The sequence below is a fragment of the Parvimonas sp. oral taxon 393 str. F0440 genome (assembly GCA_000223315.2).
GTDB lineage: Bacteria > Bacillota > Clostridia > Tissierellales > Peptoniphilaceae > Parvimonas.
In genome coordinates this window covers 1-115,343 of record AFUS01000003.1, presented here as the reverse complement: position 1 = coordinate 115,343, position 115,343 = coordinate 1, and the positions used below count along the sequence as shown (strand labels likewise).

96 protein-coding genes, 1 tRNA gene, 3 rRNA genes, 7 pseudogenes and 1 riboswitch (1 of these 108 running past the window's edge) are annotated in these 115,343 nt (G+C 29.8%); of the genes and pseudogenes, 84 read left to right on the top strand and 23 right to left on the bottom strand.

Annotated features, from left to right (window positions below; all coding sequences use genetic code 11):
- The 3 genes and pseudogenes from HMPREF9127_RS00715 to HMPREF9127_RS00705 form a co-directional block, all read left to right on the top strand.
- On the top strand, positions 1 to 610 hold the 3' portion of the coding sequence (locus tag HMPREF9127_RS00715; protein WP_009447588.1) for a C40 family peptidase. 671 nt of this gene lie to the left of the window's left edge; only the last 610 of its 1,281 coding nucleotides appear in the window; its start codon lies beyond the left edge, outside the window; its stop codon occupies positions 608 to 610.
- Between the two features lie 506 nt (positions 611 to 1,116).
- Positions 1,117 to 3,642 (top strand): annotated as a pseudogene (locus HMPREF9127_RS00710) (VaFE repeat-containing surface-anchored protein); the annotation flags it as partial.
- 17 nt (positions 3,643 to 3,659) lie between these two features.
- Entirely contained in the window at positions 3,660 to 7,040 is a 3,381-nt protein-coding gene (locus tag HMPREF9127_RS00705; protein ID WP_482197904.1) for a VaFE repeat-containing surface-anchored protein, read from the top strand.
- A gap of 864 nt (positions 7,041 to 7,904) precedes the next feature.
- Here the strand turns inward: HMPREF9127_RS00705 and rsmG are convergent.
- The 4 genes and pseudogenes from rsmG to HMPREF9127_RS00680 form a co-directional block, all read right to left on the bottom strand.
- Positions 7,905 to 8,618, bottom strand: a complete 714-nt coding sequence (gene rsmG / locus HMPREF9127_RS00700; RefSeq protein ID WP_009447678.1) for a 16S rRNA (guanine(527)-N(7))-methyltransferase RsmG — start codon at positions 8,616 to 8,618, stop codon at positions 7,905 to 7,907.
- A pseudogene (gene mnmG, locus HMPREF9127_RS00695) lies at positions 8,611 to 10,496 on the bottom strand (tRNA uridine-5-carboxymethylaminomethyl(34) synthesis enzyme MnmG). The gene rsmG and the pseudogene mnmG overlap by 8 nt, the downstream one beginning before the upstream one ends.
- Before the next feature lie 726 nt (positions 10,497 to 11,222).
- Positions 11,223 to 11,489, bottom strand: coding sequence for an RNA polymerase sigma factor (locus tag HMPREF9127_RS00685; protein WP_009447590.1), 267 nt, complete (start codon positions 11,487 to 11,489; stop codon positions 11,223 to 11,225).
- A 52-nt stretch (positions 11,490 to 11,541) separates the two neighbouring features.
- Positions 11,542 to 11,775, bottom strand: coding sequence for a sigma factor (locus tag HMPREF9127_RS00680; RefSeq protein ID WP_009447673.1), 234 nt, complete (start codon positions 11,773 to 11,775; stop codon positions 11,542 to 11,544).
- Positions 11,776 to 11,998: 223 nt separating this feature from the next.
- Here HMPREF9127_RS00680 and rpiB point away from each other — a divergent pair, with 223 nt between their 5' ends.
- The 4 genes from rpiB to HMPREF9127_RS00660 all read left to right on the top strand — a co-directional run bounded on the left by rpiB (position 11,999) and on the right by HMPREF9127_RS00660 (position 16,180).
- Positions 11,999 to 12,430, top strand: coding sequence for a ribose 5-phosphate isomerase B (gene rpiB / locus HMPREF9127_RS00675; RefSeq protein ID WP_009447620.1), 432 nt, complete (start codon positions 11,999 to 12,001; stop codon positions 12,428 to 12,430).
- Positions 12,431 to 12,438: 8 nt separating this feature from the next.
- On the top strand, positions 12,439 to 13,398 hold the full coding sequence (locus tag HMPREF9127_RS00670; RefSeq protein WP_009447627.1) for an NAD(P)H-dependent glycerol-3-phosphate dehydrogenase: 960 nt from the start codon (positions 12,439 to 12,441) through the stop codon (positions 13,396 to 13,398).
- A gap of 9 nt (positions 13,399 to 13,407) precedes the next feature.
- Complete coding sequence (locus HMPREF9127_RS00665; RefSeq protein ID WP_255261652.1) at positions 13,408 to 13,833, top strand: hypothetical protein; 426 nt, start codon at positions 13,408 to 13,410, stop codon at positions 13,831 to 13,833.
- Between the two features lie 220 nt (positions 13,834 to 14,053).
- The gene (locus HMPREF9127_RS00660; protein ID WP_009447656.1) at positions 14,054 to 16,180 is read left to right on the top strand and encodes a serum opacification factor; all 2,127 of its coding nucleotides are present in this window, start codon (positions 14,054 to 14,056) and stop codon (positions 16,178 to 16,180) included.
- A gap of 544 nt (positions 16,181 to 16,724) precedes the next feature.
- On the opposite strand, the gene HMPREF9127_RS00655 is transcribed toward HMPREF9127_RS00660, so the two are convergent.
- The 5 genes from HMPREF9127_RS00655 to HMPREF9127_RS08585 all read right to left on the bottom strand — a co-directional run bounded on the left by HMPREF9127_RS00655 (position 16,725) and on the right by HMPREF9127_RS08585 (position 20,960).
- Positions 16,725 to 17,522, bottom strand: coding sequence for a P-loop NTPase fold protein (locus HMPREF9127_RS00655; protein WP_039849339.1), 798 nt, complete (start codon positions 17,520 to 17,522; stop codon positions 16,725 to 16,727).
- Positions 17,461 to 17,988, bottom strand: a complete 528-nt coding sequence (locus HMPREF9127_RS00650) for a P-loop NTPase fold protein (protein WP_255261657.1) — start codon at positions 17,986 to 17,988, stop codon at positions 17,461 to 17,463. The genes HMPREF9127_RS00655 and HMPREF9127_RS00650 overlap by 62 nt, the downstream gene beginning before the upstream one ends.
- A gap of 820 nt (positions 17,989 to 18,808) precedes the next feature.
- On the bottom strand, positions 18,809 to 19,969 hold the full coding sequence (locus HMPREF9127_RS00640) for a CD0519/CD1768 family membrane protein (protein WP_039849338.1): 1,161 nt from the start codon (positions 19,967 to 19,969) through the stop codon (positions 18,809 to 18,811).
- Positions 19,970 to 20,277: 308 nt separating this feature from the next.
- The gene (locus tag HMPREF9127_RS08590) at positions 20,278 to 20,667 is read right to left on the bottom strand and encodes a hypothetical protein (protein ID WP_482197901.1); all 390 of its coding nucleotides are present in this window, start codon (positions 20,665 to 20,667) and stop codon (positions 20,278 to 20,280) included.
- A 41-nt stretch (positions 20,668 to 20,708) separates the two neighbouring features.
- Positions 20,709 to 20,960, bottom strand: a complete 252-nt coding sequence (locus tag HMPREF9127_RS08585) for a hypothetical protein (RefSeq protein WP_255261650.1) — start codon at positions 20,958 to 20,960, stop codon at positions 20,709 to 20,711.
- 155 nt (positions 20,961 to 21,115) lie between these two features.
- Here HMPREF9127_RS08585 and HMPREF9127_RS00625 point away from each other — a divergent pair, with 155 nt between their 5' ends.
- The 10 genes from HMPREF9127_RS00625 to HMPREF9127_RS00585 all read left to right on the top strand — a co-directional run bounded on the left by HMPREF9127_RS00625 (position 21,116) and on the right by HMPREF9127_RS00585 (position 30,898).
- Positions 21,116 to 21,301: a hypothetical protein gene (locus tag HMPREF9127_RS00625; RefSeq protein WP_009447691.1), complete on the top strand. Its 186-nt coding sequence runs from the start codon at positions 21,116 to 21,118 to the stop codon at positions 21,299 to 21,301.
- 10 nt (positions 21,302 to 21,311) lie between these two features.
- Positions 21,312 to 21,527: a hypothetical protein gene (locus tag HMPREF9127_RS00620; RefSeq protein WP_009447605.1), complete on the top strand. Its 216-nt coding sequence runs from the start codon at positions 21,312 to 21,314 to the stop codon at positions 21,525 to 21,527.
- A 47-nt stretch (positions 21,528 to 21,574) separates the two neighbouring features.
- Complete coding sequence (locus tag HMPREF9127_RS07630) at positions 21,575 to 21,718, top strand: YvrJ family protein (RefSeq protein ID WP_009447643.1); 144 nt, start codon at positions 21,575 to 21,577, stop codon at positions 21,716 to 21,718.
- Between the two features lie 8 nt (positions 21,719 to 21,726).
- Positions 21,727 to 22,515 (top strand): peptidoglycan amidohydrolase family protein, encoded by a 789-nt coding sequence (locus tag HMPREF9127_RS00615; protein WP_009447580.1) that lies wholly within the window; start codon positions 21,727 to 21,729, stop codon positions 22,513 to 22,515.
- Positions 22,516 to 23,425: 910 nt separating this feature from the next.
- Positions 23,426 to 24,967, top strand: coding sequence for a C69 family dipeptidase (locus tag HMPREF9127_RS00610; RefSeq protein WP_009447644.1), 1,542 nt, complete (start codon positions 23,426 to 23,428; stop codon positions 24,965 to 24,967).
- A gap of 143 nt (positions 24,968 to 25,110) precedes the next feature.
- Entirely contained in the window at positions 25,111 to 26,658 is a 1,548-nt protein-coding gene (locus tag HMPREF9127_RS00605) for an ABC-F family ATP-binding cassette domain-containing protein (protein WP_009447683.1), read from the top strand.
- Positions 26,659 to 26,890: 232 nt separating this feature from the next.
- A complete protein-coding gene (locus HMPREF9127_RS00600) occupies positions 26,891 to 27,619 on the top strand; it encodes a hypothetical protein (protein ID WP_009447662.1) in 729 nt (242 codons plus the stop codon).
- Entirely contained in the window at positions 27,613 to 28,200 is a 588-nt protein-coding gene (locus HMPREF9127_RS00595) for a hypothetical protein (RefSeq protein ID WP_009447675.1), read from the top strand. The genes HMPREF9127_RS00600 and HMPREF9127_RS00595 overlap by 7 nt, the downstream gene beginning before the upstream one ends.
- 59 nt (positions 28,201 to 28,259) lie before the next feature.
- On the top strand, positions 28,260 to 29,549 hold the full coding sequence (locus HMPREF9127_RS00590) for a leucine-rich repeat domain-containing protein (RefSeq protein ID WP_009447672.1): 1,290 nt from the start codon (positions 28,260 to 28,262) through the stop codon (positions 29,547 to 29,549).
- A gap of 191 nt (positions 29,550 to 29,740) precedes the next feature.
- A complete protein-coding gene (locus HMPREF9127_RS00585; protein ID WP_009447657.1) occupies positions 29,741 to 30,898 on the top strand; it encodes an SHIRT domain-containing protein in 1,158 nt (385 codons plus the stop codon).
- Between the two features lie 71 nt (positions 30,899 to 30,969).
- Here HMPREF9127_RS00585 and HMPREF9127_RS00580 read toward each other — a convergent pair whose 3' ends face one another.
- The gene (locus HMPREF9127_RS00580; RefSeq protein WP_009447571.1) at positions 30,970 to 31,467 is read right to left on the bottom strand and encodes an energy-coupled thiamine transporter ThiT; all 498 of its coding nucleotides are present in this window, start codon (positions 31,465 to 31,467) and stop codon (positions 30,970 to 30,972) included.
- Positions 31,468 to 31,484: 17 nt separating this feature from the next.
- Positions 31,485 to 31,616: a hypothetical protein gene (locus HMPREF9127_RS08580; RefSeq protein ID WP_009447635.1), complete on the bottom strand. Its 132-nt coding sequence runs from the start codon at positions 31,614 to 31,616 to the stop codon at positions 31,485 to 31,487.
- Positions 31,617 to 31,654: 38 nt separating this feature from the next.
- A riboswitch (TPP riboswitch) is annotated at positions 31,655 to 31,743 on the bottom strand.
- A gap of 125 nt (positions 31,744 to 31,868) precedes the next feature.
- Here HMPREF9127_RS08580 and HMPREF9127_RS00575 point away from each other — a divergent pair.
- The 6 genes from HMPREF9127_RS00575 (at position 31,869) to HMPREF9127_RS00550 (ending at position 38,441) form a co-directional block, all read left to right on the top strand.
- Positions 31,869 to 32,612 carry a glycerophosphodiester phosphodiesterase gene (locus tag HMPREF9127_RS00575; protein WP_009447587.1) on the top strand — a complete coding sequence of 248 codons (744 nt, stop codon included), beginning with the start codon at positions 31,869 to 31,871 and terminating at the stop codon, positions 32,610 to 32,612.
- A gap of 211 nt (positions 32,613 to 32,823) precedes the next feature.
- The gene (rplM, locus tag HMPREF9127_RS00570; RefSeq protein WP_009447639.1) at positions 32,824 to 33,258 is read left to right on the top strand and encodes a 50S ribosomal protein L13; all 435 of its coding nucleotides are present in this window, start codon (positions 32,824 to 32,826) and stop codon (positions 33,256 to 33,258) included.
- Positions 33,259 to 33,281: 23 nt separating this feature from the next.
- Positions 33,282 to 33,671, top strand: a complete 390-nt coding sequence (gene rpsI / locus HMPREF9127_RS00565; protein WP_009447569.1) for a 30S ribosomal protein S9 — start codon at positions 33,282 to 33,284, stop codon at positions 33,669 to 33,671.
- 759 nt (positions 33,672 to 34,430) lie between these two features.
- A complete protein-coding gene (gene fumC / locus HMPREF9127_RS00560) occupies positions 34,431 to 35,795 on the top strand; it encodes a class II fumarate hydratase (protein WP_009447610.1) in 1,365 nt (454 codons plus the stop codon).
- Positions 35,796 to 35,828: 33 nt separating this feature from the next.
- The gene (locus HMPREF9127_RS00555) at positions 35,829 to 37,241 is read left to right on the top strand and encodes an aspartate ammonia-lyase (protein WP_009447669.1); all 1,413 of its coding nucleotides are present in this window, start codon (positions 35,829 to 35,831) and stop codon (positions 37,239 to 37,241) included.
- Between the two features lie 663 nt (positions 37,242 to 37,904).
- Positions 37,905 to 38,441, top strand: coding sequence for an isoprenylcysteine carboxyl methyltransferase family protein (locus HMPREF9127_RS00550; protein ID WP_009447666.1), 537 nt, complete (start codon positions 37,905 to 37,907; stop codon positions 38,439 to 38,441).
- Positions 38,442 to 38,816: 375 nt separating this feature from the next.
- On the opposite strand, the gene HMPREF9127_RS00545 is transcribed toward HMPREF9127_RS00550, so the two are convergent.
- The 3 genes from HMPREF9127_RS00545 to HMPREF9127_RS00535 all read right to left on the bottom strand — a co-directional run bounded on the left by HMPREF9127_RS00545 (position 38,817) and on the right by HMPREF9127_RS00535 (position 42,366).
- On the bottom strand, positions 38,817 to 40,082 hold the full coding sequence (locus HMPREF9127_RS00545; RefSeq protein WP_009447650.1) for a hypothetical protein: 1,266 nt from the start codon (positions 40,080 to 40,082) through the stop codon (positions 38,817 to 38,819).
- A gap of 173 nt (positions 40,083 to 40,255) precedes the next feature.
- Positions 40,256 to 41,839 carry a M3 family oligoendopeptidase gene (locus HMPREF9127_RS00540; RefSeq protein ID WP_009447582.1) on the bottom strand — a complete coding sequence of 528 codons (1,584 nt, stop codon included), beginning with the start codon at positions 41,837 to 41,839 and terminating at the stop codon, positions 40,256 to 40,258.
- Between the two features lie 170 nt (positions 41,840 to 42,009).
- Positions 42,010 to 42,366 (bottom strand): Spx/MgsR family RNA polymerase-binding regulatory protein, encoded by a 357-nt coding sequence (locus HMPREF9127_RS00535; RefSeq protein WP_009447638.1) that lies wholly within the window; start codon positions 42,364 to 42,366, stop codon positions 42,010 to 42,012.
- Between the two features lie 503 nt (positions 42,367 to 42,869).
- Here HMPREF9127_RS00535 and HMPREF9127_RS00530 point away from each other — a divergent pair.
- From HMPREF9127_RS00530 to rrf, 13 genes are all read left to right on the top strand, one after another.
- Positions 42,870 to 43,196, top strand: a complete 327-nt coding sequence (locus HMPREF9127_RS00530) for a PadR family transcriptional regulator (RefSeq protein WP_009447608.1) — start codon at positions 42,870 to 42,872, stop codon at positions 43,194 to 43,196.
- Positions 43,186 to 44,166, top strand: coding sequence for an HAAS signaling domain-containing protein (locus tag HMPREF9127_RS00525; protein WP_009447611.1), 981 nt, complete (start codon positions 43,186 to 43,188; stop codon positions 44,164 to 44,166). Before HMPREF9127_RS00530 ends, HMPREF9127_RS00525 begins: the two co-directional genes overlap by 11 nt.
- Before the next feature lies 1 nt (position 44,167).
- Complete coding sequence (locus HMPREF9127_RS00520) at positions 44,168 to 45,229, top strand: hypothetical protein (protein WP_009447674.1); 1,062 nt, start codon at positions 44,168 to 44,170, stop codon at positions 45,227 to 45,229.
- Between the two features lie 569 nt (positions 45,230 to 45,798).
- Positions 45,799 to 47,568 carry an oligopeptide ABC transporter substrate-binding protein gene (locus HMPREF9127_RS00515; protein WP_009447649.1) on the top strand — a complete coding sequence of 590 codons (1,770 nt, stop codon included), beginning with the start codon at positions 45,799 to 45,801 and terminating at the stop codon, positions 47,566 to 47,568.
- Between the two features lie 503 nt (positions 47,569 to 48,071).
- Positions 48,072 to 49,871: an oligopeptide ABC transporter substrate-binding protein gene (locus tag HMPREF9127_RS00510; RefSeq protein ID WP_009447668.1), complete on the top strand. Its 1,800-nt coding sequence runs from the start codon at positions 48,072 to 48,074 to the stop codon at positions 49,869 to 49,871.
- A gap of 1,045 nt (positions 49,872 to 50,916) precedes the next feature.
- Entirely contained in the window at positions 50,917 to 51,501 is a 585-nt protein-coding gene (locus HMPREF9127_RS00505) for a 5'-methylthioadenosine/adenosylhomocysteine nucleosidase (RefSeq protein ID WP_083814259.1), read from the top strand.
- A gap of 1 nt (position 51,502) precedes the next feature.
- A complete protein-coding gene (locus HMPREF9127_RS00500; RefSeq protein ID WP_009447591.1) occupies positions 51,503 to 52,354 on the top strand; it encodes an ATP-binding cassette domain-containing protein in 852 nt (283 codons plus the stop codon).
- A gap of 1 nt (position 52,355) precedes the next feature.
- On the top strand, positions 52,356 to 53,015 hold the full coding sequence (locus tag HMPREF9127_RS00495; protein WP_009447602.1) for a hypothetical protein: 660 nt from the start codon (positions 52,356 to 52,358) through the stop codon (positions 53,013 to 53,015).
- A gap of 8 nt (positions 53,016 to 53,023) precedes the next feature.
- On the top strand, positions 53,024 to 54,526 hold the full coding sequence (glpK, locus tag HMPREF9127_RS00490) for a glycerol kinase GlpK (protein ID WP_009447647.1): 1,503 nt from the start codon (positions 53,024 to 53,026) through the stop codon (positions 54,524 to 54,526).
- A 362-nt stretch (positions 54,527 to 54,888) separates the two neighbouring features.
- Positions 54,889 to 56,414 (top strand): 16S ribosomal RNA (locus tag HMPREF9127_RS00485).
- 186 nt (positions 56,415 to 56,600) lie between these two features.
- Positions 56,601 to 56,676: transfer RNA gene (locus tag HMPREF9127_RS00480), tRNA-Ala, on the top strand.
- A 33-nt stretch (positions 56,677 to 56,709) separates the two neighbouring features.
- Positions 56,710 to 59,608, top strand: a 23S ribosomal RNA gene (locus HMPREF9127_RS00475).
- A 245-nt stretch (positions 59,609 to 59,853) separates the two neighbouring features.
- A 5S ribosomal RNA gene (gene rrf / locus HMPREF9127_RS00470) occupies positions 59,854 to 59,969 on the top strand.
- Together the 16S, 23S and 5S rRNA genes with 1 tRNA gene alongside form the textbook arrangement of a ribosomal RNA operon.
- Positions 59,970 to 60,398: 429 nt before the next feature.
- Here the strand turns inward: rrf and HMPREF9127_RS08305 are convergent.
- From HMPREF9127_RS08305 to HMPREF9127_RS00455, 3 genes are all read right to left on the bottom strand, one after another.
- Positions 60,399 to 60,695, bottom strand: a complete 297-nt coding sequence (locus HMPREF9127_RS08305; protein ID WP_255261649.1) for a hypothetical protein — start codon at positions 60,693 to 60,695, stop codon at positions 60,399 to 60,401.
- A gap of 251 nt (positions 60,696 to 60,946) precedes the next feature.
- Positions 60,947 to 61,444, bottom strand: a complete 498-nt coding sequence (locus HMPREF9127_RS07625; protein WP_255260986.1) for an MFS transporter — start codon at positions 61,442 to 61,444, stop codon at positions 60,947 to 60,949.
- A 142-nt stretch (positions 61,445 to 61,586) separates the two neighbouring features.
- A complete protein-coding gene (locus HMPREF9127_RS00455; RefSeq protein WP_009447667.1) occupies positions 61,587 to 62,132 on the bottom strand; it encodes an SPASM domain-containing protein in 546 nt (181 codons plus the stop codon).
- A gap of 264 nt (positions 62,133 to 62,396) precedes the next feature.
- Between HMPREF9127_RS00455 and HMPREF9127_RS00450 the strand changes: the two genes are divergently transcribed.
- Positions 62,397 to 62,768, top strand: coding sequence for a hypothetical protein (locus tag HMPREF9127_RS00450; protein WP_009447690.1), 372 nt, complete (start codon positions 62,397 to 62,399; stop codon positions 62,766 to 62,768).
- A gap of 61 nt (positions 62,769 to 62,829) precedes the next feature.
- Positions 62,830 to 63,657, top strand: coding sequence for a GNAT family N-acetyltransferase (locus HMPREF9127_RS00445; RefSeq protein WP_009447600.1), 828 nt, complete (start codon positions 62,830 to 62,832; stop codon positions 63,655 to 63,657).
- 58 nt (positions 63,658 to 63,715) lie between these two features.
- Here HMPREF9127_RS00445 and pcp read toward each other — a convergent pair whose 3' ends face one another.
- The 3 genes from pcp to HMPREF9127_RS00430 are packed head-to-tail and all read right to left on the bottom strand — an operon-like array spanning position 63,716 to position 66,040.
- Entirely contained in the window at positions 63,716 to 64,357 is a 642-nt protein-coding gene (gene pcp / locus HMPREF9127_RS00440) for a pyroglutamyl-peptidase I (RefSeq protein ID WP_009447689.1), read from the bottom strand.
- 11 nt (positions 64,358 to 64,368) lie between these two features.
- The gene (locus tag HMPREF9127_RS00435; RefSeq protein ID WP_009447583.1) at positions 64,369 to 65,370 is read right to left on the bottom strand and encodes a DUF979 domain-containing protein; all 1,002 of its coding nucleotides are present in this window, start codon (positions 65,368 to 65,370) and stop codon (positions 64,369 to 64,371) included.
- Positions 65,351 to 66,040, bottom strand: coding sequence for a DUF969 domain-containing protein (locus HMPREF9127_RS00430; RefSeq protein WP_009447684.1), 690 nt, complete (start codon positions 66,038 to 66,040; stop codon positions 65,351 to 65,353). Before HMPREF9127_RS00430 ends, HMPREF9127_RS00435 begins: the two co-directional genes overlap by 20 nt.
- A 650-nt stretch (positions 66,041 to 66,690) precedes the next feature.
- On the opposite strand from HMPREF9127_RS00430, the pseudogene HMPREF9127_RS00425 reads away from it, so the two are divergent.
- The 39 genes and pseudogenes from HMPREF9127_RS00425 (at position 66,691) to HMPREF9127_RS00240 (ending at position 104,162) form a co-directional block, all read left to right on the top strand.
- Positions 66,691 to 67,832 (top strand): annotated as a pseudogene (locus HMPREF9127_RS00425) (aminotransferase class V-fold PLP-dependent enzyme).
- Positions 67,833 to 67,836: 4 nt separating this feature from the next.
- The gene (gene yedE, locus HMPREF9127_RS00420) at positions 67,837 to 68,946 is read left to right on the top strand and encodes a YedE family putative selenium transporter (RefSeq protein WP_009447692.1); all 1,110 of its coding nucleotides are present in this window, start codon (positions 67,837 to 67,839) and stop codon (positions 68,944 to 68,946) included.
- Positions 68,947 to 68,956: 10 nt separating this feature from the next.
- Complete coding sequence (locus HMPREF9127_RS00415; protein WP_004831973.1) at positions 68,957 to 69,163, top strand: sulfurtransferase TusA family protein; 207 nt, start codon at positions 68,957 to 68,959, stop codon at positions 69,161 to 69,163.
- Positions 69,163 to 69,387 (top strand): putative Se/S carrier protein, encoded by a 225-nt coding sequence (locus HMPREF9127_RS00410; RefSeq protein ID WP_039849334.1) that lies wholly within the window; start codon positions 69,163 to 69,165, stop codon positions 69,385 to 69,387. The genes HMPREF9127_RS00415 and HMPREF9127_RS00410 overlap by 1 nt, the downstream gene beginning before the upstream one ends.
- Positions 69,388 to 69,587: 200 nt before the next feature.
- Positions 69,588 to 71,966: pseudogene (locus tag HMPREF9127_RS09690) on the top strand (hypothetical protein).
- Positions 71,967 to 72,314: 348 nt separating this feature from the next.
- Entirely contained in the window at positions 72,315 to 73,103 is a 789-nt protein-coding gene (locus tag HMPREF9127_RS00395; protein ID WP_009447633.1) for an MBL fold metallo-hydrolase, read from the top strand.
- Between the two features lies 1 nt (position 73,104).
- Complete coding sequence (gene rlmH / locus HMPREF9127_RS00390; protein ID WP_009447581.1) at positions 73,105 to 73,587, top strand: 23S rRNA (pseudouridine(1915)-N(3))-methyltransferase RlmH; 483 nt, start codon at positions 73,105 to 73,107, stop codon at positions 73,585 to 73,587.
- 7 nt (positions 73,588 to 73,594) lie between these two features.
- Positions 73,595 to 74,512 carry a tRNA 2-thiocytidine biosynthesis TtcA family protein gene (locus tag HMPREF9127_RS00385; protein ID WP_004831958.1) on the top strand — a complete coding sequence of 306 codons (918 nt, stop codon included), beginning with the start codon at positions 73,595 to 73,597 and terminating at the stop codon, positions 74,510 to 74,512.
- Between the two features lie 126 nt (positions 74,513 to 74,638).
- A pseudogene (locus tag HMPREF9127_RS00380) lies at positions 74,639 to 75,249 on the top strand (class I SAM-dependent methyltransferase).
- Between the two features lie 827 nt (positions 75,250 to 76,076).
- Complete coding sequence (locus tag HMPREF9127_RS00375) at positions 76,077 to 76,388, top strand: PadR family transcriptional regulator (protein ID WP_004831954.1); 312 nt, start codon at positions 76,077 to 76,079, stop codon at positions 76,386 to 76,388.
- A complete protein-coding gene (locus HMPREF9127_RS00370; protein ID WP_009447642.1) occupies positions 76,381 to 77,643 on the top strand; it encodes a DUF4097 family beta strand repeat-containing protein in 1,263 nt (420 codons plus the stop codon). The genes HMPREF9127_RS00375 and HMPREF9127_RS00370 overlap by 8 nt, the downstream gene beginning before the upstream one ends.
- Before the next feature lie 78 nt (positions 77,644 to 77,721).
- Positions 77,722 to 79,095 carry an aminopeptidase gene (locus HMPREF9127_RS00365; protein ID WP_009447613.1) on the top strand — a complete coding sequence of 458 codons (1,374 nt, stop codon included), beginning with the start codon at positions 77,722 to 77,724 and terminating at the stop codon, positions 79,093 to 79,095.
- A gap of 424 nt (positions 79,096 to 79,519) precedes the next feature.
- Positions 79,520 to 81,766, top strand: a complete 2,247-nt coding sequence (gene pflB, locus HMPREF9127_RS00360) for a formate C-acetyltransferase (protein WP_009447685.1) — start codon at positions 79,520 to 79,522, stop codon at positions 81,764 to 81,766.
- 73 nt (positions 81,767 to 81,839) lie between these two features.
- Positions 81,840 to 82,568 (top strand): pyruvate formate-lyase-activating protein, encoded by a 729-nt coding sequence (gene pflA / locus HMPREF9127_RS00355; RefSeq protein WP_009447618.1) that lies wholly within the window; start codon positions 81,840 to 81,842, stop codon positions 82,566 to 82,568.
- A gap of 185 nt (positions 82,569 to 82,753) precedes the next feature.
- On the top strand, positions 82,754 to 84,223 hold the full coding sequence (gene cpsA / locus HMPREF9127_RS00350; protein WP_009447680.1) for an LCP family glycopolymer transferase CpsA: 1,470 nt from the start codon (positions 82,754 to 82,756) through the stop codon (positions 84,221 to 84,223).
- A 16-nt stretch (positions 84,224 to 84,239) separates the two neighbouring features.
- On the top strand, positions 84,240 to 84,947 hold the full coding sequence (locus tag HMPREF9127_RS00345) for a YveK family protein (RefSeq protein WP_009447594.1): 708 nt from the start codon (positions 84,240 to 84,242) through the stop codon (positions 84,945 to 84,947).
- Positions 84,934 to 85,521 (top strand): CpsD/CapB family tyrosine-protein kinase, encoded by a 588-nt coding sequence (locus HMPREF9127_RS00340; protein WP_009447655.1) that lies wholly within the window; start codon positions 84,934 to 84,936, stop codon positions 85,519 to 85,521. Before HMPREF9127_RS00345 ends, HMPREF9127_RS00340 begins: the two co-directional genes overlap by 14 nt.
- A 104-nt stretch (positions 85,522 to 85,625) precedes the next feature.
- Positions 85,626 to 86,645 carry a dTDP-glucose 4,6-dehydratase gene (rfbB, locus tag HMPREF9127_RS00335; protein ID WP_009447645.1) on the top strand — a complete coding sequence of 340 codons (1,020 nt, stop codon included), beginning with the start codon at positions 85,626 to 85,628 and terminating at the stop codon, positions 86,643 to 86,645.
- Positions 86,645 to 87,238: a dTDP-4-dehydrorhamnose 3,5-epimerase gene (gene rfbC, locus HMPREF9127_RS00330; RefSeq protein ID WP_009447609.1), complete on the top strand. Its 594-nt coding sequence runs from the start codon at positions 86,645 to 86,647 to the stop codon at positions 87,236 to 87,238. Before rfbB ends, rfbC begins: the two co-directional genes overlap by 1 nt.
- Before the next feature lie 37 nt (positions 87,239 to 87,275).
- On the top strand, positions 87,276 to 88,382 hold the full coding sequence (locus HMPREF9127_RS00325) for a DegT/DnrJ/EryC1/StrS family aminotransferase (RefSeq protein ID WP_009447641.1): 1,107 nt from the start codon (positions 87,276 to 87,278) through the stop codon (positions 88,380 to 88,382).
- Positions 88,375 to 89,523, top strand: coding sequence for an acyltransferase family protein (locus HMPREF9127_RS00320; protein WP_009447564.1), 1,149 nt, complete (start codon positions 88,375 to 88,377; stop codon positions 89,521 to 89,523). The genes HMPREF9127_RS00325 and HMPREF9127_RS00320 overlap by 8 nt, the downstream gene beginning before the upstream one ends.
- A 22-nt stretch (positions 89,524 to 89,545) precedes the next feature.
- Positions 89,546 to 90,742, top strand: a complete 1,197-nt coding sequence (locus HMPREF9127_RS00315) for an ATP-grasp domain-containing protein (protein ID WP_009447640.1) — start codon at positions 89,546 to 89,548, stop codon at positions 90,740 to 90,742.
- A gap of 39 nt (positions 90,743 to 90,781) precedes the next feature.
- Positions 90,782 to 91,594, top strand: a complete 813-nt coding sequence (locus HMPREF9127_RS00310) for a sugar transferase (RefSeq protein WP_009447563.1) — start codon at positions 90,782 to 90,784, stop codon at positions 91,592 to 91,594.
- Positions 91,595 to 91,607: 13 nt separating this feature from the next.
- Entirely contained in the window at positions 91,608 to 92,465 is an 858-nt protein-coding gene (locus tag HMPREF9127_RS00305; RefSeq protein ID WP_009447596.1) for an ATP-grasp domain-containing protein, read from the top strand.
- A gap of 50 nt (positions 92,466 to 92,515) precedes the next feature.
- Positions 92,516 to 92,911, top strand: coding sequence for a hypothetical protein (locus HMPREF9127_RS00300; protein WP_009447595.1), 396 nt, complete (start codon positions 92,516 to 92,518; stop codon positions 92,909 to 92,911).
- Positions 92,904 to 94,048, top strand: a pseudogene (locus tag HMPREF9127_RS09685) (tyramine oxidase subunit B). The gene HMPREF9127_RS00300 and the pseudogene HMPREF9127_RS09685 overlap by 8 nt, the downstream one beginning before the upstream one ends.
- A 23-nt stretch (positions 94,049 to 94,071) precedes the next feature.
- Positions 94,072 to 95,253, top strand: a complete 1,182-nt coding sequence (locus HMPREF9127_RS00290; RefSeq protein WP_009447599.1) for a sugar-transfer associated ATP-grasp domain-containing protein — start codon at positions 94,072 to 94,074, stop codon at positions 95,251 to 95,253.
- A 163-nt stretch (positions 95,254 to 95,416) separates the two neighbouring features.
- A complete protein-coding gene (locus HMPREF9127_RS00285; RefSeq protein ID WP_141557486.1) occupies positions 95,417 to 95,821 on the top strand; it encodes a hypothetical protein in 405 nt (134 codons plus the stop codon).
- 214 nt (positions 95,822 to 96,035) lie between these two features.
- Entirely contained in the window at positions 96,036 to 96,314 is a 279-nt protein-coding gene (locus HMPREF9127_RS00280; protein ID WP_039849333.1) for an O-antigen ligase family protein, read from the top strand.
- A gap of 234 nt (positions 96,315 to 96,548) precedes the next feature.
- Positions 96,549 to 97,970 carry a lipopolysaccharide biosynthesis protein gene (locus HMPREF9127_RS00270; RefSeq protein WP_009447612.1) on the top strand — a complete coding sequence of 474 codons (1,422 nt, stop codon included), beginning with the start codon at positions 96,549 to 96,551 and terminating at the stop codon, positions 97,968 to 97,970.
- Positions 97,971 to 97,989: 19 nt separating this feature from the next.
- Positions 97,990 to 98,166 carry a hypothetical protein gene (locus tag HMPREF9127_RS08145; RefSeq protein ID WP_176604720.1) on the top strand — a complete coding sequence of 59 codons (177 nt, stop codon included), beginning with the start codon at positions 97,990 to 97,992 and terminating at the stop codon, positions 98,164 to 98,166.
- A gap of 128 nt (positions 98,167 to 98,294) precedes the next feature.
- Positions 98,295 to 98,957, top strand: coding sequence for a hypothetical protein (locus HMPREF9127_RS00265; RefSeq protein WP_141557485.1), 663 nt, complete (start codon positions 98,295 to 98,297; stop codon positions 98,955 to 98,957).
- Positions 98,958 to 98,998: 41 nt separating this feature from the next.
- Positions 98,999 to 99,868, top strand: coding sequence for a glucose-1-phosphate thymidylyltransferase RfbA (gene rfbA / locus HMPREF9127_RS00260; RefSeq protein ID WP_009447671.1), 870 nt, complete (start codon positions 98,999 to 99,001; stop codon positions 99,866 to 99,868).
- A 190-nt stretch (positions 99,869 to 100,058) separates the two neighbouring features.
- Positions 100,059 to 100,739: a response regulator transcription factor gene (locus HMPREF9127_RS00255; RefSeq protein ID WP_009447592.1), complete on the top strand. Its 681-nt coding sequence runs from the start codon at positions 100,059 to 100,061 to the stop codon at positions 100,737 to 100,739.
- Positions 100,729 to 101,097, top strand: a complete 369-nt coding sequence (locus HMPREF9127_RS00250) for a hypothetical protein (RefSeq protein WP_009447676.1) — start codon at positions 100,729 to 100,731, stop codon at positions 101,095 to 101,097. The genes HMPREF9127_RS00255 and HMPREF9127_RS00250 overlap by 11 nt, the downstream gene beginning before the upstream one ends.
- 13 nt (positions 101,098 to 101,110) lie before the next feature.
- The gene (locus tag HMPREF9127_RS07400) at positions 101,111 to 101,524 is read left to right on the top strand and encodes a histidine kinase dimerization/phospho-acceptor domain-containing protein (RefSeq protein ID WP_009447601.1); all 414 of its coding nucleotides are present in this window, start codon (positions 101,111 to 101,113) and stop codon (positions 101,522 to 101,524) included.
- A 38-nt stretch (positions 101,525 to 101,562) separates the two neighbouring features.
- Positions 101,563 to 101,940: an ATP-binding protein gene (locus HMPREF9127_RS07395; protein ID WP_009447681.1), complete on the top strand. Its 378-nt coding sequence runs from the start codon at positions 101,563 to 101,565 to the stop codon at positions 101,938 to 101,940.
- A gap of 837 nt (positions 101,941 to 102,777) precedes the next feature.
- The gene (locus tag HMPREF9127_RS08560) at positions 102,778 to 103,044 is read left to right on the top strand and encodes a hypothetical protein (RefSeq protein ID WP_255261648.1); all 267 of its coding nucleotides are present in this window, start codon (positions 102,778 to 102,780) and stop codon (positions 103,042 to 103,044) included.
- A complete protein-coding gene (locus HMPREF9127_RS00240; RefSeq protein WP_482197899.1) occupies positions 103,020 to 104,162 on the top strand; it encodes a carbohydrate-binding domain-containing protein in 1,143 nt (380 codons plus the stop codon). Before HMPREF9127_RS08560 ends, HMPREF9127_RS00240 begins: the two co-directional genes overlap by 25 nt.
- Positions 104,163 to 104,275: 113 nt before the next feature.
- On the opposite strand, the gene HMPREF9127_RS00235 is transcribed toward HMPREF9127_RS00240, so the two are convergent.
- The 3 genes from HMPREF9127_RS00235 to HMPREF9127_RS08285 form a co-directional block, all read right to left on the bottom strand.
- Positions 104,276 to 104,680 (bottom strand): GNAT family N-acetyltransferase, encoded by a 405-nt coding sequence (locus HMPREF9127_RS00235; protein WP_009447679.1) that lies wholly within the window; start codon positions 104,678 to 104,680, stop codon positions 104,276 to 104,278.
- A gap of 127 nt (positions 104,681 to 104,807) precedes the next feature.
- The gene (locus tag HMPREF9127_RS08290) at positions 104,808 to 105,335 is read right to left on the bottom strand and encodes an aminotransferase-like domain-containing protein (RefSeq protein ID WP_218015485.1); all 528 of its coding nucleotides are present in this window, start codon (positions 105,333 to 105,335) and stop codon (positions 104,808 to 104,810) included.
- Positions 105,336 to 105,361: 26 nt separating this feature from the next.
- Positions 105,362 to 106,009, bottom strand: a complete 648-nt coding sequence (locus HMPREF9127_RS08285; protein ID WP_255261647.1) for an aminotransferase-like domain-containing protein — start codon at positions 106,007 to 106,009, stop codon at positions 105,362 to 105,364.
- 95 nt (positions 106,010 to 106,104) lie between these two features.
- On the opposite strand from HMPREF9127_RS08285, the gene HMPREF9127_RS00225 reads away from it, so the two are divergent.
- The 7 genes and pseudogenes from HMPREF9127_RS00225 to HMPREF9127_RS09680 form a co-directional block, all read left to right on the top strand.
- Positions 106,105 to 106,656 carry an ECF transporter S component gene (locus tag HMPREF9127_RS00225; protein ID WP_009447577.1) on the top strand — a complete coding sequence of 184 codons (552 nt, stop codon included), beginning with the start codon at positions 106,105 to 106,107 and terminating at the stop codon, positions 106,654 to 106,656.
- Positions 106,657 to 107,232, top strand: a complete 576-nt coding sequence (locus HMPREF9127_RS00220; RefSeq protein WP_009447615.1) for a bifunctional hydroxymethylpyrimidine kinase/phosphomethylpyrimidine kinase — start codon at positions 106,657 to 106,659, stop codon at positions 107,230 to 107,232.
- 1,895 nt (positions 107,233 to 109,127) lie between these two features.
- Positions 109,128 to 109,421, top strand: a complete 294-nt coding sequence (locus HMPREF9127_RS00215; RefSeq protein ID WP_009447562.1) for a hypothetical protein — start codon at positions 109,128 to 109,130, stop codon at positions 109,419 to 109,421.
- A 12-nt stretch (positions 109,422 to 109,433) separates the two neighbouring features.
- Positions 109,434 to 109,739 (top strand): annotated as a pseudogene (locus HMPREF9127_RS00210) (thioredoxin domain-containing protein); the annotation flags it as partial.
- Positions 109,729 to 110,421 (top strand): cytochrome c biogenesis CcdA family protein, encoded by a 693-nt coding sequence (locus HMPREF9127_RS00205; protein ID WP_009447696.1) that lies wholly within the window; start codon positions 109,729 to 109,731, stop codon positions 110,419 to 110,421. The pseudogene HMPREF9127_RS00210 and the gene HMPREF9127_RS00205, both read left to right, overlap by 11 nt.
- A 251-nt stretch (positions 110,422 to 110,672) precedes the next feature.
- Entirely contained in the window at positions 110,673 to 114,944 is a 4,272-nt protein-coding gene (locus HMPREF9127_RS08140; protein WP_009447686.1) for a Cna B-type domain-containing protein, read from the top strand.
- The coding region (locus HMPREF9127_RS09680) for a Cna B-type domain-containing protein (protein WP_141557493.1) at positions 114,940 to 115,343 on the top strand (404 nt) is incomplete at its 3' end. The genes HMPREF9127_RS08140 and HMPREF9127_RS09680, both read left to right, overlap by 5 nt.

The following is a 115,343-nucleotide window of genomic DNA, read 5'->3' as shown; positions in this document are numbered from 1 at the left end:
TGCTACTTCATCTAAACTTGGGATTTTATCAAAAGGTGAAAAAGTAAGCGGAATAGATAGAGGAGAATGGGTAGAATTTGAATTCAACGGAAAGACTGCTTATGTTATAAAATCATATCTTTCTGAAACAAAACCTGTAGTTGAACAACCTAAGAAAGAAGAAAAATCTAAGAAGAAAAACAACTCAGAATCAAAACCTAAAGCTCCTGCTAAAAATGAAAGCGAAACTTACAATGCAGATATAGATACTGTTGTAGATTTAGCATTAGCACAAGTTGGTAAACCATATATTTGGGGAACTTCTAATCCAAATATCGGATTTGACTGTTCCGGTTTAGTATATTATGTATATAAACAAGTTGGAATCAACTTAAGCAGAACATCATATACTCAAATTAATCATGGTACAAGAGTTTCAGCATCAGAATTAAGAAAAGGTGATTTAGTATTCTTTAACAATGGTGGTGGAAGAATTAGTCACGTTGGTATTTACATTGGAAACAATAAATTTGTTCACGCTTCAAGTCCGGGAACAGGTGTTATTGTAAGTAAACTTTTCGGAAGTTACTTTGGAAATACTTTTGTTGGAGCAACAAGACTTATAAAATAATTTCTATGAATTAAGAATTAAAGACGGTTATAAACCGTCTTTTTTTGTTTTTCAAGTTATTTCTGTATGTTTTTTATCATAATCAAAAATGTTTTACTTTTTTATGGTATAAGACATTGTTTCTTGTGTTTTTTATTTAAGTTGTAGACTTTTATTAATAAATTTGTTATAATTATGAGTAATAATGCTCAGATGCTTTTATGGAAAAATACCATTGCATACAGGAAAAATTAATAACGATATTAAAAAATACTTATAACTTTTTTCTTAGAAAAGCTATACTTACTTTCTAAATGGAAAACTATAATAACTTAACAATACAATCTTAATACATGTTTTTTGACATATATACATATAGTTTTATATGTGTATATGTTTTAAAATATAATAAAAATCAAATTATTTTTTAAGTATTCGATAGTTTGGTTTGATTAGTTTTAATTAAAAAAAGGAGGAAATATGAAACAAAGATCTAAAAGTTTTTTAGTATTTTTTTGATTTTATCAATGGTATTACAAACAATTGGAGCATCTTTTGTTCATGCAAATGGTGAAGTTAAACCAAATGTTACAGTTACACGCTTTAATATTTATAAACATAAGCATAAAGAAGGGGATCCCCCACTTACTAAACTGTATTCAACTGATCAGTTTGATTTAGAGCTTGATTGGGATGCTTCAAGTTATGGCAATACTATTAAAGAAAAAGATTATTTTGAAGTACAATTACCAACAGAAATGCAATTTCCATTATCCGGTTCAGCTACACAGTTTGACTTAGTAAATACTGACGGAACTGTTGTAGCCAAAGGAAAAATCAATGCAGTTAATGGCGGTGGAGGAAAAATTGTTGTAACCTTTACTAAATCAGTAGAAAATTTGTATAATGTTAAAGGTACAATGAAATTAGAGGCTTCATTTGTCAGGAGTAAAATAAAAATTGATTCTGATAATACTTTTACAATTTCTGTAAATGGAAAGCCTATTACTCATACAATCCATGTAGACAAACCAGGCTCAGTAGAAGGTGAAGACTTAGCTAAATATGCATATGACCCTGATAATGCTGAACAAAGAGTTCAATGGGTTGTTAGAATCAATTTATCTAAAAATCTTAATTTACAACATAGTATTGTATCAGATGAACTTTCTCCGGCTGGGGCAAAGTATCTGGATGGAACAATAATACTTAAAGAAGTGGAATTTGATAATACCGGAAAGGTAACGAAAGTCATTAAGGAATATTCTCAAGCTGAACTTAATTCAATGATTAAGTTTAATGGGGATAAGTCATCCTTTACACTAAATATAGGAAGTCCGGGAAAAAAGAGTTTTCAATTACGTTATCAAACCACTTATCCAGATGATAAAATTGTCAATAAGGTCATTTTGAAAGGTGATGGAGTTAATAAAGTATATAATGGTGGATTTAATTCAGCCAGTTCTTCAGGAACCGGTGAAGGAAATAAGGGGAAAGTTAAGATTGTAAAAGTGGATGCAATTGACCCTAATATTAAACTTCCTAAAGCAAAATTTGAAATTAGAGTTAAAGGTACAAATGACTTAATTGAAACAATGGTTACAGGAAGTAATGGTGAAGCTATTTCTAAAAAAACATTAGATCCCACTAAGAAATATGTATTAAAAGAAGTAAGTACACCACCGGGATATGAAGTTGAATCAACAAGTGAAAATTTGGAATTCACACCTGATTTAAATAAGTTAACAGAAGTAAAAGTTAAGAATAAACGTGTTTTAACTAATGTTTCCGGAGAAAAGACTTGGGTTAATGATGAAGGTCATAATGTTCGTCCAGCACAAATTACAGTTCAATTACTTGCCGACGGAAAGGAACTAGCAGGAAAAACTCAAGTTGTAACACCTGATAACAATGGTCACTGGAAATATGAATTTAAGAATTTACCTAAATACAGAACAGATAAACATGATGAACAAGGAAAGAATATTCCTATAGTTTATACTGTAAAAGAAGTACAAGTCCCTGAAGGTTATACTTCAGAAGTAACAGGCATGAATATAAAGAATACTTACAAGCCTAAGGAATTTACTTTTAAATTTAGCAAAACTGATGTTGCCGGGTCAGAATTAGCCGGAGCTACAATTAAATTAAGTTCAGATGACGGCAGACCATTAATCAATAATAATGGAACAAAAGTATCATCTGTTGAATGGGTATCAGATGGTACTTCTAAAGAATTTAAGCTTGCACCGGGAAATTATACTTTTGAGGAAAAAGCAGCACCGGAAGGATTTACTTTAGCTACAACAATTAAGTTTACATTAAAGGATGATGGAACTGTAACGGGAACTACTGTAAAAGTAGATGGATCTACAACTATTATAGCAATGGTAGACGATTACAAATATCATGATGTTAAAGTAAGCAAGGTTGATTTAGGCGGAACAGAATTAGCCGGAGCAAAAATTACTGTAAAATCAGCTGACGGTTCAGACTTAATCAGCAATAATGGTACAAGAGTTAATTCAGTTACTTGGGTATCAACTAATACTCCTAAGGAATTAAAATTAAGAGCAGGTAAATATATATTCCATGAAGAATCAGCACCTGAAGGATATTTAAAAGTAACAGATATTGAATTTGAAGTTGATAAAGACGGAAAAGTAAAAGTAACAAAAGTAGCTCAAGATGACAAAGTTGAAGTTGATGGCGGAAAGATTACAATTACAGACCGTAAAGGAATTTCAATCAAGACAGAAGCTAAAGTTAATGGACAAAAAGAAGCAAAAGCTAAAAATCAATTAACTTTAACTGATAAAGTAAGCTATAAGAATTTAATAGTTGGAAAACTTATACAGTTAGGTTAGTATGGATGGATAAGGAAACTAAACAACCATTCTTAGCTGAAGGAAATCCTATTAAAGCTGAAACTACATTCGTTGCTGATAAAGCGGATGGTGAAGTAGAGTTAAATGTAACTGTAGATTCAGATTATTTCACTAAAGAAACTAAATTAGTAGCATTTGAAAAAATGTTTGAAAATAACGTACAAGTAGCTGCTCATGAGGACATTAATGATGAAGCTCAAACTGTTGTAATTAAAGAAAACTTTAATCCTGTAAAAGTTAGTAAGGTTGATTTAGGGGGAACAGAATTACCTGGAGCAAAGATTACAGTTAAGTCAGCAGACGGAACTAATTTAATCAAAGATAATGATACAAAGGTTAATACAATTACTTGGGTATCAACTAATACTCCTAAGGAGTTAAATCTATTACCTGGAAAATATGTATTCCACGAAGAATCAGCACCTGAAGGATATTTAACAGTAACAGATATTGAGTTTGAAGTTGATAATGACGGAAAAGTAACAGTAACAAAAGTAGCTGAAGATGATATAGTTAAAGCTGAAGGCGGAAAAATTACAATTACAGACCGTAAAAAACCTACTGTAGAAACAGAAGCAAAGGTTAATGATAAAAAAGAAGATGCACCAACTGATAAAGTTGTTCTAACAGATGTTGTTAAGTACAAGAATTTAATTGTTGGAAAGAAATATACAGCTAAGTTGGTATGGATGGATAAAGCAACAGGAGAACCATTCAAAGTTAATGGAAACCCTGTTACAGCAGAAAAAGAATTCGTAGCTAACGAAGCAGATGGTCAAGTTGAATTGAGTGTAACTTTAGATGCTAAAGATTTTAAAGAAGATACAACATTAGTAGCTTTTGAAGAAGTTTATAAAGGCGATAAATTAGTTGCAACTCACAAAGATCTTGAAGACGAAGGCCAAACTGTAAAAGTGAAACAACCAAAACCGGACTTAAAGACAGAAGCTAAAGTTAATGGAGAAAAAGAAGTAAAAGCTAAAGATGAATTAACTTTAACAGATAAAGTAAGCTATAAGAATTTGGTAATTGGAAAAGAATATACAGTTAAACTTGTTTGGATGGATAAAGCAACAGGACAACCATTCCTAGTTGAAGGAAATCAGCTTACAGCTGAAAAGACATTCGTTGCTGATAAAGCGGATGGTGAAGTTGAATTAACTGTAAAAGTAGATTCAAAACACTTCACAAAAGATACAACATTAGTAGCTTTTGAAGAAATGTTCCACAATGGCGTAAAAGTAGGAGCTCATGAAGATATTAATGATGAAGCTCAATCTGTTTTAATCAAAGAAAACTTCAATCCTGTAAAAGTTAGCAAGGTTGATTTAGGCGGAACAGAATTACCTGGAGCAAAGATTACAGTTAAATCAGCAGATGGAACTGATTTAATCTTAGATAATAGAACAAAGGTTAATACAATTACTTGGGTATCAGCAGAAACTGAAAAAGAATTGAACTTATTACCTGGAAAATATATATTCCACGAAGAATCAGCACCTGAAGGATATTTAACAGTAACAGATATTGAATTTGAAGTTGATAAAGACGGAAATGTAACTGTAACAAAAGTAGCTGAAGATGATATAGTAAAAGCTAATGGTGGAAAAATTACAATTACAGACCGTAAAAAACCTACTGTAGAAACAGAAGCAAAGGTTAATGGAGAAAAAGAAGATGCACCAACTGATAAAGTTGTTTTAACAGATGTTGTTAAGTATAAGAATTTAATCGTTGGAAAGACATATACAGCTAAGTTGGTATGGATGGATAAGGCAACAGGACAACCATTCCTAGTTGACGGAAATCCTGTTACAGCTGAAAAAGAATTTGTAGCTGAACAAGAAAATGGCGAAGTTGAATTAAGTGTAACTGTGGATGCTAAACATTTTGAAAAAGATACAACATTAGTAGCTTTTGAAGAAGTTTATAAAGACAACAAATTAGTTGCAGCTCATAAAGACCTTAAAGATGAAGACCAAACTGTAAAGGTAAAACAACCTGAACCTGAATTAAAAACAGAAGCTAAAGTTAATGGAGAAAAAGAAGTAAAAGCTAAAGATCAATTAACTTTGACTGACACTGTTAAGTATAAGAAATTAGTAATAGGAAAGACTTATACAGCTAAATTAGTATGGATGGATAAGGAAACAGGAAATCCATTCTTAGTTGACGGGAATCCTGTTACAGCTGAAAAAGAATTTGTAGCTGAAAGTAGTGAAGGAGAAATTACATTAAGTACAACTGTAGATTCAAAACACTTCAATAAGGATACAAAATTGGTAGCATTCGAAAAATTGTTTGAAAATAATAAAGAAGTTGCTGCCCATGAAGACATCAATGATGAAGATCAATCTGTTGTAATCAAAGAAAACTTCAATCCTGTTAAAGTAAGCAAGGTTGATTTAGGTGGAACAGAATTACCTGGAGCAAAGATTACAGTTAAGTCAGCAGACGGAACTAATTTAATCAAAGATAATGATACAAAGGTTAATACAATTACTTGGGTATCAGCAGAAACTGAAAAAGAATTGAACTTATTACCTGGAAAATATATATTCCACGAAGAATCAGCACCTGAAGGATATTTAACAGTAACAGATATTGAATTTGAAGTTGATAAAGATGGAAATGTAACAGTAACAAAAGTAGCTGAAGACGATATAGTTAAAGCTGAAGGTGGAAAGATTACAATTACAGACCGTAAAATACCAAAAGTTACTACAGAAGCAAAAGTAAATGATAAAAAAGAAGATGCACCAACTGACAAAGTTGTTTTAACAGACGTTGTTAAATATAGCAATTTAATAGTTGGAAAGACTTATACAGCTAAGTTGGTATGGATGGATAAGGCAACAGGACAACCATTCCTAGTTGATGGAAAACCTGTTACAGCTGAAAAAACATTTGTAGCTGAACAAGAAAATGGTGAAGTTGAATTAAGTGTAACTGTGGATGCTAAACATTTTGAAAAAGATACAACATTAGTAGCTTTTGAAGAAGTTTATAAAGATAATGTATTAGTTGCAGCACACAAGGACATTAATGATGAAGACCAAACTGTAAAAGTAAGACAACCTGAACCTAAATTAAGAACTGAAGCAAAAGTTAATGGTAAGAAAGAAGCTGCTCTTGAAAAAACATTGACACTAACAGATTATGTTTATTATACTAATTTAGTTATAGGAAAAGAATATACAGTTAAACTTGTTTGGATGGATAAGGCAACAGGAAAAGAAATCTTGGTAGATGGAAAACCATTAACTGTAGAAAAAACTTTTGTTGCTGAAAAGAGCGATGGTAAAATTGAGTTAAGTACAGTTGTTGAAGCTAAATATTTGAAACAAGGTAAACTTGTAGCTTTTGAAACAATGTATGAAAAAGGTAAAGAAATAGCTTCTCATAGAGATATTAATGATGCAGATCAAACAATCTTGTTGAAGAAACCTATATTACCTAAGACAAATGTAAGCTCAAACTTAGCTTTATATGCAAATATGTTAATAGGATCAGGAGCATTAGTTGCTTTAATAGATTCTAAACGTAGAAAAAGATCAAAATAATCGAAAGATTAAACAATAAAAAATGAGGGTCAATAATGACCTTCATTTTTTGTATTTAAACAGAAATAACTAACGTCATAGTGCTTTGCAGATATACCCCAATACGTAATCTCGAGCGTAGTCAATCTAGCCCTAACTTTTTTTACTTGTAAACAAGCAAAGTTAGGACTAGATTCACTATATTTCACTTTGCTTCACTCCGGTCGAAATGACGTATAAGGAAAGACCTTTGTTTAGTGGCTAGGCATTAGTAGTAAAAAACTTCAAAATATCTTTATAAATATGGTAGAAAAATAAAAATCTACATCATAGGATTTTAAAATTATATAAAAAATAAAATAACTCACATTATGGAACTTTGTAAAGAGAAGCTCCCAACACGTCATCTCGACCGAAGTGTAACGGAGCGGAGATATCTCACACTATTATTTGCTTGCAAATAATAGTAAGTCCTACAAAGGACTTAAAAAATAAAAATGTTAACTATAATTACTATGTAAATTTTCTAGAGTTTCATTTAGTATGAAAATTTCATATTGATGTATCTACGATACATTTACTTTTGCTAAAGCAAAAGTATGAGATTTTCGCAGTCGATTGTACTCAAATCAAAGATTTGAACAATCTTTGCGTCAGACCTACTATTGATTGTTTACAAGTAAACAAAGTTAGGGCTAGATTCGTTTCGCTTACGCTACAGTCGAAATGACGTATAAGGGAATATACTTTGTCCAATAGCTAGACGTTAACAGGAAATAAACTTTATATATTATTAAAAAGTATATAAAAAGTATATAAAAAGTAAATTGTTTCACTTCGTAGTAAACACAAAAAAAGAAGGTATTTCAACCTTCTTTTACTCTTTTATAACGGTTTTTTCTTTATTTGTCCCATATTTCTAGGAAAATTATCCGGTGTTTTTCCTATCTTTTTAATAATCAAAATATTTCTTTCTGAAATCTCTCCGTTTTGCTCGATTTTAAAATTCAATACATTCTCCAATTTGCAGTTTAATTTTTTAAATGCATTTTTTGAAATTTCAACTTCTTCAAGATATGAAGGTCCTTTCATTGCGAGAAATAGACCATTTACTTTTAAAAATGGAATTGTAAATTCCAAAAGTAAAGATAGGGAAGCGACTGCTCTTGAACTCACTATATCAAAACTTTCTCTAAAGCCCTCTTTTCTTCCGACTTCTTCAGCACGCCCGTGAATTGCTTTTATGTTTTTTAAATTCAAATCTTCGATTACGATATTTAAGAACTTAATCCTTTTATTTAAGCTATCCAACATTGTTACTTTTAAATTTTCATTATATAGTTTAAGTGGAATTGCAGGGAAACCTGCACCTGTTCCCACATCTAAAATACTTTTATCATCATCAAAAAGTCCTGTTTTTGTAAGTAATAGACAATCTAAAAAATGTTTTGTATTCATAGCTTCTTCATCTGTAATAGCTGTTAAATTAATTTTTTTATTCCATTCGAGAATTAATTTTCTGTAAATTTCAAATTTTTCTAAAGCTATATTACTTAAAATAATATTTTCTTTTTGAGTTAAACTTTTTAAATTATCCATTTTTTCTCCTTTGAGTTTCAAGATGAATAAGCAAAACATTTATATCTGCAGGGCTTACTCCTGAAATTCTACTCGCTTGTCCTACTGTTTCAGGTCTAAATTTTGCAAGTTTTTGAACTGCTTCAATTCTAAGACCTGATAGGGAATTATAGTCAATATTTTCAAGTTTTTTATTTTCAAGTTTTTTAAATGCCTCTATTTGTTGGCTTTGTTTTTCGATATAACCCTCATATTTAATCATAGTTTGAACTTGCATTTTTATTTCTCTATCCAAAGGTTCACGAGTTGTATCTAAATCCTTAATTATCTCATAGTCTAATTCAGGTCTTTTTATTAAATCATAAAGGCTTACTGCAGTTTTAAGTTTCATACTTCCCAAATCTTCTAAAGCCTTATTTGTATTTTCCTTTGGAGTTAATATAGAAGATTTTAGTCTATTTATTTCATTTTCAATTAAAGTCTTTTTGTTTAGGCATTTTTCGTAACGTTCTTTAGTTGCCAAACCTATATTATAGCTCATTTCCGTAAGTCTTAAATCTGCATTATCTTGTCTTAAAGAAAGTCTGTATTCAGTTCTTGAAGTCATCATTCTATAAGGCTCGTCAGTTCCTTTTGTAATTAAATCGTCAATTAAAACTCCTATATAGGCATCACTTCTGGTAAGAACAAAAGGCTCTTTTCCTAAAATATTCATTGCTGAATTTATCCCTGCGATAATACCTTGACTTGCAGCTTCTTCATAACCGGAGCTTCCGTTAATTTGACCGGCAAAGAACAGATTTTTAATATCCTTATGCTCTAAAGTAGCCCTTAAAATAGTCGGATCAATACAATCATATTCAATTCCATAAGCAGGACGCATTATCTTAACATTTTCAAGTCCCAAAATGCTTTTATACATTTGTTTTTGAACGTCAAGGGGAAGTGTACTGCTTACACCTTGCACATACATTTCCAAAGTATCTAAACCTTCAGGTTCAATAAAAACTTGATGTTCATCTTTTTCGTTAAAACGTACTATTTTATCCTCAATCGATGGGCAATATCTAGGTCCTACACCATTTACAATTCCCGCATACATCGGACTTCTATGAAGATTATCTTGAATGATTTTTTTAGTTTCTAAAGTTGTATAAGTTAAGTAACAATCTTCTTTATGGTTTCCAATATCTTTTCCCTCATTCATAAAGGAAAATGGAATTATATTGTCATCTCCCTTTTGAATATCCATTTTTGAATAGTCAATAGAATCTCTATGAACTCTTGCAGGAGTTCCGGTTTTAAAACGTCTAAGCGGAATACCTAAATTTTTTAAACTATCACTTAATAAAGTGGAGCATTTCCAGTTATTAGGACCACTTTCATAACAATTTTCTCCAATTAAAATCATAGATTTAAGATAAGTTCCCGTACAGATGATAACTGCCTTTGCAGGAAAGATTTCATTTGAAGTTGTTAAAACTCCTGTTATTTCATTGTTTTCAGTTAGAATTTCCTTAACTTCTGCTTGAATTAAATCTATATTTTTTCTTTTTCCAAAACTTTTTTCATTTCAGTATGGTACATCTTTTTATCTGCTTGAACACGTAAACTGTGAACTGCAGGACCCTTTGAAGTATTTAACATTCTGGATTGAATAAAAGTTTTATCTATATTTATCGCCATTTCTCCGCCTAGAGCGTCTATTTCACGAACCAAATGGCCTTTTCCTGTTCCACCTATATTTGGATTGCAGGGCATATCGGCAACTGAATCCATGCTTATTGTAAGAATTGCTGTCTTAAGTCCAAGTCTAGCGCTTGCAAGACCTGCTTCACAACCGGCGTGACCTGCACCGATTACAACAACATCATATTTTTCATCTATAAAATTTGTCATTTTTTCTCCTTATAAAAATCTACATAAATATACATATTATATTTTACCACAAAATTGTAAAAATTTCATAAAAATATACAAAAAAAGAACTCAAAGAGTCCTTTTTTTGTATATTGGGAAATAGGGAGGAGAATAAATATAAAGGATATAAGGTAAAATATTTCACGTCAAATTACTTTGCATAGAAAACATACTTTACACGTCATCTCGACTGTAACGAAGCGAAGCTGAGTGCAATGGAGAGATCTCATTAAGCTATATGCTCTTGATTGAAATTTTTATAGTTGATGTGTCTTAGATACATAATATTTTTAGATTTCTTTAAGAAATACTATTGCTTGTAAACAAGCAATAGTTGAGATCTTTCGACTACACTACGTTTCGCTCAAGATGACGTGTTGAGGACATTTCTTTGTTGGGGTTTTATGACGTGAAACATTTTGTTTTTATACAAAATATTTAAATATTTTGTAAATTTTATTTACTATTAACGTTAAGCTATAAAACGAAGTATTCTCCTTACACGTCATCTCGACCGAAACGGAACGTAGTGAAGTGTAACGAATCTAGCCCTAACTTTGTTTGTTTACTCTAAACAAACAAAAGTAGGTCTGACGGGGTAATTGTATCGTTAGATACAATTGCTCTGGAGATCTCCTAAAGCTCCCTTACAATGAGATTTCTGTATTTGATGTATCTACGATACATCCCATTGGTAGCAAAATACTACAACTCCTTTAAGTCTATCTCATTTTTAATAAACTTCGTTTTAAGTTTTTTCTTTGCTATTTTGTAATACTCCTTAACTGTGTCTTCCTTTATTTTCATTTTCTCAGCAATTTCTTTATTTTTTAAATTTTCATAAAATTTGAATTCTATAACCTCTCTTTGCTTTTGGGGGAGAGTGGACACAATTTCTCTTATCTTTTTATTCAATTCACTTGTTTCAATCTCTTTTTGTGTATCTGCATTTTCATCAACAATAAGCTCCAAAACTTCAATTGTTTCATCATCTTTTGTCTGATATATTTTTGTAAATGTCTTTTCAGTTTCTTTTTTCTTTTAAAAAATTTTTGCATATAAAAAATTTTAATTGATATTTTAAATAACATTCAAGTGAAACTTTTCCACCGCCTTTATAGCTTTCCAAAAGCTCCAAAATTTTTACAACTCCGTCTTGATATGCATCTTCATAGCTTATGTAATTGGCAAAATACTTTTTTATACTCGCTTTTATCAAAGGGCTAAAATCTTCTATAATCTTCTCTTTATCGTACATTTTTCCTCCTGATATGACTAGATATGACGGTATTTTCAGTTGTTGGGTTAAGTTTACTAATTCTTGATATAATTATACTACTTTTTTAACTTCAAGTCAATTATAAAGTTACTAAAATTAGAATTATATTCAAAAGGTATCTTAATAAGTTACTCAAAAACTTGACTATAATTCATAAATATATTATTATTAGTTATATTAAATATCATATAAGGAGAGTTTTATGAAGATAATAATAGGTAATGATCACTCAGCAGTTGAGATGAAAAACGAACTTGTAAAATTTTTAGAAGAATTGGGACATGAAGTTATAAATGTAGGAACAGATGAAACTAAAAGCGTGGATTATCCGCTTTTTGGAAAAGCTGTTTGTAAAAAAGTTTTAGAAAATGAAAATTCTTTAGGAATTGCAATTTGTGGAACAGGCATCGGAATTTCAATAGCTTGTAATAAGGTTAAAGGAATTCGTGCAGGTCTTTGTAGTGAAAGTTTTTCAGCTAGAATGACTAGAAAACATAATAATGCAAATGTTCTTTGCTTGGGTGCGAGAGTTACCGGAATTGAACTTGCAAAAGATATTGTAAAAACTTTTATTGAAGAGGACTTTGAAGGCGGTCGTCATCAAAAGAGAATTGATATGTTGGAAGAAAATTAGGAGATTTTATGAAAATTGCTGTTATAGGTTGTGGAAGATGGGGAAGTTTCATAGCTTGGTATTTAGATAAAATAGGAAATGAAGTTACTCTATACGGAAGAGAAACTTCTGAAAAGATGAAAAACTTTTTAGAGAATAGGAAAAATAATTTTCTTGAATTACAAAAGTCCATTACTTTGACAACTGATATAAATGATGTTTTTAATAAAGATTTAATCATTATTTCAGTTGGAACACAGGGCTTAAGGGATTTGTTAAATAAAAATAAAGCTAATTTTAAAGAGAAAAATATTCCTATTATCCTTTGTATGAAAGGAATTGAAATAAAGACAGGTTTTACACCTACAAAAATTGTAAAGGATATTCTAGGAGAAAATTATTCTTGTGGTGCTTGGATTGGACCCGGACATGTTCAGGACTTTACAAATGGAATTCCGAATTGTATGGTAATTGACTCAGATGATAGGGAATTGGTTAAGAAATTAGTTGACGCTTTTTCAAGCAATTTAATCAGATTTTACTATGGAACAAATCTTTTGGGAAATGAAATCGGAGCTGCTTCAAAAAATGTTATAGGTATTGCTGCAGGAATGCTTGACGGAATGAATTTAAGCTCATTAAAGGGAGCTTTGATGTCAAGAGGAACGAGAGAAATTGCAAGGCTTATAGAAAAAATGGGGGGAGATAAAAGCTGTGCATACGGACTTTGTCATCTTGGAGACTATGAAGCTACTGTTTTTTCCGAATTTAGTAATAATAGAAAATTTGGCGAAAAATTTGTAAAGGGCGAGAGTTTTGAAAAACTTGCAGAGGGATATTTCACAACAAAGGCATTAATGGATTTATCCGAAATATACGATGTTGAATTGCCTATAACAAATGCAGTTTATGAAATAATATATAATAAGAAGAATCCGAAAGAAATTTTGGATAATCTTTTTAAAAGAAGTATAAAAATGGAATTTTAAGGAGAATTTATGTTACCGTTGATATTAATTCCTTTGCTTTTGTGTGTCTTTAATATTTATAGAAGATTAACATGTTTCATAAAAGTAAAGTTTACAAAATATACATTCATATCTCTTGTATTCGCACTAGCTCTTTTACTATTTGCAGGATATAGATTGAAAAATGACTTAGTTGGATATCTAATAGCATTATCCTGGTGGCTTGCATTTTTTACAAGTATGATGAGTGCAGGGATAAGTGAAAGAGGAATTATTCACCCTTGGCAATTAGTTGCAAAGCTATACAGATGGGATAGAATAAGAAGTTTTTCAATTGAAAACAAGGGAAAGACCATAATGATAAATTTTAAAATTTTTAGAGACTTGAGACAAGAATATGATAAAAGCGACTTGGATAAAATCAAAAAAATCGCTAAAAAGAATAAATTAATATAAAAAATGTCAAAAAGTTGAAAATATTTATATAAATATCTATAAATTAGCAAATAATAAGACAAATATCACTTGAGTTTAATAAGAAAATATTTTATTATTTTACTTGGAGTATGGGGATTGAGCTTATACTAATAATTAATTATTTATTCGTGGATAAACCTTTAATTATTTTAAGCTCATTTTTTATATAAAAAATTTTTAAGGAGTAGAGTTACAATTTATGAAAAAATCAAAATTATTAGTCTTTATTTTACTGTTTAGTTTTGTAATCAATTTTTTACCTAAACAATCTTTGGCAGATGAAGGAAATTTGTCAAAGAATAAAGTTGTAGAAGAAAAAAAGGAACTTGTGGTAAAAAAAGAAGGAACTGATAAAGAAATATCTGATAAGGACAAAAATGTAAAGAGAAGAGATGTTGAAGAGACAAAATTGTTCGATATTGAAAAATCAGCGGTTGTTGAAAAAGATAAGTCTGTAACAGTTACAACAAAAATTACATCTAAACAAATTCATAACGGTTCAGATGTTATTATCCTTTTAGACGTTTCTAAAAAGATGACTGAAGAGTCTAAGAATAAAGCAAAAGAAAGCATTAAGAAAATAGTTAAGACTCTTTTAGAAGATGATGAACATAAAAATCTTAATTCAGTTCGTTTAATCAGTTTTTATCGTCAAGTTAAAGATTCAGTTGAATTAAAACCTTCAAATGTTGAACAAATGATAAATAAAGCATTTGAAGAAGCCAAAAATAATTACAATTACGGTGTAAGTATGCAAGAGGCTATATATAAAGCTGAAAAGATTTTTGACAATGAGCAAAAATCAGGGAAGCGTCAACATATTGTACTTTTATCTCAAGGAGAAGCAACTTTCAGTTATGATATAAAAGACAAGGAAAATGCAAAAACTACAACAATCAAAGGGGATACTGTTGTGGGTGAGAGTCCATTTTTTCCATGGCCTTTTTACGTTGAAAAAACATTTAAAAAATCCAATATGATTAAAGATTTTAATGCTTTTATAACTATGTTGAATAGACTTGGAATTCATAATTTTGACAATATAAAAGATAAACTTGGATTAGCTGATTATTTAAAATTTTTTGGCTTAGATTTCGCTTTTGACTATATAAAACTGAAAGAATTTGAAAGTAACAAATTGGATTCTTCAAAGTTTGATTATTCAAAAACTGTTGGAGAAGGATATCATAATCACAGTTATCAAAGAATTAATGTTGTAAGTAAGGAATTTCCATTTAAAAAGACTATTATGGCAGCTTTGAGGAGCAAAATAGAAAAAGAAAATGCGGGAGAAGTAGAAAAATTGCTTAATAAAGCAACTGTAAAAGTGATTGAAACTGCGTTAGATACTATTTTCTACCAAAGAGAATATGTATTCTATAATCACAATTTATCAGCACAAGGCGAAGCGAAAATTGCTAAAAATAAAAATATAAATTTTTATTCTATAAATGTTACTGATAAAAGTGATAAGAAAAAAGCAGAATTAGAAAAATATTTAAAAGATATGTCTGAAAATAGAAACTTTTTAAACACTAATGATAGTAAATTAGCTGATAAATTTAAGGACGTATTAAAAGAAATTTCCATAGAAGATAGACTTCATAAAGATTATGAAGCTGAAATCCTTGAAAAAGACGGTAATGCTACATTCAGTAAAGCCGGAGGGTTTTTTATTTCAGTTCCACCTAAAGTTAATTGGACTTTAAGTGCAGAAGATATAAAAAATGCTTTTGAACAAAATAAATCTTTAAAATTGGTTTACAAGTTAAAAGCTAAACAAGATGTCGGCACAGCTGATATCACATTAGCGGAATCTACTGCAAAATATAAGATAAATGACAATAGACAAAAGACTGAAGATGCAGGAAAATTATTGTTAAAACTTCAAGATGTTGTTGTAGAATCAAATATAGTTGATACAGATGAAAATTCTGCAAACGGAACAAATGGATCTTATCCAAACGGAACTGATTTATCAACTGTTGAGGACACTAAGCCGGAAGACAATAACAAACCGGATAATAACAAACCGGACGATAAAGAAAACAACAAACCGGATAATAACAAACCGGACGATAAAGAAAACAACAAACCAGATAATAATAAACCGGACAACAAAGAAGACAATAAAGAGAATAATAAACAAAATAACAAAGAAGATGATAAACAAAAACCTGAAAATGCAGATAAAAATAAAAAACCTGAAATTAATAAAGAAAAGGGAACAAAAATACCAAAAACTGCAATCGCAGGGTCTTCTACATTACTATTAGCAGTTGGACTTTTAGGAATGTATATTTCTAAAAGAAAAAATGGTAAATAGGGATAAATAAATATAGAAACAAATAAAGGAGTGAAATTCACTCCTTTATTTGATATTGTTTTGAAATAATACTTCTAATTCTTTTAATAGTTTTTCAATTTGTTCTCTTTGTGTAATATGAGTATTAGAAGCTATTTCTTTACAATTATCAATAATTTTATTGTTATCTTCTCTGTTAGTTTCTAATTTATTACAAAAGTAATTAAAATTATTTATATCATTAAATTTTATAGAAAATTGCTTTAGAGAAAAGAACTCTTTAGAATTTAAAACTGAAATAAAAAGTTCTCTTATTTGCTCATAATATTCTTGAAAAACTTCTGAAAGTTCATTATAAATGTTATTATCTATTTCTTTAGCTGATTTTTTTAGTTCGAAACTATAAGTTTTTTCTAAATTTAGCTTATACTCATTAAATAATTTATTGATAATTAATTTTAAAAAATATATAATTAAAAATAGTTTAGAAAGTAATATTTCGTTGGTGCTTTTAATTTTTTTAATTCTGAAATATAAATTAAAAGGAAAGCCATATAGGTATCATTCAAATATTTTTTATTTTCATCAAAGAAAAGTGTTGTATTCTCATAGCTAATACTATTAAGTATAAAAAATTTTTAATTTCTATATAGTATTTAGTATAATTATTGAAAGTAAAATAATTATCAAAGGAGAATGAGTTGCAAATATAATTTCTATTTTTAAAATCTATATTATCATCATAAAATATTGAGTTTTCTTTTAAATTTTTAACAATTTTAAAATTTGAATGATTATGTGATAATAGCTGTAATAAATCAAAGAAATCACTAGATTCCACTTCTTCATAAAATTGTTTATCTTTTTCGGTTAAATCTTTTTCTTCTTTTATTATTTTAGTAATAAAATCTTTATTTTTATATATTTTTTGATATAATTCATAATCTAAAAATTGTATCGTCTTCATAATCAAAAAGTCATTTCTATCTAAATATACTACTAGAAAAGAATAGTTTATATCATAAGATATAAAATTTATAAATCTTATAAAATCTCTGATATTATAAAATTTTGAAGCAATTTTCTTGAAAACAGTATTGTTAATCTCATCAACTATTTGATTAATTTTTATAGAAAAAATCTCGTCATTTTCTTTTAAGAAATTTTTTAAACAATTATAAAATATATATTGTTTATCAGAATTGTGTATTTTAGGGATTAGAATTTCTTTGTTTATTAGTTTTTCAATATATTTTGGGTTTATTTCATTTGGGTCAAGTATTTTATTTAATCTTTCTTTATCATAAGCTACAATATAAGTTATATTTGGTAATTTGAATAAAGTACCTGTAAGAGTAAGCAAAAACAGTAAATTTTTTTTTAGACATTCTATCTAAATTATCTATAATAAAAACTAAACGTTTTTTTGATTTTTTTAACTTTTCTTCTAAATCAGCTTTAATTTCTTTATATTCAGAGTAATCGTCAATTCTGATTTTGAAAAAATTTCCCAATCCTTTGCCAATATAAGGAATATCTGTGGTTACATTAAGAAGCGCGTTTTGAACTTTTTTTCTTTTAAAATAACTGATGTTTTTTCCTAAATTTTCAATTATTGTATTATACATTGCTAAAATTAAAGCATCTTCTGAATTTATTGTCCAAGGATCAAAATCGTCAATTATAATTAAATCTTTTTTATTCGTTAGCTCTTGTTTTGCAAAATTTATAATAGTACTTTTTCCGCTTCCCCATTCTCCGATAACACCTATTGTAAAACAATCATTATTGATTTTAGACATAATAATAGAACTGCATAAATTCTCAATTATTAGTTTTCGCCCAAATAAATCATATCTAATTTTATCACTATCTTTAATTAATACATTTTTTAGTAAATCGCTATCAAATTTTCCTATGTAAAAGTCTTCTAAAGTAAAATTAGGATTACTTGGTTTGAGATTAACAATATTATATAATAAAAATCTTATTATTAATAATATAAATACAATTAAAATAAAAATAAAAATACTTTATTGTTTGTTCTAATTACTAATAAGGAGACTAATGAAAAAATAATAGCATATATAAAAATTTTATCAAGTATGTTTATCCTTTTGGAAGAAATAAATTTTATATAAAAATAGAAATAATATATTACTAATATTATATATAATGTATTAGGAACATTTTTCAACAATTCAAAATGTAATAGTAGGTCATACTTATTATTAAAATAGGTTAGAATATTGTTTAGAATAAAATCTTTAAATAGGTAATAAAATAATAGTATTGAAACTGATATAATAATAATAAAATGAATATTAACTTTTTTTCTAACTTCTCTATAATAGTTAGTAGGATTAATTAAATGTTTGATAAATTCAAATACATTCTTAATAGAAGTAATTTTTTCCTTATCCATAACTCTCTCTCCCTTACAATAATATTTAATATTTAAACATATGATTATTATATCATAATTCCATTTTGATAATTATATTTAGGTTATTATGATGAAATAATTATAGCTTTATCATAAGGCATAAACCCATAATTATTATATCATAAAGGATAGTTTTGTTAAATTTAAATTTAGGCATAAAAAAGGTAGCATTTTAAATGCTACCAAAATTTTTTATTTATTTATTAAAACATATGGAACAACATATATAGAATATGTGCTGCAAAACCTGCTACTAATCCACCGATTGTATGGCTGATTAATGCTTTTCCTGTTGCTTCTTTTGTTCCAAGTGCATCCATCATTGCAATGTGAGTTGAAATATATCCACTCCAGCACATACAGATTGCAGTGAATACTGCTATGTCATTTCCTGAAACTTTTCCTACTGCTGCCATTTTTGCAACTGTTCCGATTGCTGCTCCTGTTGAGCCCAATGCAGTTATAGGAACTGCGATTGCTTCCGGAGAACTGAAACCGAATAATGGGTTAAGGATGAAAGATAATTTTCCTCCAATCCATGGAAGAATTCCAACTCCTTCATTTGCTGATCCTGTATAAACACCTTCAGCTCCGGGTCCGTTTGTAAGTATAATAACTAATGTACAGATGATTACAACACCTGGAATAATTGAAAGTCCCATATCAACACCAACTTTTCCACCGTCAAGGATAGCTTGGATAAATCTTGAACCTGCACTTCCTTCTCTAACTACTCTTGAGTTTTCCGGAATTTTAACAGTTGATTTTACTTCAACATATTCAGTAGTTCCATACATTTTTTTAGTAGCATGCATCATAAGTCTAACAGATACGACACTACCTATAACGGCTCCCAAGTTACCGATTAAAGCACTTGTTACAGCACCTTCAACATTAAGTCCCATCATTGTAGTTGTAGTGATAAGTCCCATACCAAAAGCTGTTCCAAGGTTTGTAAGAGCCGGCATTTGGTATTTTTTGAAATAACGTCTAAAGTTATCATCATGTGCTAATGTTAAGATAGCAGGGTTATCTGAAAGATAACAGTTTAACATACCTAGAGAAGAAGCTCCGGGTAAGTCATAAATTGGTTTCATAACTTTTGACAGAAGTTTATTTACAAGAGCTATTACTCCAAATTCAGAGAATAGACCTGAAATTGCTCCAGCCAATACGGCAATCGCCATCAAATAAAGACATACATTCATAAGTAAATCAAAACCGGTATTCATCATAGTTTTGATCATATTTATTCCGCCCATTGTTCTACCAATTAAGATAAAAAATGCTAGGAATAAACCAAGACAAAGGAAGTTTTCGAGTCCAATATCTTTTTTGAATCTTCCAATATTTTTTCTTCCAATTCAATATACCTCCAAAAATAAATACTATGGTTATTCTATCATAAAAGATATAAAAAAACAATGGAAAAAATGCATTTTTATTAAAGATTTTAAATAAATATTTTTTATTTGAAAAGTATCTGAAAATCTGATTTTTTCAACGATAATTCACTTTGATATCGTGTGATATTTTTATTTTTGAATGAGTTTCGTTCTTTGTGTAAGATTTTCTTTTTAAAGTATATAATGTGAACAATAATGTTATCTATTTTTTATAACTAATATAAAAATATCATAATCTCCAATAAAAAAACGACTGAAGTCAGTCGTTATATTAATAGCCCAAAGCCTATCATCAAAAGCAGTTTTGCAATTGCATAAGTCAATGTTAGGCATAGATTAAAAAATCTGTTGTTTTTTATAAATACTACAAATAAGAAGAGTGAGCTTGAAAGTAAGAATAGATTACTTCCAAAGATTAAATACCATACTCCACTTCTATAATTTGAAAATGCATTTAAAATCGCCATAATACAAAGTGTTGCATTTACAAAAGCAAAAATATAAAGGTAAATTATATCACCTTTAAAGTATTCAGTTGCATATTCATAGGATATTATAATTTCAAAGAAAACAAGTCCGAAATACAATAGCATTATCACTATTGTAAGTAGGTAGTTCAATTCTGAAATTTTAATAAATGTTGCAAGTTTTACTATATATAAGGCTATACCGATGATAAAAAGCGGTAAGCCGATGATTATATTTTTTTATTTCTTTTTGTACATAATATATCACCAATCCAAAAGGAAAAAATTGAAAGATATATTAAAATATTATGGTTTTTAAATTTTAAAAAGTAGAATAACGCCAATAGGGGCATTAATAAGACATTGAAAAAACTTCTTTCTGTATCTTTTTTTTGTAAAATCATATATAAATTACCAATGGTAAATAATGTATAAATTAATAATATTATGTACGAAAAAATTCCGAGTACTTCTTTATTCATATTGCCTCCAAATCTCTTAGTATCAATTATTTTAACATAAATTAGTGCTTCTAACAAGTTAAAGGAATAAGAGATAAACCTTATCCCCCCTTTTTTTGAAAAATTTTTATTATATAAGTGTAAGGCTTACAAAATAAATTAAAAGGAGAAAAGATATGGCTAAAAAGTATTTAAAGGTTAGTTTTAATCTTGCTAATTCTAAAAAGAGAAGTGTAACTGTAAAGAATGTTCAAAGTGATTGTTCCGATGAAAATTTAAAGAAACTCGGAGAATTCGTTGAAAAATTTATTGACGGTACAAAAAAAGAAGCAATTAAAGTCGTAGAAACAACTTTAGAGTAGGAGGTAAAAAATGAAGAAGACATTGAGTATGACTCTAACATTAGAGGACGGAAAAAATATGGCATTTACAATTTCAAATATTAAAAATATGTCAGCTGATGAAGCGGGTGATATAATAAAAACTTTTGATTATAAGTCAGTTTTGGCTAAAGATGATTTAAAAGTTACAGGAGTTAAAAAGGCTAATATTATTTCAACAAGTTATGAAGAAATTACATTAATCTAGTAGAAAAAGACCTTTTGGTCTTTTTTTACTATAGAATGGAGGAAAAAATGGAAAATATTGAAAATATAATTACAAGTATTTCAAATGTAGGCTTTCCGGTTGTCCTTTCCATTTTCTTATTATTAAGATTTGAAAAGAAGATAGATGAACTTACAAAGGCTATAAACGAATTGGTTGTTAAACTTAAATAGGAGTTTTTATGATAGATATTGAAAAGGCAATAAAGTGGTTTGAAAACAGAAAAGGTAAGGTTTCGTATTCTATGCAAAATAGAAATGGAACTTCCAGTTATGACTGTTCCTCTTCCTTATATTATGCACTTAGAAGTGCGGGGGCGAATAGTAATGGTTGGACTATTGACACTAAACACGAACATTTTTGGCTTGAAAAGAACGGCTTTGAAAAGATAACTGACAATGTTCCTTGGAAAGCAAAAAGAGGAGACATTTTTATCTGGGGGAAAAGGGAAAATAACAGTTCAAGTTATGGGCATACGGGAATTTTTATTGATGAAAACAGAATTATTCATTGTAACTATTCTGCAAATGGAATTTCTGTGGATAATCACGATAGATTGTGGGTTTATGCAGGTAGACCACATTATTTTGTATATAGATTAAAAGAATTTCAAGATGAAGGAGAATATATGGAGCTTTTGAATATAAAGAGCAAAATTAAAGGCTATTATTCAATCGACAGTTTGCCTTGGTTTTGTGAAGATAAAAGTATGATTGGAACGACACAAAATCATCAAGGAGAAGAAGTGACTTTAACTAGAAAATGGGGAAGTTATTACTATGTAAAGGAATTAAAGGGTTGGGTTGATTACAGAGCTTTTATAAATGAAAAGGCAATAAGAGAAGTAGCCAAAGAAGTCATTCAAGGAAACTGGGGTAACGGAGAATTAAGACGTGCAAGGCTTGAAAATGCAGGTTACAATTATGAGGAAGTACAAAAGGAAGTCAACAGATTATTAAAAAGCAAATAGTATTTACATTATAAAAGACAATTAATGGATAGTTACCGTTAATTGTTTTTTTGTGATAAATTTTTAAGTTTATTTACTGTTAACGTCCAGCCATTAAACGAAGTATTATTCCATTATACGTCATCTAGAACGTAGTCAATCTAGCCCTAACTTTGCTTGTAAACAAGTAAAAGTAAATGTATCGCAGATACATCGGTATGAAATTTTCATATTAAATGGAGCTTTAGAAAATTTACATAGTAGTTATATTTAACATTTTTATTTTTTTAAGTCCTTTGCAGGACTTACTATTATTTGCAAGCAAATAATGGTGTGAGATTTCCAGAGTTATTGTATCAAATGATACAATAACCCCGTCAGACCTACTTTTGTTTACAAGTAAACAAAGTTAGAGCTAGATCCACTTCACTTCACTACGTTCCGTTTCGGTCGAAATGACGTGTTAGGGGTATTTAATTTCAAAGTTCTATGACGTGAGTTATTTCTTTATAATATACAATTTTTACATTTTATTGAAGTTTATTTACTATTAACGTCCGGCTATTGGACAAAGATATTCTCTTTATACGTCATCTTGAGCGAAGTGTAACGAAGTCGAAAGATCTCATACTTTTGCTTGTAAACAAGTAAAAGTAAATGTATCGCAGATACATAATAAATCTTGTTTAGATTTCTTTCGGGAATACTATTGATTGTAAACAAACAAATAGTCGAGATGACGTATTGGGGGCGTTTCTCTACAAAGTACTATGACGTGAAGCATTTTGTTTTTCATTATATCCATAATTTCAAATACAAAAGTAGATTAAGTTTTTTGTGAAACAATAAAAAATATTTTTACTTTTTGTTAATTTGAGTTATAATATAATTGTAGTTAATAATAATTATTATTTAGAAAGAGAGGTTTGTTATGTGTACTACAATTCTTATAGGTAAAAAAGCAAGTTATGACGGTTCAACTTTGGTTGCTCGTATTGAAGATTCTTCAGCGGGAATGTTTAAATCAAAAAAATTTATCGTTGTTGAGCCTAAGGATCAACCGATTCATTATAAATCTGTTCGTACAGATTGTAAAATTGAATTGCCTAAAAATCCAATGCGTTATACTTGTCTTCCAAATGTAAAAAAATGGCGTGGAGTTTGGGGAGCATGTGGAGTTAATGAAAAAAATGTTTCAATGACTGCAACAGAAACTATTACTACAAATGAAAGAGTTTTGGGAGCAGATCCTTTAGTAGAATTTGAACCCGACATTATAAAAAAGGGTGGAATAGGAGAGGAAGATTTTGTTGTAATTACTCTTCCTTATATAAATAGTGCTAAAGAGGGTGTTGAAAGACTTGGTGCATTAATAGAGAAATATGGGACTTATGAAAGTAACGGAATTGCTTTTCAAGATGTTGATTCTATTTGGTGGTTTGAAACAATTGGCGGTCATCACTGGATAGCAAGAAGAGTTCCTGACGAGGTTTATGTTGTAATGCCAAATCAATTCGGACTTGATCATTTTGATTTTGAAGATGCTTATGGAGCAAAAGAAGAATTTATGTGTTCATCAGATTTGAAAGAATTTGTTGAAGAAAATTTCCTTGACCTATCTACTGATATGTCTCTTGAAAAACTTCTTGATGATTTTGAAGAAGGTTTTGATTATGATGAAGATGAAGACTATAAAGAGCCTTTCAATCCAAGAGTTGCTTTTGGAAGTCATTCAGATGCTGATCATACTTACAATACACCTCGTGCTTGGGTAATGCTAAGATATTTCAATCCAAATACTTTTGATTGGGATGGCGAAGACGCTGAGTTTAAACCACATAGTGATAATCTTCCTTGGTGCATGATTCCTGAAAAGAAGATTACAATAGAAGATGTTAAATATATTATGTCTAATCACTATCAAGGAACTCCTTATGACCCATATCTAAAGAATGGAGATTTATCACAAAAGGGTAAATTTAGACCTATAGGCATAAATCGTAATGATGTTTTGGCTCTAGTTCAAATAAGACCTTATATGCCTGAAGAAATCAGAAGTATTGAGTGGCTATCTTTCGGTTCAAATGTATTTAATGCAATAATCCCATATTATGCAAATATTACAAAAACACCTGAATATTTAGAAAATACGACTCTAACTCCTTCAACAGATAATTTCTATTGGGTAAATCGTATCATCGGAGCACTTTGCGATGCGCATTTTCCATCAACTGCTTCTCATGTTGAAAGATATCAAAATGCAGTTCAATCAAAATGTCGTACATTCTTGAATAAATATGATAAAGAATTTTTGAAAAACAAATCAAAGATAAAGAATGTTCACGAATTTTTAGAAAAAGCAAATGATGAGATAACAGATTTTGTAAAAGACCAAACAAATGATTTGCTTGACAAAACACTTTTCACAGCAAGTTGTGAAATGAAAAACGGATTTTCAAGATCAGATGCTTAAAAGACTTTAATAAAAGATTAAATTGCCGTCAGAAATGACGGCTTTTTTGTTTAAATATATGTCCTTTTAAATCAGTTGTTTAAATTTTTACTTAAATTGAAAAATATGGTAAAATATGTAGAGCTATACTAAAAGGAGAAGAAATGAGTATTTTAACTGTAAAAAATTTGAGCCACAGCTTTGGTGGTCGTCAAATACTTAAAGATGTAAATTTTAGACTTTTAAAAGGTGAACATATAGGACTTGTTGGACCAAATGGAGAGGGTAAGAGTACCTTTTTAAATCTGGTTACAGGAAAACTTGAAGCTGAAGAGGGAAATATCGAATGGGCAAAGAGAGTAAGAATTGGCTACCTTGACCAACATTCCGTAATCGGTGCTGATATGACTGTTCGAGATGTTTTAAAATCAGCCTTTTCATATCTTTTTGAAGTTGAAAGTGAATTAAATGATATTTATATGAAAATGGGTGAATTATCAGGTCAAGAACTTGATAATATAATGCTGGATGCAGCGGAGCTTCAAGAATTACTTGAAACGAATGACTTTTATATGATTGATTCCAAGATTGATGAAATTGCTCATAATATGGGAATTAAAGATTGGCTTGATAGACCTGCTTTTGACCTTTCGGGTGGACAACGTTCAAAGATTTTACTTGCAAAATTGCTTTTAGAAAAGCCGGATATTTTACTTCTTGACGAGCCTACTAACTATTTGGACGAGGAGCATATAAATTGGCTTAGAAGATATTTACAAAATTATGAAAATGCCTTTATTTTAATTTCTCATGATATTTCATTTTTAAATTCTGTAATAAATTTGATTTATCATGTTGAAAATTGTGAAGTAAATAGATATGTTGGAGATTATGACGAATTTTTAAGACTGAAAGAGTTGAAACAAAGACAAATTGAAGCTGCTTATAAAAAACAACAACAGGAAATTCAAGAACTTGAAGATTTTGTGCAAAGAAATAAGGCTAGAGTTGCTACTAGAAATATGGCGATGTCAAGACAGAAAAAACTTGATAAAATGGAAAAGATTGAGCTTGTAAGGGAAAAGCCAAAGCCTGAATTCTATTTTGAAACAGCTCCTTCCACAAGTAGATTAATTTTTGAAACAGAAGATTTGGTAATAGGTTATGATAAGCCGATTAGTAAGCCTTTAAATCTTCGTATGGAAAGAGGAGATAGAATTGCTATCGTAGGAGCGAACGGACTTGGTAAGACAACTCTTGTAAATACAATTCTTGGAAATATTAAAGCTATTTCAGGTTCTGTTTCTTTCGGTCAAAACTTAGCAATAGGATATTTTAAACAAGAAGAGCATTACGACAATAACAATACACCCATTGATGAGATGTGGGAGAAATTTCCAAGTTGGGAACAATTTAAAATTCGTGCTGCTCTTGCAAAATGTTCTCTTACAAATGTGCATATAGAATCACAGATGAAAGTTTTAAGTGGTGGAGAACAGGCAAAGGTAAGACTTTGTAAAATTTTAAATGAAAAGACAAATATTCTAATGCTTGATGAACCTACAAACCATCTTGATCCGGAGTCAAAGGAGGAATTGAAAAGAGCCTTAAAGGAATACAAGGGCGGAATCTTTTTAATCTCTCACGAAAAGGACTTTTATACAGATATAGCGACAGAAATTTGGAATATGGAAGACTTTTCGCTATTATAATTAATATTTGGATAAAAGATTGGGAAAGCCCAATCTTTTTTTGTGAAAACTTTTAAACTTTAGGCACAAAAAATAAAAAAACAGATAAAAAACATATACAAAATCATTGCGAATTTATATTTATAATATAGAATTTTTAGCGGTGTTACTAGTTGACAATGTAGCCTTTTTATAGTATATTTATTATGGTTATTCTCTAAAAAGAATAACAATATTTATAAGGAGTAGATTTATGAAAAAGAAATTAGTAATGCTGATGCTTGCTTCTCTGATTTTACCGAATATGTTGTTTTTCGGTAAGCCAAATCATGAAGTTAGAGCAGAACAAAAGAAAGAAACAGTTAATTTGAATATCGTTCCATATGTAAACGGATATAAGTTGAACGGTTTTGACAAAATTGATGCAGAAGCATTAAAAGTAGGAGTTTTCTATTATGATTACTCCACAATGGAATCAGTTAGATTATATTCCGAAGCAAACGGAAAAAATTTAATTGTAAAACAAATACAAAAAAATATTCAAGGAGCTTTGCTTGATGTTACTAATGAGGAAGAATCTAATGAGTATGGAATTAGAGTTAGAGGTGCTGACTTTAAATACTATGAAGGAAAGCAAGTTCCAATATTCACAAATCTTGAAGCTACATACCCTCAAGAACCTAATTATTTAAAAACTAAAGAAGATAGTATTTTGGCTATTAATTACGAATTAAAATATGATTTAAAACTTAATTTTGAAAATGAAGATTTTGCAAAAAATGTTGAAATAAAACTTTTAGATCATGATAACAGAACTGTAGAAATTGAAAAAGAAGTTCAAGGAAATTCCGTAATTATCAAAAATATTGAATATAATCCTGTTAAGTCTTCTTTAAAATTAAAATTGGATAAAAAATATTTAAGCTTAAATCAAATGAAAATGCATCCGCTAATGAACAAGAGTCTAATGTTTTTATGTTAACTCCCGGTTTTAAAAATAAAAAAGTTAATGATGCAGGACGTTTAGAAATATCTATAGATGTAGAAGAATTTATAAAGGAAGTTACACAACCTTTAAATATTCCTGACAAGGCTTTGAGACAAGAAGTATATAAACAAAATCCGGAAGTTCTTAACCATATACCTGCAGATGTTAATCAGGAAGAAGCAAAATCTAATTTTAATATCTATGAATCACAAGTGGAATATATTAAAAAGTTAAAAATTTCAGAAAATGTTGATACAACAGGGGTTGAACAATTAACTAATGTATATCTTTTAGAAGTGAAAGGTGAAAAACACAAAGACCTCAATTTTTCAGCATTTAAAAAACTTCAATATCTAGATATAGATAAAGTTGGAATTGAAACTTTAGATGTAAGTGAATTGGAAGTTTTAAAATCTATAAAAGCAAATGACAATAATCTTAAAGAAATTAAATTCAATGAAAATAATAAAGTTGAATGGTTAGATTTAAAGGGAAATAATTTTACAAATGGATTAGATTTTACAAAATTAACTTCTCTTAAACACCTTGATTTGTCAGATCAAAAAGAAAGTTAAAAAATATTGATATTACGCCACTTGTAAATCTTACTGAACTTAAACTTGAAAGACATAATTTGAAGAAGTTGGATCTTTCTAAAAATACAGAACTTTTATCTTTATCTTTAGATAACAATCAAGAAGATAATATGGGACTTACTGAACTTGATTTGAGTAATAATACTAAATTAACAGCAATTTATTTAAAAGAAAATAAATTATCTGAATTAAAAATTGAAAACTTAAAATTATTCGGATTAAATATTCATGGAAACAGATTAACTACTTTAGATTTATCTAAAATTGAATTTAATAGTGAATCTTCATACTTTGATTCAATCCAAAGAGTTAAATTTACAACAAAAAGTCTTACAAAGATTGATATGAGCAAACTTATAGGAGCGGATAATTTAGATAAAGTTAAATTTGATGAAAAAGATACAAATCTTTCTTATGATAAAAACACAGGAATCTTAACTATAAATTCAGAAAATGCAAAAAAATTCACTTATTATTATAATACTCAAAATACAGGAGTATTTAGCATAATGGTTGTTGAAGTTGAATTGGAATTGGATGAAATAGCTCCTGAAGTAAATAAAGAAGCATTGCAACAAGCGATAGATAAGGCAAAAAAACCTGAAACAACAAAGGGTAAAACTGATGAATCAATAGAAGCGATGAATAAAGCATTGGCAAAAGCTGAAGAAATTTTGGCAAAAGAAGATGCGACACAAGAAGAAGTTGATAAGGCTGAAAAAGACCTAACAGATGCAATAAATGCATTAGTAGATAAGCCACAAGAACCTGAAGTTGAAAAAGTTGAACTTAAAAACGAAGACGGTTCAATAGTTGTAAGCGGAGATACTAATACTTTAGACAAAAACTGGAAAGTCTTGACAAAGGCTGTTAATCCTAAAGAATTGGCAGGAAAAGAATATGATGCTTATGATATAAGTTTAAAAGATGCAAATAACGGAGAAGCTCAACCAAAAGGCGAAGTTACTGTTAAAATTAAAGTAAAAGCAAAAGTAGAAAAAATATATCATATAGATGGAGGATTAACAGAAATTCCATTCACTTACGAAAATGGAGAAGTAACATTTAAAACTGATCATTTCAGCATTTATGCAGTAGTTTATGGAGATAAACAAGACGATAACAACAAACCTGGAGATGATAACAATAAGCCGGGTAATGACAATAAAAAACCGGTTCAAGATGTTAAACCGGAAAATAATTCTAAAAAGAATAGAAAAACAAATAAACTTCCAAGAACAAATATAACTAATGCAAGTTATGTTTTAACATCAATATTAGCTTTAGGGGTAGCCGGAGCTATTGGTTATAAGAAAAAATATAAATAATATTGAAAAATCTTATTGAAAGACTAGGTAAATCCTAGTCTTTTTTGTCTAAAAATTGCACAAAAAATAAGTTTATGTTATAATATAACTTGCTATTATAACAATTTCTTATATTAGATGAATTTTATCTTAATCATCTAAAATTAATTAATTTTCAATAGCAAAAATAATTTTAACAAAAATGGGGAAAAATGAAGAAGATTATTTCAAAAATTCTTATTCTTACAATGTTAGTTGCAATATTGCCTAAAGTTAGTTTTGCAGAGAGAGAAAAGGTTGAAAAAAACCATAATGTTGCTCCAATGGCTACTCAAGGATATTCCGTAAATCCTGATTTTGTATCAGGAACTAAAGGTAAAAATTTACCGGATGGAGTATTAAATCAATTACCACAATCAGCTATTGATGTTCCAAAAGGTTTTAAATATCCACTTAAGACTGATTTTAAAGATGTAAAGGTTGAAGGTGGAACTTGGAAGTTCAAAAGATGGGAAAAAGTTAATGCAGGTGGAACTACAACAGTAGTAACCAATGAAGTTCAAGTTACAAATGAAGATATTAATTTAAACGGAGTTTGGGAATTTGAAAAAGATGCCCCTGCAAATAAATTTAAGGTATTATATAGATTTATTGCAGTACCTGATGATATGGATTTGCCGGAAGCGGTTAAAAATAAAAAACCTGCAGATAAACATGATGTTCCAAATGGTACAAAAGTAAATCTTCCAAAATTTGATGATGTAAAAGTAGAAGATGGAACTTGGAAGTTTATAACTTGGAAGGTTCCTAAAAATAATCAAGTTGAGCCTATAGAAAATGAAGCAATAGTTGAAAATGAAGATTTAAGATTACAAGGTGAATGGAAATTTGAAAAAGATAAAAAACCCGAACCACAACCTAAAAAGTATAATGTAACTTTCGAATTTAAATCAATAACAGACGGTAAAGAATTACCTGATGAAATAAAAGCTAAAGTACCTGCAAATAAATCTGATGTTGAAAGTGGTACAAAAATAAATCTTCCAAAATTTGATGATGTAAAAGTAGAAGGGGGAACTTGGAAGTTTATAACTTGGAAGGCTCCTAAAAATAATCAAGTTGAACCTATAGAAAATGAAGCAATAGTTGAAAATGAAGATTTAAGATTACAAGGCGAGTGGAAATTTGAAGAAGATAAAAAAACGGGAACACCAAAACCGGAAATATCAAAACCTGAATCACAAAAGCCTAAAGTGCAAAAAGGTAGAATGCTTCCAAAGACAAATATAGAAAGTGCATTTAGTTATGTAATACTTGCATTAGCAGGAATAGGTGGAGCATATATTACAAAGAAAAAAGATGAAGAATAAAAATTATAAAAATAGAGAGTTTTTACACTCTCTATTTTTATGTTAAAATAATATTTTGTTTTTAGTAATTTTTAATTTGTTTTAAAATTGCTTGATTTTAATTTTTCCAATGTGTTTCTTACAACCGGAATTAAAAGTAATAATACAGTTATAATTCCTTCTGTTCCAATATATGAAAAATTATACCAGATTGAGTAAAACAATGGATTCCAACCTTTTGGAGCGTAGGTCCCGAAGAATACATATCCGGAGAATACTGCAAAGATAAATCTTCCTGTAATTGCAAGAATATAAGCGAAAATTAATTTATCTTTCTTTTTTGCAAATAGTCCACCGAGTCCAAGAGAGCCAAATGCTAAAATATAGTCAATAATCGCTTGAACAGGTGTATATACTTCTGGCTTAATCAATAAATTTAAAAGTCCGAAAGTTATTCCTGCTATAAGTCCTACTCTAAGTCCGAACATATAACCTATAAAAACTACAAAAATCATTGAAAATAAAGTTATGCTTCCACCTTGTGGCAGGCTAAAAAACTTTATTTGATTTGCACTAATTCCAAGTGCCAATAAGATGGCAGAGTAAGTTAGCGCTTTTGTAGAAAATATTTTTTCATCTCTTCTAAAATAAAGACAAAAAATAAAAATGCAAAGGAAATCAACAATATAATAGTTGTTTTTCCTGTCGTACTTGAGAAAAATTTTCCAAAATTTTCCATAAAAAAAACCTCCTATGATATTCACTAGAAAGTCCACAAAAAAGACTATTCAGCTTCCCTACGTCAGTATTAACTGAATCAGGTACAAAGGGTATTTCTCAGCTTAGTAGCACCCCTAGCGAATAAAAAATATTTGTATTTGCATACTTTAAATTTTTACCCCCTTACAAATTTATTAAACATTGACTTATTGAGTAAATATTATAAAAGTGATATACTTTAAATATATTTTAAATTAGATAAGGAGATATTATGAAAAAGATATTGAATTTAGCACATAGAGGTTTTTCAGGTAAATATCCTGAAAATACTAAAATTGCTTTTTTAAAAGCGATTGAACACGGAAATTGTGACGGTTTTGAAACTGATGTACATATGACAAAGGATAAAAAACTTGTAATAATTCACGATGATAATGTTGATAGAACTTGCTCAAACGGAAGCGGTTTTATAAAGGACTTGACTTCAAAAGAGCTTTTACAAATGGAATTCGGCTCACATAAGGGAATTGAATTTTTAGGAGAAAAGATTATTTTCTTGGATGAACTTTTACAAATAGTAAAGGATAATAAACTTTTTGTAAATTTAGAACTTAAGAATAATTATGTCTTTTATTATGGACTTGAAGAGGCTGTTATAAATATTGTTAAAGAGTTCAAACTTAAAGATGATGTTATTTTATCATCTTTTAATCACGAGTCAATGGAGCTTTGTAAACAAATTGACCCTACTTTTAAGACAGGATTACTATTTGAAAGTCCAATGATGAATACAGTTGAGTATATGAGAGGAATTAAGCACGAAGCTGTTCATCCCGGATATTATATGCTACTTCAAAAGCCGTCTTGGGCTGTGGAATTCAAAAAAATGGGACTTGAAATAAATACATGGACAGTTAATGACGAAAAAGCTATGAAGTATTTAATTGAAATGGGAGTAGATGCTCTAATTGGAAATTATCCGGATTTAACAGCAAAAGTTTTAAATAATTTATAAAAAAATCTTTAAAAGTATTGCAATTAGTATATATATATGATATAATACCAAGGTATCACTTTTGGATACATGATATTTAAAAAGCCTTGTCTTTTTACAATATCAATCGCATAGCAGTCGAGGTTGCGATTAATAAGTCCTCGCCTACAAAATCGCTGGGTAGCGATGTCTAAATAACCCAATATTGTAAAAAGAATTAAGGAGGAATGAAATGAAAAGTTACGTAGCAAAGCCTTGCGATGTTAATCGTAAATGGTATGTAGTTGATGCAAAAGACGTTGTTTTAGGTAGACTTGCAACTGAAGTTGCTTCAATTTTAAGAGGAAAGAAAAATGTTAGATTCCAACCATCATTCGATATGGGAGATTATGTTATTGTTGTTAATGCTGAAAAAGTTAAATTAACTGGAAACAAATTACAACAAAAAGAACATAGATACTATACTGGATACTCAAATGGTTTAAAGGCTATTTCTTATGAAAAAATGTTACAAACTAAACCTGAAAAAGTTATTGAATTAGCTGTTAAGGGAATGCTTCCAAAGAATGTTTTAGGAAGACAAATGTTCAAGAAATTAAAGGTTTATGCTGGTCCGGAACATAATCACGAAGCTCAACAACCGGAAGTTTTAACATTAAATAAATAGGAATAGAAAGGAGATTAACATATATGGCAACTCAATTTGTAGGAACAGGAAGAAGAAAAACTTCTGTAGCTAGAGTTTTCTTAACACCTGGAAACGGAAAATTTGTTATTAACAAACAAGATATAGATGAATATTTTGATTATGATACTTTAAAGGTTACTGCAAAATCACCTTTAGAAGTAACTGAAAGTCTTGGTAAATTCGACGTTTATGTAAATGTAAAAGGTGGCGGATTTACAGGACAAGCTGGAGCAATCAGACATGGTGTTGCAAGAGCTTTATTAGAAGTTTCTGCTGAATTAAGACCTGTATTAAAAAGAGCCGGTTTCTTAACAAGAGACCCTCGTAAGAAAGAAAGAAAGAAATATGGTCTTAAAAAGGCAAGAAGAAGCCCACAATTTTCAAAGAGATAGTAAAAATGAATTTAAAACGTTGGAAATTTTTTCCAACGTTTTTTTATTGTTTTAAGTTTATTTACCTTTAACGTCTATCTCTTAAACAAAGTGAATTACTTTATACGTCATCTTGAGCGGAGTGTAACGGAGTCGAAAGATCTCCTAAAGCTCATAGAATATAAAAGCACTTTGTATTTAGTAATTTTTTTAAGAATGAGATTTTTAGTTTTTCATGTATCTACGATACATTTACTTTTGCTAAAGCAAAAGTATGAGATCTCTCCGCTACATTCGTTTCACTCGTTTTGGTCGAGATGACGTGTTTGGAGAATTTCTTTGCAAAATTGTAAGACGTGAATTTTTATTGTGAAATAATAAAGTTATTAATTTTTTACTAAGAAGTAAGTTTAAAAAATTGTATATTAATTTGAGTATATGAATATGAAGCAGTTGTAAACTATAACAAAAAATTGTTATTTTATTATTTACTAACAAAAAATTAACAAAACATCCAATATTGTGGTATAATTAATATGGTTTTACGCCCAGTGGTAAAAACATATTAATTTCACCATAATTACATTAAATTAGTTATTAAATAGGAATTATGGTATAATTAATATAGTTTTATGCCCAATGGTAAAAGTATATTAATTTCACCATAATTACCATAAATAATAATCAAAAAGGAATTATGATATAATAGTATAGGATGAGTAATTTTATATTTTTAATGAATTTTAATATAAAAAATGTTTAAATATAGGAGGGTTCTTGATGAGTTATAAGGTTTATAAAGACTCTATCGGAGAAATTAAGGTAGAAAGTGATAAACTTTGGGGTGCAACTACACAGAGAAGTTTTGAAAATTTCAAAATTGGAAATTACAAGATGCCACCTGAAGTTATAAGAGCAATGGCTACTGTTAAGTATGCTTGTGCAATGGCTAATTACGAGCTTGGCGACTTGAACAAGGAAAAATTTTCTGCAATAGAAAATGCTGTTGAGGAAATTTTTAGTGGAAAACTTGATGAACATTTCCCGCTTGTTGTTTATCAAACTGGTAGCGGTACACAAACAAATATGAATTTGAATGAGGTTATTGCAAATTTTTCAAATCAAAAGGCGGGTAAGACTTTAATTCACCCAAATGATGATGTAAATAAATCTCAAAGTTCAAATGATACTTTTCCAACAGCTTTGCATATAGCTTGTTTAGATGTTATTGACAGAAAACTTATTCCGTCAATGAAAACATTGATTTCAGCTTTTAAGGCTTTTGAAGAAGCAAATAGCGATGTTATAAAGATTGGTAGAACACATTTACAAGATGCTGTGCCTATTAAGATTTCTCAAGAGTTCAGCGGTTATAGACATTCTATAGAAAAATGTTTGGAATATATTGAATATACAAGAAAGGGACTTTTAGAAATTTCACTTGGAGCAACTGCAGTTGGTACAGGTATTAATACTAAAGAAAACTTTAAGAATATTGTTGCAAAATATGTTTCAAAGATAACAGGAAAAGAATTCAAACCTGCTGAAAATTTCTTCCATTCATTGACAATGAAAGATGCAGTTGTCGTTTCTCACGGAGCAATTAAAGCATTAGCAATGGATTTATTAAAGATTGGAAATGATATAAGATTTTTAGCTTGTGGACCACGTTGCGGTTTTTCAGAAATTGAAATTCCTGCAAATGAACCTGGAAGTTCAATTATGCCGGGAAAGGTAAATCCTACTCAAATAGAAGCATTGACAATGGTTTGTGCAAGAGTTTTAGGAAATGATACTACGATAAGTTTTTCCGCATCTCAAGGAAATTTTGAGCTTAATGTTTATATGCCGGTTATTATATACAGTTTTGTAGAATCTGTAAATTTACTTTCAGATGCTATGGAATCTTTTGTTAAAAACTGTGTAAGAGGAATAAAAGTAAATAGAGAAGTTGTAGAAAAATATTTGAATGAGTCTTTAATGCTTGTAACTTCACTTAATCCATATATTGGTTATGATAAGGCAAGTCAATGTGCAAAGTATGCCTTTAAGGAAAATACAACATTAAAAGAAGCAGTTTTGCATTTCGGTTATTTAACAGAGTCAGAATTTGATCAAATTGTTGACCCTAAAAAAATGGTTTAGATTATATTTTATAAAGGAGATAGAAAAAATATTATGGAAACAAAACAAGGATACAGAGTTGAACATGATTGTATTGGAGAAAGTTTAATTCCGGAAAATGCTTATTATGGAATTCATACTCAAAGAGCAACAGAAAACTTCAAGATTACAAGAAGAAAAACAAATCCTGAAATGATTAAATCAGTTGCTGAAATCAAAAAAGCTTGTGCTATCACAAACTTTGAGGCTGGAGTTTTAAGCGAAAAGAAAAAAGATGCAATAGTTTATGCTTGTGATGAAATTATCTGGGGAAGATATTTAGATCAATTCATTGTTGACCCAATTCAAGGGGGAGCAGGAACAAGCCATAATATGAATGCAAATGAAGTAATTGCAAATATTGCTATTGAACATTTAGGCGGAAAACTTGGAGATTATTCAATCATCCACCCAAATGATGATGTAAATATGGGACAATCTACAAATGACGTTTATCCTACAAGCGGTAAAATCGCTCTTATAAGACTTTTAGGCGAAACAATTGAAAGTTTAAATGAATTAGAAAAAGCATTACTTGTAAAAGCTGAAGAGTTTGATGATGTTATTAAAATGGGTAGAACTCAAATGCAAGATGCTATTCCTATCAGACTTGGACAAGAATTCAGAGCTTATGCAACAGGAATTTCCAGAAATATTAAATTATTCAAAACTGCATGTACAGTTTTAAAAACTGTAAATATGGGTGCAACTGCAATTGGTACAGGACTTAATGCCGATGTAAGCTATATGGATAAGATTGTAAAAAATCTTGCTCAAGTTACAGATTTGGAATTAGTACAAGCTGAAGACTTAATTGACGGAACACAAAATATCGACGTTTTTGTTCATGTTTCAGGTCTTGTAAAGAGTTGTGCAATCAGTATGTCTAAAATCGCTAATGACTTAAGACTTATGTCTTCAGGTCCAACTTGTGGTTTTGCAGAAATCAACTTACCTGCAAGACAAGCGGGAAGTTCAATTATGCCGGGAAAAGTAAATCCTGTAATTCCTGAAGTTGTATCACAAGTTGCTTTTAACTGTGCAGGAAACGACTTTGCAGTTACAATGGCGGCAGAAGCGGGACAACTTGAACTTAACGCTTTTGAACCGGTAATTTTCTACAACTTATTTGAATCAGTTGAAACTATCGGTAAAGCGGCAAATACATTTGTTCATAACTGTATTTTAGGAATTACTGCAAATGCAGAAAGAACTAAGAATATGGTTCACAATAGCTACGGAATCGTAACAGCTTTCGCTCCACATATCGGATATGAAAAATCAGTTGAAGTAATTCATAAAGCTATTGAAAAGAATTTACCTGTAAAGGCAGTTTTAATCTCAGAAAAGATTATGACTGAAGAAGAAATTGACAATATCTTGGATGTATTCTCAATGACTACACCGGGAATTGCAAAAAGAAACTAAAAAATAAAGTTCAGTAACTAAGGTTGGGGAGTAAAAATCCTCAACCTTTTAATTTGTATGTTTTTATTAAATTATTTGACTATAGTCTAATTATTATATTACTTATTCTCTTTTTCTCCGTTAAAAAAGTGTCAACAATTGCTCGTTGATACTTTGTCATCAGTCTGGGATGTATTTACGATACATTTACTTTATTCATTCCGCTCGAGATGACGTGTTAATTGATATTTCTTTGCATAGCTCTATGATGCTAATTATTTTGTTTTTATATAATTTTAATTTATTTCGTAAGTTTATCTTCAATTAACGTTTAGCTCTTAAACGAAAAATTTTCCTTTTTACGTCATCTCGAGCGTAGTCGAGAGATCTCATAAAGCTCTATGATAATGAATTTACTACTCATAGTTGATATGTTTAAGATAAAAACTTGAATAGTATAGATTAGAACTTCTTTTATTTGTGTATAAAATTGCAAGATTAATATAACTTATATCTATGATATATAAGTTATGTAAGATTTACTTTTGTTTGCCTATAAACAAAAGTAAACCTTACGAAGTAATTGTATTACTATCGAATAACATAGGTGGCAAAAAGTTTAATTTTATGTTAAAATGTTTTTGATTGCATTGAATATTATATAACAATTATTTGGGGGGTAATATGAGTTATATGATTTATGCTATTGTTATAGCTGTTTTTATAATTAGATTATTTTTTCTCAAGATTTCAATTAAAAACGAGAAAAAAATACTAAAAGACGGCGGGAGAGAATATGGAGTAGAAAATTCTAAAAGAATTACTATCTTACATATATTATTTTATTTATTTTGTCTTATCGAGGCGATTATTAGAAAACCAAAATTTGATAAAATCAGTTTTATTGGTTTGCTTCTGATAATCTTTTCAATCTTTATGCTTTACACAGTTACAAGATTGTTAAAAGATATTTGGACAGTTAAACTTATGATTTTAAATGACCATAAGTTTGTCAATCACTGGTTGTTTGTAAATGTAAAACATCCTAATTATTTTTTAAATATTTTACCCGAATTGACAGGGCTTGCATTGCTTTGTCACGCTTTATATACGGCTTTAGTAATTTCTCCTCTATACATTTTTGTGATGTATGTTAGAATAAAAGAAGAGGAAAAATTACTAAAAGAAATTATAATTCCGAACGGGTTAAGAGAAAACTAAAAAAATATAATATTCAGTGCAATTTAAAGGGCATTTCGTTTGAAATGCCCTTTGTTTTTTCTATTGAGTAATATTTTTATATAATAAATTTTAATCGTTTTTAAAAAATACTTTACTTTTTCTTGGATACTTCATAATATAAAATTAATATCGTAATTAACATTGAAAGATATATTAAAAATGTATATGGGAAGTCTAAATAATGTCCACAAAATGGGATATACATCAAAATATTTGTTATATACGGTATCAATAATAACCAGATTAAAAGAAGTATCTTTATTGTTTTTTATTCATAAGCCCTCCGATTGATATTACTCTGCAATTATAATAACATAATAAAGTAACAAAGTTAAATTTTACAAAAATCAAATTCTAATTTCGTTTAAGTTTAATTATATGAAGTTCTGCTTCTTTTGATTCTAAATTATCACTAAATAAATAAGAAATAATATCGTTCGTAACTGCCATTTTAGATATAATTTTTTCTTTGTATTGATAATTTATTTGAAGTAACAATTTTGCATCGCTATTATAAGCATATATACTCCTATTGTTGTTTAATATATATAAATCTTTTATTCTATAGATATCAGTAATATCATATGGACTTTCGATATTTGGAATTTCTGTACTTGACATAGTTTCTAAATTGAAAACTTTACCGGTATTGTAAGTAGATTCAACCATTAAAAATTCACTTATAAATAATAACTTATTATCTCCTGAAACGAAAGCAGCTTTTCTGTTTTTTACTTCTGTTGGAGAATTTATCTTATTCAATTCTAAAATTTTTTTAGATTCTTCTGTAGATATATATTTGAAAATATCTGAAGATCCTTCTGCAAGGCTATCTTCGTTATTGTAAGTTACCACTTGGTAATACAGATTGTTTTCAAAACTACCGGCAAACATAATATACTTACCATTATACTTATCATTTTTGATACTTAATTCTTCTTCTTTAAGTAAAGTTAACTGTCCATCGTCAATATTGAATTTTAGTAGATAGCTTTTTAGTATATCATTATTAATCATATTTTCACAAGTTAAAATTAAATTATGACCATCAACACTAACTGATGGGCTTATTGTATATGCTTGATTATCGCCTGACATTGAATCTTCATCTTCATTAAAATATTTCTGGATATTTTTGTTTTTATCTACAACGATAAAATTGTATTCAAAAAGTGTCTCTTCAATATCTTTCTCTTTATTTTCAATATTTTTGTGATTGACCTTTACTATGAATAATTTTTCATCAATAACACCATCTATTGCAATACCGAACATTCTTTCCTTTTCTTTACCTTTAATTTCATAAAGTATATCGGTAGTTCCATCTTTTAAATTTTTAGATGCATAAACTAAATTATTATCAATTGTATAATTAAAATATAATTTATTATTTTCCGGATTATAATTTAAAAAACGCAAATCAGAAATTTTTTGTGGAAGTTCAACTTTTTTAATCTCTTTTTCAAAAGATATTTTATCTACAGTTTCCTTTTCAGCTTCTTCTTTGTTTTTAACTTCTTCCTTATTTTCAACATTGGATTTATCCTTTGGTGTAGGTGAGCAGGAAGTTAGAAAAAGGGAAAAAGAAAATAAACAAATAAATAATTTTCTAAATTTCATAAAGCAACTCCTTTATTTATTTAAAACATTTTTTAACTAAACTCTTCTATCATTTATAGCTTATCACAATAAAACAATGAAGTCAATACTTTATTTAAAAAGGATATTATGATTGAATATAACAAAATTTAAAACAAAAAATGGCGATTAAAAAATCGCCATTAATATTTTAACTATTTACTTGTCAATTCTATAAATTCGTCTATTTCTTCTTTTATGCTTTCTAATGATTTTAACCAGAAATCTTTTTTAGTTAAATCGATATTCATAACTTTTGCAACATCTTCACAATTATTAATTGTAGTCGCTTTTAAAAGCTCTTGATATTTTTCTACAAAGCCATTTGGATTTTCTTTATAGATTGCATAAAGTCCTCTTGAGAAAAGTCCACCAAATGAGTAAGGATAATTGTAGAATGAGAAACCTGCTGAATAGTAATGAGGTTTACAAGCCCACATAAATGGATGGTAAGTTTCAGGATCAAGTCCATCTCCATAAGTTTGTTTTTGAGCATTTCTCATAATTTCTTCAAGTTCTTCAGTCATCATAAAGTGGTCAAGTTTTCTTTCAAAAACTTCTTTTTCAAATAAAAATCTTGAATAGATGTCAACAGTTATTTGAGCACAGTCAGAAATTTGAGATTCCATTAAAGTAATCTTTTCTTTTTCAGATGCATCATTTAATGCTGCAGACATAATTAAGTTTTCATTGAAAATTGATGCTGTTTCAGCAACCGGCATTGGATAATCCCAATTTAAAGGTAGATGATTTTCAACATGAAGTCCATGATATGCATGACCTAACTCATGAGCAAGAGTTAAAACAGAAGAAAGACTTCCGTCAAAATTCATCATTACTCTTGATTGTTTTATAAATGGAAGATTACTACAGAAAGCTCCACCAACTTTTCCTTTTTTAGGGAAGTAGTCAACATAATTGTTTTCAAAAGCATCTTTAACCATTTTTACCATATCATCTGAGAAAGTCGCAAAATGCTTTAATAAAAATTCTTGAGCTTCTTCAACTGTGAAAGTTCTGTCACTTTCTCCAATACTTGCAAAAAGGTCATAGAATTTCAAACCGCCTTCATATCCTAGAAGTTTAGCTTTATGTTTAAAGTATTTTCTAAAATGAGGTAGGTAATCGTCAATACTTGACCAAAGAGCATTTAAAGTTTCTCTCTTTAATCTTGCATTTTCTAAAGATTCATCAAGTGCAGTTTCAAAACCTCTCATCTTTGAAGTTGTATTAACTTCTTGTTTGATATTATTTAATGAAAAAGCGATAGAATCCTTTATGCTATCATAAAGTTTCAATTCACTATAAAATGCTTCTTTTCTTGTTTCTGCATCGGAAGAATAAGCTAAGTTTCTAATTTCACTTAAAGTTTTTTCTTCTCCTCTAAATTCGATTGATGCCTTTGAAGTCAAGAAATTAAACATAAATTCCCAAGCGTTTGAGCTTGAAAGTTTCATTTTTGCGATAACTTCTTCAATATCTTCAGGTAATACATGTTTTAAAGCTTGTTTCTTATTTTTAAAGAAGAATTCATATTCTTTTAAATATTCATCCTTTGTAATATCAACAGTAATTGAACCAAGGAATTTATCAACTTTTGTAAAAGTCTTTGCATAATTTGAAAGTTTTGCATTCAAATTATTGCTATAATAAGTTGATTTTTCATCAGTTGTATTTATAGCTTGATTAAGTTCAATAAATGAAAAAACTCTATAAATTGTAGTATTAACTTCTTCCAAAATTTTTATAACTGCTTTAACACTTTCTAAATTATCTTCTAAATTAAGTTTTCCTAAATCAGTTAATAAAGTATCTATTTTTTGAAATCATTTTGAAATTCATCGCTATCATATGAAGGATAAATTTCAACTAATGAATATTGTTGTTCCATTTCTTCCTCCTTTATATCTTATTTATCAATTAAAACATTCCAGTCATTTTCCTTAAAACCTATAAGGAAAATTTTGTTTTCTTCGTCAATTAAGACAGGTCTTTTTACAAGAGAACCATCTTTTACTAATAACTTAATAGCTTCATCAGCAGAAAGATCTTCAAAATTTTCTTTTAAATTCAAATCTCTATAAGTCTTACCGCTTGTATTAAAAAGTCTTTTTAGTCCCATCCGACCTTGAACAGCTTTAATTTGAGCTTTAGTTGGAGTTTTATCTTTAAGGCTTACTTCTTCAAACTCAATTCCGTTTTCTTTTAGGAATTTCTTTGCCCTTTTACAAGTTGTACAATTGGGATATTCGAAAAAAAGTTTCATTATAACACCTCCCATACAGAATTATTATATAATCAAATTTATTAATTCATACTACTTATCCGTTTAAGATAAGTTTTTTTTGTAAAAATAAATAAAATGAAATTTATATGCTTTATTAACATACCCATTTTATTACAATAACCTTAAATAAAGTTTAAAAGAAATTATATTAAAATGTATTTTCAAATTTTTAAGTCAAAACATTAAAGTAAAATCTCTATATATAATTATTTTATTAATTTAATTCTATCACTTATTGCTGATAAAATCAACAAAGGTTTAGTTTCTCTAAATAAAATACGAAAAAAACATAAAATTTTTTTAAAAATATAAAAAATATTAAAAAAATGTAAAAAATATAATAAAAGGTATTGTGTAATATATAGTAGTGTGATAGAATATATATAAGGAATAGGAAAATATAAATTTTCTATTTATAAACTAAAATTATAAAAATTTGATAGTCGAAAATTTTAACATAAAATTTAATAAAGGAGGTAAAAATGGATACTCAAATAAAAAAAGGACTTTTGGATCTTTGTGTCTTGAGCTTTTTAATGGAGAAAGATATGTATGGATATGAAATTGTTCAAAGCATTTCGAAATCTGTTGAAGTAAGTGAAGGAACTATATATCCAATACTCAGGCGACTAAGCAAAGAAGGTTTTTTTGAAACCTATATTGTTGAGTCAAATGAGGGACCTGCAAGAAAGTATTACAGAATTACAGTTTCCGGAATGGAACATTATAAAAATCAGTTGGAATTATGGGAAAAATTGAAAAATGGAATGGATAGTATTTTGAAGAGAGGTGAAAATAATGATAAATAAAGTAGAATATTTGGATGTCTTAAAGGATTACCTTTTAGAAATTTATTCAGAAGAGGAGAGCTTGGATATTTTAAGAGATTATGAAGAATACTTTTTAAATGGTAAATTGGACGGAAAAACTGAACAAGAAATAATTTTAGAACTTGGTTCTCCCAAAAAAATCGTTCAAGATCTTAGAGCTGAAGAGAGAAATGTTTTAAAGAAAGAAGGATTTTTTACAAATATAAGCAAAAAGTTTGACGGATGGTTTGAAAAAGGACTTTCAGACAGGTATTCAAGTGGTGAAATTGAAATAATGGAAAATAAATGTGATAAAATAATTGAAAAATATGGAATATTTGCATTTATGTTCCTTGCCATATTTTCCGTTATAGAGATGGTTTTGGGCTTAAGATTTTTAGTGGGTTTTACAGAAATGCTAGGAATATATATAATTTCAATGTCATTTTTAGTTAGGACAAATAAAGGAGTACAAACAAAGTCAGGAAAATTTTTAAGCTTAGTTAATATTTTGATTATACTATTCTACTTTGCTTTGGCTTTTAGAGGAGTTAGTGATATTTTAGAAATTGGATTTGATTTAGCTTTCTTTATGGCTGTTATCAATCTGATTTTAGTATTCTTCTTTTCAAAGGGAATGTTTTTCCTTATATTAATTTCTCTATTATTCGCTATAATTTTCATAATTCTAGGTGGAATTTGGTTTTTCTTTGTAGGAATAACTATATTTGGAGTTGGACTTGCATTTTTCTTAACTCCAATCACTTTAACGGCACTATCAACACTATCACTTAGTTTTTTGTGGATAGTATTTCCGATAATGCTTGCGATTGGGCTTTTTATAGCTATGAGTATATTAATTAAATACTACTCCCTAGCCATTTATAGATTGGTATTGAAATATAATGACTGGATTAAAATAAAATTTATGTACTCAAGAGTTTATGGACAAAAAACAAAGGAGGACTAATATGAGAGGAAAATATTTTAAACTTAAAGTTTTGACAATTACTTCTTTTTCCTTAATTGCAATTGGTTTTACAGGTTCTTATAAAATGGTCTGTGAAGTTCAAAAAAAGGTTGATGAAGAAGTCGATAAAAAGTTGACTTATAGCTATAAAGAAATTTTGAAAACTGAAAGGGAAATAAAATATATAGATTTAAGTAAGTATGAGGGTTATAATGTAGAAATTAAGAACAGTAAAGACAATTTTAATCGTATAACTGTAACATATAAAGATAAATATTTTGAAAATGAAGCTAATTTTGATGAAAAAAATGAAAATAAGATTGATATTATTACAAGAAGAATAGACAATGAAAAAAATTCAAGATTTGATTATATAAGTAAATTTATTGATAATTCAGTAATGTATGGTAAATTTATAGGTTCACCTAAAAAAGAAGATAAGACTAAAATTGTTTTAGAAGTTAAAAATCCAATTGAAATTATGGGAACAGCAAAGGGAAACGAAGATAATGAATTATTGAAAAAAGAATTGACTTACAATGTATATAATAAAAATTTATTTTCAGGAAGTTTTTTTAAAAGCATACTTAATCAATTTACTGAATTTACTATCAAAGATGTAAATGACGAAATAATTGAAATTCCAAAGATAAACTTAAAAACATTGAATTATACTACTACAGATATTGAAAAATTACTAATAGCAGGTCGTAGGGGTTCCGGTAATGGAGATTGTGATGATGTTTTGCCAATGGTTAATGTAGATACTAAAAATGTTAAGAACTTTGTTGAAGTTGATTTGAATGCTTTAAAGACTAACTTAAATATTACAGGAGCAAAGAAAGTTATCCTTGAAGGAATGCCAAGTGCCGGAGAGATAGTAGTAAAATATAAAGTTAATGGAGAAGAAAAGAGCTTTATAATAAATGAATCCAGCAAAAATGAAAATACCACAAGAAAGGTTATAAATGTTGAAAGTGAAAAAATATTCAGAACAGCGATGGATAGCTCAAATATTAAAAGTAAATTAAATAAAATTGCCGATTTAAAAGAGATTAAATAGAAAAAGAAGAACGCCTGCGCTTTTGCGATACTTCGCATCAAGCAGATAATCGGGTACCCACCGATGCGAAGCATCGAGGAAGGGAGGGGTTTTTATTGCGAAGCAACAAGGTTCCCGGGTACCCACCCGATGCGAAGCATCGAGGAAGGGTGGGGTTCTTATTATGATTAAGTGAAATTAACTAAAAAAATCAAGTAAAAAAATACTTGCTGTGCTGATGGCTGTTATTTTAAAAATATACATACGTTTTCTTATAATGAAAATATTTTCTTAATAAATTTTATTAAAATTTTAATAATAATAAATTCGCTAGGATTTTACAGCTTTTTAATTAATAATTAAAAATAAAATTGAAAAAAATACAATTTTTAACAAAAAAGGTATTGCAAAAAGGTTTTTTATATAGTATAATATGATAAAGTTAAGTAGAAAAACGAGAAAGGAAGTGGAAGGGACACTTCTTAATTTTGTATTTTTTATCTAACACAATGAAGTGAACGGCTAGTAACGTAACTAATCTTTCACGATACGATTATGCTTCGTGCAAATACATAAAGGGGGATTTAAATATGAAGAAATCATCAAAAATCGTTGCTTTATTATTAGCAACAACATTTTTATTCTCCGCTTGTAGCGGCGGTAATAGTGGAAACAAAGAAAAAACTAAGAAAGAAACCGGAGTTCAAGATAATTTAGTTATCGAAAACGAAGGAAAAGCAGTTGATAATGCTACACTTAAAATTGCTTATATTAGTGACTCTCCATTTACAGGTATTTTCCACCAAGCTTTTGCAAGTGGTAATCCGGATATGGAAATTTTGGGATATTCCACAAATGGTACATTCAAAGTTGATTCCAGCTATAAGTTGGTAAAAGGCGGTGGAGCTGACATTGAATTTAAACCGGAAGAAAAGAAAGCGATTGTTACTATCCATGAAAAATATACTTGGAATGACGGTACTCCTGTTACTTCTGCTGACTTTTTAGAATATTATAAAATCGTAGCTCATAAAGACTACACAGGTGTTCGTTTTGATGACGACATGAGAAATGTAGTAGGTATAGATGAATATAACAAAGGTGAAACTAAAGAAATTTCAGGTTTCAAAACTATAAGTGATAAAAAATTTGAAATTAACTTCAAAGAATTCAATCCTGGTATCCTTTGGGGTGGTGGAATTCCTTTTGAACCGGTTCCAAGTCATAAATTAAAAGACATTCCTATTAAGGAACAAGAAGCTCATGACGTAACTAGAAAGAATCCATTATCACCTGGACCATACTATATTAAAGAAATAGTTCCTGGACAACAAGTTGTATTTGAAGCTAACCCACATTACTACAAGGGAGCTCCAAAAGTTAAAACTGTTATTTGGAAGATTGTTCCATCAGCACAAATCGTTGCAGCTTTACAATCCGGTGAATATGACTTAACTGTTGGTTTAAACTCAGACCTTTATAGTAAAGTTAAAGCATTAAAGAATGTTAAAATAGGTATTAAAGATGAGTTATCTTATACTTATATAGGATTTAAACTTGGTAAATGGGATAAAGAAAAAGGCGAAGCTGTAATGGATCCAAATGCTAAAATGGCAGATGTTAAATTACGTCAAGCTATGGCTTATGCTATAGACAATAACCAAGTTGGTGAAAAGTTCTATGAAGGTTTAAGAAGAAATGCAACTCAACTTATGATTCCTGCATTTAAAGATTTTTATGATGATTCATTAAAAGGATATACTTACGATTTAGAAAAAGCTAAGAAACTTCTTGATGAAGCTGGATATAAAGATACAAATGGTGATGGAATAAGAGAAGATAAAAATGGTAAACCATTTAAGATTAAATTTGCTTCAATGTCAGGTGGAGCTATTGCTGAACCTATAGCTCAATACTATATCCAACAATGGAAACAAATTGGTTTAGATGTTGAACTTACAACAGGAAGACTTATAGAATTTAACTCATTCTATGACAAAGTACAAGCTGACGATCCTGAAATTGATGTTTATCAAGCAGCTTGGGGAACTGGATCTAACCCTAATCCAACAGGTCTTTACGGAAGAAAAGCTCAATTTAACTTCTCAAGATTTGCAACTCCTGAACTAGATGCTATATTAAATAAGATTAATTCTATTAAAGCAGTAGATGAAGAATACAGATCAAAAGCATACAAAGAATTTGCAAACTATATGTTTGAAAATGTACCGGTTGTACCAACTCTATTTAGAAAAGGTATAGTTGCTGTAAATAACAGAGTTAAGAAATGGGATATAACTCCTGGTTCTGATTTTGGTCTATTTGATGTTGAATTAACAGCTACTGAACCTATTAAATAATAATTAAATTAGTATTTGAGAAACCACGAAAGTGGTTTCTTTTTTTGGTTATGTATCTAAATCTTGATTCAAATAACAAAATGTATAAATTATTAAAAAATTGTAACTTTTTTTAAAAAATGAAAAAGCAATATTTTTTTGTTATAAATTATATAAAATTATTTATAAAACCGTATGTAAATGTTTTTAAAGTTGAAAACAAGCCATTATTACTCAAAGAATTTTTTTTGCTTAAAACAAAAACTTAAATAATTAATTTAAGTGATAACACTTTAGTTAATATCGAAACAATGATTATTTTTAATTTATCTAAAAAAATATTTTATTTTAACATCTCTTATGCTATAATCTTTAATGTAAAGATAAGATATGTTTCTTTGAAAATGGGTTTTACTCAGATGAAATTGCATTTTCTCGGATTTTAAAGGGATTTTTGGGGATATGCTTATTAGAAAACGATTTATCTTGAAAAATATTAATTTTTTTCTCAAGGAGGACTTAAGATGAAAAAAGCGTCAAAGTTAACAGCATTAGCTTTAGCGAGTTTGATGATACTTTCAGGCTGTGGTGCTAAGGGTAATAAAGGCGGACAAGACAGCGGAAAGAAAGAAGATGCAGGATTTAAACCAAATCCAGTAGTTGAAAATGAAGGAAAGGCTATTGAAAATGGAACTTTAAAAGTTGGTATAATTGGGGAATCACCTTTTAAAGGGGTATTTCACGAAGCATTCGCTCAAGACAGTTTTGATATGGGTATTATGAACTGGGTTGGAATGGGTGGCTTCTTTGATGGAGACCCTGATCAAAAGTTAGGAAATACAGGTTTAGGTAAAGTTGAATTTAAACCGGAAGAAAAGAAAGCAATCATTACAATTCATGAAAAAGCTACTTGGAGTGATGGAGTTCCTGTTACTGCAAAAGACTTTTTAAGATATTATTTAATAATTGGACATAAAGATTATGAAGGTGTTCGTTTTGGTGGGGATTACCTTAATGTTGTAGGTATGAAAGAATACCACGAAGGAAAATCTGATACAGTTTCAGGTGTTAAAGTTCTAACTGATAAGACTTTAGAAATTAACTTTAAAGAATTTGACCATTCAATTTACTGGGGTAAGGGAATTCCTTACAATCCTGTACCAGATCATGTTTATAAAGACATTCCTGTTAAAGAACAAGAATCACATGATGCTACAAGAAAACATCCATTATCATGTGGTGCTTATGTAATTAAGGAAATTGTTCCTGGACAACAAGTTATAGCAGAAGCTAACCCACACTATGCATTTGGTAAGCCAAAGACTCCAAGAATGGAAATTAAATTAGTTCCATCTGCACAAGTTGTTGCTGCAGCTAAATCCGGAGAATATGATATCATTGATACATTCGGTTCAGATTTATATGAAAAATTCAAAGCATTAAAGAATGGTAAAATCGCTAGTAACTATACTGGTGGATATAGCTATATCTCATTCAAATTAGGTAAGTACGATAAAGAAAAAGGTGAAGTTGTAACTGATCCTAATGCAAAAATGGCTGATAAGAATTTAAGAAAAGCAATGGCTATGGCTGTTGATAGAGATACTGTAAACAAAAAATTACAACAAGGTTTAAGTGTTCCTCTATATCAAATAATTCCACCAATGTTCTCAACAATTTATGATAAAGACTTTGAAGGAATTAAATACAATTTAGAAGAAGCTAAAAAACTTCTTGATGAAGCTGGATACAAAGATACTAATGGTGACGGAATAAGAGAAGATAAAAATGGTAAACCATTAAAGATTAACTTTGCTGCAATGCAAGGTGGAGCTACTCAAGAACCTACTGTTTCATTCTATATACAACAATGGAAAGCAATAGGACTTGATGTTCAACTTGTAACTGGAAGATTAATTGAATTTAACAATTTCTACGAAAAACTTGGTGCTGATGATCCTGAAATAGATGTTTACCAAGGTGGTTGGAACACAGGTTCAAACCCTGACCCAAGTGGTTTCTACGGAAAACATGAACAATTCAACTTCCAAAGATTTACTTCTCCGGAATTAGATAAATTATTAGCTGACATCGTAACTCTTGACAATACTGATCCTAAAGTTAGATTAAAACATTACACTGACTTAAGTAAGTATTTAGTTACTGAACAAGCTATAGTAATTCCTACATTCTCAAGTACAACTAAATCATTCGTAAACAACAGAGTTAAGAAATATGATATTTCATTACCTAAAGAAGGAGTAGCTCCTTTCAGAAACTCTGATATAGAATTAACTAAAGAATCACCGGAAGTAGATAAATAGAAATAATTAAAAATATAAAAAGTGTGGAAGATTTCCACACTTTTTTTGTGAAACAACAAGGTTCCCGGGCACCCACCCGATGCGAAGCATCGTGGAAGGGTGGGGTTTTTATTGTGAAACAACAAGGTTCCCGGGCACCCACCCGATGCGAAGCATCGTGGAAGGGTGGGGTTCTTATAAAAATTTTTAGAAAACTTTAAAAAACGGGGAAAACTCCCTTTTTTATAATGTTAGGGTGTGATATAATTATTATAGATTTAAACTTTGTTTAAATCTATAATAATTTCATCATAATCGTCCTTATAAAAATAATTAAAAAGGAGATTATGATATAATAAAGGTCAAAAAATAAAGTTTTAATCTATAAATATTTCATCACAATCATCCTTAAAAAATAATTAGAAATAAGATTGGGATTCTAGTGTTTTGTTAAAAATAAAAAAATTATGTCTCAATAAATACATCTTTAGTATTATTAAAGATATTTTTATTAAGTCATAATTTTATAAGGAATTATAAAAAAATTATTTTAATTTAAGTAAATTGCTATTAAAATTAGATTTACTCTTAAATGGTAAATCTAATTTTAATCAATTTTATTACTTTTAGTTTAGTATCTTTACTTTTGAAGCAAAGATTTTTTTACACTTAATTATTAAAAAGGGATTTGTGTAATGGGTTTTATGCCCGCATACTTTTACATTTTTTGGGGAATTATGTTAAGTATGAATTAATTAGCTTATAAAAATAATAAGACTAATTTCAAAAATATTTTTTCTCTTGGTTAAGATATATATATTTTGCCATAGAAACCTTAAATAAAATTAAAAAATTTTAAGTTTAAAAATTTTTTGTTTTTTATAAATTTTAAAAGTAAAATATATTTAAATTGGATTTCTTCCTTGAAATCTTTTATAAATAAAAAATATAGGGGTGGTTGTATGATAGGTATTATAAGTGCTCTTGATGAAGAGCTAATGGAAATTATAGATAAAATTGAAACAAAAAAGTAACAAGGGGTTGTTTTACTTTTTATCTTGCAAATATTTCTAACAAGGAAGTTGTACTTGGTATTTGTGGAGTTGGCAAGGTTAATTCTGCGATTTATACTCAAAGTATGATAGACAACTTTTCTCCTGAGATTATTATCAATATAGGAGTTGCCGGTTCTACTGATGATAATGTAAAGATTGGTGACTTAGTTATAGGAACAGAATATTTTTATCACGATTTTGATTGTACTGAAGCCGGCTATGTAATGGGACAAATTCCTGCTCTTCGTGATGTTAAATTTATTGCTGATAAAAAACTGGTAGATATTTCTTATGAAAAGGCTAAAAAGGTCTTATCTGAAAACAGGATTTTTAAAGGAATTATTGCGACAGGAGATATTTTTGTAGCTAAAAAGGAAATTAAAGAAAAAATAAAAGAAAATTTTGATTCCCTTTGCTGTGAAATGGAAAGTTGTTCAATAGTACACACTTGTCACTTAAATAATGTTGGGTATTTAGCGCTACGTTCAATATCCGATAATGCAAATGAAGAAGCTGACTGTGACTTTGAGACTTTTGTTTTGGAGTCAGCAAAGGTTGTTAAGAGTATTATTTTAGATATTATTGAGGAAATATAAGATGATTGAAATTAAGAATTTAAAGAAAAATTATGGAAAATTTGTTGCGATTGAAGATTTTAATTTAGAGATTGAAGAGGGAAAAACATACGGGATTTTAGGTAGAATTAACTCAGGTGGAACTACAATTTTTAATATACTATGCAATTATACTTTTAAAGAAGATGGAATTGTTCTAATTGATGAAAAAGCTCCTGAAGATGCAAGAGATTTAATTTATATGTGTCCGAAAATGGAGTTTTATGAGGGATATACTTTAAGACAGGTTTTAAAAAATATAGCTGATTTTAATTCAGATTTCGATTTACCTTATGCATTAGAGCTTTGTGAGTCTTTTAAATTAGATTTGGATAAGAAGTTCAAGGCTGAAGAGAATGTTCAAAATTGCACAGTTTTTAAAACAATAGTTACTATTTGTATGAATAAAAAATATCTTCTTTTTAATAAGCCGGAAATTGGACTTTCAAGTTTGGATATTAGAAAATTAAGTGATATTCTGATGGGAAATTATAGAAGAAAGGGATATACTCCGATTATTCATAGTAAAAATGTAAATTATTTTTTTGATTATCTTGACTATATAATTATTATTAAGGACAAAAAGGTAGTACTTTTTGAAAGTAGGGAAAAACTGGAAAAAATGGTTTATTCCGTTTCCGGTTCGGTTGATTTAATCAGTGCAGTAGTTAAAGACAGAAATGTTTTGGCTATTAGAAATCTTAAAAATTTCTCCAAGCTAAAAATTGCCTATATTTTAGCGAAAGATGAGGACGAGATAAGAGCGCATGGAAGTAGAACTGTACCTTTAAAAGAAATTTATGAGGCAATAACTGCATCTGAAGGGGGTCATTAAAATGAGAAGTGGATTAAAATTTTCTTTAAAATCATTATTTGATACTTTCTTGATTGCGATTTTATTTTCGGTTTTGAGTGAATTTGTGTTTTTGGGAATCTCCAAGTTTTTAAATCTTGAAATATTTTTGACTACAGAAGTTTTTATGTCTATTTTGATTGCAAGTTTTTTAACTTTAATTTTTTCAAGAAAAAATATAGTTAATCAACTTTTTATAAATGGACTTAGTAGAAAGAAAATAGCAAAAATAATATATTTGAGTTGTATAATATATAGCTTAGTTTATTTTATATTATTTATTATATATGAATTTGTGTATGCAGAACTAATTATAAATATCTATGAATTAAATACAATTTTACATTTGATAGTAGTATATTTTTCAATCATTTTTATTATAGAACTTGCGACTTTTTTAGCTTTGCTATATAAAAATATTTCTATGAAGAAAGGAAAAGGTGTAAATAAAACTTTCTATAGATATGTTTACTCTTTTGTAATTATATTATTTACTTATGTTTATAGATTTTTTTATCCAAATATTTATGAATTATATACAGATTTGGTATTAGCACTTATAGCGGTATTGCTTTGTGTATTGCAATTTATACTTGCATTTATTAATAACAAATGGATATTAAATATAGATATAAGAGCTTAGGAGGTTTTATGGACGGATACATTTTAGCATTAGATCAAGGAACTACAAGCTCAAGAGCGATTTTATTTGACCATAATGGAAATATAAAGGGCGTATCTCAAAAGGAATTCAAGCAAATTTTTCCAAAAGCCGGTTGGGTAGAACATGATGCTATGGATATTTGGGCTACTCAGTCCGGAGTTTGTAGAGAAGTTTTAGAAAGAAATTTCGTAAGACCTACAGAAGTAAAAGCCATAGGAATTACAAATCAAAGAGAAACTACAATTGTCTGGGAAAAAACCACAGGAAAGCCTATATATAATGCAATTGTTTGGCAATGTAGAAGAACTGCTGAAATTTGTGAACAAATAAGAAAAGATGGATATGAAGATTTAATCTTTGAAAAAACAGGATTGAAACTTGATGCATATTTTTCAGCTACAAAAATAAAATGGATATTGGATAATGTTGAGGGAGCTAGAGAAAAGGCAGAAAGAGGAGAACTGTTATTTGGAACTGTAGATACTTGGATAGTTTGGAATTTGACTAGGGGAAAGGTGCATATAACTGACTATTCAAATGCATCAAGGACAATGTTGTTTAATATAAATACTCTACAATGGGATGAAGAACTTTTGAAAATTTTGGATATTCCAAAATCCATACTACCTGAAGTTAGAGATTCAAGCGAAATTTATGGTTACACTGATGAATACACATTTGGTGGAGCTAAAATTCCTATTGCTTCTGTAATTGGAGACCAACAATCTGCACTTTTTGGACAAAATTGTTTTGAAAAAGCTGAAGCTAAAATTACTTATGGAACCGGAGCTTTCCTTTTAATGAACATAGGAAAAGAAGTTTTGAAATCTAAAAATGGACTTTTAACCACAATTGCATGGGGACTTAATGGGGAAGTCACTTATGCTCTAGAGGGAAGTATATTTATAGCCGGAGCGGGAATACAATGGCTTAGAGATGAATTAAGGCTTCTTTATGATGCCAGTCTTTCAGAACAATATGCAAAATTAGTAGACGACACTGACGGAGTTTATATTGTTCCTGCTTTTACAGGACTGGGAGCACCGTACTGGGATATGAATGCCAAAGGAGCTATATTCGGACTAACCAGAGGAACTAAAAGAGAACATATCATTCGGGCGATGCTGGAATCAATAGCTTATCAATGTGTAGATGTATTTAATTGTATTGAAGAAGACACAAATATAAAAATCCAAAACTTAAAAGTTGATGGCGGAGCAAGTGCGAACGGCTTTTTATTACAATTTCAATCCGATATGTTAAATACAGAAGTTACAAGACCTGAAATCTTAGAAACAACAGCAATGGGTTGTGCATTCCTAGCCGGACTTGCAGTAGGTTTTTGGGAAAGCACAGACGAAATAAAAAATATTTGGAAAAAAGATAAAACTTTTTGTCCTGCATTAAGTGAAGAAAGTAGAAATAAAAAACTTAAAGGTTGGAAAAAAGCTGTAAAAAGAACTTTTGATTGGGATAAAGATGAAGAATAAAATATTACAAAAAATAGCTTAGATATAAAAACTAAGCTTTTTTTGTAAAAAGATTTTGTAATAAGAAAATTTATTATATAAAGATAAAAAATATGTCAAAAGAGTATTGACTATACAAAAAAATATTGGTATAATATTAAAACACTTATGCAAAAACTTAATAATATAACACAAAATAAATTTTGAAATATTTTTTGAAAATTTTTAAAAAAAGTGTTGACAAATAAAAATAATAGTGATATAATATTAAGGTCGCAGATAGTGACATGAACCAAGAAAAGTAAACAGTGATAAAAACTTTGAGAGTACAAAGAAAAACAATAATTTGGTGTAACAAAAAGTCAGCGAGAGCAGACGAACTTTTAATAGAGAGTTTGATCCTGGCTCAGGACGAACGCTGGCGGCGTGCTTAACACATGCAAGTCGAACGTGATTTTTGTGGAAATTCTTTCGGGAATGGAAGCGAAATGAAAGTGGCGAACGGGTGAGTAACACGTGAGCAACCTACCTTACACAGGGGGATAGCCGTTGGAAACGACGATTAATACCGCATGAGACCACAGTATCGCATGATATAGGGGTCAAAGATTTATCGGTGTAAGATGGGCTCGCGTCTGATTAGCTAGTTGGAAGGGTAAAGGCCTACCAAGGCGACGATCAGTAGCCGGTCTGAGAGGATGAACGGCCACATTGGAACTGAGACACGGTCCAAACTCCTACGGGAGGCAGCAGTGGGGAATATTGCACAATGGGGGGAACCCTGATGCAGCGACGCCGCGTGAGCGAAGAAGGTTTTCGAATCGTAAAGCTCTGTCCTATGAGAAGATAATGACGGTATCATAGGAGGAAGCCCCGGCTAAATACGTGCCAGCAGCCGCGGTAATACGTATGGGGCGAGCGTTGTCCGGAATTATTGGGCGTAAAGGGTACGTAGGCGGCCTTTTAAGTCAGGTGTGAAAGCGTGAGGCTTAACCTCATTAAGCACTTGAAACTGGAAGGCTTGAGTGAAGGAGAGGAAAGTGGAATTCCTAGTGTAGCGGTGAAATGCGTAGATATTAGGAGGAATACCGGTGGCGAAGGCGACTTTCTGGACTTTTACTGACGCTCAGGTACGAAAGCGTGGGGAGCAAACAGGATTAGATACCCTGGTAGTCCACGCCGTAAACGATGAATGCTAGGTGTTGGGAGTCAAATCTCGGTGCCGAAGTTAACACATTAAGCATTCCGCCTGGGGAGTACGGTGGCAACACTGAAACTCAAAGGAATTGACGGGGACCCGCACAAGCAGCGGAGCATGTGGTTTAATTCGAAGCAACGCGAAGAACCTTACCAAGGCTTGACATATAGTTGAGTTATTGAGAAATTGATAAGTCCCTCGGGACAGCTATACAGGTGGTGCATGGTTGTCGTCAGCTCGTGTCGTGAGATGTTGGGTTAAGTCCCGCAACGAGCGCAACCCTTATCTTCAGTTACCAGCATGTAATGATGGGGACTCTGGAGAGACTGCCGATGATAAATCGGAGGAAGGTGGGGATGACGTCAAATCATCATGCCCTTTATGTCTTGGGCTACACACGTGCTACAATGGTTGGTACAACGAGAAGCAAGATAGTGATGTCAAGCAAAACTCTAAAAGCCAATCTCAGTTCGGATTGTAGGCTGCAACTCGCCTACATGAAGTCGGAGTTGCTAGTAATCGCAAATCAGAATGTTGCGGTGAATGCGTTCCCGGGTCTTGTACACACCGCCCGTCACACCATGGGAGTTGGCAATACCCGAAGCCGCCGATCTAACCGCAAGGAGGAAGGCGTCGAAGGTAGGGTTAATGACTGGGGTGAAGTCGTAACAAGGTAGCCGTATCGGAAGGTGCGGCTGGATCACCTCCTTTCTAAGGAGTACTAAGAACGACAGTTCAAAATAAATTCTTAGTTTTATCACTGTTTTTTGGTTCGATTTTTTTAATTTTAAACCAAAAGCTGTAAGGCTAACTAAAAGAAAATACCAAAATGATAGTATAAAAGAAAAAGGGGTACGCAAAACCCCCAAAAATTTATACTGTCGTAAAAAACATTTTGGGGGTGTAGCTCAGTTGGGAGAGCACCTGCCTTGCAAGCAGGGGGTCAGGAGTTCGAATCTCCTCATCTCCACCAAGAAACCTGACAATTAAAGAGAAATATATTTCTGGTCAAGCGACCAAGGGCATAAGGTGAATGCCTTGGCACTGAGAGCCGAAGAAGGACGTGACAAGCTGCGAAAAGTCTCGGGGAGGAGCAAATATCCATTGATCCGGGAATGTCCGAATGGGGAAACCCACTTGAGCAAACCTCAAGTATCTTGTTGTGAATACATAGCAACAAGAGGGAATAGTTGGTGAACTGAAACATCTAAGTAGCCAGACGAAAAGAAAGAAAAAATTCGATTTTCAAAGTAGCGGCGAGCGAAATGGAAAGAGCCCAAATTAAGTTAAGGAAGAGGAAAGATAGTTGAATGGTCTGGGAAGATCAACCGAAGAAAGTGAAAGTCTTGTAAACGAAATCTGACTGAATCTGACTTTAAAAGAGTAGCATGGGACACGAGAAATCCTGTGTGAATATAGGGGGACCACCCCCTAAGGCTAAATACTACTCAGTGACCGATAGAGAATAGTACCGTGAGGGAAAGGTGAAAAGAACCCCGGGAGGGGAGTGAAATAGAACCTGAAACCTTATGCCTACAAGCAGATAGAGTCTTAAGAGAGATGATATCGTACTTTTTGTAGAACGGGCCAGCGAGTTATGGTGTGCGGCGAGGTTAAGTAATGAAGTTACGGAGCCGTAGGGAAACCGAGTCTGAATAGGGCGGAAAGTCGTATGCCATAGACCCGAAACCAGGTGATCTATCCATGAGCAGGTTGAAGTGAAAGTAAAATTTCATGGAGGACCGAACCGGATAGCGTTTAAAAGCTATCGGATGACTTGTGGATAGGGGTGAAAAGCCAATCGAACTTGGAGATAGCTGGTTCTCCTCGAAATAGCTTTAGGGCTAGCCTCAATTTAGTTTACAGGGGGTAGAGCACTGAATACCGTAGGGGTGTTAGACATTACCGAAAGTTATCAAACTGCGAATACCTGATAAATGATGATTGGGAGTCAGACTATGTGGGATAAGCTTCATAGTCGAAAGGGAAAGAGCCCAGACCACCAGCTAAGGTCCCTAAATATAGATTAAGTGGGAAAGGATGTTTTACTACTTAGACAACCAGGATGTTGGCTTAGAAGCAGCCATACATTTAAAGAGTGCGTAATAGCTCACTGGTCAAGTGGTAGAGCGCCGAAAATGAACGGGGCTAAAATCTAATACCGAAGCTGTGGACTAATTAAATTAGTGGTAGAGGAGCATTGTGTAAGGGACGAAGCTAAGTTGTAAGACGAAGTGGACTTTACAGAAGAGAGAATGCTGGCATGAGTAGCGAAAAGGAGGGTGAGAATCCCTCCCGTCGAAAGCCTAAGGATTCCTGAGGAAGGCTCGTCCTCTCAGGGTAAGTCGGGACCTAAGCCCAGGCTGAAAAGCGTAAGCGATGGACAACAGGTTGAGATTCCTGTACTATCTTTGAATGTTTGAGAGAAGTACTGACGCAGGAGGATATGTTGAGCGTGTGAATGGTAGAGCACGTCTAAGCAAGTAGGTAGAGAGTAGAGGCAAATCCCTATTCTTAATATCGAGATGCGATGGGGAGCGAAAAATAAGTAGTGAAGCAACAGATTCCAAACTGCCAAGAAAAGGTACTATTGAGTGAGAAGATACCCGTACCAAAACCGACACAGGTAGGCAAGGAGAGAATCCTAAGACGCGCGGAAGAACCTTTGTTAAGGAACTCGGCAAAATGACCCCGTAACTTCGGGAGAAGGGGTACCATTAGATGTGAGATACTTGCGTATGGAGCATAGAGTGGTCGCAGAGAATAGGCCCAAGCAACTGTTTACCAAAAACACAAGTCTCTGCTAAATCGAAAGATGAAGTATAGGGGCTGACACCTGCCCGGTGCTGGAAGGTTAAGGGGAAATGTAAGAGCAATCGAAGCATAGAACTTAAGCCCCAGTAAACGGCGGCCGTAACTATAACGGTCCTAAGGTAGCGAAATTCCTTGTCGGGTAAGTTCCGACCCGCACGAAAGGTGTAATGATTTGGGCACTGTCTCAACAAAGGATCCGGTGAAATTGTAGTAGTCGTGAAGATGCGACTTACCCACGATAGGACGGAAAGACCCCGTGGAGCTTTACTGTAGGCTGGCATTGGAATTTGGTATTAAATGTACAGGATAGGTGGGAGACGAAGAAGCGAGAGCGCCAGTTTTCGTGGAGTCGCTGTTGGGATACCACTCTTTTGATACTAAATTTCTAACTTGATACTCTGAAGCGAGTATAAGGACACTGTCAGTTGGGCAGTTTGACTGGGGCGGTCGCCTCCTAAAGAGTAACGGAGGCGTTCAAAGGTTCCCTCAGAATGGATGGAAATCATTCTAAGAGTGCAAAGGCAAAAGGGAGCTTAACTGCGACACCAACAAGTGGAGCAGATAGGAAACTAGGACTTAGTGATCCGGTGGTACCGAGTGGAAGGGCCATCGCTCAACGGATAAAAGCTACCCCGGGGATAACAGGCTTATCTCCCCCAAGAGTTCACATCGACGGGGAGGTTTGGCACCTCGATGTCGGCTCGTCTCATCCTGGGGCTGGAGTAGGTCCCAAGGGTTGGGCTGTTCGCCCATTAAAGAGGCACGCGAGCTGGGTTCAGAACGTCGTGAGACAGTTCGGTCCCTATCCATCGTGGGCGAAGGAAATTTGAGAGGAGCTGTCCTTAGTACGAGAGGACCGGGATGGACAGACCGCTGGTGTATCAGTTATCATGCCAATGGTAATGCTGAATAGCTAAGTCTGGAAGGGATAAGTGCTGAAGGCATCTAAGCACGAAGCCCCCCTCAAGATGAGATTTCCTGTTGCAGAAATGCAAGAGAGATTCGATACAGAAAATGTCGTAGATAGGTCAGAGGTGTAAAGGTGGCAACATCAAAGCTAACTGATACTAATAAATCGAAAGCTTGACCAGAAATATATACTCTTTAGTTGGAAGGGTATTAAACAGAAATATATTGAAAAAGAAAAGTAAACAAGTATGGCTGTAAGGCTTAAGAGGCTACTCTGTTCCCATCTCGAACACAGAAGTTCATGACCTAACAGCAATCTATGATTGCGTCGTAGGTCAGATGCTAAGAAACTCCATTTGTGAAACAAATGGCAAGTTTCGACAGTGAAAGCTCAGAGCTTAACGGCAAAGAAAAGTAAATAAATAAGTATGGCTGTGATGGCTAGGAGGATACACCTGTTCCCATCTCGAACACAGAAGTTAAGCTCTTAAACGTCGAAGGTACTAGTACATCTCGTATTGGGAGAATAGAAAACAGCCAAACAAAGCATAAATCACTCGAAAGAGTGATTTTTTGTTTTAATAAGAATATAGTGAAAGCTCATAGCTTAACAGCAAACAAACAAGTATGGCTGTGAGGCTTAAAAGGAACACCTGTTCTATCTCGAATATAGAAGTTCATGACCTAACAGCAATCTATGATTGCGTCGTAGGTCAGATGCTAAGAAACTCCATTTGTGAAACAAATGGCAAGTTTCGACAGCGAAAGCTCTTAAACGTCGAAGGTACTAGTACATCTCGTACTGGGAGAATAGAAAACAGCCAAACAAAAAAATCATCCCAATGAATGGATGATTTTTTGTTTTAACAACTAAAGTTGAAGAGTAAAAACTCTTCGACTTTTTTTATAAAAGTCGAAATATAAAACTGATGGAAACAGTTTTTAAATTTTTTATTCTCAGTTGTCAAATATTTAAGCAGGTTTCTTTTCAAAAAGTGTTTCTTTCGGATTGCCTGTTTTATAAAATAATACAATCAAAAATATTACTGTTATAGAAATGAAAGCAAAACAATAACTTCTGCTAATTCCGAATTCCTTTATTATAAATGTAACTAACGGATCACTTAGTATAAATGCAATTTGTACAATTACATTTTTTATTGATAATATTGTAGATTTGTAGTGTAAATCAGTTTTTGAATTTATATACATTGAAAACAGTAAGTAAAAGTAGCCTGTTATAAATCTATATATTGCATAAAAAAACATGGAAACAAAAAAATTTTTCGAAATCCACATCACAAATGTAGAAATCATTAAAAATAAAAAACAGTATTTAAGTTTTACCATGGGATTATATTTTTTTAAATAAATTTGATGAAATTTTGTTCCGAACATACTAATTATATTTGCAATCATATACATAATTCCGATATATTTTGAATTTATTTTGAAAAAGTCCAGATACTCGGGAAAATAAATTGCAACTTGCGGTATGGAAATATATGAAAGTAATAATATTAGAAATATGAAAACTTGTTTTTTAAAAATAAAAAAGCAGTTTTAAAATTTACATTTTCTATTTGAACTTTTTCTTTTTCAGTATTTATATGTTTCTCAGATATTGATAGATACAAAAATAAATTCAATATTGATAAAACCATCGAAATTAAAAATGGAAGTCGTATATTGATATTGTATATAAAGCCTATTATGAGTCCACCGAGAATGTTTGAAATTCCACTTGATATTGATGAAATTTCAAACACTTCTTCTTCTCTTTCAAGTAAGTTCATTAACAAAACACTATTTGCTCCGGACATTCCGGCATCTCCAACAGCCATAAAAATTGCACATATTAAAAATTGGAAAAAACTCGTACTGAAAAATAATCCGACTAGAGAGAGAGTTATCATAACAGAACCGATGCATACACTTAATTTCGGAGATTTTTTATCTGCAAACAGTCCAAAAGGAATTTCAAAAATTATATTACTTATACTGGTTACTGAAAAAATAATACCTATTTTGAATATGTCTATTCCAAAATTTTTATAAAATAAAAAATTATTGGAGAATAGAATAAAATAAAATTAGAAATGAAAGTAATTAAATAAACTTTAAATTTATTAGTATTATTTATTTTAAGAAATTTATATTCTAAAACTGACATCTATCATCTCTCCTGTTTTCTATATTCAACGTTTTTTGCTGTTTTATTCTTTCAGCAGGACATCCTCCATTACAAAAAAAGTTTAATTTACAATTATCACAACAAGGATCTTTGTTTTTTAAATTTCTATAATACTCTAAATCTTTATTGTTATTCCATACATATTTTATTGTTTTTTTAAAAACATTATTTGTGTTTTTATCTAAATGTGTATGTGCAGGGCATCCAGAAATCACACCATTACTCAGAATTTCTAACTTTGTTTGACCAACTTCACATCCATATTCTAATTTTTGTATATTAGAAACTTTTATATCATTATATGCTAAATAATCATATGCAAAATACAACATACAACCCTCTATCTTTAAGTTTATTTTTAAATTATTTTTAACAATAAATTTATAAAGATCTTCTTTCAAATTTTTTATTTTTAAAAAATCTTCTTTTACAGAATTATATTTACTTTTAGTTTTAACAAATACAGCAATCGTAAATTTTTTAATATTGTATTTTTCTAAAAAAATAAGCATGTTTTCTAAATCTTTGTAACTTTGGTTTATGTTTTATAATACTAGCATTGTATTTTAAGTATATTGTATCATAATTCGAATAAAAAATCTAAATTATTTATAATATATTTCAAATAATTTTTTGTACAAAATATTAAACTAAAATATAAATTTAATTTATAAAAAGAACTATATTCAAACTAATTTGAATTTTCATTTTATTTTAAGTATAATATACATTATATATAAATTTAATAAAATTATTATAGAAAAAAAGGAGTAAATATGTTCGATGTTTATAAATTTTATGATTCGATTTTAAGTCAAAATGCTTTGGAGATTAAAAAATTTTTTAATGAAGATGCTTATATTGATTGGCATAATACTAATGAAAGATTTACTGTTGATGAGTTTATTGAAGTTAATTGCACTTATCCTGATAAATGGGGTGGAGAAGTTGAAAGGGTTGAACAAATCGGAAATTTAATTATTGCAGTTGCAAAAGTAATAAATGTTTTTGAAAAATCTTCATTTTATGTTAATTCCTTTATACTACTAGAAAATGGGAAAATTTCAAAACTTGATGAATATTGGGGAGATAATGGAGAAATTCCTCAATGGAGAATGATAAAAAATATAGGAGTTAAAATAAAGTAATGAATTCATTTTGCAAAAATAAAAATTTATCTAATTATCTTAAATTAATTTTTTAGTTATTATGTTTATATTTGGGCTTTCATTTAAAGCCTCTACTGGAGATTACATTTTACTTGTTGTTTTAGTATTAATTGAATTTGCTTTTAAGATTGGTTTTAAGTATATTAATTCTATAAATTATACAATTTCAGATAAATTTTATAAGAAAATTTTAAAAATGTTGAATATTATAAATTTTGAATTTGATTTCTTATTTGTATATTTGTTTTTTGATTCGATTTTTGAGTTTAATATAAAGTATCTTGTTGGAATGATCTTTGGTATTTTAGTTATGAGTATAATTTTCTTTTCTTTATTTGTTTCTTTAAATTTAAAATATGAAGTTTTGACATTTAGAATGGCTAATGAGTCAGATAGAGAAAGTATTTTAGAAATATATCTTGAAGGAGCAGAATCACTAAAAAATGATGGAGTTGATCAATGGCAAGGGCAATATGTTCCAAGTTTTAAAGATATTGATGAACATTTGGGGATAGACCTATATGTTTTAGAATATCATAAAAGGATAGTTTCCACAGCTTGTTTGGTTGAAGGAATAGATGAAGATTATGAGAATATAAATGGAAAATGGAATACTTCACTTCCTTATATTAGCATTCATAAGGTAGCGACTTCAAATGAATATAAAAAGCAAAGTTTTGGGAGAAAAATGATGAGCTATATTGAAAATTTTGCAAAAAGGAAGAGAATGGATTTAAGAATTGATACTCATAAAGACAATAAAAAGATGAGAAATTTCATTATCTCCTGTGGTTATAAATATACCGGAGAAGTAATTTTGCAAGGAGAACTTGAAAGACTTGCCTATGATAAAGTTATTGTAAAGTAAATATATAATTAAAAGTAAAAAAGGTTAGAGTTTTTAGTTTCTCTAACCTTTTTGTTTTTTAATGTGTTGCTCCGCCTTCTACCTTAATGTCTTCTTTGTTTTCAACGATAGCTTCGATTGCATATTCTAATCCTTTTGCAATCAATTCTAATGGCATTGATGGCATATTTCTTTTATCTACAACTTGTTCTGGTAAAAATGGAATATGAACAAAGCCTGTTCTCATATTCGGATATTTTGTACTTGCAAGATGTGCCATTCCGTAGCAAACATGGTTACAAACGAAAGTTCCAGCTGTATTTGAAACAGAAGCAGGAATTTTGTTTTCAATCATTTTTTGAACCATAGCTTTTATAGGAATAGTTACAAGATATGCATCAGGACCATCTTTAGCGATTTTTTCATCAATCGGTTGATTTCCTTCATTATCTTTGATTCTAAAATCATCCATATTAATTCCAACTCTTTCTACTGAAATATCTGTTCTACCACCTGCTTGTCCTATACTTAAAACTACATCCGGTTTTTCAATTTCAATAACTTCTTCAAGTTTCTTTAAACTCTTTCTTGCTACTGTTGGAATTTCTACTTTAATTATTTTTGCCCCTTTAATTTCGTCTGGTAATAATTTTACAGACTCAATTGCAGGATTAATTTTTTCTCCACCAAATGGGTCAAATCCACTAACTAATATTTTCATTAAATCATCTCCTAAAATGCTAGTACTAACATAAGCACGATATGAACTAAAATCATTGCAAGAGCCATAGGTGCCTGTGTCTTTATTATCGTGTATTTATCTTTAGTTTCTAGAATTGCAGCAGGAACAATGTTAAAGTTTGCGGCCATTGGAGTTAATAGAGTTCCGCAGTAACCAGAAGTCATACCTAAAGCTCCAACTACAGCAGGATTTCCACCTTGTGCGATTACAAAAGGAATACCAACACCGATTGTGATTACAGTAAATGCAGCAAAGGCATTACCCATAATCATAGTAAAGATTACCATACCTAAACAGTAAGCAACAACTCCGGCAACTCTTCCGCCACCGCCTACAATGCCACCAGCAAATTCTCCTATTACATTACCTACACCTGCAGCTGTAAATACAATTCCAAGTGCTCCTAAAAGTTGAGGTAATAAACTTGATGAACCAACTTGCATCAAAAGTCTAGAAGTATCTTCTTTCATATCTTCAACTTTAGGTTTAGCAATTATAATAGCTAGAATTAAAGCAATTATTGCCGAAATTCCTAAAACTTGTGCAGTTGAAAATCCAAAAATTAAATCTTTACCCTTAGCATCTGTTCCGATTACAATTTTAAATGATTTAAATTGTGACATAAAAAATCCGAGTCCTGCCATAATCAATGCTGGAATAAAAATTTTCCAACCAACTTTATCTGCATTTTTTCTTCTTTCTTCTTCAGATGGAGGGTTGAATTCTCCAATTTTAACTTGTTTTGTAAGAGTAAGAAATCCACAAGCAACAAGCATAGCACCAACTATGATTCCACCTTGATCAGGAAGATATTTTATTAAGAATCCTCCAAAAGCAAATATAATTCCAACTAAAAACCAAAAAATAAATGTACCAATTCTTGATTCTTTATTCTTTAAGGCTCTAAATGCTGTTAAAATTGAAATTAACCCACAAAGAATATAAATGAATTCATCAATAAAAAATGTATTACTACTTATCCACTTTAACATTTTTTACACCATCCTTTCTAAGTTTCATTTCAAATAAGAAACATTGAATAACTGATAATATAATCATTGCAATACCAACAAATAGAGAATAGTATGCTATATCAGAACCTTCGACAGCATATCCTTTATCTTTAAGTGTTGAAGCAATAAGCAAAACACCTGAAGCAACAGGGAATACATTTTGTCCAAAGAAATTACCATAATTTTCAACAGCACCAGCTAAACCTTTTAAGTCTTCTAGTTTAGTTTCAGTAAGGTCAACTGTCTTAGTAGCAGCACCTTCTGCCATTGGTAAAATTAAAGGTCTTACAAATTGAACATGTCCGCCTAGACGTAAAGAAAATATTGCAGCTAACCAACGTATGAATAAATATAACCAAATAACCAAACCTGCACTAGCACCCTTGATTTTTCGTATTCCGTCAGCAGCCTTTTCTTTAAGACCGTTTCTTTCCATAATACCTATTACGATAAGTGTTGTAAAGAATAAACTCATATATCTGTTTTCGACAAATCCTTTACCTATAATATTCAAAATTTCTAGAATTCCTTTTCCACCGGCAAGACCTGTTGCGAAACCTGCGATTAAAACTACAGAAATTACATCAAGTTTTAAAACAAAACCCACAACAATAATTACAATACCGATTAAAACTAAATAATTTTGCATATCTTCCTCCTATAAATTTATTTTTATTACTTACTATTAAAAAGATTTTCTTTAATACTATAAAGAAACTGTTCTTAATAATATATAAGTAATTAATTATAGTATATCATAAATGTTTATATTTTTAAATAGTGCTTTGTTAAAGTTATAAGTAGATGTTAAAAGAAAATTGATAAACAATCTTTATATAATTATTTAAAAAGAAAAATGTTGTGGATTTATAATTCAGTATTTTCAATATATTCAAGAATATTTATTGTTCTTTATCAATAATTATTAAGAAACATAATCGATATAGATATTTTTATTGAAAATTATCTAAAATTTGACAATATTGTAATATTGATATATAATAGTAATAGGTTTATGCCCTATGATAAAGCTATTACTATTTCATCAAAACAACAATATAACAATAATCAAAATGAAGTTTTGATATAATAGTAATAGGTTTATGCCTTATGATAAACCTATTACTATTTCATCATAACTACCTAAAAAAATAATCAAAAAGGAGTTATGATATAATCATAATATGTTTATGCCTTGTGGTAAACATATTAGAAGATTGTTTTCGTTATGATAAATTTAAGAAGTATTATTTTTAAATATTTGATATGTAAAAATTTTTTCACGAAGGAGGGTTTATAGTGATTTATTTTGATAATTCAGCGACTACAAAAAACAAACCTGCAGAAGTTATTGATGCGGTTGTAAATGCATTGAAAAATTTTGGAAATTCTTCTCGTGGAGTTCATGAAGAAAGCTTAAGTGCAGATAGGATTGTTTTTGAAACCAGAAAAAAATAGCAAAGATGTTTAATGTTGGAAATTCTCGTCAGGTAGTTTTTACAAAAAATGCAACTGAAAGTTTAAATATTGCAATAAATGGTCTATTTTCAGAAAATGATCATATAATCACTTCCGTAGCAGAACATAATTCCGTTTTAAGACCTATACATTATTTGAAAGAAAAGGGTGTTGAAGTAAGTTACATAGGAGTTTTAGAAAATGGAGTTATTAATTTTGATGAGATTCCATCTTTAATTAAAGCGAATACTAAAGCTATAGTTATAACTCATGCATCAAATGTTACAGGAAATATTACAGATTTAAAAAAGTATGGAGATTTTTGTAGAAATAATAATCTTCTTTTTGTTGTAGATGCATCTCAAACCGCAGGAGCTTTTAATATAGATATGAAAGAGATGAATATTGATGTACTTTGTTTTACAGGTCACAAATCAATGCTTGGACCTCAAGGAACAGGTGCATTATGTGTTAGAGAAGAAGTTTATATAAGACCTTTTATGGTTGGAGGAAGTGGAACTCACAGCTATGATGAGTTTCAACCTGATAAGATGCCGACTAGACTTGAAGCAGGGACTTTAAATTCGCATGGAATTGCAGGGCTTCATGCATCTATTGACTATATTTTAAGAAATAAAATGGAAAATTTAACTAATAAATCTATGGAGCTTGCAAGGAAATTTTATGATGGAGTAACTAAATTTCCTGAAGTTAAGGTTTATGGAGATTTTGAAACAGACCTAAGAGCACCAATAGTTTCATTAAATATTTCAGATATGGACTCTTCTGAAGTTAGTAATATTTTATATGAAGAGTATAAAATTTCAACAAGACCCGGAGCTCACTGTGCTCCTCTAATACACAAAGCACTTGGAACTGTTGAACAGGGTATGGTTAGATTTAGCTTTTCTCATTCAAATACATTTGATGAGGTAGAGCTTGCTATAAACGCAATTAAAAAAATTATAGACGATAGGAGGTAATAAAATGCGTTTTTTTAACACAAAAAAGGGATTGTTGACTTTGGGAATTATCGCAGGTCTTGGAGCAGCTTTGCTTGCATATTTAGGCAATCCTAAAAATATGGCCTTTTGTATAGCTTGTTTTATTAGAGATACTGCAGGAGCTATGAAGTTCCATAATGCAGAAGTGGTTCAATATTTTAGACCGGAAATTGTAGGTATTATTTTAGGTGCATTTTTAGTTTCATTATTTACAAAAGAATATAGATCAACAGCCGGTTCATCACCTGTTATCAGATTTTTCTTAGGTGTAATAATGATGGTTTGTGCTCTTGTATTCTTGGGATGTCCTTTAAGAATGATTTTAAGAATGGCAGCCGGAGATATAAGTTCTTATGTAGGATTTGTTGGTTTTGCAGCCGGTGTTGCGACAGGAGCATTCTTCTTAAGAAAAGGCTTCAGTTTAGGAAGAGCTTATCCGATAAAGAAAGAAAATGGATATGTTTTACCAATAGTTGTAGCAGGATTATTCGCTCTTGCTATTGCTGTTCCATCTCTTTATGTTTTCAGTAAAAAAGGACCTGGAAGTATGCATGCAGTATGGTATGCGGCACTTGCAGTAGGACTTGTATTTGGTGTAATTGCACAAAGAAGCAGAATGTGTTTTGCAGGATCACTTAGAGATATAATCTTAGTAAAAGATTTTAGATTATTCTCAGTTATAGCTGGAATTTTTATCGTAATGTTAGGTTATAATTTAGCTACAAACAACTTTAAATTTGTTGCTTTCGGACCGATAGCTCATGCTCAAACAATTTGGAATTTACTATCTATGTATGCTGTAGGTTTTTGTGCAGTATTACTTGGAGGTTGTCCTTTAAGACAATTAGTTCTTGCAGGAACAGGATCATCAGATTCAGTTATAACTGTACTTGGAATGTTCGTAGGTGCAGCCTTTGCTCATAATTTCAAATTAGCGGCAGGTGCAGCAGCAGTTGAAAATGTAGAAAAAGGAATTAAAGCAGCAGCAGGTGGTCCCGGAATAAATGGACAAGTATTTGTCATTATTTCAATAGTTGCACTATTTATAATAGCTTATTGCGGATTGAGAAAAGAAAAAATAAATAAGAATTAAGGAGATAGATATGAAAGAATTAGACGTTAGAGGATTGTCTTGTCCGGAACCGGTTTTAATTTTACAAGATGCCCTTAAAGAAAATAAAAATGAAACTTACAAAGTCTTAGCCAGTGAAGCTCATGTTGTAAAAAATATAACTCATTTTGCAAACAGTCAAGGCAAAAAAACTTCTGTAAAAGAAGTTGGATTGGATTTTGAAATTATTGTAGAATAATGAAAGATACTAAGCTGTATACAACATTCTATACGACGGCAGAGGCAATGGCAACTGAAAGCGTATGTAAAGAAAATAACCTTTCAGGAAAACTTGTCCCTGTACCAAGAGTTTTATCAGCCGGTTGCGGAATTGCTTGGGAATGTAGTCCGGATTTAAAAGCTAGTCTTTTAGAACTTTTGGAAAAAGAAGACATAGAATGGGAAGAATGTGAAGAATTATAGATTTAACAAGTTTTTTTAAAACTTCTGAAAATCTTTAAATTAAATATTGATGTGAAAGGTCATCTTGAGTTTCAGGATGACTTTTTTGCTTAAAAAAATTTAAACTGTAAATATATTTAGTAAAAATAATCTTCATTTGACATTTTTGTTTAAATATTATATAATCGCCAATAGATTTATTATATTTTTAGGAGGATTGAATGAAAGCATTTAAAAAAATATCTTTAATGATTTTTTCTTTATTATTAATTTTTAATTTGGGATTTAGTAATAAACTTTTTGCTGAAAATATAAATGAAAATGAGAAAAAATTAGTTTATGTAGAAAATATTTTTTATGATGAAAACGGAAAACTTGCAAATGGTTGGTATAATGACGGAGATGATTTATACTATTTCCAAAGCGGAAAGAAATTTACAGGACTTGCAATTGATAAAGGGGGATCTAAATACTTTTTAAATGGCAAGTATGGTAGCGGAATTTACAAAGATGTCCTTTATGAAAATGGAGCAAAATCAAAGGGAAGAGTCTATGTGGATGAAATTTTCTATGGCGATGATGCAAAACCTGCAAACTGGTGGTACAATGATGGAACAGCATGGTATTTTTCCAAAACGGTAAAAAATATACCGGTCTTGGAGTAGATGGCAATGGAAAAAGATATTTTTAAATGGGAAATATGGAAGTGGCATTTACGAAGACATGCTATATAAAAATGGACTAAAGTCAGAAGGAAGAGTCTATGTAGATGGAATTTTCTATGGAGAAGATTTAAAGCCTGCAAACTGGTGGTATGACGACGGAACTTCTTGGTATTTTTTCCAAAACGGTAAAAAACATAATGGCTATGGAGTAGATGGCAATGGGAAAAGGTATTTTGTAAATGGAAAGTATGTAAATGGTTATGTAAATAAACTTTTTTATGAAAATGGAAAACTTGCAAATTGGTGGTATGATGACGGAACTGCATGGTATTTTTTTAAAGAAGGTAAAAAACATAACGGAAAAGCAGTAGATGGCAATGGCGAAATGCAATTTGTAAATGGGAAATATGCAAATACTTATATAGATGAAATATTTTACAGAGAAGGGAAAATAGCTAATTGGTGGTGCGATGACGGAAGTGCTTGGTATTTTTCCAAAATGGGAAAAAATATACCGGATATGGAATTGATCTTAGTGGGAAAAAATATTTTGTAGACGGAAAATATGCTAACGGAGAATATGAAGGAATACTTTATAAGGAAGGTTTAAAGTCAGAAGGACAAACTTATATTAATGAAATTTATTATGATGAGAATAAGCTTCCTGCAAATGGTTGGTACGATGACGGAAGTGCTTGGTATTTCTTTAGAGATGGTAAAAAATTTACCGGAAAAGCTGTTGACGACAACGGAGAAATGCAATTTGTAAATGGTAAATACGCAAATACTTATATAGATGAAATATTTTACAGAGAAGGGAAAATAGCCAATTGGTGGTGCGATGACGGAAGTGCTTGGTATTTTTTCCAAAATGGGAAAAAATATACCGGATATGGAATTGATCTTAGTGGGAAAAAATATTTTGTAGACGGAAAATATGCTAACGGAGAATATGAAGGAATACTATATAAGGAAGGTTTAAAGTCAAAAGGACAAACTTATATAAAAGGAATTTATTATGATGAAAATAAACTTCCTGCAAATGGTTGGTATGATGACGGAAGTACTTGGTATTTCTTTAGAGATGGTAAAAAACTTACCGGAAAAGCTGTTGATGGTAATGGAGAAATGCAATTTGCAAATGGAAAATACGCAAATTGTTATATAGATGAAATATTTTACAGAGAAGGAAAAATTGCTAATTGGTGGTGCGACGACGGAAGTGCTTGGTATTTCTTTAAAGATGGAAAAAAATTTACAGGACACGGAATTGACGGCAATGGAAAAAGATATTTTGTAGAAGGAAAATACGCCAATGGAATATATGAAGAAAAATTATATAAAGAAGGATTAGAGTCCAACGGAAAGACTTATATAAACGGAATTTATTATAATGAAAATAAACTTCCCGCAAATGGTTGGTATGATGATGGATATGACTGGTTTTTCTTTAGAAATGGTAAAAAATATACCGGAAAAGCCGTTGATGGAAACGGCGAAATGGATTTTGTAAACGGGAAATACAAAAATAATAGAAAATATTATATGGCTTCTGAAGAAGTTCAAATGAGAATTTTAAATGCGGCATATAATACAAGTTCTCCAGGCCGAAATTTATGTGCAAAATGGGTTTCAAGAGTTTATCAAAATGCCGGACTAGGATATTTAGGTGGGAATGCCAATGATATGTATAGAAACTATACTTTTACTTCAGATATTGGTAAATTAAAAATAGGAATGATTGTAGCTGTTGAAAGCAGTAGTAGTGGAAGTAGAATGGGACGTATCTATGGACATGTCGGAATTTATATCGGAGACGGAAAAGTAATGGAAAGTGTTGGATACAAGAGGGTTATCACTTTGGACAATTGGATTTCAACATATTGTCAACATCATCCTGTTGGTTTCGGTTATCCACCTTCTGTAGAAAAATAAAAAACAAAAATAGAGTTAAAAATATATTAAAGTTCATCTTGGAATTCAAGATGAACTTTTTGAATGTTTAAAATTATTATAACAATCTAATAACTAATGAAATTAATAATAAATTTTGACAATTTTTACTAATTATTATATAACTAACTTTAGTTTATTATTATTTTAGGAGGAAAATAGGATGTATATTTATTGATTATTTTAGAGAAAAATTATTTAAAAAATTAGAATTAAAAAAGAGATTAAGTTTTATTGATAAAAATTAGGTGAAAGCCTAATTTTTTTATGGAAAATTTTGGATTTTTGTCAAAAATATGATAAAATAAAGCTTGTATGAATGGAGGAAATATGGGCTTAAGATTTTGTCCGCTTTTTAGCGGGAGCGACGGTAATTGTTGCTTTTTAGAAGTTGATAACAAAAGATATTTAATAGATGCAGGTTTTAGTGGAAAGAAAATTGAATGTAATTTAAAACAATTGGGAGTTGATCCAAGTACGATTGATTTGATATTTTTAACTCATGAACATATTGATCATATAAGAGGTGCCGGAGTGCTCTCCAGACGTTATGATATCAAGATTTGTTCTAATGTTGAAACACTAACTGCCGGTGCATCTAAACTGGGAAAAATTAAAGATGAAAATATTGTGGTTATCGGCACCGAAAAGAAGCACAGATTTTCTCTTTTTGATTTATATACCTTGGAAATTTCACACGATTGTGCAAGAGGAATGGGTTTTGTCTTTAATACAGATTATGGAAAAGTCAGCCTTTTAACTGATACGGGAATTATTACAAATCATATGAAAGAAAAGATTAAGGGTTCAAAGATTTTTTATTTTGAGGCAAATCACGATTTGGAAATGCTTAAAAATGGACCTTATGACTACAATTTAAAACAGAGAATTTTGGGGGATTTTGGTCATATTTCAAATGTTACAAGTGGAAATGTACTCTCCGAAGTTGTAACGGATAAATGCAAAAAGGTATATCTTGGACATTTAAGTGAAACGAATAATAAAGAAAAACTTGCTTATGACGAAGTTTTTGGAATTTTAGATAAAGAAAATGTAATTAAATATACGAATTTAGAAGTTGCAAGAAGATTTGAAAACAGCAGTATAACGGAAGTGTAATATGAATATAAAAATTTTATGTGTAGGAAAGCTATCCGAAAAATTTTTTAAAGATGCCTGTGATGAATATAAAAAGAGAATTTCGGCTTTTTCAAAAATTGAAATCATTGAAATTCCTGAAGAAAAAATCTTGACACAAACACCGAGTAAATTGGAAATTGAAAATGTATTAAAAAAAGAAGAGGGAAGAATTTTAAATAAAATTTCAGATTCCGATTTTGTTATAACCCTTGAAATTTTAGGAAAAACAATAGGCAGTGAAGACTTTTCAAAATTTTTAGAAGATAAAATGAATGACGGAAACTCAAAATTTATATTCGTAATCGGTGGAAGTTTCGGACTAGGAGATGAAATAAAGAAAAGAAGTAATTTTAAACTTTCTTTTTCAAAATTTACACTCCCACACCAACTATTTAGAGTTGTTTTATTAGAACAAATCTACAGAGCTTTTAAAATTATGAATAATCAAATATATCATAAATAGGAGAAATATGGAAAATAAGGAAATAAAAGATATAATGGAAAATAGAGAAAATAACTTACAGGCGACTTGTCCTGTTCTTTTTCCTGAAAACGAAAGAGCCGAGCTTAAAGATATTGAAAGGTCGCTGATAAAAAGATATAGAAAACATATTTGGTCAAAATTTGTAAAGGCGATTAAAGAATACAATTTAATAGAAGACGGAGATAAGATTGCGGTTGCAATTTCAGGCGGAAAAGACAGCTTGATTATGGCAAAACTTTTTCAAGAGCTTAAAAAGAATGGAAAAGATAATTTTGAACTTGAATTTATAGCAATGGATCCGGGTTATCATCCGTCCATAAAAGAGTTGCTTTTAGAAAATGCAAGTTATCTTGAAATTCCTCTTACATATTATCCTGCTGATATTTTTGCAGTTGCAGACAAAATTGCAGGGGATTACCCTTGCTATATGTGTGCAAGAATGAGAAGAGGTTCGCTCTATGCAAAAGCTAAAGAGCTTGGCTGTAACAAATTGGCATTAGGTCATCATTTTAATGATGTAATTGAAACAACAATGCTTAACTTATTATGTGCTGGAAGTTTTAAGACAATGCCACCTAAACTAAAGGCGAAAAATTTTGAAGATATGGAAATAATAAGGCCTCTATATCTTATAGAAGAAGAATATATAATAAGGTGGATGAAGTCAACAGGACTTATGCCTTTAAATTGTGCTTGTATGGTTGCAGCTAAAAAAATCGGAAACAAAAGATATCAAATAAAAGACTTAATCGAAAACTTGAAAAAAGACTTTAAAAATGTCGACAGTTCAATCTTTAGAGCAGCAGAAAATGTAAACATAAATTTACTATTGGGCTACGAAATAAATGGACATAAAGTAGATTTCAACGAAAAATACGAAAACGACAATCCATTTTATGAGTAAATAAATACAAAAAATGTAAACAGTGAATTTTTGAATTCGCTGTTTTTTATATAATAATATTGATTATTGAATTAAATAGTGATAAGATATATTTGATAAATAATATCAAATGAGTTGGAGGTCTTTATGTTTAAAAAATTTTTTGAAAATGTTATAAAACCAAAAGAAAATTTGGGTGGAAAGATTATGGTTAAAGGAATGAATAAAGGACATGAAAAGTTGGCATCATGGGCGAGGTCATTTTTAGATATAAAAGAAGGAGATAAAATAATAGACTTAGGTTGTGGTGGCGGAAGAAATGTTCAGTATTTTTTAACTAAGGCAAAATATGTATATGGACTAGATTACTCAAAGATGAGTGTTCAAGTTTCAAGGGAATTAAATGAAAAAGAAATTAAAGATGGAAGATGTAAGATTTTTGAAGGGGATGTATCTGAAATTCCATTTGAAGATGAAAGTTTAGATATTGTAACAGCATTTGAAACTATATATTTTTGGCAAGATATTGAAAAAGCATTTAAAGAAATTCATAGAATTCTTGTTGTGGGAGGAACATTTCTAATTTGTAATGAAGGAAGTGCAAGAGAAAATATAAATATAAAAAAATGGGCTGATATGTTAGATTTTAATGTCTATACAGGAGATAAATTGATTGAAATTCTAGAAAAAATAGGATTTTCTGCTGAATATCATCTAGATGAAAAAAGCATATAGTGGTAATTGCAAAAAAATTGTAAAAACTAAGAAGCGTTTTAAGATGCTTCTTTTTTTATCTATGTATCTACGACACATTCACTTTTGTTTGCAACAAAAGTGTGAGATTTCTCCACTTCGCTATCGCTACGGTCGAAATGACGTATAAGGGAAAAGTCGCTGTTTTAGTGCTAGACGTTAATGGGAAATAAACTTTAAAAAATATTTAAAAAATTTCAATAATATTTAACTATTTATTTTACTTTGTTTTGCTCAAAATAACGTGTAAGGAAAACAAAGTTGTTTAAGAAATAGACGTTAGTAGTAAATAAGTTTCAAAAATATATAAAAATAATATTGAAAAATAAAAATTAGTTGAAATTATATAGAAATAAAATAATTCACGTCATATTACTTTGCAAAGAAAAGCCCCTAATACGTCATCTTGAGCGAAGTGAAACGAAGTCGAAAGATCTCAATTATTGTTTGTTTACAAACAATAATATTTCTGAAAGAAATCTAAAAAGAATTAGAAATTAGTTTTTTATTAAATTTGAAAATCAAATCGATTACTGTAAGATTTTTTGATTTCTGTAATCTATGTATCTACGATACATTTTAGTTTTACTTACTCGTAAGCAAAACTATGAGATTTCTCCACTACACTCAGCTACGCCTTGTTTCGGTCGAAATGACATATAAGTGGAATAACTAATTTAGTGGCTAGACGTTAAAAGAAAATAAAAGTCGAAAGATTTTAAAAAATTTTTAGAAACAGCAAAACAAAAAAATCCCAAAAAATATATTGACTTTATATACTATACGTTATATAATATAAGTAAGTTAATAATGTTTTGAGAAAGGAGTGCTTATGTTTTCAATTCAGGGAGAAATTTTAGACTTTTGTGTTCTGGCGATAGTTAATCGAAGTGATACTTATGGTTATGAGATTACTCAAAAACTTATGGCTACCATTGAGATTTCAGAGTCAACTCTCTATCCGGTTTTGAGAAGACTTCTAAAAAATGGTCTCTTGGATAGTTATGATGTCGCTTTTGACGGTAGAAATAGAAGATATTATCGTATAACCGGGGCAGGTCGAGATGTTTTAAATTTTAATAAAGAAAAATGGAATATATATGTTAAGCAAGTAAATCAGATAGTTGGAGGTAATGATGAATAGAAGGACTTTTATGAGAAAGCTGATGTCTTATTTAAAAAATATTTCTAAAGAAGAAAGACGAAATATAGAAAGTTTTTACAATGAGATGTTTGATGAGCAGGGAATTGACTTTGATGATGAAGTTCCTGAAAGTTTTGGGAATCCGAGAAAAGTTGCAATGGAAATTTTGGCTGAAGATATTGAAATGGAAGAAGAGGATAGCGAAAGAAGCGGTAAAAAGAAAAGAAGTTTTTGGAAAAAACTATCTCTTGTCGGACTTGGAATTTTTTCTTTTCCATTGTTGGTTCCAATTTTTATTATAGCAATTCTTTGTTTCGTAATTTGGATTGTATTTTCCGTTGTGGGATTAATAATTTCTTTACTTACTTTGCCTTTTTCAATTATTTTTAGACCGGACTTAATTATTACTTGGGGCGGAAGATTAGTATTATTTATCATTTTATTATATGTTTTCGGATGGTTAATAAAATGGTTATATAGAATGTTGGTTAATGATATTTCAAAAAATCCGGGTAAATATACAAAAAAATATGTTAGAGTTAAATATCAACCTAGTGAAGATGAAGATTATGAAATTTATGATGAGGATGAAATGGACTATTCAAATGAAAATATGGATACCTTTTTTGAGGGTATTGATTATATAGATGTTGACTTAAATGCATTAAATGTAAAATTTGAGAGAAGCGATGATAAGCTTGTCAGAGTAAAGGCAAGAAATGTAAAGAGAACAAAATTATATTGCGATAAGAATCTAAATAGATTAAAGATTTACAATAAAGGCTTGGTTGGGAAACTTGATAGAAACGGAATTATGGTAGATGATGATTTCATTAAGGATTCTTCCCTTACAATTTATATTCCGGAGAATATTTCAATTTCAGGGGAAATCAATGCTACAAATCTCAGAATCAACGAATTGGAACTTGAAAATTTCAATTTACAAGTAAATGCAGGAAATGTAAATTTATTTGATTTTGAAGTTAAGAATTTTAATGTAGAAGTCAATGCCGGAAATATTAAAGGTGAAGTAGAATACCAAGAGATGTTTAAACTTGATGTTAATGCAGGTAATGCAACTTTAGAAGTTGAAAAATTATATGGAGAAATAGAATACGAATACAGTGTTGGAATGGGAAGTGTGAGAATTTTCGGAGAATCTTTTTCAGGCTTTGGGAAACATGGAAGAAAAAATAAAAATTCAGAAGTGAATATGAAGATAAAATGTGAAGCGGGTAAAGTTAGTATAAGATAAGTTTTAGAGCTTTAATTGTAAACTTAATTATGTTATAATGGTCTTGTGAAAAAAATGTATTATAATAGGAGGCATGTTATGGAAAATAAGAGTGCATGGTTGCAAATTGAAGATGCAGAAAAAGATTTAGTTTTTGATTTTTGTAATGATTATAAAAAGTTTTTATCAGTATCAAAAACTGAAAGACTTGCTTGTGCAGAAATTATTCGTCAAGCAAAGGAAAAGGGCTTTAGAGATTTGGAAGAACTTTATAAATCAGGAGAAAAATTTAAAGCTGGAGATAAGTTTTATCTAAATCATAAAAACAAGTCAGTTGCTCTTTTTGTAATGGGAACTGAACCTTTGGAAAATGGACTAAATATCGTTGGGGCACATATTGACAGTCCACGTTTGGATGTTAAACAAAATCCTTTGTATGAAGCAAATAATTTAACAAAAATGAAAACTCATTATTATGGTGGAGTTAAATTATATCAATATGCAACTATTCCTTTAGCAATTCACGGAGTTGTTTACAATTCAGCCGGAGAAAAAATAGAAGTTCACATTGGAGAAGATAAGGATGATCCAGTATTTTGTGTAACAGATTTATTAATTCACTTATCTAAAAATCAATTAGCTAAAACTGCTCGTGAAGCATTGGTTGGAGAACAAATGAATATTTTAGTTGGAAATATTCCACTAAAAGATACTGAAAAAGATGCTGTTAAAGAAAATGTTCTAAAATTAATAAAAGAAAAATATAATTTTGAAGAAGAAGATTTCAGAATTGCAGAATTGGAAATTGTACCTGCAGGGGAAGCTAGAGATTTAGGTCTTGACAGATCAATGGTTATTGGATATGGACAAGATGATAGAGTTTGTGCTTTTACAACAATGCGTGCTATTTTTGAAATTGAAAATCCAAAGAGAACAGCTTGCGGATTATTTATGGATAAAGAAGAAATAGGCTCAATGGGTAATACAGGTATGGCATCATATTTCTGGGAAAATACAATGACTGAACTTGTAAATCTTGAAGGAGATTTTTGCCAATTAAAAGTTAATCGTTCATTAAAGAATTCTAAAGTGTTATCAGCTGACGTTGCAGCGGGATTAGACCCTGATTTTGCAGATACTTGTGAAGCTATGAACTCTGCCGTAATCGGTTCAGGAATTACAATTTGCAAATACACAGGAAGCGGTGGAAAATTCGGTTCAAGTGATGCAAATGCTGAATTTTTAGCAGAAGTTAGAAAAGTATTCAAAGAAAATAATGTTGTATGGCAAACAGCGGAACTTGGCAAAGTAGATCAAGGCGGTGGCGGAACAATAGCATTACTTCTTGCAAAATACGGTGCGGAAGTTTTAGATGCAGGTCCTGCTACATTGAGTATGCACTCACCATACGAAGTTACAAGCAAAATAGATGTTTATATGAGTTACAAAGCATATAAGGCATTTATGTTATAAGAAATATTTTTTAAAATTTACACCTACAAGATATTTACATCGAGTAGGTGTTTTTTTATTAAATAGCAAGTATATATTTTTTAAAATTATGAAAAAACACATATTAAATCATAGTATTATAAAAAATTTTTAGTCCAAAAACTTTATTGTAATATAGTAATTTTGTTAAAAATATTAATATGTTTTACACTTCTGTGAAAACGATTAGAAAATTTATTAGTTACAAACTATTTAGTATTTTAAATATATTTTCGCGATATTAATAAATTTTTTAAAAATTTTATGAAAATGTTTGAAAAAATATAAAAATAATCAAAAAAATATATATTTTTGTGATTACAATCACAGACGAAAGTATTTGTTGGGTATATACTATATGTACGAAAATAAATTTAGATAATGAATATAAATAGGAGATGATTTTATGGACGCATGGAGAGGTTTTAAAAAAGGAAATTGGAGTGAAAATATTGACACAAGAGATTTCATTCAATTAAACTATACACCTTATGAAGGAGATGAAAGTTTTTTAGCTGAACCAACTGAAAGAACAAAAAATTTATGGAAAAAAGCTGAAGACTTAATCTTAGAAGAAGTTAGAACAAAAACTGTAAAAGTTGATACTACAAGAGTTTCAGGAATTAACAATTTTCCTGCTGGTTATTTAGACAAAGAAAATGAATTGATTGTAGGTTTCCAAACTGATGAACCAATGAAGAGAATCGTAAATCCTTATGGCGGATACAGAATGGTTACAAATTCTTTAGACGCTTATGGATTAAAGATGGATCCAACTATTGAAAAATATTTTAATCAATTCAGAAAAACTCATAATCAAGGAGTATTCGATGCTTATACTTCTCAAATGAGAAAAGCAAGAACTGTAGGTCTTTTAACAGGTCTTCCTGATGCTTATGGACGTGGAAGAATCATCGGAGATTACAGAAGAGTTGCTCTTTACGGAATTGACAGATTAAGAGAAGATAAATTAAATGAATATAGAAAATTAGAAAGTGAATTAGCTTCAGAAGATATAATCAGACTTAGAGAAGAACTTTCTGAACAATACAGAGCTTTAGACGAAATGAAGAAAATGGCTTTGGAATATGGATATGATATTTCTGTTCCTGCTACAAATGCAAAAGAAGCTATTCAATGGTTATACTTTGCTTATTTAGCAGCGGTTAAAGAAAATAACGGAGCTGCAATGAGTCTTGGTAGAAATGGTGGTTTCTTAGATATTTACATCAAGAGAGATATTGATGAAGGAACTTTAACAGAAAGTGAAGCTCAAGAATTAATCGACCAATTCGTTATGAAACTTAGAATGATGAGACATTTAAGAACTCCTGAATATGATGATTTATTCGCAGGAGATCCTACTTGGGTTACTGAATCATTAGGTGGTATGGGAGTTGATGGAAGAACATTAGTTACTAAAACTGCTTTTAGAATTTTACACACTTTAACTAATTTAGATTCTTCACCGGAACCAAATATGACTGTTCTTTGGAGTTTAGATTTACCGGAAGCTTGGAAAAATTATTGCTCAAAAATGAGTATTCAAACAGGTTCATTACAATATGAAAATGATGATGCAATGAGACCGGTTCACGGAGATGACTATGCAATTGCTTGTTGTGTATCTTCAATGGTAATTGGTAAACAAATGCAATTCTTCGGAGCTAGAGCAAATCTTGCAAAATCACTTCTTTATGCTATTAACGGTGGCGTTGATGAAATGAAGAGAGCAAAAGACGGTTCTTTAATCAAAGTATTAGATGGTATTGAACCAATTAAAGATGAAGTTTTAGATTTTGACAAAGTTTATGCTAACTACAAATTAGTTTTAGAAAAAGTTGCAAAACTTTATGTAAATACAATGAATACAATTCACTATATGCACGATAAATATGCTTATGAAGCCGGACAAATGGCTCTACACGATACTTTTGTTCATAGATATATGGCATTCGGTGTAGCAGGTATTTCAATTGTAGCAGACTCATTAAGTGCTATTAAATATGCAAAAGTTAAACCTATAAGAGATGAAAACGGATTAGCTATTGACTTTGAAATTGAAGGAGATTTCCCAACTTACGGAAATGATGATGACAGAGTTGACTCAATAGCAGTAGAAGTTATCGAAGGATTTATGGAAGAACTTAGAAAAACTCCTACTTACAGAAATTCTGAACATACTCTTTCAATCTTAACTATAACTTCAAATGTAGTTTATGGTAAGAAGACAGGAACAACTCCTGACGGAAGAAAGAAAGGCGAACCATTTGCACCGGGTGCTAACCCAATGCATGGAAGAGATAAGACAGGTGCAATTGCATCACTTAACTCTGTTGCAAAAATTCCTTTTGCAGGATGTTGTCAAGACGGTATTTCAAATACATTCTCAATAGTTCCTACAGCATTAGGAAAGAGTGAAGATGAAAGAAAAGTTAATTTAACAAACTTAATGGACGGTTATTTTGAACAATTGGCATTCCATTTGAATGTTAATGTACTTGATAGAGCAACTTTAATGGATGCTTATGAACATCCTGAAAAATATCCAAACTTAACAATTCGTGTTTCAGGATATGCTGTTAGATTTAATAGACTTACAAAAGAACAACAAATGGAAGTAATTCACAGAACTTTCCACGAAAGTCGTTAAGAAGATGATAATACAAAACAAAGCAGGTTGTCCTGCTTTGTTTTTTCTACATATTTTTTGTTAAGGAGATTTTATGGTAATAGGCAGGTTACATTCGATTGAAACAATGGGGCTTGTTGATGGACCGGGCATAAGGACAATTTTCTTTTTACAAGGCTGCCCCCTTAGATGCCTTTACTGTCACAACCCGGATACTCAGGCATTGCAAGGTGGTACGGAGATAACACCTGATTTTGTGCTGTCTAAAGCCAAAAGATACAAGACATATTATAGAGATAATGGCGGAGTAACTTTTTCAGGTGGAGAGCCTCTTTTACAAGGTGAATTTCTTGCTGAAACTCTAAAGCTTTTAAAAGAAAATGGATATAATACTTGTATTGACACAAGCGGTTATGGAAATGAAAAGTATTTTAAAGAAATTTTAGAAAATACAGATACAATTCTTTTGGATGTAAAAAGTTTTTCAAACCAAGGCTATATAGAAATGGTAAAGCAAAAGATGGACGGCTTTTATAAATTTTTGGAATATATTGAAAAATATTATAAAGGTAAAATTTGGTTCAGACATGTTATGGTTCCCGGTTTTACAGATAATAAGGAATCAATGGATAAATTTATTGAAATAATTAAGCCTTATCGAGATAAAATAGAGAGAGTTGAAATACTACCTTATCATATAATGGGAGTTGAAAAGTATAAAGAACTTGGAAGAGATTACAAACTGAAAGGTGTTCCACCTATGAATAAAGAGAAAGCTTCAATGCTTGAAAGTTATGTAAGAAGTAAATTAAATCTAATTTAAGCCATCGCTTAGGGTGGCTTTTTTCTTGCAAAAAATTACAAAATTTTAGAAAATAGAAATTATGTTTTTATTATTATTATTATTTTACAGTGATTTTCTTTTAAAATAGTAAAAACATTGAAAAAATCTTGATTTTATGCTACAATAATATGAATATTTATTTAATATATTTAGGAGGAATGATAATGAATAAACAAATAGAAGGCAAAAATGTAGGAAGAAAAGTTTTTTTGATTATAAATTGGGTTCTTTTTGCGGTTTTGTCGTTTTTTACGATAGCAGACTTATTTATAATGTTTAAATATAATCTGTTAAATTTCAAAAAAATTAATTACATAATTTTAGCTTTTATGGCAGGAGTTTTAATATTGGTGTTGGTTTTAAATATAATTCGTAAAGGAAAAATATTTACAACTATCTGTTCAGTATTTTTTATAATTATAACAATTTTTGCATTTAATTATATGAATAAAGGTCTTAATTTATTTAACAAATTAAATGAAAATGCAAAAATAACAGAAAAGACTATGGTTGTCGTAGTTCGTGCAGATAGTGACATGAACAGTATCAATGATATTAAGAGTAAAGTTCTTGCTCCGACTGAAATGGATAAAGAAAATATTGATAAATTAGTTAAAGAAGTTCAGAATAAAGCTAATGTAAAATTAAGTATTCAAGGTACTAAATCATATTTACAGGCATATGAAGATTTAATTTCAGGGAAATCTCAAGTTATGGTTTTAAATGCCGCTTATGGAGATTTAATTGCAAATGCTCATCCTGATTATCTTGAAAAGATTAAAAAGATTTATGAATACAAAATAGTTGAAGAAGTAAAAGAAGACAAAACGGAAAAAGATAAAGACTTGACAAATAAAGACAGTTTTAATATCTATGTAAGCGGTATAGACACTTACGGCCCGATAACTACAGTATCAAGAAGCGATGTAAATGTTCTTATTACAGTTAATAAAAAGACTCATAAGATTGTTTTAACTACAACACCTAGAGATTCTTATGTAAAAATTCCAAATGGAGGAAATAATCAATATGATAAATTGACTCATTCAGGAATTTACGGAATAAAAACATCTCTTAAAACTTTAGAAAATTTATATGGAATAAAAATTGAACATTATGCAAGAGTTAATTTTACCACTTTTATGAAGTTGATAGATTTAGTTGGCGGAATTGATGTTTACAATGATCAGGATTTTGTTTCTTATCATGGAAAATATCATTTCCCTGTTGGAACTGTACATTTAGATTCTAAAAAAGCTTTAGGATTTGTTCGTGAAAGATATGGACTTGCTGATGGAGATAGAGATAGAGGTAAAAACCATGAAAAAGTTATAGCTGCGATAATAAAGAAAATGACTTCAAAAGCGGCTTTAAGTAATTTCAGTTCAATCTTAGATGAATTGTCTTCTTCAGTACAAACTGATATGCCGGTTAGTGAAATTATGGAATTGGTAAATCAACAACTTGATTCCGGAGAAGATTTCAAGATAGAATCTCAAGCTCTTAACGGAGTAGGTAAGATGGGATTGCCATCTTATGCTATGCCTGGATATAAACTATATATGATGGAAATTAATAAACAAAGTTTAGAAAGTTGTAAAAGTAAAATACAAAGTATATTAGAGGGAAAATAATTTAAAAAGGAGTACTATGGAACAATACAATAATGGAGACTATTTCTCTGTAGATTTAGTTAGATTAATTAAGATTATATGGAAAAACAAATTAAAAATTATAATTTTTTCACTGATGATTTCATTATTGGTTGGATTGTATACCATGGAATTTGTGCCTTATAAATATAAATCTTCGACAACAATATATTTATCTAATTATAATGAGAAATATCAATTTAATAATCAGATAACCAGTGAAGTAAAGAACAAGGATTCCATAAAATCTGTTATAGAAAGTCAAAAACTGAATATCTCAACAGAGGAATTACTGAAAAATTTAAAGGTTAATTTTGATGACCAAAATAAATCTATAACTATGACATATTCAAGTACAGATTCGGGGAAAGCATTTGACATAGTTGTTGCAGTTAGAGATAAATTTATAGAAAGAGTAAAAGAACTTGTCAAAGTTTCCGATGTTACGATATTGGAAAAAGCGGAGGAAAGTACAACACCTTACTCACCAAATATAACGAAGACAGTCGTAATAGCTTTCCTAGGTAGTTTATCATTAGGGGTTATATATTTGTTTTTAAGAGAAATTTTAAATAATAAGATAGTTACTCCGAGTGATATAAAATATGATTTAGGAATAAATTTGCTTGGAATAGTTCCAAAAAATTTAGGAACAGTTCAAAAAAACGAATCAAAAAAAGGTAGAAATAAAAATGCAAAATATTGATCTTTTTAAAAACAAGAGAATTTTTAATTCTGATAATGTTGAATATTATAATGAAACAAGTACAAATGTTAGACTCGGACTAAATGATAAATCATCAATATTAGTAACAACTTGCGGAAAAAACGAAGGAGAAATTCCTGTCATAATTAATCTTGCTTATTATTTAACTAAACTTGAAAAGAGAGTTTTAATTATAGATGCTGATTTTAGAAGAAGTTTGTTATATAAAATTGTTAAACCTTCAGAAGAAAATATTGGTTTGGCTAATTACTTAACAGGAAATGTAAATATGGAAAGTATATTATACAATACAGGTATAAAGGGATTTAATATTTTGTTTTCAGGTATAAAAACCAAAAATATTATAGAATTGTTAAAAATTGGAAGATTTGAAGAATTAATAAATTTATTTAAAAAATATTATGATTATATATTCATATTATCACCACCGATTTCTGACAGTATAGATTCAATAGTAATATCAGAGTACTGTGATTCAAGTATGATAGTTGTAAAATCAAATTCTATAAAAAGAAAAGTTTTGATCGATAGTGTAAATAGACTAAAAAAGTAAATAATAATTTTTTAGGAATTATTTTGAATGATGTTGATATGAGTATTATGAACTATGGTTCCTATGGACATTATGTGAATTTTGGAAAACAATAGGGGGATTTTATGAAATTAATAGTAACAGGTGGTGCCGGATTTATTGGTTCCAATTTTATTTTTTATATTATGAATAAATATGAGGATTATAAGATTATTTGCATTGACAAATTGACTTATGCAGGAAATTTAAAAACCCTAAAAATTGTTGAAAATAACCCTAACTTTATTTTTATAAAAGAGGATATTTGTAATAGAGAAGAAATTTATAAAATTTTTGAAGAGTATAAACCGGATATAGTTGTAAATTTTGCTGCGGAAAGTCATGTTGACCGTTCAATCGAAAGTCCGGAAGAATTTTTAACTACAAATATTTTGGGAACTTCAGTTTTGATGGATGCTTGTAAAAAATATGGGATTAAAAGATTTCATCAAGTTTCAACAGATGAAGTTTATGGAGATTTGCCTTTAGATAGACCTGACTTATTATTTACAGAAGAAACTCCTATTAATACAAGTTCACCATATAGTTCCTCAAAAGCTGCCGCAGATTTATTAGTTTCAGCATATCATAGGACTTATGGCTTACCGGTTAGCATAAGCAGATGCAGTAATAATTATGGACCTTATCAATTTCCGGAAAAACTTATTCCACTGATGATTGCAAATGCATTGTCGGATAAAGATTTACCTGTTTATGGAGAAGGACTTAATGTTAGAGATTGGCTTTATGTTGATGATCATTGTAAAGCGATAGACTTAATTATTCATAAAGGAAAAGTTGGAGAAGTTTATAATATTGGTGGTCATAACGAAATGAAGAACATTGATATTGTAAAACTTATATGTAAAGAATTGAATAAATCTGAAGATTTAATAAAATTTGTTAAAGATAGAAAAGGTCATGATATGAGATATGCTATTGACCCTACTAAAATTCATAATGAGTTGGGTTGGTTTCCTGAAACTATGTTTGAAGATGGAATTATCAAGACTATTAATTGGTATTTAGAAAATAAAGAATGGTGGGAAGATATCATCTCGGGAGAATATCAAAATTATTATGAAAAGATGTATGGAGATAAATAATGGGACAAATTAAAGTAACTAAATGTGATATTGAGGGGCTTTATGTGATTGAACCGACAGTTATAGGCGATAATCGTGGAAATTTTATGGAAGTTTACAATAAAAGAGATTTAAAAGAACAGGGGATAGATGCTGTATTTGTTCAGGAAAATCAAAGTACATCTACAAAAGGTGTGCTTAGAGGTTTGCATTTTCAAAAACAACATCCACAAGCTAAACTTGCCAGAGTTTTATCAGGAAGAGTTTTTGATGTAGCGGTTGACTTAAGAAAAAACAGTAAAACTTATGGTAAATGGTTCGGAGTTGAACTTTCAGAAGAAAACAAGAAACAATTTTTTGTTCCTGAAGGCTTCGCCCATGGACTTTTAGTTTTATCCGATACGGCTGTTTTTTGTTACAAATGTACGGATTTTTATCACCCCGGAGATGAAGGCGGAATACTTTGGAATGACGAAAGCATTGGAATTGAATGGCCGGAGCTTGTAAAAAAGGTTGATAAAGTTTCAGGTAACTTAAAATACTGTTTAGAAGACGGAACGGAAATATTGTTAAGTGAAAAAGATAAAAAATGGGAAACATTTAAAGCGATTTAATTTTTATTAATATATTTATTATTTTTTAGGAGAATTTATGGAAAAATCAAGAATTAATGTAACAAAATCTTCAATGCCTACATTTGAAGAATATTGTGAAGAAATTAAACCGTTATGGGAAAGTAGATGGCTTTCAAACAGGGGAGTTGAATCTATAAAATTTGAAGAAGAATTAAAAAAATATTTGAATGTTGAAGAAGTATATTGTTTTGCAAATGGTCATGTTGCTTTAGAGGTAGCTATTAATGGATTAAAGTTGGAAGGAGAAGTCATTACAACTGCTTATACTCATATTTCTACAACACATTCAATAGTTAGAAATGGGCTAACACCTGTTTTTGTGGATATTAAGGAAGATAATTACACTATTGATCCGGATTTGGTTGAAAAAGCAATAACTGATAAAACAGTGGCTATTGTGGCAACTCATGTTTATGGATTTATTTGTGATGTGGAAAAAATCGAAAAAATCGCCAAAAAATATAATTTATATGTAATATATGATGCAGCTCATGCTTTTGGGGTTACTTACAAAGGAATAGGAGTTGGGAATTTTGGCGATATTTCTATGTTTAGTACACATGCTACAAAGGTATTCCATACAATTGAAGGTGGAATAGTATCTTATAAAACTAAAGATAATGAAAAATTTCTTCCAATGAGAGAAATTGTAAACTTTGGATTTAGAGGACATGAAGAAGTTTGCCATATAGGAACAAATGCACGCATGAATGAGTTTGAAGCGGCAATGGGAGTCTGCAATCTTAGACATATAGATGAAGAAATCGCAAAACGAAAAGTTGTTGCTGAACATTACTATAAAAGATTAGACGGAATTGATGGAATAAAAATTCCAAAACCGGATAAAGATACAAAATGGAATTATTCATATTTTCCGGTGATTTTTGACGGATATAAATTAAATAGGAATGAAGTTCAAGAAAAATTGGGAAATTCCAATATTTATGCAAGAAAATATTTCTTTCCTATTACAAATAAAGTTGAATGCTACAAAGAAAAGTATGGCTTAGTTGATTTACCTATTTCAAATCGCATTTCAGATACAGTGCTTACATTGCCTCTGTATGCCGATATGACAATAGATGATGTAGATAGAGTCTGTGATGAGATATTAAATGATTAAGAAAATACAGATGAAAAAAACGAAAAAAGAAAAAATATATTCTTACAATGCCCTTAAGGGAATAGGAGCTCTATTTATTCTTTTTTCTCATATGTCTTATTTATCAGATGCAAAAAATCCTTTTTGGTATATTATTTGGAAAAATTTTATGCAATATGGGTCTAGATTTACAACTTTATTTTTTTTGATTTCCGGATTTTTTTTGGCATATACTTGGAAAGACAGAAATTTTAAAGATTATATTGTATCAAAACTTAAAAGAATTTATCCTTTAGTTATTGTGGTTTTTATTTTAGCTTTAGGAATAAGTATTTTATTTTCTAAAAATGCTGAAATTAATAAAAATGTTATTATAGGCAGTTCAACTTGGATTTTTAATATATTTGCAAATATATTTTTAATAAAGGCTTTTATACCTTATGAGGTCACATTTTATTCATTTCATGGACCTTCTTGGTATATATCAGTTTTATTTGCTTTTTATATTTTTGGATATATTTTTTTGAAAAAGATAAATAGTGGAGATATAGAAGTTAAAAAAATTTGGTTAAAAAAATCTTTAAATATTTGCATTATAACTTATGGAATAGAACTTTTAATCTGTCTAATTATGGCTATAATAGGTAAGGGGTCATTATATTTACGTTATGTTAATCCTTGGTTTAGAATATTTGGGGAAGGTTTAGCGGGGATTTTGCTATGTGAATATATGCCGAAAATTCAAAAGAAAGTTAGATTTTTTAAAGCTAATATTGTTGAAATTTTTGCGGTAGCTTTATTTTTTATTGTATATATTTTTAATAATTTTAATAAACTAAATATATACAGCGCCTGGATATGGACATTTCCTTTTGTGTTTTTATTAATTGCTTTTAAAAATGATAAAGGTTGTGTATCTAAAATTTTAAAGAAAAAACCGTTCCAATTTCTAGGAGATATTTCATTTGAATTATATATGACTCATGCATTTGTCTATGAAGGATTACCTATAATAGTTGGGCTAGTGAGTAAATCATTAAAAGAAACTTTAATTTACTATTCAGGGACTAGATTTATAATTACTTTAATATTATCAATAATTTTTGCTTGGATTGTAAATAATCTTATGAATAAAGCATATAAATTGAAAATTTTTGGATAATATATTTGTTTTAGGAGTTTTTATGAAAAAATTATTACTTTTAGGAGGATCAAGTTATTTGATTCCTGCTATAAAAGCAGCACAGAATTTAGGGGTATATGTAATAACTTGTGATTATTTACCGGATAATATTGCTCATAAATATTCAAATGAGTATCACAATGTTAGTATTGTAGATAAAGAAGCTGTTTTAAAATTAGCTAGGAAGCTTAAAATTGATGGTATAATGTCATTTGCTACCGATCCGGGTGTAGTTGTTGCAAGTTATGTTGCAACTGAATTGGGTCTTTCTACAAGTCCTTATGAATCTATTGAAATATTGCAAAACAAGGGGAAATTTAGAAAATTTTTAGAAAAAAATAATTTCAATGTTCCAAAATCAGAAACTTATAAAAATTATGAAGAGGCCATTAATAATATAGAGAAATTTGAACTTCCTATAATTGTAAAACCTGTGGATTCTGCAGGCAGTAAAGGAGTTATAAGAGTTAATAATTTAGAAGATTTTAAAGAGGCTTTTGAATATGCATTTAAATATTCAGCATCAGGAGAAATTATAGTTGAAGAATTTATAGAAAAATTAGGATTTTCAAGTGATACAGATAGTTTTTCCGTTGATGGAAATTTGGTTTTTTGCTCGTTCAACGATCAATTGTTTGATGAGAAGGCAGATAATCCATATACTCCTTCAGCTTATATTTGGCCATCCAGTATGACTATTGAAATGCAGAAAGAATTAGAATTCGAATTACAAAGATTGATGAAACTTTTGAATCTGAAATCATCAATTTATAATATTGAAACTCGCATTGGTAAAAATGGAAAACCATATATAATGGAATGTACTCCAAGAGCGGGTGGAAACAGATTGGCGGAAATTCTTAAATTATCAACTGGACAAGATATCATTACAGCATCAGTTAAAGCATCTTTAGGAATGAAAATTGAAGGATTGACTAAACCAAAATATGATGGATTTTGGGGAGAACTAATTTTACACAGTAACGAAAGTGGTATTTTTCAAGAGTTGATTATTGATAAAGTTGTAAAAGAAGCCATTGTAGAAGTTGATTTGTGGATTTCTAAAGGCGACTTTGTAAATTCTTTCACAGGAGCAAATGAAACTATCGGTACTGTTATAATAAATTGTAAAACTAAGGAAGAATTGGAAAGAATTGTCAGAAATTCACAAAATCTTATAAAAATATCGGTAAAGTAATTTAGGAGTTTTTATGGAAAAGGAAAAGATTATATTGATTTGGGTGACGTAGAAGGGATACCCCATCAATTATTATTTGATGCTGTTGCTAAAGTTATTTCTGAAGATACTATTAATATTGTAAATAAAAATGATAAAATAGTAATTTCAAAAGATACCTTTTATACAAGGTATATAAAACGTGTGTTAGATATAATAGTTTCAGGAACGGTTCTTTTGCTTGTTTTACCAATAAATTTTATTTTAATGATATTAACTTATTTTGATGTAGGTTTACCTATAATTTTTAAACAGGTAAGAATAGGAAAAGATGGAAAATTATTTAATTTGGTTAAATTTCGTAATATGACTAATGAAAAAAATGAGTTAGGAGAGTTGTTACCACCTGATCAAAGAGTTACCAAATTAGGAAAATTTGTTAGGAAAACTTCGTTGGATGAATTAATTAATTTTTGGAGTGTCTTTAAAGGGGATATGTCCATAATTGGCCCCAGACCTTTGGCTATTCAATATAATAGTCGTTATAGCGAGAGACATAAAAAAAGAACTGCCGTTAAGCCTGGTCTAGAATGTCCTAGAATACATAATACAAAATATGGGAATACTTGGACAGGACAATTTGAAAATGATATTTACTATGTTGAAAATGTAAGTTTTATGCTTGATTTAAAAATGTGTTTTGCACTTATTTCTATGGTTTTTAATAAGAAAAATAGTAATATGAGAGGGGCTGCCAATAGAGGAAGTTTTATTGGTTATAATAAAGATGGAAGTAGTATAAATTCTAGAAAAGTTTCAAGATATTATTTCGATTTAGCTATTAAAGAAATCAATGAAAATCTTAACATATAGGAGATAGATAAAATTGGAAAATATATATAAAAATTTAGATGGGAAAAAATTACTTATTTTAGGAGCTACAAGACAACATAGTGAGATAGTAAAAGAATCACAAAGCTTAGGAATTAAGACTTATGTTGCAGATTATTACGAAAACTCCCCGGCAAAAAAAATTGCAGATAAAAGTTTTTTAGTCAGTGCAATAGATGTTGAAAAACTGGTTTCTATATGTAAAGAAGAAAATATAGACGGAATATTTACCGGATATAATGATATGTTGCTTCCTTATAATCAGGAAATATGTAATATCCTGAATAAACCGTTTTGTGGAAATAAAGAAAATATAAATACTTGTATAGATAAAGAATTATTCAAGAAATCTTGTGTAAAATCAGGGGTTCCGATAGTTCCTTGGATTTCTGTAAATAAAGAAAATTATTTAGAAAAGATTGATGAAATAGAACTTCCTGTTGTTGTAAAGCCGGCGGATTATAGCGGTTCTAAAGGTGTTTACAAATGTTTTAAAAAAGAGGACTTAAAATCTAATATTGAAGAAGCTTTTACTTATTCTAAAGTTGGAAAAGTTTTAATAGAAAAGTTAATGGAAGTTGATAAAGAATTCAGTGTGTATTATATGATATATAATGGTGTTGCCTATTTAAGTGCAATGGGTGATAGATATGTAAAAGTTACCGACCCTAATATTGCACCTTCCGGACTTGGGATGTTATATCCGTCAGTATATTTGGATGAATGGATTGAGAATATGGACAAACATATTAGAAAATTCATTTCAGATAATAATATGAAGGATGGTTTTGTTTTTTTCAAGGATTTTACGATAATGGAAAATTTTATATTCACGAAACGGGTTATAGATTAAATGGTGGATATACTTATGGAATTATTGAGCATTTTTCAGGATATAATCAAATGCATCAACTAATTAAATATTCTTTAACAGGAGAAATGGATGTTGAATTACTTGAAAAGAGCAATCCGTATTTTGAGGGATTTGGAATGATTGTTACAATTTCCCTAACAAATGGGAAAATTTCACATATAGGCGGAATTGATGAAATCGAAAAAAACAGCGGACTTTTGAAGTTTAATTTGCTCCATACAATAGGCGATGAAATAAATGTTAGAGGAACAACTGAACAAGTTTTAGCTTATGTTTTATGTGCTACTGAGAATAAAGAAAAATTGGATGAAGTAATAAATTTAATGAAAGAAAAACTTGTAGTTTTAGATGAAAATGGTAATAATATGATTATGGAAATTATCAATCCGATGAAGCTAAAAATTAAGGAGAAAATTAATGGATAATGGTAGAATAGATTTTTTATATTTAAATGAAGACGATATGATAAAAGCCGGAGTTCGTGATATGAAAGGCTGTATTGAAACTATGGATGAAACTTTTAGATTGCTTCACAAAGGTGATTACAGAATGGGTGGAGATGATGCCAATGAACATGGCATAAGAGTTTCATTTCCTAAAGAATCTGAGATAGAAGGAATGCCGCTTAGTGCTCCCGATTATAGATTTATGGCTATGCCCGCATATTTAGGTGGTAAATATCATATGTTCGGAATTAAGTCTTACGGTTCAAATCCTAATAATAGAAATTTGGATTTACCACGTTCTATTTTGATGATGTCTTTAATGGATGTTGTTACAGGAGCGCCCATTGCGTATATGTCTGCAAATATTTTAAGTTCTATGAGAACCGGAGCAGTTGCAGGACTGGGAGTAAAATATTTAAGTAAAAAAGATCCGAAAATTTTGAGTATTATCGGACCGGGAACTATGAGTATTTACTCTTTAGATGCATTTCTTGAGGTTAAACCAAGTATTTCTACAATTAAAATTAAAGGTAGAGGAAAAGAAAAATAGAGTCATTTATAAATTATGTTAAAGAAAAATATCCCAATATAAAGGAATTTATTGTTTGTAATTCTATTGAAGAGGCTTGTAAAGATTCCGATATTATATATTTTGGAACTACCAATGCAAAGAATTTTAACGATAATCCATATATAAATGAAAGTTGGATAAAAAAAGGTGCATTGATAATAAGTGCATCTGCTCTTTTGGTAGATTCGGATTTTATTTCAAACAAGCCGGCTGTTAGAGCTGTTGCGGATAATTATAAGATGTATTCCGGTTGGGGTTCAGGCAGAGAACTTCCAACACAAAAGACAGTTTCTACATTATTGGGAATGGCTTTTTATGATGCTGTTTGTGAAAATAAAATTTTAAGAGAAGATATTATTGATCTTGGTGCTATAATTTGTGGAGAAGAAGTTGGTCGTGAAAATGAAGATCAAATTTTAATTTATGCCGTTGGAGGAATGCCGATAGAAGATGTTGCTTGGGGATATGAATGTTATCAAAAAGCTATAGAAAATAATATAGGAACTAAGTTAAATCTTTGGGATTCATTGAATTCAATGAGATAAAATTATTTTTAAAGGAGAAAATTTTGAATAAAGGTGAATTATGTAATATAGTTCGTAAGTGTTATCCTAAAGTCTTTGGGATTAGAAAAGCACTTCAAAGACTGAAAATAAAAAGATTGGATAATAAACTTTTATCTAAAGATATAATAAAAAAGTGTGAAGAAGATGAAAACTTCAAAAAAATTACAGTAGAAAAATATCTTAAAGAATGTGGCAGTTCATTTAAACATATAATTGATGAAATGGAAATTATGATAAAAAAAGTTTCTGATTATAAAGATATTGAAGATAAAGAATCTTTAAGGAATGATATGATTTTTTGCAGATTAGCCTATGGTTTTTTGCCTTCCGAATATGTCGGTTTTAGATTGGAAGGGAAGAGTTATGGTGAAAAAAAGGAGTTTGTTTCTGATATAGATACTTTTAAGTTTGGATATTCAGTAAATGATATTACCAAACTTCAATATGTGATTAATAAAGCAGATAGTTTTAAACAATTTTCAAAGTATTTTAAAAGGGATATTTTAATTTTTAATAGACATACAAAATTGGAAGATTTTAAAAATTTTATAGATAAGCATAAAATTTTTGTAAAGAAGAAAATAAATTCTGCTCAAGGAAATAATATTGAATTAATAAATATGGAAAATATTAACATTGAAGAATATTTTAATAAAGAGAAGAATACCGGCAAATTTTTGTTGGAAGAATTGGTTGTTCAATCAGAAGAAATGGCAAGATTTAATGCTTCAAGTGTGAATACTATAAGATGTATGACTATGGTAATGAAAGATGGGACTGTAGAAGTTCCATATTGTTTTATGAGAACAGGAAGAGATGGTTCTTTTGTTGATAATGGAGGTGCCGGCGGGATTATTATTGGTGTTGATGAAAAAACAGGGATAGTAAATACTGACGGTTTTGATGAATATAAAAATGTTTATACTGAGCATCCCGATACCAAAATTAAATTTAAAGGTAGTGAAATTCCAAAATGGAAAGAAATGTTGGATATTTGTAAAAGCATTGCTAAAGATGTACAAGGTATGGGTTTTTTGTCTTGGGATATGGCTTATACATCTAAGGGTTGGGTTGTAATTGAAGTCAATGGAATTGGACAACTTATAGGTCCGCAAATTGTAATGCAAAGAGGAATAAAATCTGAAATTGATGAACTTGTAAAAAGAATGAATTTAGTAATTTAAGGATATTTGGAAAAGGAGGAAATTATGATAAATAAAAAGCTTGTTTATATAAGTGATGAAAACTTAATTAATTTTTCATTTATTGTATATTTTGCTAATCCTTTTTTTATATCATTTTTTCTTTTTTAAAGATACCGAATACGATAAGTGTTTTTTTACACTTTTGATGATTTATGTTCCGATATTTATATTGTTTTTTGTAGATTCAAAAAAATATTTAAAAGCAGATTTTGCTATATTATATATATTTTTAATATTATTTTTTGGAATTACATGGCTATTTCATCCTGAATATACACCATACTATTTAAAAAGAGAATACGGTATTTGGGATACAGTTTTTTTTCCTACACATGGAATTTATACTTATTTATTTGTTAGAATGGTCAATAATCCAAATAAAATGTTAAGGAATATAAAGATTTCAGGTTGTTTAATGTTTTTTTATTTTTTAAATGAAATTTATTTATATACTCAAAGAGGTTTCTGGTATGGAGTTGTCGGTAGTAACGGACAGGCTAAGATGAGCTATAGTGTTTCATTTGGATATCAATTGTTATTTTTTTAATAGCTTTTTTATATTCTTCCTTTAAATATAAGAAAACATCGGATATCCTTATAACTATGGGATTTGTAGTAATGTTATTTATTGGGGGCTCCAGAGGACCTTTTATATTTATAATAACTTTTATTATTATGTATTGGCTTTTAGAATTTTCAAATCGTAATAATTTTTTAAAATATAAAAATAAGTTAATTGTATTTTTTCAATTGGATCTGTTTTGTATTATTTTAGAAATAATATTTTAGTTTTTATTTCAAATCAAATAAATATGATCGGTTTTTCGTCGAGATTTATAGATAAAATTTTACTTGGAACAATATCGAGCGATAGTGGAAGGTCTATAATTTGGGGAAGAACAATTGAAATGATAAAACAAAATCCGCTTGGATATGGAGGCATGGGAACTAGACATATTATTACTGATATAATTTTTGCAGGATATCCTCATTCAGTTATATTGGAAATTTTAGTTGATTTTGGAGTTTTTTTGGTTTAATAATATTGAGTTTATTTTTATAAATATTTTAATTATGTTTTTTAACAAAAATAGAAAAGAGTGGAGAGGAATATTTTTAATATTTCTGTCTTCTTCATTCTGTTTATTTTTATCTTTAAGTTATTGGAATAATAATGCCTTTTGGGGAACTATAGGTATAATGGTTGGTTGTTATCTGGAAACAAGAAAAAAGCGTAATTATAAACATTTCAGTTTACAGTTAGGGGAATAGTCTTGGAAGAAAATAAAGGAAAGAGTGGGAATATAGTAGCAAAAGCAGGAATATGGTACACTATATGCAATTTTATATTTAGAGGGATGGCTTTTATTACTACTCCTATTTTTACAAGATTGCTTACAAAGTCTGAAGTTGGAAGTTTCAGTAATATGACATCTTGGATTAGTATATTAAGCGTACTTACTGCATTAGATTTACATTCTTCAATAATACGTTCAAAATTGGAACATGAAGATGATATAGATAGTTATATTTGGTCTATTTTATCAATGACTACATTTGTTACCATAATTTTATATATTATTGTTTTTGTATTTCAAGGTTTTTTTATAAACTTATTTCAAATGGAAATGAAATATATAAATATTATGTTTATATATTTATTGGTTTATCCTGCATACTTAATGTTAATTACAAAACAAAGAGCATTTTTTAAATATAAATTTTTTGTTGTACTAACAGGGATTTCCATAGTAGTTTCAACTTTTTTGTCTTTAGTGTTGGTTTTATTTATGAATGACAAATTGTTGGGAAGATTTGTTGGAACATATATTCCACAAATTATTATCGGAATAATAATTTATATTTATTTGGTATATATTGGTAAAAAGATAAAATTTAAGTATTGGAAATATGCAACGGTTATTTGTTTGCCTCTTGTTCCACATGTATTGTCAATTTATCTTTTAAGTGCATCTGATAAAGTTATAATAACCAAAATTAGCGGAGCTGAATATACGGCTATTTATAGTATTGCCTATAGTTGTTATAATATAGTTACAATTTTATATGATTCTATGAATAAAGCATGGGCTCCATGGTTACTTGAATCCTTGCATTATGAAAAATATTCAGAAATTAAAAAAGTTTCAAAAATATATATAGGAATATTTTTTATTATAAGTACAGGGGTGCTTATGGTAGTTCCTGAACTTATTTATATTTTAGGAGGAAAGCAGTATATGGCAGCAGTTTACTGTCTACCACCTCTTATAACCAGTTGTGTTTTTGAATTCATTTATACAATGTATGTAAATATAGAGTTTTATAAAAAGAGAACAATTAGTGTTGCAGTAGCTACTATCATTGCAACGATTTTAAATATAATACTTAATTTTATATTTATTCCAATGTTGCCTGAATATGGATATATCATTGCCGCATATACAACATTGGTAGGATATGCTGTTTTGTTTGTTTTACATTATTATTTGGTAAAATTTATGAAAATGCAATTTGTTTATGATATAAAATATATACTTGTTGTATTAATTACATTTACAACTCTTTCATTTATATTTAATTTGGTTTATAAAATGCTATTTATTAGATATTTTATAATTATTTTTTACGGAATTGGCATATTATATTTCGCATATAAAAATAAATCAAAAGTATTAGAGATTTTGAAAAGATAGAAAATTTTTAGGAGGGTATATGAAAGAAATCGGTGGATATTTAGAATTTGAACATTTTAAAAGTTTTGATTTTCACAAAGCACCTAAAAATTTAAATGTTGTAAAATTAAATAGCGGTCGTTCTGCACTTGCTTATTTGATTAGGGCTAGATGGATAAAAAAATATTATTACCATATTTTAATTGTGATTCTATAACAAAAATTTGCAAAGAGTATAATGTAAAAATGAGGTTTTATAATATTAATAAAAATTTTTTACCATTGAATATAGAGTTACAAGATGGAGAGTATTTTTATCTTATTAATTTTTATGGGCAGATATCTTTGAAAAATATTGAATTTTTTATTGAAAAATATAAAAATAGAATTATTATTGACAATGCTCAAGCATTTTTTAATGAACCTTTGGAAAATTCAGATACTATATATACCTTTAGAAAATTTTTTGGAGTATCCGACGGAGCTGTTTTGTATACAGATACTGTGTTGGAAGAAGATTTAGAAATTGATAAATCTTATGATAAAATGAATTTTTTACTCGGAAGATTTGAGAATTCAAGTACGGAATTTTATTCGGATTTTGTCAAAAATAATGAAAGATTTGAAACTGAAGGAATAAAATATATATCAAAATTAACTGAGAATATACTTTATTCTTTAAATTTTAGAGAGATAGAAAATATTAGAACGGATAATTTTAAATATATACATAGTAAACTATCAAGCATAAATGAGTTGGATATTAGATTAGTAAAGGGAGCTTTTTCTTATCCCTTATTGATTGATAATAAAAAGTATAAATTATCTTCAGAAAATTTAAAAAAAGAATTAATAAAAGAAAAATTTTTATTCCAACTCTTTGGCCTAATGTTTTGCAGGAATGTAGCGAGGAAATGTTGGAATTTGTATTTGCAAGAGATATTTTGCCAATACCTGTTGATCAACGTTATAATTTTGATGATATGGATTATATTTTTAATAATATAAAATTTTTATTAGCTTTATAATATATTATTTTAGGAGGATTTATGAAAGGAATAATTTTAGCAGGGGGAGCGGGAACTAGGCTATATCCTATAACTAAATCAATATCAAAGCAGATATTGCCTATTTATGATAAACCTATGATTTACTATCCCTTATCAACATTGATGTTAGCCGGAATTAAAGAAATTTTGATAATTTCAACTGAAAGAGATTTACCTTTTTATCAAGAACTTTTAGAGGACGGTTCAGATTATGGTTTGTCTATAAGCTATATGGTTCAAAAAGAACCGAATGGAATTGCAGAAGCATTTATATTGGGAGAGGAATTTATCGGAGATGATAAAGTTTGTCTTGTTCTAGGGGATAATGTATTTTATGGAAGAGGTTTTTCTTATGTTTTACAAAAATCAGCTTCATTAGATGAAGGTGCAGAAATTTTTGGATACTATGTAAAAAATCCTAGCGAATTTGGGGTTGTTGAGTTTGATGAAAATCATAAAGTTGTCGGATTGGAAGAAAAACCTAAAGATCCAAAATCAAATTATGCTATTCCGGGTTTATATTTCTATGATAATGATGTAATTGAAATTGCAAAGAAAATTAAACCTTCAAAAAGAGGAGAGTTGGAAATAACTTCAGTTAATGAGGAATACTTAAAAAGAGGAAAACTAAAAGTAAACCTTTTAGGAAGGGGGATGTCTTGGCTTGATACAGGAACTCACGAAGGGTTAATTGAGGCAGGTAATTTTGTTCATACTGTACAAAAAAGAGCCGGTTTATATATATCTTGCATAGAGGAAATAGCTTTTAGAATGGGCTATATAGATAAAGAACAGCTTTTAAAATTGGCACAACAACTTTTGAAAAGTGATTATGGAGAATATTTAATCAGAATTGCAAATGAAAAATAAAAATTCATTTTATTCATTTGACAATTAGTCATATTACTTGACTGGATATTATATAAAAACAGGATACAGAAGAGTAAAAAGATAAAAGTGAGATGTTAAATCTCATTTTTTTGTACTTGATTTTAAGTTGTTTTAAGGTTATACTGTTATAGTATAAATATGTTATAGTATATAAATACGGGGTGATTTTATGAGAATTTTAATTTGTGAAGATGAAATTGATTTAGCAGATGGACTTTCTGCTATTTTGAAAGGAAATAAATATTCAGTTGATGTTGTTTATGACGGCGAGGAAGCACTTACTTATTTGGAAGCTGAAAATTATGATGCCGTTGTTTTAGATATTATGATGCCAAAGGTTGATGGAATTACAGTTTTAAAAACTATAAGGGAACAGGGAAACAGTATTCCGGTTATTATGCTTACTGCAAAGTCAGAACTTGATGATAAGATTGTTGGACTTGATAGTGGTGCGGATGATTATCTTACTAAGCCTTTTGAAGTTAAAGAGCTTCTTGCAAGACTTAGAGCTATAACTAGAAGAAAAGAAAATATTACGGATAATGTTTTGACATTTGGAAATATTACTTTGAATAGAACGACTTTTGAATTATCTTCTGCAAAAGGTAGTTATAAACTTACAAATAAGGAATTTCAAATGCTTGAAATGCTTATGTCAACACCTTCAAATATAATTTCTGCAGATACTTTTATGGATAAAATCTGGGGTTATGATACGGATTCCGACATAAGTGTTGTTTGGGTTTATATTTCATATTTAAGAAAAAAACTTGCAAAGTTGGAAGCCAATGCAGAAATTAAAGTAACCAGAAATGTAGGCTATTCTTTGGAGGCTATAAATGGAAATTAAACTTAGAAAAAAGTTTATCTATTTTTCAGTTGGAATTATATCGATTGTAGTTTTGTCAATAATGGCTTTTGTCAATATTGCAAACTTTTATAATATTAATCACAGCTCTGACGAATTGCTTAAGACATTGGTAGAAAACAATGGAGTTATGCCAAGTTTTGCAGTAATTAATGAAAATTCGGATGAAAAAAAGACACTCTATCTTAAAAACTTTTCTAACAGATTTTTTACTGTTAAGACTGACAATAAGAAAAATGTAGTAACAGTTAATACTGATGATGTTTTTTTACAAGTGCATCTGAAGCGGTTGAATATGCCAAAACTGTCTTGGCAAAGGGAAAACAAGTGGATATTATAAGGGCTTTAAATATATGGTTGAAAATACGGACAAGGGAAAATTAATTGCCTTTGTAGATGTTGTAAAGGATTATGACGTCTTTTATTCAAATCTTGGAAACAGTGTTGTAATCAGTGTTTTCGTTTTAGGATTTGTTGCTCTTTTTTCATTTGTTCTATCTAAAAAGGCGGTCGCACCGATGGTTCAGGCTTATGAAAAGCAAAATGCTTTTATCACCGATGCAAGTCATGAGTTAAAAACTCCACTAGCCATAATAAAGACAAGTGCCGATGTACTTGAAATGGAAAGTGGAGAAAGTAAATGGACGGGTAATATTCACAAGCAGGTAAATAGATTAAATGGTCTTATTGGAAATTTAATCTCTCTTACAAAACTTGAAGAGTCCGATAATCTTGAAAAGATGGATTTTCCTTTTCAGATGTATTAACCGATTGTGTTACGGATGTTAAAGACTATGCTTTAAGTATGGATAAAGATATTATTACAGATATTGAATCAGGAATTTCGTTTAAGGGAAATGAAAAGTTAATTAGACAGGTTATAGGAATTTTACTCGACAACGCTATAAAATATGCAAGAGAAAAAAGTGATATAAATGTAAAACTTATAAAACAAAACAAAAGAATTGTATTTACAGTTGAAAATGAAGCGGATAATTTAGAAGTCAAGAATTATAATGTATTATTCGAAAGATTTTACAGAGCAGATAGTTCAAGAAATAGTAAAACCGGTGGATATGGAATAGGTCTTTCCATAGCCCAATCAATAGTTTTAAAACATAAGGGAAAAATTTCTGCAGACAGTTTTGACGGAGAAAGAATTATTTTTACAGTTAAATTTTAAAAATTAAAGAATATAAGAGCTGTTATTAAATTAATAGCTCTTTTTTGTGTTTTATTTTATATAATTTTAAATAATTTTTAAATTTTTCGAATTTTTAATACTTTTTGAAGTTTTATTTAATTTTAACGTCTAGCTCTTAAACAAAGGTATTTTCTGTATACGTCATCTTGAGCGAAGTGCAACGGAGTCGAAAGATCTCATACTTTTGCTTTAGCAAAAGTAAATGTATCGTAGATACATAAAAAAAGTATATTTTTATTTCTTTCAGAAATATTATTGTTTGCGAACAAACAATAATTGAGATCTCCAGAGTCATTGTACACAATGACTCCGTCAGCCCTACTTTTGTTTACAAGTAAACAAAGTTAGGGCTAGATTGACTTCGTTGCACTTCGCTCGAGATGACGTGTTGGGGGTATTTCTCTTCAAAGTGCTAAGACGTGAAACATTTTGTTTTCTATGAAATTTTAATAATAATCTTTGAATTTTTTTACTTTTAACGTCTAGCTCTTAATCGAAGATTTCTCCAAATACGTCATTTCGACCGAAACGAAGCATAGCTGAGTGTGGTGGAGAAATCTCATTTGATTGTTTACTTGTAAACAATCAACAATCTACTGTGGAGATCTCACACTTTTGCTTATGTAAAAGCAAAAGTGAAATGTATCGTAGATACATCCGCTATGTAAATCTTTTTAATCGTTTTTTATTTTTATTTTACTCAAAAAATTCTAAAACAAAAATATATTTAAGGTTAATCAAAGGTTTCTTTTGTAAAATATAATTACAAAATAAGTAAAAAGTTTAATTGTATTGAAATAGAATTAAGGAGGACATATGAAAGCTAATAAATTGGTAGTTGAATTATTCAGCTTGGCGATATTGTCCGGTTGTTTGATATCTTGTAGTAAAACTACTAAAGAAGCCAATACACAGTCGATGCAAAATATGAAGATTAATAAAACGAATTCAAATGCTAAGTCAAATATTTTTTCAGATGATGATTACGATGCAATGGTTGATGAAAATAATAGTACAGTTTTGAATTTAAGTGATATTTCAAATATAAAAGGGAAAATATTAGTGTTTCAGGAAATGTTGTAACAATTTCTTCAGGTGGAACTTATATTTTAACCGGTAAACTTGATGAAGGACAGATTGTAGTTAATGCAAAAAGTGATGATAAAGTTAGACTTGTTTTTAAGGGAGTGGAGATTTCTTCTTCAAAGGGAAATTTAATTTTAGTTGAAAATGCAAAAAAGACTATTATTACTCTTGCTTCTGATAGTAATAATAAATTAGAACTAAAGGGAAACTTTAGTAAAGATGACAATAATGATTCAGTTATTTTTTCAAAAAGTGATTTGAGTTTTAATGGTACGGGAATTTTAAATCTCCTTTCACCTTATGGTAGAGGAATTGTATCTCAAGATAAAGTTGTATTTGTAGATGGAAAATATACGATGGATACTGCAGGAAATACTATAAGTGCAAAAAATTCTGTAGCAATAGCTGATGGTAAATACGATATCAAAGCGGGAGAAAAAGGTACAGGCTTAAAAGTGCGAGGTAATGAAAAAAAAGGCACAGTATTTATTGCAAATGGAAAATTAGATATTTCAGCGGGTAAAGACGGTATAAATTCAAACTCAAATGTTACAATAAATAATGGGAAAATAAATATTAAGAGTGAAGAAAATGGTATTGAAAGCGAAAATATAGACATAAGAGGCGGAAACACAAGGGTTGTTTCGAAAGATGATGGCATAATTACAAGTAGCGAGAAAAATACCGAAATGGATTCTCTTTTTATACGAATAGTAGGAGGAAAGGTTAGTATTCACTCTAAAAATAATGGACTTAACTCTAAAGGAGATATTTCCATTTCCGGAGGAGAAACTTTTGTTGAGAGCTCAAATAATGATGATAAATCAGCAATAAATTATGGAGGCTCTGCAAAAATAACCGGAGGAACATTTATCGCAACCGGTAATGGTTCAACGACCAAGACTTTTGGAGATTCTTCAACTCAAGGAAGTATTTTAATGAGTTTTTCTAAAAAAACTAAAGAAAATCTTAAAGTTTTAGATGAAAACGGAAAAACTCTAGCGGAATATAAACCAAAATCAGAATATAAGTCCGTTATAGTAAGTACAAAAGATATTAAAGAATATAAAAATATAAATTGGTGGCAGGAGAACAGACTTTGGATCTTTTATTAGATAAAATTAACTATAAATCTGCCGAACTTGTTGAAAAATAATTGAAATAGATGGAAAGAGTAACTGATGAATATAAAAGCTGTGAGAAAATCACAGCTTTTATATTGAAAAAATTATCTGATATAAGAAATTATATCTTTTTCTTCAATTTTTATCATTCCCACAGATTTATAAAATTCATTATCTCTAATATCATGAATATCTGTAAAAAGACAAAAACTCCTAACATCTTTATATTTTTCAGAAACCGCCTTAAACAGCTTTGTTCCAATTCCCTGTCTATAATAATTGGAATCTACAATTAAGTCTTGAATAAGAAGTATATGTTCGCCATCTCCTACACAACGGATAAAGCCGACTAATTTACTGTTATCGAAAGCACCTAAAAGATAAATTGAATTTTCAAAAGCTCTTTTTAGTTTTTCGTCATCTTTTAGGTAGGCTGACCAGTTTGCAGATTTAAAGATTCTCTTAATATCTTCAAAGTATTCATTAAAATCAAATTCTCTTAATTCCATATATCCTCCTAAATCTCTAAAAATAATTTTACTCCTTCTTTCAGTTTTTCTTCACTAAGTGTTGCAAAACCTAATAAAATAGAAGGAATTTCTCTTTTTGTTCCATAAGAGCCAAATCCATAGACTTTTATCTTTTTTCTTTCGCTTTTTTTACAATATATTCTTCCGAGTAATTTTTAGGATATTCTAAAACTATATGAAGTCCGGCATCCGCCCCTCTTATTGTGATATCTTTTCTTTCACTTAACATATCAATTAATAATTGTCTTTTTTTAGAATAAATTTTTCTCATTCTGTTTAAATGTTTTTCAAATTCTCCAGTCTCTATAAAAACGGTAAGCATTTTTTGAACCATAATTGAAACAGGACAGATAAAGAATTTAAAAATTTTATTGTATTTTTCAACCAAGTTAAAAGGGAGAACCATAAAGCTCACTCTAAAACTAGGAGAGATTGACTTTGAAAAAGAGCCGATATAAATTACCTTATCATTTACATCGATTGATTTTAATGCGGGAACAGGTCTTTTTGAGTATTTGAATTCGCTGTCGTAGTCGTCCTCAATTACATATTTTATCTTTTTCATATTCAAAAGCTCAACACGCCTTTGCATATTCATTATAACTCCGGTTGGAAATTGATGTGCAGGAGTTATAACACAAAAATCCGATTTTGACTTTTTTAATTTTTTAAATCCATTCCATTTTCGTCAACTGAAATAAATTCGTATTTTATATCATTTGTATCCATTATATTGGAAAGCATACTGTATCCCGGGTCTTCGATTCCGAATTTTCCTGAAATTAATTTAAAAATAATTTGAAAAAGATATTCGGATCCGCTTGAAATGACAATTTGTGAAGGTTCTGCCTTAAAACCTCTTGACTTATTTAGATATTCCGATATCTGTGTTCGAAGTGGAAGATATCCCTGATAATCAACTTTCTCTAAAATATCTTTATTATCAAAAATATTGGAAGAAATTTTTTTAAATACCTTATAGGGAAATTCATCACTTACACCGCTGTATGAAAAGTCGTATTCAATATTTTCTTCTTCCTTTGTTATGTGGATTGGTTTGTTATTTAGAACATAAAGCTCTCCAACGTCTGAAACGAAAAAGCCCTGTCTTTCTTTTGAATAAATAAAGCCTTCTTCCAAAAGTTTTGAATAGGCATTGTCAACAGTATTTAAGGAAATTTTATATTCCTTTGCCAAATTTCTTTTGCTCGGAAGTTTTGTATTTGCCTTGTAAGTACCATTTATTATTTCGTTTTTGAAATATTCATATATTTGCATATAAAGTATGCCGTTATTTAATACTAACATTCTGACACCATAAAAAAATATTATTTTGATACTACAAACAGTATCAATAGATGTATTATACTATATTTAATTAAATTAATCAAAGGAGCATTTATATGGAAAGGAAATTAAGTATTAAAAAAATAACTTTAATAGGAGTAATGGCGGCAGTTGTTTTTGTTGCATCACAAATTCAAATTCAAATACCGCTTGGAGCAAGTGCAACTAGAGTACATATCGGAAACGGATTTTGTCTGTTATGTGGTTTACTATTAGGGCCTCTTGCAGGCGGACTTTCAGCAGGTTTGGGATCAGCAATTTTTGACCTTATTAATCCTATTTATTTACCATCTGCACCATTTACATTTACATTCAAGTTCTTAATGGCTTTTATCTGTGGAAAAATCGCTTATTCTAATGGAGCAAATGCCGAAAACTTTAAGAAAAACTTAATCGGTTCAATTACAGGAGCAGTTACTTATGTAATTTTATATTTAACAAAAAGTTATATAACGGATATATATGTTAAGGGATTGCCTCAAGCGGGAGCAATTGCAAAAGGAGTACAAAGGCTTTGGGCTTCAACAACTAATGCGGTTGTAGGTGTAATAATTGCTGTATTATTGGTAAAGGCTTTAAAACCAATTTTAAAAAAGGCTATAAGATAGATGAAAATTTTAGTTTTTAATGACTACTGTGTTGTTGGAAATATGGCATTAAAGGCAAATATTTCTGTATTATCACAAAATGGTCACGAGGTTTTTGGGCTTCCAACAAAAATATTTTCTTCAAATATGAGTTATAAAGATTATATAAGTTTTGCTATGCCAAATTTTTCTGAAATTGCTAAAAAAATCTTTGAAATTAAAAAAGTTGATGCTATTTATATCGGATTTATTGACAATGAAGAAACTTTTAGAATAATAAAAGATATTTTACAAAAATTTAAAGGAAAAGTAATTTTAGACACAATACTTGGGGATAATGGTGTAAAGTATTCCGGAACAACAACTGAACAAATAACTTTTTACAAAGAACTTTTGAAATTTGCAGATGTTGTAACTCCAAATTTAACGGAAGCAATGTTGCTTACCAATTATAACAAAAATTTCTCTGAAATCGAAAGAGAAGATGTGGAAAAAATAGCAAAAAATCTTCTTGAAATGGGAGTAAAACGAATTATTATAAAAAGTTTTGAAAAAATAATATACTTAATACCTTATATTTTTCTGAAAATACAATAAAATGGTTTGAAAGTAAAAAATAGATATAAAAATATGTGGAACGGGAGATGTATTTTCTTCACTTGTAACATCTGAGTTAGTAAAGGGAGAAAAATTAGAAAACTCCATACAAAAAATTCAAACTCTATTATTTGAAAATATCATAAAACAAGAAAAACAAGATGGATTAAATGAAATACAATTAGAAAACTTTAAAATAGGCGTATAGCCTATTTTTTGTTGTAAAAATCACAAAATTTTAATTAAATTTAGGTTTTTTACAGTGTATGTATCTGCGATACATTTACTTTTTCTAAAGAAAAAGTATGAGATTTCTCCACTTCACTCAGCACACTTCGTTTCGGTCGAAATGACGTATAAGGCAAATAGCTTTGTTTCAGAGCTTGACGTTAAAAGTAAACAAACTTCAAATTTTAAAAGAAATATTTTAAAAAATATAAAATGTATCAAAAAATTATTGAAAATATTATATAAAAATAAAATACTTCACGTCATAGCACAATGTAGAGAAAAGCCCCCAACACGTCATCTCGACTGAAATGAGTGAAACGAATGAAGTGGAGAGATCTCCTAAGGCTCCGTGCTAGCAAATAAAAGTAGTTCTAAAGAAGTACTCGTATCATTTAATATAAATATTTTAGAAATCTTCTAAAGCTTGGAAATGACGATATTTATCATTTTATGTATCTGCGATACATTTACTTTTTCTAAAGAAAAAGTATGAGATTTCTCCACTTCACTCAGCACGCTTCGTTTCGGTCGAAATGACGTATAAGGCAAATAGCTTTGTTTCAGAGCAAGACGTTAACAGTAAACAAACTTCAAATTATCTTTATAAATATATTAGAAAAAATAAAAATCTACATCATAGTATTTTAAAATTATATAAAAAACAAAATAACTCACGTCATAGTACTTTGCGAAGAGATATCCCCAATACGTCATCTCGACCGAAATGAGTGAAACGAATGAAGTGGAGAGATCTCATAAAGCTCGGTGATTATATATGTAATGATTGTAGTTGACTATACTTTAATCAAAAGAATAAGATTTTCAGAGTAATTGTATCAATACTACAATGACTCTGGAGATCTCCTAAGGCTCTGTGCTAGCAAATAAAAGTAGTTCTAAATAAGTACTTGTATCATTTGATATAAATATTTTAGAAATCTTCTAAAGCTTGGAAATGACAATATTTATCATTTTATGTATCTGCGATACATTTACTTTTTCTAAAGAAAAAGTATGAGATTTCTCCACTTCACTCAGCACGCTTCGTTTCGGTCGAAATGACATATAAGGCAAATAGCTTTGTTTCAGAGCTTGACGTTAAAAGTAAATAAACTTCAAATTATCTTTATAAATATATTAGAAAAATAAAAATCTACATCATAGTATTTTAAAATTATATAAAAAACAAAATAACTCACGTCATAGTACTTTGCGAAGAGATATCCCCAATACGTCATCTCGACCGAAATGAGTGAAACGAATGAAGTGGAGAGATCTCATAAAGCTCGGTGATTATATATGTAATGATTGTAGTTGACTATACTTTAATAAAAAAATGAGATTTCCAGAGTAATTGTATCTAAACATACATTACCCCATCAGACCTACTATTGCTCGTAAACAAGCAAAGTTAGGGCTAGATTCATCTCGCTAACGCTTCAGTCAAAACGACGTATCAAAGAAGAATCTTTGTTTAATGGCTAGATGTTAAAAGGAAATAAACTTTAAAAATAAAAAATGACTAAAAAACAATAAAATTTCTACAGTCAAATGTACTAATTTTAAAGAAAATAGAAATTTATTTACCACGCTTCTTATTGATTATGATTATTTATTTTTATTATAGGGTATAATTCTATCAAAATCTATAAGGAGAGAGAATTATGAAAAAGAAAATTATTGCACTGGGTTCAGTCTTAATATTAGTTTTTGGAATTTTCATTTTTAAAAATTTTTATGTAAAATCCAAAAATAATGAAAATGAAAAATCCAAAAATAATACAATTACTGAAAACAAGTCTAAAGATACAGATTCAAAAAAAGAATCTAATAATAAAGAAGACTCAAATAAGAATAAAGAATCTTCAAAAGATTCAAATTCAGACGAAAAATTAACTTTAGAAAGTCTAAAAAGTCAAAAAAAGGTTATGGTTTTGGATTTCAGCCAAAACGGCTGAGGCGCTTGTGCTGTTCAGCACCCGGTTTTGGAAAAACTGAGAGAAGAATATAAAGATAGGGTAATCATAAAAACTATTGACATTAGAAAACAAAGAGAATTTGCTTCACAATTTCCTATAAGAGCAACACCTACATTGTTCTACTTTAATGCAGATGGAACTCCTTTTGAAGCTTCAGAAACTCTGGCAAAAAAAATAAGCTATGTTGCCTATGAAGATAAAAAGTCCGGTGAATTAAAATTTGGTGGTTCTGAAGGTGTGGTTAAATATGATGAGTTAAAAGAAGTAATTGAGGAGATGTTAAAAAATGTTAAATAATTTAGAGAGCGTAATTGGGGAAAGCTTAAAATCATTTAGTATTTTTGCTCCTATTCTAGCGTTACTTGGGGGAATATTAACTTCAATTTCACCTTGTTCACTAGCTTCTATTCCTTTAATCATAGGTTTTATGACCGGAACTAAAGAAGATGATACTAAAAGAGCTTTTAAAATTTCAGTTGTTTTTGCCATCGGAATGGCAATAACTTATACTACACTTGGGGTTTTAGCTGCTCTACTTAGTAAAATTTTTAATCAATCCGGACAACTTTGGAATATATTTTTAGGGATTGTAATGATTTTAATGGCATTACAAACTTGGGAAGTAATAAATGTAGTCCCAAGTAAAATCTTGACTAATAAAAGCAAAAAGACAGGATATATAGGAGCTTTAATTGTCGGAATAATGGCAGGACTGTTTTCAAGTCCCTGTTCAACACCGATTTTAGTTGCATTACTTGCAATTGTTGCCTCAAAGGGAAGTTTACTTTGGGGAGTATTACTATTTTTACTTTATTCAATAGGAAATAGTATTTTAGTAATTGTTGCAGGAACAAGCACGGGATTTGTAGGCAAAGTGATGTCAAATAAATCTTATGGAAAAATTTCAGATATTGTAAAAATTGCATTTGGAATAATAATTTTACTTATAGGATTATATTTCCTATATCTTGGATTTTAAAAAGAAAATTTTAAACAAATATAAAGATAGAAGAACCTAATAATAAAATAGGTTCTTTTTTATGTAAGGTCTAATATTAAAGATTTTTCAAGGAAATTAAACTATTGTTGATAAAATTATTGGACAATTAGTCATAATTATGGTATAATAAAGTACAAAAAATAAAATTTCTGAGTTTTTAATTATTTTAATTATTTTAAATATTTTAAAAATTTTAAAATTTACAAAATTTTATAGGAGGGAAAAATCAGATGAGAAAAAAAGAAATTATTCACAGAGCTTTATCCTTATTTTTAGCCTGTGTAATATTTTTTGGAACAATATTTAGTAGTGGAAATTTGTTTGCGGAAGGGGTTGACCGTGTACAAACAAAAATTACAAGATTTGAAATTAAGGATAAAGATGGTAATACTATACCTTCAGGAACACCGCTTGGATATTGGAGCAAGTTTCGTTTGGAAATGGATTGGGATGCAAGTGTTTATGGGAAGACGTTAAAAGAAGGGGATTACTTTACTATTCAACTTCCTAAACAGTTTAAATTTCCTACAGAACCTGCATCAGTAGTTGATTTCCCACTTTATGCACCGGATGGTCATACTGTAATTGCTAATGCACATGTTGATTCAAAAGGCGAAGCAGGTGGTGGCACTGTAAAGGTAACTTTTACAAAATATGTAGAAAATAGAGAAAATATAAAAGGCAATATATTTTTAGAAGCCACATTTGCACATCATCATATAAATGCAGGACAGAACAATCAAATTACTGTATCGATTGGTGGGGTTCCTTTTACTATAACAGTTCCAATAGCGCCAAAACCGGGACTTAATAATGAATTATTTGTTAAATGGGGTGAAAAAGTACCCGGAGATGTAAACAAAGCAAAATGGACTCTTCGTATAAATCACAAAAAAGGACATTTCTCAAATGTGTTAATAAAAGATGAGCTCTTTGTCGATTCCGGAAATCTTCCTCCGGGAATTCATTATTTGAAAGAGACATTTGTTTTAAATGAAGTAGAGTTTGATGAATATGGTGCTATTAAGAAGTTTATAAAAACTTATAATTATGAGCAACTAAAAAATTATATAAAATTCTTAGATAATGATACTAAATTTGAGTTTAATATTAGTGGTCTTCTTGGAAACACTTCAGGAAGACAATTTTCTATGACTTATAATTCTACTTATATTCCTCAGCTTAAATTGAAAAATAAAGGTAGTTTTACAAGTACAGAAGAGAATGGTTCATCTAGTAGTTACTTTTTAAGTGCACAAGCCGGTGGTGGCGGTCAAGGTGACTTAAATCAAAAAATCAAAATTATTAAAATTGATGAAGAAGATAACACAAAAAAATTAGCTAATGCGAAATTTAGAATTACAAAAGTTGCTGATGGTACAACTTTTGATTTGACTACAGATGCTAACGGTGAAGCTGTTTCTCCAAAACTTGATCCCGGTAAGTATAAGATTAAAGAAATAGGAGCTCCTACAGGTTATATTCCTGACGGAAAAGAGTATGACTTAACTATAGTTGGAGGAGAAGCTATATTCTATACAGTTAAGAATAAAAGATCAAAAGTAAAAATTAATGTTGAGAAAGCTTGGCAAGATGCAAATGACCAAGATGGTAAAAGACCAAAAGAAATAACAGTTAAGTTACTTGCAGATGATGTAGAAACAGATAAACAACTTACTTTAAAAGCATCAGAAGGCTGGAAGGGTAGCTTTGACAATCTTGATGAATATAAAGATGGAAAGAAAATAAAATATACAATAAAGGAACTTTCAGTTGGAGAAGGTTATACTAGTGTTATTTCAGGTTCAGCTGAAAACGGGTTCAAAGTAACAAATACGAGAGAACCTGAAAAAGTAAATATTTCAGGGGAAAAGACTTGGGAAGATAACAATGACCAAGACGGAAAGAGACCAACAAAAATAACTGTTAAGTTAATGAAAAAAGTTGGAAACGGACAACCTGTAGAAGCACAAAGACAAGAAGTCACAAAAGGTGCAGATGATAAATGGAAATATGAATTTAAGGATTTACCAAAATATGAAAATGGTAAAGAAATCACATACTCTATAGATGAAGAAGCTGTAGCAGGTTATGATAAAGTTATAACAGGAAATAACATTAAGAATACACATAAACCGGAGACTGTAGATATCTCAGGAGAAAAGACTTGGGATGATAAAGATAACCAAGATGGAAAGCGTCCAACAACAATAAAAGTTAAGTTAATGAAAAAAGTTGGAGATGCAAATCCTGTAGTTGAAAAAACAGTAGAAGTTAAAGAAGGTCCTGATAAGAAGTGGACATATGAATTTAAAAATTTACCGAAATATGAAAATGGTAAAGAAATCACTTACACTATAGATGAAGAAGATGTACCGGGTTATGACAAAGCTATAACAGGAAACAACATTAAGAATTCACATACACCGGAGACAGTAGATGTAAAAGGTGAAAAGACTTGGGATGATGCAAACAACCAAGATGGAAAGCGTCCAAAATCAATTACAGTTAAATTAATCAAACAAGTTGAAAACGGACAGCCTGTAGAGGTACAAAGAAAAGAAGTTAAAGAAGGTACTGATAAGAAGTGGACATATGAATTCAAGAATTTACCAAAATATGAAAATGGTAAGGAAATCAAATACACTATAGATGAAGAAGAAGTAACAGGCTATACAAAAACTATAGATGGAACTAACATCAAGAATTCATATACACCTGGAAAAGTAAATATTTCAGGAGAAAAGACTTGGGACGATGCGAATAACCAAGACGGAAAACGTCCAACAACAATAAAAGTTCAATTGATTAAGAAAGTTGGAGATAAAGCACCTGAAGTTGTAGAAACAAAAGAAGTTAAAGAAGGAACTGATAAGAAGTGGAAATATGAATTCAATGATTTACCAAAATATGAAGATGGTAAATTAATAACTTATTCTATAGATGAAGAAGAAGTACCTGGATATACAAAAACTATAGATGGAAATAATATTAAGAATTCATATACACCTGGAAAAACAAAAGTATCAGGAGAAAAGACTTGGGATGACAATGATAACCAAGATGGAAAGAGACCTGAAAAAATAACTGTAATCTTGAAGAAAACGGTAGATGGAAAAACAAGTGAAGTAACACGAAAAGATGTTACACCGGATACTGATGGCAAATGGAAATATGAGTTTGCAGACTTACCGTTATATGAAGGTGGAAAACCAATTGAATATAGTATAGATGAAGTTAAAGTAGATGGTTATGATAAAGTTAAATCAAGAACAACAAATGGTCCAGACTACAATTTAACAAATAAACATACACCGGAGACAGTAGATGTAAAAGGGGAAAAGACTTGGAATGATAACAACAACCAAGACGGAAAGAGACCTGAAAAAATAACTGTTAAGTTAATTAAAAAGGTTGGAGATAAAGCACCTGAAGTTGTAGAAACAAAAGAAGTCAGAGAAGGTGCTGATAAGAAGTGGACATATGAATTCAAAGGTTTACCAAGATATGAAAAAGGTACAGAAATAACTTATTCTATAGAAGAAGAAGCTGTAGCGGGTTATGTAGGAGCATTATCAGGTTATAATCTTACTAATACACATACACCGGAAACAGTAGATATCTCAGGAGAAAAGACTTGGGACGATGCAAATAACCAAGACGGAAAGAGACCAACATCAATTAAAGTTAAATTAATTAAAAAAGTTGGAGATAAAGATCCTGAAGTTGTAGAAACAAAAGAAGTTACAAAAGGTGCAGATGATAAGTGGAAGTATGAATTCAAAGGATTACCAAAATACGAAAATGGTAAAGAAATCACTTACTCTATAGATGAAGAAAAAGTAGAAGGTTATGAAAAAGAAATAACAGGCTATAACCTAAAGAACAAATACACACCCGGAAAGACATCAGTAAAAGTAACAAAGGCTTGGGAAGATAAGGATAACCAAGATGGAAAGAGACCTACAAGTGTAACAATTAAGTTATTTGCAAACGGACAACCAACTAATAAAACTATTACTTTAACAAAAGAAAATGGTTGGAAGGGAAGTTTTGACAATCTTGATGAATACAAAGACGGTAAAAAGATTGATTATTCAATTGAAGAAGAAGATATTGGAAACGGATATGCAGGTTTTATCACACAAACTTCAGAAACTGAATTCAATGTAGTTAACAAAAGAGAACCTGAAAAGACAGAAGTAGAAGGATCTAAGACTTGGGATGATAAAAATGACCAAGACGGAAAGAGACCGAAAGAAATTAAGATTAATCTGTTAAAGAATGGTAAAGTATTAGAAACAAAGACAGTAACAGAAAAAGATGGATGGAAATGGAAATTTGAAGATCTTGACAAGTATGAAAAGGGAGAAGTAATCAACTACACAATTACAGAAGAACAAGTAGAAGGTTACACAACAGAAGTAACAGGACATAATGTTAAGAATTCATACACACCTGGAAAGACATCAGTACAAGTAACAAAGGCTTGGGAAGATTAAAAATAACCAAGACGGAGTAAGACCTGCAAGTGTAACAGTTAGATTATTAGCTGACAGACAACCAACAGATAAAACTCTTACTTTAACAGAAGCAAATAACTGGACAGGAAGTTTCACAGATCTTGACGAATATAAAGCCGGAAAGAAAATAGAATATACTGTAAAAGAAGAAGCTGTAGGAAACGGATATGAAAGTAAAGTTACAGGAAGTGCAAAAGAAGGCTTTACAGTAACAAATACAAGAGAACCTGAAAAGACAGAAGTAGAAGGAAGTAAGACTTGGAAAGACAATAATAACCAAGACGGAAAGAGACCAAAAGAAATTAAGATTAATCTGTTAAAGAACGGAACTGTAGTAGAAACAAAGACAGTAACAGAAAAAGACGGTTGGAAATGGAA

What these genes read in the sequence shown, in the direction of transcription:
- HMPREF9127_RS08560 (WP_255261648.1), top strand. Translation starts at nt 102,778, where the DNA reads ATGAAAGCTAATAAATTGGTAGTTGAATTATTCAGCTTGGCGATATTG.
- HMPREF9127_RS00550 (WP_009447666.1), top strand. Translation starts at nt 37,905, where the DNA reads ATGAGTTATATGATTTATGCTATTGTTATAGCTGTTTTTATAATTAGA.
- rsmG (WP_009447678.1), bottom strand. Translation starts at nt 8,618, where the DNA reads ATGGATAATTTAAAAAGTTTAACTCAAAAAGAAAATATTATTTTAAGT.
- pflA (WP_009447618.1), top strand. Translation starts at nt 81,840, where the DNA reads ATGGTAATAGGCAGGTTACATTCGATTGAAACAATGGGGCTTGTTGAT.
- HMPREF9127_RS07630 (WP_009447643.1), top strand. Translation starts at nt 21,575, where the DNA reads ATGGAAAATATTGAAAATATAATTACAAGTATTTCAAATGTAGGCTTT.
- HMPREF9127_RS08140 (WP_009447686.1), top strand. Translation starts at nt 110,673, where the DNA reads ATGAGAAAAAAAGAAATTATTCACAGAGCTTTATCCTTATTTTTAGCC.
- pflB (WP_009447685.1), top strand. Translation starts at nt 79,520, where the DNA reads ATGGACGCATGGAGAGGTTTTAAAAAAGGAAATTGGAGTGAAAATATT.
- HMPREF9127_RS00315 (WP_009447640.1), top strand. Translation starts at nt 89,546, where the DNA reads ATGAAAAAATTATTACTTTTAGGAGGATCAAGTTATTTGATTCCTGCT.
- pcp (WP_009447689.1), bottom strand. Translation starts at nt 64,357, where the DNA reads ATGAAAATATTAGTTAGTGGATTTGACCCATTTGGTGGAGAAAAAATT.
- HMPREF9127_RS00455 (WP_009447667.1), bottom strand. Translation starts at nt 62,132, where the DNA reads ATGCTTATTTTTTTAGAAAAATACAATATTAAAAAATTTACGATTGCT.
- HMPREF9127_RS00535 (WP_009447638.1), bottom strand. Translation starts at nt 42,366, where the DNA reads ATGAAACTTTTTTTCGAATATCCCAATTGTACAACTTGTAAAAGGGCA.
- HMPREF9127_RS00585 (WP_009447657.1), top strand. Translation starts at nt 29,741, where the DNA reads ATGAAGAAGATTATTTCAAAAATTCTTATTCTTACAATGTTAGTTGCA.
- HMPREF9127_RS00300 (WP_009447595.1), top strand. Translation starts at nt 92,516, where the DNA reads ATGCATCAACTAATTAAATATTCTTTAACAGGAGAAATGGATGTTGAA.
- HMPREF9127_RS08585 (WP_255261650.1), bottom strand. Translation starts at nt 20,960, where the DNA reads ATGAATAAAGAAGTACTCGGAATTTTTTCGTACATAATATTATTAATT.
- HMPREF9127_RS00410 (WP_039849334.1), top strand. Translation starts at nt 69,163, where the DNA reads ATGAAAGATACTAAGCTGTATACAACATTCTATACGACGGCAGAGGCA.
- HMPREF9127_RS00430 (WP_009447684.1), bottom strand. Translation starts at nt 66,040, where the DNA reads ATGCAAAATTATTTAGTTTTAATCGGTATTGTAATTATTGTTGTGGGT.
- HMPREF9127_RS00670 (WP_009447627.1), top strand. Translation starts at nt 12,439, where the DNA reads ATGAAAATTGCTGTTATAGGTTGTGGAAGATGGGGAAGTTTCATAGCT.
- HMPREF9127_RS00340 (WP_009447655.1), top strand. Translation starts at nt 84,934, where the DNA reads ATGCAAAATATTGATCTTTTTAAAAACAAGAGAATTTTTAATTCTGAT.
- rfbB (WP_009447645.1), top strand. Translation starts at nt 85,626, where the DNA reads ATGAAATTAATAGTAACAGGTGGTGCCGGATTTATTGGTTCCAATTTT.
- HMPREF9127_RS00530 (WP_009447608.1), top strand. Translation starts at nt 42,870, where the DNA reads ATGGATACTCAAATAAAAAAAGGACTTTTGGATCTTTGTGTCTTGAGC.
- HMPREF9127_RS00510 (WP_009447668.1), top strand. Translation starts at nt 48,072, where the DNA reads ATGAAAAAAGCGTCAAAGTTAACAGCATTAGCTTTAGCGAGTTTGATG.
- HMPREF9127_RS00625 (WP_009447691.1), top strand. Translation starts at nt 21,116, where the DNA reads ATGGCTAAAAAGTATTTAAAGGTTAGTTTTAATCTTGCTAATTCTAAA.
- HMPREF9127_RS00345 (WP_009447594.1), top strand. Translation starts at nt 84,240, where the DNA reads ATGGAACAATACAATAATGGAGACTATTTCTCTGTAGATTTAGTTAGA.
- HMPREF9127_RS00555 (WP_009447669.1), top strand. Translation starts at nt 35,829, where the DNA reads ATGGAAACAAAACAAGGATACAGAGTTGAACATGATTGTATTGGAGAA.
- HMPREF9127_RS00605 (WP_009447683.1), top strand. Translation starts at nt 25,111, where the DNA reads ATGAGTATTTTAACTGTAAAAAATTTGAGCCACAGCTTTGGTGGTCGT.
- rplM (WP_009447639.1), top strand. Translation starts at nt 32,824, where the DNA reads ATGAAAAGTTACGTAGCAAAGCCTTGCGATGTTAATCGTAAATGGTAT.
- glpK (WP_009447647.1), top strand. Translation starts at nt 53,024, where the DNA reads ATGGACGGATACATTTTAGCATTAGATCAAGGAACTACAAGCTCAAGA.
- HMPREF9127_RS00575 (WP_009447587.1), top strand. Translation starts at nt 31,869, where the DNA reads ATGAAAAAGATATTGAATTTAGCACATAGAGGTTTTTCAGGTAAATAT.
- HMPREF9127_RS00255 (WP_009447592.1), top strand. Translation starts at nt 100,059, where the DNA reads ATGAGAATTTTAATTTGTGAAGATGAAATTGATTTAGCAGATGGACTT.
- HMPREF9127_RS00415 (WP_004831973.1), top strand. Translation starts at nt 68,957, where the DNA reads ATGAAAGAATTAGACGTTAGAGGATTGTCTTGTCCGGAACCGGTTTTA.
- HMPREF9127_RS00495 (WP_009447602.1), top strand. Translation starts at nt 52,356, where the DNA reads ATGAGAAGTGGATTAAAATTTTCTTTAAAATCATTATTTGATACTTTC.
- yedE (WP_009447692.1), top strand. Translation starts at nt 67,837, where the DNA reads ATGCGTTTTTTTAACACAAAAAAGGGATTGTTGACTTTGGGAATTATC.
- HMPREF9127_RS08145 (WP_176604720.1), top strand. Translation starts at nt 97,990, where the DNA reads ATGAAAGAAATCGGTGGATATTTAGAATTTGAACATTTTAAAAGTTTT.
- fumC (WP_009447610.1), top strand. Translation starts at nt 34,431, where the DNA reads ATGAGTTATAAGGTTTATAAAGACTCTATCGGAGAAATTAAGGTAGAA.
- HMPREF9127_RS00520 (WP_009447674.1), top strand. Translation starts at nt 44,168, where the DNA reads ATGAGAGGAAAATATTTTAAACTTAAAGTTTTGACAATTACTTCTTTT.
- HMPREF9127_RS00435 (WP_009447583.1), bottom strand. Translation starts at nt 65,370, where the DNA reads ATGTTAAAGTGGATAAGTAGTAATACATTTTTTATTGATGAATTCATT.
- HMPREF9127_RS07400 (WP_009447601.1), top strand. Translation starts at nt 101,111, where the DNA reads ATGGTTGAAAATACGGACAAGGGAAAATTAATTGCCTTTGTAGATGTT.
- HMPREF9127_RS00385 (WP_004831958.1), top strand. Translation starts at nt 73,595, where the DNA reads ATGGAAAATAAGGAAATAAAAGATATAATGGAAAATAGAGAAAATAAC.
- HMPREF9127_RS00370 (WP_009447642.1), top strand. Translation starts at nt 76,381, where the DNA reads ATGAATAGAAGGACTTTTATGAGAAAGCTGATGTCTTATTTAAAAAAT.
- HMPREF9127_RS00375 (WP_004831954.1), top strand. Translation starts at nt 76,077, where the DNA reads ATGTTTTCAATTCAGGGAGAAATTTTAGACTTTTGTGTTCTGGCGATA.
- HMPREF9127_RS08305 (WP_255261649.1), bottom strand. Translation starts at nt 60,695, where the DNA reads ATGTTTTTTTATGCAATATATAGATTTATAACAGGCTACTTTTACTTA.
- HMPREF9127_RS00545 (WP_009447650.1), bottom strand. Translation starts at nt 40,082, where the DNA reads ATGAAATTTAGAAAATTATTTATTTGTTTATTTTCTTTTTCCCTTTTT.
- HMPREF9127_RS00600 (WP_009447662.1), top strand. Translation starts at nt 26,891, where the DNA reads ATGAAAAAGAAATTAGTAATGCTGATGCTTGCTTCTCTGATTTTACCG.
- rpiB (WP_009447620.1), top strand. Translation starts at nt 11,999, where the DNA reads ATGAAGATAATAATAGGTAATGATCACTCAGCAGTTGAGATGAAAAAC.
- rpsI (WP_009447569.1), top strand. Translation starts at nt 33,282, where the DNA reads ATGGCAACTCAATTTGTAGGAACAGGAAGAAGAAAAACTTCTGTAGCT.
- HMPREF9127_RS00665 (WP_255261652.1), top strand. Translation starts at nt 13,408, where the DNA reads ATGTTACCGTTGATATTAATTCCTTTGCTTTTGTGTGTCTTTAATATT.
- HMPREF9127_RS00220 (WP_009447615.1), top strand. Translation starts at nt 106,657, where the DNA reads ATGAAAATTTTAGTTTTTAATGACTACTGTGTTGTTGGAAATATGGCA.
- rfbC (WP_009447609.1), top strand. Translation starts at nt 86,645, where the DNA reads ATGGGACAAATTAAAGTAACTAAATGTGATATTGAGGGGCTTTATGTG.
- HMPREF9127_RS00500 (WP_009447591.1), top strand. Translation starts at nt 51,503, where the DNA reads ATGATTGAAATTAAGAATTTAAAGAAAAATTATGGAAAATTTGTTGCG.
- HMPREF9127_RS00445 (WP_009447600.1), top strand. Translation starts at nt 62,830, where the DNA reads ATGTTTATATTTGGGCTTTCATTTAAAGCCTCTACTGGAGATTACATT.
- HMPREF9127_RS00515 (WP_009447649.1), top strand. Translation starts at nt 45,799, where the DNA reads ATGAAGAAATCATCAAAAATCGTTGCTTTATTATTAGCAACAACATTT.
- HMPREF9127_RS00620 (WP_009447605.1), top strand. Translation starts at nt 21,312, where the DNA reads ATGAAGAAGACATTGAGTATGACTCTAACATTAGAGGACGGAAAAAAT.
- HMPREF9127_RS00235 (WP_009447679.1), bottom strand. Translation starts at nt 104,680, where the DNA reads ATGGAATTAAGAGAATTTGATTTTAATGAATACTTTGAAGATATTAAG.
- HMPREF9127_RS08580 (WP_009447635.1), bottom strand. Translation starts at nt 31,616, where the DNA reads ATGGAAAATTTTGGAAAATTTTTCTCAAGTACGACAGGAAAAACAACT.
- HMPREF9127_RS00615 (WP_009447580.1), top strand. Translation starts at nt 21,727, where the DNA reads ATGATAGATATTGAAAAGGCAATAAAGTGGTTTGAAAACAGAAAAGGT.
- HMPREF9127_RS00525 (WP_009447611.1), top strand. Translation starts at nt 43,186, where the DNA reads ATGATAAATAAAGTAGAATATTTGGATGTCTTAAAGGATTACCTTTTA.
- rfbA (WP_009447671.1), top strand. Translation starts at nt 98,999, where the DNA reads ATGAAAGGAATAATTTTAGCAGGGGGAGCGGGAACTAGGCTATATCCT.
- HMPREF9127_RS00395 (WP_009447633.1), top strand. Translation starts at nt 72,315, where the DNA reads ATGGGCTTAAGATTTTGTCCGCTTTTTAGCGGGAGCGACGGTAATTGT.
- HMPREF9127_RS00205 (WP_009447696.1), top strand. Translation starts at nt 109,729, where the DNA reads ATGTTAAATAATTTAGAGAGCGTAATTGGGGAAAGCTTAAAATCATTT.
- HMPREF9127_RS00250 (WP_009447676.1), top strand. Translation starts at nt 100,729, where the DNA reads ATGGAAATTAAACTTAGAAAAAAGTTTATCTATTTTTCAGTTGGAATT.
- HMPREF9127_RS00365 (WP_009447613.1), top strand. Translation starts at nt 77,722, where the DNA reads ATGGAAAATAAGAGTGCATGGTTGCAAATTGAAGATGCAGAAAAAGAT.
- HMPREF9127_RS00225 (WP_009447577.1), top strand. Translation starts at nt 106,105, where the DNA reads ATGGAAAGGAAATTAAGTATTAAAAAAATAACTTTAATAGGAGTAATG.
- HMPREF9127_RS00660 (WP_009447656.1), top strand. Translation starts at nt 14,054, where the DNA reads ATGAAAAAATCAAAATTATTAGTCTTTATTTTACTGTTTAGTTTTGTA.
- HMPREF9127_RS08285 (WP_255261647.1), bottom strand. Translation starts at nt 106,009, where the DNA reads ATGTTAGTATTAAATAACGGCATACTTTATATGCAAATATATGAATAT.
- HMPREF9127_RS07395 (WP_009447681.1), top strand. Translation starts at nt 101,563, where the DNA reads ATGGATAAAGATATTATTACAGATATTGAATCAGGAATTTCGTTTAAG.
- HMPREF9127_RS00680 (WP_009447673.1), bottom strand. Translation starts at nt 11,775, where the DNA reads ATGTACGATAAAGAGAAGATTATAGAAGATTTTAGCCCTTTGATAAAA.
- rlmH (WP_009447581.1), top strand. Translation starts at nt 73,105, where the DNA reads ATGAATATAAAAATTTTATGTGTAGGAAAGCTATCCGAAAAATTTTTT.
- HMPREF9127_RS00215 (WP_009447562.1), top strand. Translation starts at nt 109,128, where the DNA reads ATGAAAAAGAAAATTATTGCACTGGGTTCAGTCTTAATATTAGTTTTT.
- HMPREF9127_RS00325 (WP_009447641.1), top strand. Translation starts at nt 87,276, where the DNA reads ATGGAAAAATCAAGAATTAATGTAACAAAATCTTCAATGCCTACATTT.
- HMPREF9127_RS00595 (WP_009447675.1), top strand. Translation starts at nt 27,613, where the DNA reads ATGTTAACTCCCGGTTTTAAAAATAAAAAAGTTAATGATGCAGGACGT.
- HMPREF9127_RS00450 (WP_009447690.1), top strand. Translation starts at nt 62,397, where the DNA reads ATGTTCGATGTTTATAAATTTTATGATTCGATTTTAAGTCAAAATGCT.
- HMPREF9127_RS00320 (WP_009447564.1), top strand. Translation starts at nt 88,375, where the DNA reads ATGATTAAGAAAATACAGATGAAAAAAACGAAAAAAGAAAAAATATAT.
- HMPREF9127_RS00610 (WP_009447644.1), top strand. Translation starts at nt 23,426, where the DNA reads ATGTGTACTACAATTCTTATAGGTAAAAAAGCAAGTTATGACGGTTCA.
- cpsA (WP_009447680.1), top strand. Translation starts at nt 82,754, where the DNA reads ATGAATAAACAAATAGAAGGCAAAAATGTAGGAAGAAAAGTTTTTTTG.